At 51.3% G+C, this 112,475-nt stretch carries 120 protein-coding genes and 2 pseudogenes (2 of these 122 running past the window's edge); 62 read left to right on the top strand and 60 right to left on the bottom strand.

The annotated features are described in order from the left end of the window. On the top strand, positions 1-1,341 hold the 3' portion of the coding sequence (gene dcm / locus HMY34_RS13695) for a DNA (cytosine-5-)-methyltransferase (RefSeq protein WP_202716028.1). The gene continues 45 nt to the left of window position 1, outside the view; the window shows 1,341 of its 1,386 coding nt (coding positions 46-1,386); its start codon lies beyond the left edge, outside the window; its stop codon occupies positions 1,339-1,341. Between the two features lie 8 nt (positions 1,342-1,349). On the opposite strand, the gene HMY34_RS13690 is transcribed toward dcm, so the two are convergent. The 4 genes and pseudogenes from HMY34_RS13690 to HMY34_RS13675 form a co-directional block, all read right to left on the bottom strand. Beyond that, a complete protein-coding gene (locus HMY34_RS13690) occupies positions 1,350-1,712 on the bottom strand; it encodes an NgoBV family restriction endonuclease (RefSeq protein ID WP_228288053.1) in 363 nt (120 codons plus the stop codon). 109 nt (positions 1,713-1,821) lie between these two features. Beyond that, positions 1,822-2,250: a F0F1 ATP synthase subunit epsilon gene (locus tag HMY34_RS13685; protein WP_202716026.1), complete on the bottom strand. Its 429-nt coding sequence runs from the start codon at positions 2,248-2,250 to the stop codon at positions 1,822-1,824. 9 nt (positions 2,251-2,259) lie between these two features. Beyond that, positions 2,260-2,931 (bottom strand): annotated as a pseudogene (locus HMY34_RS13680) (ATP synthase beta subunit C-terminal domain-containing protein); the annotation flags it as partial. Between the two features lie 3 nt (positions 2,932-2,934). Continuing rightward, positions 2,935-4,050: a hypothetical protein gene (locus HMY34_RS13675; RefSeq protein ID WP_202716025.1), complete on the bottom strand. Its 1,116-nt coding sequence runs from the start codon at positions 4,048-4,050 to the stop codon at positions 2,935-2,937. A 213-nt stretch (positions 4,051-4,263) separates the two neighbouring features. Between HMY34_RS13675 and HMY34_RS13670 the strand changes: the two genes are divergently transcribed. After that, on the top strand, positions 4,264-5,325 hold the full coding sequence (locus HMY34_RS13670; protein ID WP_202716024.1) for an IS701 family transposase: 1,062 nt from the start codon (positions 4,264-4,266) through the stop codon (positions 5,323-5,325). Between the two features lie 2 nt (positions 5,326-5,327). On the opposite strand, the gene HMY34_RS13665 is transcribed toward HMY34_RS13670, so the two are convergent. From HMY34_RS13665 to HMY34_RS13605, 13 genes and pseudogenes are all read right to left on the bottom strand, one after another. Further along, complete coding sequence (locus HMY34_RS13665; RefSeq protein WP_202716023.1) at positions 5,328-5,957, bottom strand: amidase domain-containing protein; 630 nt, start codon at positions 5,955-5,957, stop codon at positions 5,328-5,330. Between the two features lie 177 nt (positions 5,958-6,134). After that, the gene (locus tag HMY34_RS13660) at positions 6,135-6,563 is read right to left on the bottom strand and encodes a F0F1 ATP synthase subunit epsilon (RefSeq protein WP_202716022.1); all 429 of its coding nucleotides are present in this window, start codon (positions 6,561-6,563) and stop codon (positions 6,135-6,137) included. A gap of 9 nt (positions 6,564-6,572) precedes the next feature. Beyond that, positions 6,573-7,442, bottom strand: a pseudogene (gene atpD / locus HMY34_RS13655) (F0F1 ATP synthase subunit beta); the annotation flags it as partial. Between the two features lie 451 nt (positions 7,443-7,893). After that, complete coding sequence (locus HMY34_RS13650) at positions 7,894-11,988, bottom strand: RHS repeat-associated core domain-containing protein (protein WP_202716021.1); 4,095 nt, start codon at positions 11,986-11,988, stop codon at positions 7,894-7,896. Between the two features lie 173 nt (positions 11,989-12,161). Next, positions 12,162-12,590, bottom strand: coding sequence for a F0F1 ATP synthase subunit epsilon (locus tag HMY34_RS13645; protein ID WP_202716020.1), 429 nt, complete (start codon positions 12,588-12,590; stop codon positions 12,162-12,164). A gap of 9 nt (positions 12,591-12,599) precedes the next feature. Then, a complete protein-coding gene (gene atpD / locus HMY34_RS13640; protein WP_202716019.1) occupies positions 12,600-13,976 on the bottom strand; it encodes a F0F1 ATP synthase subunit beta in 1,377 nt (458 codons plus the stop codon). 47 nt (positions 13,977-14,023) lie between these two features. Next, positions 14,024-14,881 carry a F0F1 ATP synthase subunit gamma gene (atpG, locus tag HMY34_RS13635; RefSeq protein ID WP_202716018.1) on the bottom strand — a complete coding sequence of 286 codons (858 nt, stop codon included), beginning with the start codon at positions 14,879-14,881 and terminating at the stop codon, positions 14,024-14,026. Between the two features lie 15 nt (positions 14,882-14,896). Beyond that, positions 14,897-16,438 (bottom strand): F0F1 ATP synthase subunit alpha, encoded by a 1,542-nt coding sequence (atpA, locus tag HMY34_RS13630; RefSeq protein WP_202716017.1) that lies wholly within the window; start codon positions 16,436-16,438, stop codon positions 14,897-14,899. Between the two features lie 27 nt (positions 16,439-16,465). Continuing rightward, the gene (locus HMY34_RS13625; RefSeq protein WP_202716016.1) at positions 16,466-17,002 is read right to left on the bottom strand and encodes a F0F1 ATP synthase subunit delta; all 537 of its coding nucleotides are present in this window, start codon (positions 17,000-17,002) and stop codon (positions 16,466-16,468) included. An 11-nt stretch (positions 17,003-17,013) separates the two neighbouring features. Next, positions 17,014-17,484, bottom strand: a complete 471-nt coding sequence (locus HMY34_RS13620) for a F0F1 ATP synthase subunit B (protein WP_202716015.1) — start codon at positions 17,482-17,484, stop codon at positions 17,014-17,016. 43 nt (positions 17,485-17,527) lie between these two features. Continuing rightward, complete coding sequence (gene atpE / locus HMY34_RS13615) at positions 17,528-17,815, bottom strand: F0F1 ATP synthase subunit C (RefSeq protein WP_202716014.1); 288 nt, start codon at positions 17,813-17,815, stop codon at positions 17,528-17,530. Positions 17,816-17,901: 86 nt separating this feature from the next. Beyond that, positions 17,902-18,756 (bottom strand): F0F1 ATP synthase subunit A, encoded by an 855-nt coding sequence (gene atpB / locus HMY34_RS13610; RefSeq protein WP_202716013.1) that lies wholly within the window; start codon positions 18,754-18,756, stop codon positions 17,902-17,904. 41 nt (positions 18,757-18,797) lie between these two features. After that, positions 18,798-19,148, bottom strand: a complete 351-nt coding sequence (locus HMY34_RS13605) for an ATP synthase subunit I (RefSeq protein ID WP_202716012.1) — start codon at positions 19,146-19,148, stop codon at positions 18,798-18,800. Positions 19,149-19,370: 222 nt separating this feature from the next. On the opposite strand from HMY34_RS13605, the gene HMY34_RS13600 reads away from it, so the two are divergent. After that, positions 19,371-19,859, top strand: coding sequence for a thioredoxin family protein (locus HMY34_RS13600; RefSeq protein ID WP_202716011.1), 489 nt, complete (start codon positions 19,371-19,373; stop codon positions 19,857-19,859). 47 nt (positions 19,860-19,906) lie between these two features. Here HMY34_RS13600 and HMY34_RS13595 read toward each other — a convergent pair whose 3' ends face one another. Continuing rightward, positions 19,907-20,653, bottom strand: coding sequence for a LytR/AlgR family response regulator transcription factor (locus HMY34_RS13595; protein ID WP_202716010.1), 747 nt, complete (start codon positions 20,651-20,653; stop codon positions 19,907-19,909). Between the two features lie 6 nt (positions 20,654-20,659). Next, on the bottom strand, positions 20,660-21,691 hold the full coding sequence (locus HMY34_RS13590) for a sensor histidine kinase (RefSeq protein WP_202716009.1): 1,032 nt from the start codon (positions 21,689-21,691) through the stop codon (positions 20,660-20,662). Between the two features lie 249 nt (positions 21,692-21,940). Between HMY34_RS13590 and argH the strand changes: the two genes are divergently transcribed. Continuing rightward, positions 21,941-23,341 (top strand): argininosuccinate lyase, encoded by a 1,401-nt coding sequence (gene argH, locus HMY34_RS13585; protein WP_202716008.1) that lies wholly within the window; start codon positions 21,941-21,943, stop codon positions 23,339-23,341. A 45-nt stretch (positions 23,342-23,386) separates the two neighbouring features. Here argH and lspA read toward each other — a convergent pair whose 3' ends face one another. Continuing rightward, positions 23,387-23,908, bottom strand: coding sequence for a signal peptidase II (lspA, locus tag HMY34_RS13580; protein WP_202716007.1), 522 nt, complete (start codon positions 23,906-23,908; stop codon positions 23,387-23,389). Further along, positions 23,901-26,720: an isoleucine--tRNA ligase gene (gene ileS / locus HMY34_RS13575; RefSeq protein WP_202716006.1), complete on the bottom strand. Its 2,820-nt coding sequence runs from the start codon at positions 26,718-26,720 to the stop codon at positions 23,901-23,903. The genes lspA and ileS overlap by 8 nt, the downstream gene beginning before the upstream one ends. A 194-nt stretch (positions 26,721-26,914) precedes the next feature. Here ileS and HMY34_RS13570 point away from each other — a divergent pair, with 194 nt between their 5' ends. The 5 genes from HMY34_RS13570 (at position 26,915) to hflX (ending at position 33,292) form a co-directional block, all read left to right on the top strand. Beyond that, entirely contained in the window at positions 26,915-28,798 is a 1,884-nt protein-coding gene (locus HMY34_RS13570; protein ID WP_202716005.1) for a S1C family serine protease, read from the top strand. Continuing rightward, positions 28,798-30,663 (top strand): DNA mismatch repair endonuclease MutL, encoded by a 1,866-nt coding sequence (mutL, locus tag HMY34_RS13565; RefSeq protein WP_202716004.1) that lies wholly within the window; start codon positions 28,798-28,800, stop codon positions 30,661-30,663. The genes HMY34_RS13570 and mutL overlap by 1 nt, the downstream gene beginning before the upstream one ends. Further along, on the top strand, positions 30,663-31,589 hold the full coding sequence (gene miaA / locus HMY34_RS13560) for a tRNA (adenosine(37)-N6)-dimethylallyltransferase MiaA (RefSeq protein ID WP_202716003.1): 927 nt from the start codon (positions 30,663-30,665) through the stop codon (positions 31,587-31,589). Before mutL ends, miaA begins: the two co-directional genes overlap by 1 nt. A gap of 157 nt (positions 31,590-31,746) precedes the next feature. Further along, a complete protein-coding gene (gene hfq / locus HMY34_RS13555; protein WP_202716002.1) occupies positions 31,747-31,977 on the top strand; it encodes an RNA chaperone Hfq in 231 nt (76 codons plus the stop codon). 34 nt (positions 31,978-32,011) lie between these two features. After that, positions 32,012-33,292, top strand: coding sequence for a ribosome rescue GTPase HflX (gene hflX, locus HMY34_RS13550; protein ID WP_202716001.1), 1,281 nt, complete (start codon positions 32,012-32,014; stop codon positions 33,290-33,292). 102 nt (positions 33,293-33,394) lie between these two features. On the opposite strand, the gene rho is transcribed toward hflX, so the two are convergent. Together rho and trxA are read right to left on the bottom strand one after the other, a co-directional pair. Beyond that, positions 33,395-34,654, bottom strand: a complete 1,260-nt coding sequence (gene rho / locus HMY34_RS13545; RefSeq protein ID WP_202716000.1) for a transcription termination factor Rho — start codon at positions 34,652-34,654, stop codon at positions 33,395-33,397. A 301-nt stretch (positions 34,655-34,955) separates the two neighbouring features. Then, complete coding sequence (gene trxA / locus HMY34_RS13540) at positions 34,956-35,282, bottom strand: thioredoxin TrxA (RefSeq protein ID WP_202715999.1); 327 nt, start codon at positions 35,280-35,282, stop codon at positions 34,956-34,958. 145 nt (positions 35,283-35,427) lie between these two features. Here trxA and HMY34_RS13535 point away from each other — a divergent pair, with 145 nt between their 5' ends. The 4 genes from HMY34_RS13535 (at position 35,428) to HMY34_RS13520 (ending at position 37,712) form a co-directional block, all read left to right on the top strand. After that, positions 35,428-36,114 carry a DUF3108 domain-containing protein gene (locus HMY34_RS13535; protein ID WP_202715998.1) on the top strand — a complete coding sequence of 229 codons (687 nt, stop codon included), beginning with the start codon at positions 35,428-35,430 and terminating at the stop codon, positions 36,112-36,114. Between the two features lie 120 nt (positions 36,115-36,234). Beyond that, positions 36,235-36,954: a response regulator transcription factor gene (locus tag HMY34_RS13530; RefSeq protein WP_202715997.1), complete on the top strand. Its 720-nt coding sequence runs from the start codon at positions 36,235-36,237 to the stop codon at positions 36,952-36,954. After that, positions 36,951-37,286, top strand: a complete 336-nt coding sequence (locus HMY34_RS13525) for a hypothetical protein (protein WP_202715996.1) — start codon at positions 36,951-36,953, stop codon at positions 37,284-37,286. Before HMY34_RS13530 ends, HMY34_RS13525 begins: the two co-directional genes overlap by 4 nt. A 129-nt stretch (positions 37,287-37,415) precedes the next feature. Further along, positions 37,416-37,712, top strand: a complete 297-nt coding sequence (locus tag HMY34_RS13520) for a hypothetical protein (RefSeq protein WP_202715995.1) — start codon at positions 37,416-37,418, stop codon at positions 37,710-37,712. A gap of 93 nt (positions 37,713-37,805) precedes the next feature. On the opposite strand, the gene HMY34_RS13515 is transcribed toward HMY34_RS13520, so the two are convergent. Beyond that, a complete protein-coding gene (locus HMY34_RS13515; protein ID WP_202715994.1) occupies positions 37,806-38,573 on the bottom strand; it encodes a hypothetical protein in 768 nt (255 codons plus the stop codon). Positions 38,574-38,728: 155 nt separating this feature from the next. On the opposite strand from HMY34_RS13515, the gene HMY34_RS13510 reads away from it, so the two are divergent. From HMY34_RS13510 to HMY34_RS13485, 6 genes are all read left to right on the top strand, one after another. After that, entirely contained in the window at positions 38,729-41,065 is a 2,337-nt protein-coding gene (locus HMY34_RS13510; protein ID WP_202715993.1) for a hybrid sensor histidine kinase/response regulator, read from the top strand. 67 nt (positions 41,066-41,132) lie between these two features. Beyond that, the gene (gene rph / locus HMY34_RS13505; RefSeq protein ID WP_202715992.1) at positions 41,133-41,849 is read left to right on the top strand and encodes a ribonuclease PH; all 717 of its coding nucleotides are present in this window, start codon (positions 41,133-41,135) and stop codon (positions 41,847-41,849) included. Then, entirely contained in the window at positions 41,846-42,448 is a 603-nt protein-coding gene (gene rdgB, locus HMY34_RS13500; protein ID WP_202715991.1) for an RdgB/HAM1 family non-canonical purine NTP pyrophosphatase, read from the top strand. Before rph ends, rdgB begins: the two co-directional genes overlap by 4 nt. Then, the gene (gene gmhB / locus HMY34_RS13495) at positions 42,445-42,990 is read left to right on the top strand and encodes a D-glycero-beta-D-manno-heptose 1,7-bisphosphate 7-phosphatase (protein WP_202715990.1); all 546 of its coding nucleotides are present in this window, start codon (positions 42,445-42,447) and stop codon (positions 42,988-42,990) included. Before rdgB ends, gmhB begins: the two co-directional genes overlap by 4 nt. After that, positions 42,987-43,736, top strand: a complete 750-nt coding sequence (locus HMY34_RS13490) for a lysophospholipid acyltransferase family protein (RefSeq protein WP_202715989.1) — start codon at positions 42,987-42,989, stop codon at positions 43,734-43,736. The genes gmhB and HMY34_RS13490 overlap by 4 nt, the downstream gene beginning before the upstream one ends. Before the next feature lie 145 nt (positions 43,737-43,881). Continuing rightward, a complete protein-coding gene (locus tag HMY34_RS13485) occupies positions 43,882-44,205 on the top strand; it encodes a hypothetical protein (protein ID WP_202715988.1) in 324 nt (107 codons plus the stop codon). Between the two features lie 89 nt (positions 44,206-44,294). Here the strand turns inward: HMY34_RS13485 and HMY34_RS13480 are convergent, their stop codons facing one another. The 9 genes from HMY34_RS13480 to HMY34_RS13440 form a co-directional block, all read right to left on the bottom strand. Beyond that, positions 44,295-44,918: an outer membrane beta-barrel protein gene (locus HMY34_RS13480; protein WP_202715987.1), complete on the bottom strand. Its 624-nt coding sequence runs from the start codon at positions 44,916-44,918 to the stop codon at positions 44,295-44,297. 90 nt (positions 44,919-45,008) lie between these two features. Continuing rightward, on the bottom strand, positions 45,009-45,401 hold the full coding sequence (locus tag HMY34_RS13475) for a group II truncated hemoglobin (protein ID WP_202715986.1): 393 nt from the start codon (positions 45,399-45,401) through the stop codon (positions 45,009-45,011). Positions 45,402-45,480: 79 nt separating this feature from the next. Then, the gene (locus HMY34_RS13470) at positions 45,481-45,966 is read right to left on the bottom strand and encodes a LolA-like protein (protein WP_202715985.1); all 486 of its coding nucleotides are present in this window, start codon (positions 45,964-45,966) and stop codon (positions 45,481-45,483) included. A gap of 2 nt (positions 45,967-45,968) precedes the next feature. Then, positions 45,969-46,592, bottom strand: a complete 624-nt coding sequence (locus tag HMY34_RS13465) for a hypothetical protein (protein WP_202715984.1) — start codon at positions 46,590-46,592, stop codon at positions 45,969-45,971. A gap of 2 nt (positions 46,593-46,594) precedes the next feature. Next, positions 46,595-47,146 (bottom strand): hypothetical protein, encoded by a 552-nt coding sequence (locus tag HMY34_RS13460; protein ID WP_202715983.1) that lies wholly within the window; start codon positions 47,144-47,146, stop codon positions 46,595-46,597. A 31-nt stretch (positions 47,147-47,177) separates the two neighbouring features. After that, positions 47,178-48,596, bottom strand: coding sequence for an OmpA family protein (locus HMY34_RS13455; RefSeq protein ID WP_202715982.1), 1,419 nt, complete (start codon positions 48,594-48,596; stop codon positions 47,178-47,180). Further along, positions 48,593-49,036 carry a DUF3592 domain-containing protein gene (locus HMY34_RS13450; RefSeq protein ID WP_202715981.1) on the bottom strand — a complete coding sequence of 148 codons (444 nt, stop codon included), beginning with the start codon at positions 49,034-49,036 and terminating at the stop codon, positions 48,593-48,595. Before HMY34_RS13450 ends, HMY34_RS13455 begins: the two co-directional genes overlap by 4 nt. A 10-nt stretch (positions 49,037-49,046) precedes the next feature. Further along, on the bottom strand, positions 49,047-50,300 hold the full coding sequence (locus HMY34_RS13445) for a hypothetical protein (RefSeq protein WP_202715980.1): 1,254 nt from the start codon (positions 50,298-50,300) through the stop codon (positions 49,047-49,049). 83 nt (positions 50,301-50,383) lie between these two features. Further along, positions 50,384-51,187 carry an RICIN domain-containing protein gene (locus HMY34_RS13440; protein ID WP_202715979.1) on the bottom strand — a complete coding sequence of 268 codons (804 nt, stop codon included), beginning with the start codon at positions 51,185-51,187 and terminating at the stop codon, positions 50,384-50,386. A 188-nt stretch (positions 51,188-51,375) separates the two neighbouring features. Between HMY34_RS13440 and HMY34_RS13435 the strand changes: the two genes are divergently transcribed. Further along, a complete protein-coding gene (locus tag HMY34_RS13435; RefSeq protein ID WP_202715978.1) occupies positions 51,376-52,320 on the top strand; it encodes a ribokinase in 945 nt (314 codons plus the stop codon). Here the strand turns inward: HMY34_RS13435 and HMY34_RS13430 are convergent. Further along, complete coding sequence (locus HMY34_RS13430; RefSeq protein WP_228287860.1) at positions 52,280-53,095, bottom strand: GntR family transcriptional regulator; 816 nt, start codon at positions 53,093-53,095, stop codon at positions 52,280-52,282. The two genes, HMY34_RS13435 and HMY34_RS13430, sit on opposite strands and share 41 nt — an antisense overlap. 189 nt (positions 53,096-53,284) lie before the next feature. Between HMY34_RS13430 and typA the strand changes: the two genes are divergently transcribed. Together typA and HMY34_RS13420 are read left to right on the top strand one after the other, a co-directional pair. Further along, positions 53,285-55,135: a translational GTPase TypA gene (gene typA / locus HMY34_RS13425; protein WP_202719203.1), complete on the top strand. Its 1,851-nt coding sequence runs from the start codon at positions 53,285-53,287 to the stop codon at positions 55,133-55,135. Between the two features lie 87 nt (positions 55,136-55,222). Continuing rightward, entirely contained in the window at positions 55,223-55,387 is a 165-nt protein-coding gene (locus HMY34_RS13420) for a hypothetical protein (RefSeq protein WP_202715976.1), read from the top strand. 4 nt (positions 55,388-55,391) lie between these two features. Here the strand turns inward: HMY34_RS13420 and folE are convergent, their stop codons facing one another. Together folE and HMY34_RS13410 are read right to left on the bottom strand one after the other, a co-directional pair. Then, positions 55,392-55,940 (bottom strand): GTP cyclohydrolase I FolE, encoded by a 549-nt coding sequence (folE, locus tag HMY34_RS13415; RefSeq protein WP_202715975.1) that lies wholly within the window; start codon positions 55,938-55,940, stop codon positions 55,392-55,394. An 80-nt stretch (positions 55,941-56,020) separates the two neighbouring features. Continuing rightward, positions 56,021-56,848: an NAD(+)--dinitrogen-reductase ADP-D-ribosyltransferase gene (locus tag HMY34_RS13410; protein ID WP_228287859.1), complete on the bottom strand. Its 828-nt coding sequence runs from the start codon at positions 56,846-56,848 to the stop codon at positions 56,021-56,023. 127 nt (positions 56,849-56,975) lie between these two features. On the opposite strand from HMY34_RS13410, the gene nifH reads away from it, so the two are divergent. From nifH to HMY34_RS13340, 14 genes are all read left to right on the top strand, one after another. Continuing rightward, the gene (gene nifH / locus HMY34_RS13405) at positions 56,976-57,854 is read left to right on the top strand and encodes a nitrogenase iron protein (protein ID WP_202715974.1); all 879 of its coding nucleotides are present in this window, start codon (positions 56,976-56,978) and stop codon (positions 57,852-57,854) included. Between the two features lie 127 nt (positions 57,855-57,981). Then, on the top strand, positions 57,982-59,460 hold the full coding sequence (nifD, locus tag HMY34_RS13400; RefSeq protein ID WP_202715973.1) for a nitrogenase molybdenum-iron protein alpha chain: 1,479 nt from the start codon (positions 57,982-57,984) through the stop codon (positions 59,458-59,460). Between the two features lie 166 nt (positions 59,461-59,626). Continuing rightward, positions 59,627-61,198: a nitrogenase molybdenum-iron protein subunit beta gene (gene nifK / locus HMY34_RS13395; protein ID WP_202715972.1), complete on the top strand. Its 1,572-nt coding sequence runs from the start codon at positions 59,627-59,629 to the stop codon at positions 61,196-61,198. Positions 61,199-61,262: 64 nt separating this feature from the next. Then, positions 61,263-61,475 (top strand): putative nitrogen fixation protein NifT, encoded by a 213-nt coding sequence (gene nifT / locus HMY34_RS13390; protein WP_202715971.1) that lies wholly within the window; start codon positions 61,263-61,265, stop codon positions 61,473-61,475. A 29-nt stretch (positions 61,476-61,504) separates the two neighbouring features. After that, on the top strand, positions 61,505-61,699 hold the full coding sequence (locus HMY34_RS13385; RefSeq protein ID WP_202715970.1) for a 4Fe-4S binding protein: 195 nt from the start codon (positions 61,505-61,507) through the stop codon (positions 61,697-61,699). Positions 61,700-61,790: 91 nt separating this feature from the next. Then, positions 61,791-62,264, top strand: coding sequence for a NifB/NifX family molybdenum-iron cluster-binding protein (locus HMY34_RS13380; RefSeq protein WP_202715969.1), 474 nt, complete (start codon positions 61,791-61,793; stop codon positions 62,262-62,264). Beyond that, positions 62,261-62,533 carry a DUF6129 family protein gene (locus HMY34_RS13375; protein WP_202715968.1) on the top strand — a complete coding sequence of 91 codons (273 nt, stop codon included), beginning with the start codon at positions 62,261-62,263 and terminating at the stop codon, positions 62,531-62,533. Before HMY34_RS13380 ends, HMY34_RS13375 begins: the two co-directional genes overlap by 4 nt. Continuing rightward, on the top strand, positions 62,526-63,053 hold the full coding sequence (locus HMY34_RS13370) for a 4Fe4S-binding leucine-rich repeat protein (RefSeq protein WP_266096931.1): 528 nt from the start codon (positions 62,526-62,528) through the stop codon (positions 63,051-63,053). The genes HMY34_RS13375 and HMY34_RS13370 overlap by 8 nt, the downstream gene beginning before the upstream one ends. 49 nt (positions 63,054-63,102) lie before the next feature. Then, positions 63,103-63,546, top strand: coding sequence for a helix-turn-helix domain-containing protein (locus HMY34_RS13365; protein ID WP_202715459.1), 444 nt, complete (start codon positions 63,103-63,105; stop codon positions 63,544-63,546). Then, positions 63,543-64,238 carry an IS630 family transposase gene (locus HMY34_RS13360; protein WP_202715967.1) on the top strand — a complete coding sequence of 232 codons (696 nt, stop codon included), beginning with the start codon at positions 63,543-63,545 and terminating at the stop codon, positions 64,236-64,238. Before HMY34_RS13365 ends, HMY34_RS13360 begins: the two co-directional genes overlap by 4 nt. A 16-nt stretch (positions 64,239-64,254) precedes the next feature. Continuing rightward, positions 64,255-64,473 (top strand): sister chromatid cohesion protein PDS5, encoded by a 219-nt coding sequence (locus tag HMY34_RS13355; RefSeq protein ID WP_228287857.1) that lies wholly within the window; start codon positions 64,255-64,257, stop codon positions 64,471-64,473. Next, the gene (locus tag HMY34_RS13350; RefSeq protein WP_202715965.1) at positions 64,466-65,422 is read left to right on the top strand and encodes a hypothetical protein; all 957 of its coding nucleotides are present in this window, start codon (positions 64,466-64,468) and stop codon (positions 65,420-65,422) included. Before HMY34_RS13355 ends, HMY34_RS13350 begins: the two co-directional genes overlap by 8 nt. A gap of 85 nt (positions 65,423-65,507) precedes the next feature. Continuing rightward, positions 65,508-65,762, top strand: coding sequence for a DUF3144 domain-containing protein (locus HMY34_RS13345; protein WP_202715964.1), 255 nt, complete (start codon positions 65,508-65,510; stop codon positions 65,760-65,762). After that, on the top strand, positions 65,755-66,300 hold the full coding sequence (locus tag HMY34_RS13340; RefSeq protein WP_202715963.1) for a flavodoxin: 546 nt from the start codon (positions 65,755-65,757) through the stop codon (positions 66,298-66,300). Before HMY34_RS13345 ends, HMY34_RS13340 begins: the two co-directional genes overlap by 8 nt. A 150-nt stretch (positions 66,301-66,450) precedes the next feature. On the opposite strand, the gene fdxB is transcribed toward HMY34_RS13340, so the two are convergent. Genes fdxB through HMY34_RS13315 form a run of 5 tightly spaced genes read right to left on the bottom strand, consistent with a single transcriptional unit; the run spans position 66,451 to position 68,391 of the window. Beyond that, the gene (fdxB, locus tag HMY34_RS13335; protein WP_202715962.1) at positions 66,451-66,762 is read right to left on the bottom strand and encodes a ferredoxin III, nif-specific; all 312 of its coding nucleotides are present in this window, start codon (positions 66,760-66,762) and stop codon (positions 66,451-66,453) included. Positions 66,763-66,773: 11 nt separating this feature from the next. Then, on the bottom strand, positions 66,774-66,986 hold the full coding sequence (locus tag HMY34_RS13330; protein ID WP_202715961.1) for a CCE_0567 family metalloprotein: 213 nt from the start codon (positions 66,984-66,986) through the stop codon (positions 66,774-66,776). Between the two features lie 9 nt (positions 66,987-66,995). Next, positions 66,996-67,469, bottom strand: coding sequence for a NifX-associated nitrogen fixation protein (locus tag HMY34_RS13325; protein ID WP_202715960.1), 474 nt, complete (start codon positions 67,467-67,469; stop codon positions 66,996-66,998). After that, the gene (locus HMY34_RS13320; RefSeq protein WP_202715959.1) at positions 67,466-67,963 is read right to left on the bottom strand and encodes a SoxR reducing system RseC family protein; all 498 of its coding nucleotides are present in this window, start codon (positions 67,961-67,963) and stop codon (positions 67,466-67,468) included. Before HMY34_RS13320 ends, HMY34_RS13325 begins: the two co-directional genes overlap by 4 nt. Continuing rightward, positions 67,960-68,391, bottom strand: a complete 432-nt coding sequence (locus tag HMY34_RS13315; RefSeq protein WP_228287856.1) for a NifB/NifX family molybdenum-iron cluster-binding protein — start codon at positions 68,389-68,391, stop codon at positions 67,960-67,962. Before HMY34_RS13315 ends, HMY34_RS13320 begins: the two co-directional genes overlap by 4 nt. Before the next feature lie 296 nt (positions 68,392-68,687). Here HMY34_RS13315 and hsdR point away from each other — a divergent pair, with 296 nt between their 5' ends. The 7 genes from hsdR to HMY34_RS13280 all read left to right on the top strand — a co-directional run bounded on the left by hsdR (position 68,688) and on the right by HMY34_RS13280 (position 78,679). Next, positions 68,688-71,462, top strand: a complete 2,775-nt coding sequence (hsdR, locus tag HMY34_RS13310; protein WP_202715957.1) for a type I restriction-modification system endonuclease — start codon at positions 68,688-68,690, stop codon at positions 71,460-71,462. Positions 71,463-71,483: 21 nt separating this feature from the next. Beyond that, positions 71,484-72,953, top strand: coding sequence for a class I SAM-dependent DNA methyltransferase (locus HMY34_RS13305; protein ID WP_202715956.1), 1,470 nt, complete (start codon positions 71,484-71,486; stop codon positions 72,951-72,953). Beyond that, a complete protein-coding gene (locus HMY34_RS13300; RefSeq protein WP_202715955.1) occupies positions 72,950-73,990 on the top strand; it encodes a PDDEXK nuclease domain-containing protein in 1,041 nt (346 codons plus the stop codon). The genes HMY34_RS13305 and HMY34_RS13300 overlap by 4 nt, the downstream gene beginning before the upstream one ends. Then, the gene (locus tag HMY34_RS13295; protein ID WP_202715954.1) at positions 73,987-75,348 is read left to right on the top strand and encodes a restriction endonuclease subunit S; all 1,362 of its coding nucleotides are present in this window, start codon (positions 73,987-73,989) and stop codon (positions 75,346-75,348) included. The genes HMY34_RS13300 and HMY34_RS13295 overlap by 4 nt, the downstream gene beginning before the upstream one ends. A 27-nt stretch (positions 75,349-75,375) precedes the next feature. Next, the gene (locus HMY34_RS13290; protein ID WP_202715953.1) at positions 75,376-77,628 is read left to right on the top strand and encodes a Piwi domain-containing protein; all 2,253 of its coding nucleotides are present in this window, start codon (positions 75,376-75,378) and stop codon (positions 77,626-77,628) included. A gap of 141 nt (positions 77,629-77,769) precedes the next feature. Then, a complete protein-coding gene (locus HMY34_RS13285) occupies positions 77,770-77,997 on the top strand; it encodes a hypothetical protein (RefSeq protein WP_202715952.1) in 228 nt (75 codons plus the stop codon). Next, positions 77,969-78,679 (top strand): hypothetical protein, encoded by a 711-nt coding sequence (locus HMY34_RS13280; RefSeq protein WP_202715951.1) that lies wholly within the window; start codon positions 77,969-77,971, stop codon positions 78,677-78,679. Before HMY34_RS13285 ends, HMY34_RS13280 begins: the two co-directional genes overlap by 29 nt. On the opposite strand, the gene nifN is transcribed toward HMY34_RS13280, so the two are convergent. Next, the gene (nifN, locus tag HMY34_RS13275; RefSeq protein ID WP_202715950.1) at positions 78,676-80,064 is read right to left on the bottom strand and encodes a nitrogenase iron-molybdenum cofactor biosynthesis protein NifN; all 1,389 of its coding nucleotides are present in this window, start codon (positions 80,062-80,064) and stop codon (positions 78,676-78,678) included. The two genes, HMY34_RS13280 and nifN, sit on opposite strands and share 4 nt — an antisense overlap. Next, positions 80,057-81,457: a nitrogenase iron-molybdenum cofactor biosynthesis protein NifE gene (gene nifE, locus HMY34_RS13270; RefSeq protein WP_202715949.1), complete on the bottom strand. Its 1,401-nt coding sequence runs from the start codon at positions 81,455-81,457 to the stop codon at positions 80,057-80,059. Before nifE ends, nifN begins: the two co-directional genes overlap by 8 nt. Before the next feature lie 253 nt (positions 81,458-81,710). Between nifE and HMY34_RS13265 the strand changes: the two genes are divergently transcribed. The 12 genes from HMY34_RS13265 to HMY34_RS13210 all read left to right on the top strand — a co-directional run bounded on the left by HMY34_RS13265 (position 81,711) and on the right by HMY34_RS13210 (position 89,773). Further along, positions 81,711-82,271, top strand: coding sequence for a hypothetical protein (locus tag HMY34_RS13265; protein ID WP_202715948.1), 561 nt, complete (start codon positions 81,711-81,713; stop codon positions 82,269-82,271). A gap of 10 nt (positions 82,272-82,281) precedes the next feature. Next, the gene (gene grxD, locus HMY34_RS13260; protein ID WP_202715947.1) at positions 82,282-82,689 is read left to right on the top strand and encodes a Grx4 family monothiol glutaredoxin; all 408 of its coding nucleotides are present in this window, start codon (positions 82,282-82,284) and stop codon (positions 82,687-82,689) included. Continuing rightward, positions 82,689-84,197 carry a SagB/ThcOx family dehydrogenase gene (locus HMY34_RS13255; RefSeq protein ID WP_202715946.1) on the top strand — a complete coding sequence of 503 codons (1,509 nt, stop codon included), beginning with the start codon at positions 82,689-82,691 and terminating at the stop codon, positions 84,195-84,197. Before grxD ends, HMY34_RS13255 begins: the two co-directional genes overlap by 1 nt. Then, positions 84,194-84,394 (top strand): hypothetical protein, encoded by a 201-nt coding sequence (locus HMY34_RS13250; protein WP_202715945.1) that lies wholly within the window; start codon positions 84,194-84,196, stop codon positions 84,392-84,394. The genes HMY34_RS13255 and HMY34_RS13250 overlap by 4 nt, the downstream gene beginning before the upstream one ends. Positions 84,395-84,400: 6 nt before the next feature. After that, the gene (locus HMY34_RS13245; RefSeq protein WP_202715944.1) at positions 84,401-85,654 is read left to right on the top strand and encodes a D-amino acid dehydrogenase; all 1,254 of its coding nucleotides are present in this window, start codon (positions 84,401-84,403) and stop codon (positions 85,652-85,654) included. Between the two features lie 155 nt (positions 85,655-85,809). Continuing rightward, positions 85,810-86,961: a homocitrate synthase gene (gene nifV / locus HMY34_RS13240; RefSeq protein WP_202715943.1), complete on the top strand. Its 1,152-nt coding sequence runs from the start codon at positions 85,810-85,812 to the stop codon at positions 86,959-86,961. Continuing rightward, positions 86,952-87,725 carry a serine O-acetyltransferase gene (gene cysE, locus HMY34_RS13235; RefSeq protein WP_228287855.1) on the top strand — a complete coding sequence of 258 codons (774 nt, stop codon included), beginning with the start codon at positions 86,952-86,954 and terminating at the stop codon, positions 87,723-87,725. The genes nifV and cysE overlap by 10 nt, the downstream gene beginning before the upstream one ends. A gap of 4 nt (positions 87,726-87,729) precedes the next feature. Continuing rightward, the gene (locus tag HMY34_RS13230) at positions 87,730-88,263 is read left to right on the top strand and encodes a hypothetical protein (RefSeq protein WP_202715942.1); all 534 of its coding nucleotides are present in this window, start codon (positions 87,730-87,732) and stop codon (positions 88,261-88,263) included. A 41-nt stretch (positions 88,264-88,304) separates the two neighbouring features. Further along, positions 88,305-88,736: a putative toxin-antitoxin system toxin component, PIN family gene (locus HMY34_RS13225; protein WP_202715941.1), complete on the top strand. Its 432-nt coding sequence runs from the start codon at positions 88,305-88,307 to the stop codon at positions 88,734-88,736. 1 nt (position 88,737) lies between these two features. Then, complete coding sequence (locus HMY34_RS13220; RefSeq protein ID WP_202715940.1) at positions 88,738-88,965, top strand: CopG family transcriptional regulator; 228 nt, start codon at positions 88,738-88,740, stop codon at positions 88,963-88,965. A gap of 26 nt (positions 88,966-88,991) precedes the next feature. Next, complete coding sequence (locus HMY34_RS13215) at positions 88,992-89,282, top strand: UPF0175 family protein (protein WP_202715939.1); 291 nt, start codon at positions 88,992-88,994, stop codon at positions 89,280-89,282. Further along, on the top strand, positions 89,279-89,773 hold the full coding sequence (locus HMY34_RS13210; RefSeq protein WP_202715938.1) for a PIN domain-containing protein: 495 nt from the start codon (positions 89,279-89,281) through the stop codon (positions 89,771-89,773). Before HMY34_RS13215 ends, HMY34_RS13210 begins: the two co-directional genes overlap by 4 nt. Before the next feature lie 65 nt (positions 89,774-89,838). On the opposite strand, the gene HMY34_RS13205 is transcribed toward HMY34_RS13210, so the two are convergent. The 5 genes from HMY34_RS13205 to HMY34_RS13185 form a co-directional block, all read right to left on the bottom strand. After that, positions 89,839-90,579 carry a Fic family protein gene (locus HMY34_RS13205; protein WP_202715937.1) on the bottom strand — a complete coding sequence of 247 codons (741 nt, stop codon included), beginning with the start codon at positions 90,577-90,579 and terminating at the stop codon, positions 89,839-89,841. 59 nt (positions 90,580-90,638) lie between these two features. After that, a complete protein-coding gene (locus HMY34_RS13200) occupies positions 90,639-91,049 on the bottom strand; it encodes a hypothetical protein (protein ID WP_202715936.1) in 411 nt (136 codons plus the stop codon). Positions 91,050-91,134: 85 nt separating this feature from the next. Continuing rightward, positions 91,135-91,695: an ATP-dependent Clp protease ATP-binding subunit gene (locus tag HMY34_RS13195; protein WP_202715935.1), complete on the bottom strand. Its 561-nt coding sequence runs from the start codon at positions 91,693-91,695 to the stop codon at positions 91,135-91,137. 12 nt (positions 91,696-91,707) lie between these two features. After that, a complete protein-coding gene (locus tag HMY34_RS13190) occupies positions 91,708-92,619 on the bottom strand; it encodes an AAA family ATPase (RefSeq protein WP_202715934.1) in 912 nt (303 codons plus the stop codon). A 110-nt stretch (positions 92,620-92,729) separates the two neighbouring features. Next, on the bottom strand, positions 92,730-96,275 hold the full coding sequence (locus HMY34_RS13185; RefSeq protein WP_202715933.1) for a tetratricopeptide repeat protein: 3,546 nt from the start codon (positions 96,273-96,275) through the stop codon (positions 92,730-92,732). A gap of 337 nt (positions 96,276-96,612) precedes the next feature. Here HMY34_RS13185 and nifW point away from each other — a divergent pair, with 337 nt between their 5' ends. Genes nifW through clpX form a run of 4 tightly spaced genes read left to right on the top strand, consistent with a single transcriptional unit; the run spans position 96,613 to position 99,643 of the window. Continuing rightward, positions 96,613-96,936 (top strand): nitrogenase-stabilizing/protective protein NifW, encoded by a 324-nt coding sequence (gene nifW, locus HMY34_RS13180; protein WP_202715932.1) that lies wholly within the window; start codon positions 96,613-96,615, stop codon positions 96,934-96,936. A gap of 4 nt (positions 96,937-96,940) precedes the next feature. After that, positions 96,941-97,381, top strand: coding sequence for a nitrogen fixation protein NifZ (locus tag HMY34_RS13175; protein WP_202715931.1), 441 nt, complete (start codon positions 96,941-96,943; stop codon positions 97,379-97,381). Continuing rightward, on the top strand, positions 97,374-98,255 hold the full coding sequence (nifM, locus tag HMY34_RS13170) for a nitrogen fixation protein NifM (RefSeq protein ID WP_202715930.1): 882 nt from the start codon (positions 97,374-97,376) through the stop codon (positions 98,253-98,255). Before HMY34_RS13175 ends, nifM begins: the two co-directional genes overlap by 8 nt. Continuing rightward, positions 98,252-99,643 (top strand): ATP-dependent Clp protease ATP-binding subunit ClpX, encoded by a 1,392-nt coding sequence (gene clpX / locus HMY34_RS13165; protein ID WP_202715929.1) that lies wholly within the window; start codon positions 98,252-98,254, stop codon positions 99,641-99,643. The genes nifM and clpX overlap by 4 nt, the downstream gene beginning before the upstream one ends. Here the strand turns inward: clpX and HMY34_RS13160 are convergent. From HMY34_RS13160 to rsxC, 7 genes are read right to left on the bottom strand one after another with little or no spacing between them, the layout of a single operon-like run. Further along, a complete protein-coding gene (locus HMY34_RS13160; protein WP_202715928.1) occupies positions 99,603-100,010 on the bottom strand; it encodes a hypothetical protein in 408 nt (135 codons plus the stop codon). The genes clpX and HMY34_RS13160 overlap by 41 nt on opposite strands. Beyond that, entirely contained in the window at positions 99,997-100,272 is a 276-nt protein-coding gene (locus HMY34_RS13155) for an RnfH family protein (RefSeq protein ID WP_202715927.1), read from the bottom strand. Before HMY34_RS13155 ends, HMY34_RS13160 begins: the two co-directional genes overlap by 14 nt. Beyond that, positions 100,269-100,970, bottom strand: coding sequence for an electron transport complex subunit E (locus HMY34_RS13150; protein WP_202715926.1), 702 nt, complete (start codon positions 100,968-100,970; stop codon positions 100,269-100,271). The genes HMY34_RS13155 and HMY34_RS13150 overlap by 4 nt, the downstream gene beginning before the upstream one ends. Continuing rightward, positions 100,967-101,593, bottom strand: a complete 627-nt coding sequence (rsxG, locus tag HMY34_RS13145) for an electron transport complex subunit RsxG (RefSeq protein WP_202715925.1) — start codon at positions 101,591-101,593, stop codon at positions 100,967-100,969. Before rsxG ends, HMY34_RS13150 begins: the two co-directional genes overlap by 4 nt. Further along, the gene (locus tag HMY34_RS13140) at positions 101,593-102,594 is read right to left on the bottom strand and encodes an RnfABCDGE type electron transport complex subunit D (RefSeq protein ID WP_202715924.1); all 1,002 of its coding nucleotides are present in this window, start codon (positions 102,592-102,594) and stop codon (positions 101,593-101,595) included. Before HMY34_RS13140 ends, rsxG begins: the two co-directional genes overlap by 1 nt. Then, positions 102,591-103,040, bottom strand: a complete 450-nt coding sequence (locus tag HMY34_RS20235; protein ID WP_228287854.1) for a 4Fe-4S dicluster domain-containing protein — start codon at positions 103,038-103,040, stop codon at positions 102,591-102,593. Before HMY34_RS20235 ends, HMY34_RS13140 begins: the two co-directional genes overlap by 4 nt. 16 nt (positions 103,041-103,056) lie before the next feature. After that, on the bottom strand, positions 103,057-104,109 hold the full coding sequence (rsxC, locus tag HMY34_RS13135) for an electron transport complex subunit RsxC (protein WP_228287853.1): 1,053 nt from the start codon (positions 104,107-104,109) through the stop codon (positions 103,057-103,059). A gap of 256 nt (positions 104,110-104,365) precedes the next feature. Here rsxC and HMY34_RS13130 point away from each other — a divergent pair, with 256 nt between their 5' ends. Both HMY34_RS13130 and HMY34_RS13125 read left to right on the top strand, forming a co-directional pair. Beyond that, positions 104,366-104,767 carry a hypothetical protein gene (locus HMY34_RS13130; RefSeq protein ID WP_202715923.1) on the top strand — a complete coding sequence of 134 codons (402 nt, stop codon included), beginning with the start codon at positions 104,366-104,368 and terminating at the stop codon, positions 104,765-104,767. A gap of 6 nt (positions 104,768-104,773) precedes the next feature. Next, positions 104,774-108,676, top strand: a complete 3,903-nt coding sequence (locus HMY34_RS13125; RefSeq protein WP_202715922.1) for a CHAT domain-containing protein — start codon at positions 104,774-104,776, stop codon at positions 108,674-108,676. Here HMY34_RS13125 and HMY34_RS13120 read toward each other — a convergent pair. The 5 genes from HMY34_RS13120 to rsxA all read right to left on the bottom strand — a co-directional run bounded on the left by HMY34_RS13120 (position 108,673) and on the right by rsxA (position 112,417). Next, on the bottom strand, positions 108,673-109,128 hold the full coding sequence (locus HMY34_RS13120; protein WP_202715921.1) for a hypothetical protein: 456 nt from the start codon (positions 109,126-109,128) through the stop codon (positions 108,673-108,675). The genes HMY34_RS13125 and HMY34_RS13120 overlap by 4 nt on opposite strands. A 101-nt stretch (positions 109,129-109,229) precedes the next feature. Beyond that, positions 109,230-109,448, bottom strand: a complete 219-nt coding sequence (locus tag HMY34_RS13115; RefSeq protein ID WP_202715920.1) for a hypothetical protein — start codon at positions 109,446-109,448, stop codon at positions 109,230-109,232. After that, positions 109,445-111,238 carry an AAA family ATPase gene (locus HMY34_RS13110; RefSeq protein WP_202715919.1) on the bottom strand — a complete coding sequence of 598 codons (1,794 nt, stop codon included), beginning with the start codon at positions 111,236-111,238 and terminating at the stop codon, positions 109,445-109,447. Before HMY34_RS13110 ends, HMY34_RS13115 begins: the two co-directional genes overlap by 4 nt. A 50-nt stretch (positions 111,239-111,288) precedes the next feature. Then, on the bottom strand, positions 111,289-111,822 hold the full coding sequence (gene rsxB, locus HMY34_RS13105; RefSeq protein WP_202715918.1) for an electron transport complex subunit RsxB: 534 nt from the start codon (positions 111,820-111,822) through the stop codon (positions 111,289-111,291). Between the two features lie 16 nt (positions 111,823-111,838). Then, positions 111,839-112,417, bottom strand: coding sequence for an electron transport complex subunit RsxA (rsxA, locus tag HMY34_RS13100; RefSeq protein ID WP_202715917.1), 579 nt, complete (start codon positions 112,415-112,417; stop codon positions 111,839-111,841). Between rsxA and HMY34_RS20390 the strand changes: the two genes are divergently transcribed. Beyond that, positions 112,404-112,475, top strand: the 5' portion of a protein-coding gene (locus HMY34_RS20390) for a hypothetical protein (protein WP_266096930.1). The gene runs 54 nt beyond the window's last position; only the first 72 of its 126 coding nucleotides appear in the window; its start codon is at positions 112,404-112,406; its stop codon lies beyond the right edge, outside the window. The genes rsxA and HMY34_RS20390 overlap by 14 nt on opposite strands.

Raw genomic sequence — 112,475 nt, 5'->3', positions numbered from 1 at the left:
ATGGGTGGTTTTCGGCTTGGCTTTGAAACAGCTTGCACTACACAAGGCGTAACTTCAGAATGTGTGTTCACCTCCGAAATAAAACCCCATGCGGTAAAGGTCTATACCGATAACTTCCCTGACAGCCGCATTCACGGTGACATTACCCAGATTCCAGCCGATGAAATACCTGATTTTGATGTGATGTTAGCGGGTTTTCCCTGTCAAGCCTTCAGTTGTGCAGGAAAACGTTATGGCTTTGCCGATACACGCGGCACCTTATTTTTTGAAGTCGAACGCATCTTAGACGCTAAACGTCCCGCCGCCTTTATCCTAGAAAATGTAGAAGGCTTAGTCGGTCATGATAAAGAAAATAATACTGACAGCATTGGGCGCACCCTCAGTGTTATTCTGGAAAAACTCCAATTACTGGATTACCACGTCACATGGCGAGTCTTGGATGCTAAACATTTCGGATTAGCACAAACACGTAAACGCATTTTTATCGTTGGCACAAAAACACAAACGATTAATCTACACGATTTCCCACAAAAAATAGTTGCACTACAGGATGTTCTGGAAACAGACAAGCCGTGTATGAACACTAAGCTCACCCAGTTATTACTCTCGCATTTCAAGCTGGATGAATTGCAAGGTAAATCCATTAAAGATAAGCGTGGTGGTAAAGAGAACATTCATAGCTGGGATATTGGTTTAAAAGGCGAGGTGAGTGATGCCCAAAAAGAGCTACTAAACCTTATTTTGCTGTATCGCCGTAACAAAAAATGGGCGGCTGCTAAAGGCATTACATGGATGGATGGAATGCCACTGACAGCAAATGAAATCAGAACATTTTACCAACACCCTCACTTGCAAACGCTGTTAGATGACTTGGTGCAAAAAAATTACCTAAAATATGAACACCCTAAAGACATTGTGACCGTCACTGAAAATGGCACAAGCAAAAGAATCCGCCTACCACGGCAAGATGTAGAAAAAGGTTACAATATTGTAGCAGGAAAATTAAGCTATGAAATCAATAAGGTGCTTGATCCTAAAACTACGACACCAACCTTGGTTGCTACTGATCTTGATAGAATCGTCGTACCGGATACGCAAGGGTTACGAAAATTAACCTTAGTTGAGCAGTGCCGCTTGTTTGGATTTCCTGATCATTTCCAGCTCAATGTGGCTGATACTTTAGCACATGACTTATTTGGTAATACCGTGCCTGTTGCTACTGTTGAAGCCGTTGCGGAGCGCGTCATTCTGGAAGGTATTTTGGGTAAAATCAGCACTCAGACTCCTATCGTATCACCTAAAAATCAGCCTTGTTATCATCAATTGGCTTTAATTGCTTAAGCATTATTTTATAGCGGGATACCTGTTTTTGCTTGGTATCCCGTCGCTACCTGCTTCAACCAGTTACCACCGTGATAACGTTCAGGATAGAATTTCTTGAGAGCCGCATCCAATGCTTCGACAAATTGTCGCCGATTACCAAAAGAAGCATCACGAGTACGCCAATCTTTAGGGCGAATATTCACAGGAATGTTTTGTTTAACTTGAAGACTTAGAATGTTTTTTGATGACTCCCCCGCCATTTCCCAAATCTTCTTAACCCAAAAATCCACTACTCGAAGAGATTCTCCTTCCAAGTCATACCCAAATACTAAATGATTAGCATCCAGTCTATCAGGGTGTACGAACAAGGAGCGGGTATAAGCATCAATATTGCTGACATATCTTTTACTGGCTCAATAATCAAACAAGAGTTTATCTGATCCACAGCAAAAAGGCTGCACTAGGCAGCCTTTCTGGTTTTTGCGGACTTGCCGAAACTCAGTGACCGCGTGCTTTACCAATCCGGTGCAGCATTTCGATCTGCGCCTTCGCTGACTCTAGCTCAGTCTGGATCGCCTCATAATCGAGGTCTTCCGGGTCTTTGCCTTGCAGCGCGTCGGTGGCTTGCTTCATCGCTTCGCGGGCGGCTGCCTCATCGAGGTCTTCCGCACGCATCCCGGTGTCAGCCAATACTGTCACCACGTGTGGCTGAACTTCCAGTACACCGCCGGAGACGAACAGCGATGCCATCGCGCCTTCGGTGGTTTTGTACTGCAATTCGCCTGCACGCAGCTTGGAAATCAACTGCGAGTGACGCGGCATAATGCCTAAGTCACCCATTGCACCCGGTGCAATCACTTCTTCGACCATGCCGGAGAACAACGATTGTTCTGCCGTCACTACGTCCAAATGAAATGTCATCGCCATGATGCCCCCTTAGAGCTTCGTAGCTTTTTCAACAACTTCGTCGATGCCGCCGACCATGTAGAACGCTTGTTCTGGCAAGTGGTCGTATTCACCGTTGAGGATGGCTTTGAAGCTGCTCAAGGTTTCTTTCAGGGTAACGTATTTACCCGGTGAACCTGTGAACACTTCCGCTACGAAGAACGGCTGGGACAGGAAGCGTTGGATACGACGCGCCCGACCGACGACTTGTTTGTCTTCGTCAGAGAGTTCGTCCATACCCAAGATCGCGATGATGTCCTTGAGTTCTTTGTAACGTTGCAGGATACCTTGCACGCCACGCGCTACGCTGTAGTGTTCTTGACCAACAACCAGCGGGTCAAGCTGACGCGAGGTGGAGTCAAGTGGGTCTACCGCTGGGTAAATACCCAGTTCCGCGATATTACGTGACAATACCAGTGTCGCATCCAAGTGGGCGAACGTGGTGGCTGGGGATGGGTCAGTTAAGTCATCCGCAGGAACGTAAACCGCTTGGAACGAGGTGATCGAGCCAGTTTTGGTGGAAGTGATACGCTCTTGCAGTGCGCCCATTTCTTCCGCCAATGTTGGCTGATAACCTACCGCAGATGGCATACGACCCAACAGTGCGGATACTTCCGTACCCGCCAGTGTGTAACGGTAGATGTTGTCAACGAACATCAGTACGAATTATTGCAACCGTGAAATAGCCATCTTCCAATCACGTTCGAGGTCAGAGCCTTGTATATTATTCTGCTGCGATTTCAAATATCCCAACAACTCTTGTTTTATTGGGCTGCCTATATCAGATAGTGCTACATTCCCATCCTCTTTAAGTAAAAACGCCAATGTTTTATTCATTTCCTGCTGAGTCTTAGCAGATGGTGACGATGTGAGCAATAATGAGAGTGATGAAGAATTTAAAGCTGAACTTGATAGAAAGTTGGTGAATATAGCGTGATAAAACTCACCGCTATGCTCTGGATTCTGAAAAATACTGGATTGAAGTCCCGACATTAATTTATCAACATCATGTTTATCCGCATAGTTAGCATATAATCTCACGGAGTAACCATGTAAATCTCCCAGCTCTTCGGCAGAAGCAGGTATACTTGTAATTTGTTGCATTAATAATTCTTTCAAATAAGGAGACTTGCCATCATAAATGTTTTTTTCTTTCACACTAAGACTAGATGTATCTAATCCGAGTATACCATCTGTTATTTGAAGCAAATCATGCCTCACTCCTCTAGTATTCTCTCCTTGTGAGAGCATACTTTGATAGCCAACAAAAATATCCTCTGATAATTCATAAGGAATTAACTCAGAGAGGCGTGCCATCAAAATAGATTGCACTGCATTATCGCCACCAGACCAACTCGTATTGAAATAGACATCCCATAAAATAGATGCTTTTTCTTGATGCGATAATGAAGGATTATTTATAATTCCATTAACAACCTTATCACTAAGTTTTACCAACTCCTGAGTAATCTCAGGCGAATTATTCGTTGAATTAGTATTTTCTTGCGGAAATGGAAACTCATTGACCCACTGCTTAAGTTTTTCTACAAATTCTGCCACATTCTGCGGATCAGTCTTATTAATAATTGTGGCAGATGATACCTCTTTCCGAACCAAAGAGGAGGGCAGCGAGGTGGAATTAGCTACACCTACTGCCTCTCTCGTGCTTTCCTTTTGATTATCAGAATGATTACCCACATCAAGATTTTCACCAGATAGAAACCACAAACTTCCTGCCGCCGTCACGATAACCAGCAAACTAAGTAGTAAATTTCGAGACATCCTAACATTCCTTAATTAAAAATAATAAGCATTCTAGCGAATGTATCCTGTCGGTCGATAGACATAAAAGGCTGTTGCTTTATTATCACCAGTCCATACATCCCCAAGCCCCTTATCTGGCTGATTTTTATATGGATACCCGTTTTGATAAGTTAACCGAACATTATTATCTGATGTTACGCACTCCCTAGCCGAGTCGTCTATATTCCAGTGATGAACCAGAACCGCCTAGACCTCTACACCGACTACCTGAGCGTGACGTTTGGTTACGCCACGGCGACAGGCTTATCTCAAATGCTGGATGGTCAAGTCAGCCATGATGCGATCAGCCGCTTCCTGTCCGAACGCGACTACACCTCGAAAGACCTTTGGAAACAGGTCAAAAGTCTCGTCCGTGAGGTTGAATCGGATGATGGGGTTCTCATCATTGATGACACGGTGGAAGAAAAGCCCCATATGGACGAAAACGACCTGATTTGCTGGCATTATGACCACTGCCTAGGACGGAACATCAAGGGCATCAATTTAGTGAACTGCCTCTACCACGCGAACGACACCTCCATTCCGGTTGCGTTTGAACTGGTACGTAAACCACTGCGTTATTGTGACCTCAAAACCCGGCAAGAAAAGCGGTGCAGTGACATCACCAAGAATGAACAGATGCGGGCTATGATTGATGCCACTATCCAGAATCAGGTGAAATTTTCATGGATTCTGACAGACATCTGGTTCGCATCCAGCGAAAACATGGAACACATCAAGCAAACCCGGCACAAGGACTTCATCATGGCACTGAAAAGCAATCGGCTGGTGGCCTTGAGCGAAGCTGCTCGCAAGGAAAAACGTTACACCCGGCTCGACCAACTGGAATGGTCAGAACAACACGCCGTCACGGGCTGGCTGAAGGGGCTGAATTTCCCCGTCAGGCTTGTCCGGCAAGTCTTTACAAACAAGGATGGCAGCAGCGGCATTTTGTATCTGGTCTGTAGCAAGCTGGACGCTGAGTGGGACGAAATCACCTCACTCTACCAAAAACGGTGGAAAGTGGAGGTCTTTCACAAATCGCTCAAGTCCAATGCCGCCTTTGCCAAGTCGCCTGCCCACACACCCAGGACACAAGCCAACCATCTATTTGCCTCGATTGTTGCCGTGTTCAAGATGGAATGTTTGACTGTGAGGAAAAAACTTAACCACTTTGCCCTCAAAGCAAAACTCTACCGCAAAGCCATCAAGGCGGCTTTTGAGGAGTTGCTCGCTTTTCGGGCTACTGCGTAACATCAGTTATTATACTTAGATGCTTGCGTCCAATCAAACCAGCCTTCCGGCTTGGTTGCTGTAACAATCATCGTATGCTGTACTGCCGCTTGACCATACTTAAAGTCAAAATCTGCAAAAATTATGTCACCGACTTTTATCAATTTTGGATCAAGAGGCAATAAACCTCCATTATTCCAAGCTGTCCTTGTAACATATGCCATTCTCAATCCTCTTCCAGAATTACCGGAAGTTGAAGTTGCGCCTCGAGAATACACGAACATACCTTGCGCACCACGCCAAGCAACTGATTGGCTGGCATCAGATACAGAATTTTTTGTGAAAAACCATTCGCTCCGAATGGTTTTTGGAAACTTACCAGCGATCAATGACTTATTGAGAGCTACGGGACTACTCGTATTCAGAAGTCCACCACTAATGGATTGATTGGCAAAGTTAGTGCAATTTCCTGCATCTACTTGAGCATTTCCGTAGAGATCAGGAAAGGGATTTTTTGTATTTCCTGATCCATAAGGAGTATTGACATGGTTAATAGCATAAGTTTTAGCCATTACTGGAAGATAAGATTCTGCTTGCACTGCAAGACTCGACAAAGACAGCACAAGAAACAACAAACTAGTAACCTTTTTCATAAGCAAACCTCATTTCATTAATAATTTCAATGAGGATGAATTATATCTATACGACAAAAAAAAAAATCAATCACTATTATTAGTTTTTTGGATTGTTTTGTTATCGTTACGTGTAAGTGACACAAATAAAAAAAGCCCCCAGATGGGAGCTTTTTCGTGTTGCGGACTCGTCGAAACTCAGTGACCGCGTGCTTTACCAATCCGGTGCAGCATTTCGATCTGCGCCTTCGCCGCTTCCAGCTCAGATTGGATCGCCTCATAATCGAGGTCTTCCGGGTCTTTGCCTTGCAGCGCGTCGGTAGCTTGCTTCATCGCTTCGCGGGCGGCAGCCTCATCGAGGTCTTCCGCACGCATCCCGGTGTCAGCCAATACCGTCACAACGTGTGGCTGAACTTCCAGTACACCGCCAGAGACGAACAGCGATGCCATCGCGCCTTCGGTGGTTTTGTACTGCAATTCGCCTGCACGCAGCTTGGAAATCAACTGCGAGTGACGCGGCATAATGCCTAAGTCACCCATTGCACCCGGTGCAATCACTTCTTCGACCATGCCGGAGAACAACGATTGTTCTGCCGTCACTACGTCCAAATGAAATGTCATCGCCATGATGCCCCCTTAGAGCTTCGTAGCTTTTTCAACAACTTCGTCGATGCCGCCGACCATGTAGAACGCTTGTTCTGGCAAGTGGTCGTATTCACCGTTGAGGATGGCTTTGAAGCTGCTCAAGGTTTCTTTCAGGGTAACGTATTTACCCGGTGAACCTGTGAACACTTCCGCTACGAAGAACGGCTGAGACAGGAAGCGTTGGATACGACGCGCCCGACCGACGACTTGTTTGTCTTCGTCAGAGAGTTCGTCCATACCCAAGATCGCGATGATGTCCTTGAGTTCTTTGTAACGTTGCAGGATACCTTGCACGCCACGCGCTACGCTGTAGTGTTCTTGACCAACAACCAGCGGGTCAAGCTGACGCGAGGTGGAGTCAAGTGGGTCTACCGCTGGGTAAATACCCAGTTCCGCGATATTACGTGACAATACCAGTGTCGCATCCAAGTGGGCGAACGTGGTGGCTGGGGATGGGTCAGTTAAGTCATCCGCAGGAACGTAAACCGCTTGGAACGAGGTGATCGAGCCAGTTTTGGTGGAAGTGATACGCTCTTGCAGTGCGCCCATTTCTTCCGCCAATGTTGGCTGATAACCTACCGCAGATGGCATACGACCCAACAGTGCGGATACTTCCGTACCCGCCAGTGTGTAACGGTAGATGTTGTCAACGAACATCAGAACGTCACGACCTTCGTCACGGAAATGTTCCGCCATGGTCAGACCCGTCAACGCTACGCGCAAACGGTTGCCGGGTGGTTCATTCATCTGACCGTAAACCAGTGCTACCTTGTCGATAACGCCGCCTTCTGTCATTTCGTGGTAGAAGTCGTTACCTTCACGAGTCCGTTCACCAACGCCCGCAAACACGGACAAACCGCAAAAAGGCTTCTGAAGAAGCCTTTTTGCGGTTTTGTGGGGTTATGACCTACCGAGATAGTTTAGATGCTTTTATGCGGCTAATTATGAAATATATCAATAACCATGGTAGGGAATAAATTATTCCATACAACCATCCGAAAACATTTGCAAATGCAATTCTTGCTCCATCGTTTGTTACTTCTTCAATAAGGTCAGAACGCCCCTTTTGAATCAGTTCATCTAAATACTCAAAATAGAACAGAACCCCAAAAAATGCAGAACCCCAACAAACAAAAATAATAACTAAGTATATCAACCACCACGGAATTATTTTCCATTGATAACGAACAACAAATAAGACTGGCGGGGTTAATAAAAAAATCAACCAACACGCGACATAAAAAATATAACTCACAACTAATTAACCTCAATGTTTTCCGCATGACATTACTCAAAGAATAGAACAATAGAGTTATAAGTTTACATTTCCATAAAAATCATAATTTATTTTGTAGACTGTTCCACCAACCTCGTTACCATTTCCTAATGGATCTTGAAATTTATCTCGAATATAAAAATGCAAATCGCACTTTTTGTTTTTACATATGGCATCTCGAAAAAAAGTGCTATGCCCTACAGAAAACAATGGATCAATCGCGCTGCTGCCTGTAACATTTGTCGTCACTTTGTCAGATACGCTCATTTTGTATGACTTAACTTTATTCTTAAAAGAGTATGTTGCCCCGAATACTGAATTACTTTTTTCAAAATCCCCTCCAAGACCAACATTACTTGACCCCAAATTAACTGCTGCGCCTTTTCCAAAATAATAATGAGACACAAAACTCGCAGTGCCCCACTTGTTACCTAACAAGTCAATAAGGCTAAGTGGATTTCCCAACACATACCCAAACGAATTCATCCCCCCACCCAACCCAATCGGGTCACTCTGCACATAGCGCCCAGTCTGCGGGTTGTAGTCACGATGGAAGTTGTAATGCAGCCCGGTTTCGGCATCGAAGATCTGTCCGAGGAAACGCTGGTTGTAGTGCAAACTCAAACCATCCTTATCTGGGTCTGCGTCGGGTAACGTTTCGCCAAATGGCTTGCTGTCCCATGCCCAGACGGTTTTACCACTGGCATCGGTGATAACGCGCGGGGTGTCAATTTGGTCTGCGTAGATACTGTAAATGTTGCCGTTTTGGATGACTGCTACGGGCGTGCCGCCAAAGTAAACCGTTTCAGTTGCCTGCTGTGCCGCCCCGTTTTGGTTAGTTTGGCTGTATTCACCGATAATGCGGTCGTTGTCCCATGCGTACAGCGTCGTTCCCGTTGGGGTGGTTTTCTTTACCCGCTGGTCGTCGGCGTTGTAGCTGTAAGCGGTTGTACCGTCCACACTGGCAAGGCGGTTCTGGGCGTTGTAGGTATAGGTGTGTGAGCCATCGTTGAGCAAGTTGCCGTCGGCATCTTGCGCTTGGGCGGTGTTGCCGATCTGGATCAGGCGGTTGCTGTTGGGTTGGATTCCGTAAGCGGTGGTGTTGCCGTTGTCGGTCTTGGCGGTGCGGTTGCCGTTGGGGTCATATTGGAACGCTTGCGCTTCGTTGGCTGCGTTGTAACCATCCAGACGGTCAAGCAGGTCGTAGCTGAAATGCTTAGTTTTGGCGGCATCGCTATTGTCGTCCCAACCTGTGATATTGCCTACAGTGTCATAGCTGAGAGTGCGGACAGTGCCACCGAGTGGGAAGGTTTTTAATTTGTCGTTGGCATCGTAGGTTTTGGTGTAGGTCGTGCCGTCCGCCCATTGCCAGCTTGCCACCTGCCCTGCTGAGGTGTAGCGGATGTTGCTCATGTACGCTTGCCCATTGAGGCTGATTCCCGTCAGTTTATCTTGCTGGTAAGTGTAGCCAACATTTGCACCACTGGGGAGAATTTCGCTTTGCAGCTTGCCATCAGCGGTGTAAGTGTAGCTATGGGCTAAGACTGCGTTGCCGATAGTTTGTTCCTTGCGGGTGGTTCTGCCTTCGGTGTCATATTGGTAAGTGGTGCTGCCGCTGCCGTCGGAGAGGGTGCAAAGCCTGCCGATACCGTTGCTGCAATGGTCGTATGTCCAAGTGGCGGTACTGCCATCCTGCCATGTGATTTTGACCTTGCGGTTGAGCAGGTCGTAGTCATGCGTAGCAGTGTTGCCGTTGGCATCCGTGCTGGTTTTGGGGTTGCCGCTGATGTCGTGGGTGTAAGTGGTGTTGCCACGGTCGGGGCTGGTTTCACCTGTCATACGCTTGAAGTTGTCGTAGGCGTAGGTGGTGGTTGCACCGTTGGCGACAATGACAGTGGTGCGGTTGCCCTCGGCATCGTAGGCGTATTGAGTGATACCACCTGCTGCATCGGTGGTTTTGACCAAGCGGTTTTGTGGGTCGTACTCGTGGGTGGTGATGCGCCCTGCCTCATCGGTGACACTGGTTTGGTTGCCTGCCTTGTCGTAGCCGTAAGTGGTCACGTTGCCGTCGGCATCGGTGGATTTTTCCAATTGGTTTAGGGCGTTATAGTCGCGGCGGCTGGTTTGGCGGGTGTTGCCTGACGCATCGGTGAGGCTTTCGGTTAGCTGGTTGCCGTTGCTATCGTAAGTGTAGGTGGTGGCAGTGCCTTGCGCGTCGGTGGTGCTGGCGGTGTTGCCTGCGGTGTCATAAGCGGTGGTACTGGTGCTGCCGTCGGGGTAGGTGGTTTTGGTTTGGCGACCTGCCGCGTCGTAGGCGTAGGTGGTGGTTTGCCCGTTGGTGGTGGCACTGGTCAAGCGTCCGGCTACATCGTAGACGGTGGTGGTGATCAAACCGTTTTCGTCCTGTGTCTTCAGGGCACGTCCAGCGGCATCGTACTCCAGCGTTTTGCTGCTTTGGTTAAGGGCATTGGTGACGCTGGTCTGGTTGCCTGCGGTGTCATAATCATACGTGGTCGCTGCACCGTTCGGGGCGATAGTTTCCGTGGGTTGCCCTGCGTCGTTGTAGGCAATGGTGCTTTCCTGCACTTCGTAGCCTGCGGCTTTGAGTTGGGCGCGGCTGCTGATGCTGCGCATCGCTTGTAGCTGGGTGGTGGCACTTCTCGCGGACATCCGGCTGGCGGTAGCTGCTGGGCTGCCTGTGGTGGTATTGGTGAGTTTGCCGTCATTGTCGTATTCGTACAGCGTGACCATGCCCGCCGCAACCTGCTTGCTGGGTTTGCGGAATTGGGGATGCCATTCCGTTACCGTGGTACGGGCTTGGGCTGTGCCAGCGGCGGTGGTCGTGGATTCGGGCAAGCCACGGGCGTTCCATGTGATCAGCGTGACCAAGCCGTTTTTGTCCACGGTTTTGGTCGGATAGCCGTTGGTGTCGTATTCGGTGGTTTCCACTGCACCTGCGCTATCAGTGCTGCGGGTTGCCCGTGCGAGGCTTTGGATAATGCTGTGGGCGTAGCTGTCGGTAGTGTTATTGGCTACGTCGGTGACATTGGTTTCTGCGCCATTGTAGGCAAAGGCACGGGCTTGTGTGCCTGTTGCGGCTTCGGCATGAATGACGCGCCCTTCGGTGTCGTAGGTGTAACGGGCAACCACTGCGCCTGTTGCGTCGGTGATGCTGTCGAGCTTGCCGTCGGTATAGGTATAACTCTGGGTGCTGCCGTCGGGGAGTGTCACTTGTGACAGTTTGCCGTCTGCGCCGTAGGCATAGGCGGTTGTGCCTGCGGCACTTTTGGCTTGGCTGAGTTTGCCGTCGGTGTAGCTGAAGGTGAGGGTTTGCCCGAAGGGGCTGGTGACTATTTCCAATTGCCCCGTGCTGTTGTAGCTGAGGGTGGTGGTTTGCCCTTGTGGGTTGGTGATGGCGGTGAGTTTGCCGTCGGTGGTGTAGGTTTCGGTGTTGCCGTCTGGGGTGGTGACATCCCAACCATTGGCAGTGGATTCCAGTTGGTAGGGTTCGCGGGTGGTGGTTGCCCATTCGCCGTTTTGTTCGTAGAAGGTGATGTGGCTACCGTCGGCACGGGTGAGGATGTGGACGGGGTAGCTGCTGTTGCCGTCGCTGCCTTGCACGGGCAGACGGGCGACGGTTGTGCCGTTGAGTTTGAGTTCACACAAGCCCGCGTTGAACACAGCATCAGCGGTTTGCAGTTGCCCGTTGTAGGCACTGCCGTTGATTTGTTGCCAGCCGGATTCGCAGGCGGTTTCAGCATCGGGGTATTCGGGGCTTTTTGCGCCTTGCCATTCGGTGGTGGGGATGCCGCCTGCATCGAGGCTGCTGCTGTAGTTGTGCTGCCAACCGCCCAATGCGTCAGGGGTGATACCTTCGGAGGAATATTGACGGGATAATTCTAATTGGCTAGTGGCAAGATCACTGGCGGCATACGCCATTTTTCCGCTGAAAACGTCAACACCAGCAACACTTGCGCTGTTTCCTGCCACTTCCGGGGCGAGGTAGTAACGGCTGGCAACCTTAGTGGCATTACCGTTAGTCTGATTCAAGTTATTGTTATTATTGTCATTACAGGCAGTAGTGGCGAGTGCAGTCAGTACCGCAGTCGCTAGCAGTCGGCGTGAGATCATGGTGTAGCCCCTATGAATTAGTTATTTCGATAGGTTGGCATTTTATCGACATGATAAAAAAAAAAATCAATAAATATTTTTAATTATTTTTTACTTATTACATGAACCTTTTTCCCAGACAGCAAAAAGGCTGCACTAGGCAGCCTTTCTGGTTTTTGCGGACTTGCCGAAACTCAGTGACCGCGTGCTTTACCAATCCGGTGCAGCATTTCGATCTGCGCCTTCGCTGACTCTAGCTCAGTCTGGATCGCCTCATAATCGAGGTCTTCCGGGTCTTTGCCTTGCAGCGCGTCGGTGGCTTGCTTCATCGCTTCGCGGGCGGCGGCCTCGTCGAGGTCTTCCGCACGCATCCCGGTGTCAGCCAATACTGTCACCACGTGTGGCTGAACTTCCAGCACACCACCAGAGACGAACAGCGATGCCATCGCGCCTTCAGTGGTTTTGTACTGCAATTCGCCTGCACGCAGCTTGGAAATCAACTGCGAGTGACGCGGCATAATGCCTAAATCACCCATTGCACCCGGTGCAATCACTTCTTCGACGATACCAGAGAACAACGACTGTTCTGCTGTTACCACGTCCAAATGAAATGTCATCGCCATGATGCCCCCTTAGAGCTTCGTAGCTTTTTCAACAACTTCGTCGATGCCGCCGACCATGTAGAACGCTTGTTCTGGCAAGTGGTCGTATTCACCGTTGAGGATGGCTTTGAAGCTGCTCAAGGTATCTTTCAGGGTAACGTATTTACCCGGTGAACCTGTGAACACTTCCGCTACGAAGAACGGCTGAGACAGGAAGCGTTGGATACGACGCGCCCGACCGACGACTTGTTTGTCTTCGTCAGAGAGTTCGTCCATACCCAAGATCGCGATGATGTCCTTGAGTTCTTTGTAACGTTGCAGGATACCTTGCACGCCACGCGCTACGCTGTAGTGTTCTTGACCAACAACCAGCGGGTCAAGCTGACGCGAGGTGGAGTCAAGCGGGTCTACCGCCGGGTAAATACCCAGTTCCGCGATATTACGTGACAATACCAGTGTCGCATCCAAGTGGGCGAACGTGGTGGCTGGGGATGGGTCAGTTAAGTCATCCGCAGGTACGTAAACCGCTTGGAACGAGGTGATTGAGCCGGTTTTGGTGGAAGTGATACGCTCTTGCAGTGCGCCCATTTCTTCCGCCAGTGTTGGCTGATAACCTACCGCAGATGGCATACGACCCAACAGTGCTGATACTTCCGTACCCGCCAGTGTGTAACGGTAAATGTTGTCAACGAACATCAGAACGTCACGGCCTTCGTCACGGAAGTATTCCGCCATGGTCAGACCAGTCAACGCTACGCGCAAACGGTTGCCAGGTGGTTCATTCATCTGACCGTAAACCAGTGCTACCTTGTCGATAACGCCGCCTTCCGTCATTTCGTGGTAGAAGTCGTTCCCTTCACGAGTCCGTTCACCAACGCCCGCAAACACAGACAAACCGCTGTGTTGCTTAGCGATGTTGTTGATCAGTTCCATCAGCGTTACGGTTTTACCTACACCCGCACCACCGAACAGACCGATTTTACCACCCTTGGCAATTGGCATGATCAGGTCGATAACCTTGATGCCCGTTTCCAGAATGTCGATACCGGATGACAATTCATCATACGCCGGTGGCGCACGGTGGATTGGCATTTTCTTGTCGTGAACGATGTCGCCAGCGTTATCAATCGCTTCGCCCAATACGTTCATCACGCGCCCCAATGTGCCTGTTCCGACTGGAACAGAGATTGGTGCACCTGTATTCACCACTTGCATACCGCGCTTTACGCCGTCAGACGTACCCATCGCGATAGTGCGTACAATGCCGTCGCCCAACTGCTGTTGGACTTCCAAGGTCAAACCTTGGTCGGCTACTGTTAACGCATCGTAGACCGCTGGCACAGCAGAGCGTGGGAATTCCACGTCAACAACCGCGCCGATGACTTGAACGATGTTTCCAGTACTCATTATTCAGTACCTCACTAAAATTTAAAATCTGTGAACCCGCGCCAGCCTTAGACCGCTGAAGCACCCGCAACAATCTCGGAAATTTCCTGAGTGATTGCCGCTTGACGCGCCTTGTTGTAGATCAGCTTCAAATCATCAATCATCGTACCGGCATTGTCGGAGGCGCTCTTCATGGCGACCATCCGCGCTGCCATTTCACAAGCCACGTTTTCAACCGCGCCTTGGTAAATGAGTGATTCAATGTAACGCTGCATCAACGCATCAATGACTTCTTTCGACTCAGGTTCGTAGAGATAGTCCCAATGGTGCTTGATTGAATCCGCGCCAGCAGCCACGACCGGGATGAGCTGAGTCACCTGCGGTTTTTGCGTCATGCTGTTAACGAATTCATTCTCGACCAAGAAAAGGCGATCAATCCGGCCTTCCTCGTAAGCATCCAACATCACCTTGATCGTGCCGATCATATCCGCCACTTTTGGGGCATCGCCCATGTGGGTTTTCTGAGCGACAATCCCGTAACGCCGAAACGCCGCCGCAGCCTTGGCACCGAAAACGCAGATGTCCACTTCGACATCCTGCTTTCTCCAGTCCGCAATGCTACGCAACGCCTGCTTAAACAAGTTGACGTTCAAACCACCACACAAGCCCCGATCAGAGGACATAATGATGTAGCCAACCCGTTTCACGGTTTCGCGCGTCTGGGTATAAGGGTGTTTATACTCAAGATGACCTGCTGCCAAATGACCCACCACTTGACGCATTTTTTCAGCATAGGGGCGGCTGGCTTTCATCCGGTCTTGCGCACGGCGCATTTTGGATGCAGCAACCATCTCCATTGCTTTGGTGATCTTCTTGGTATTACTAATGCTCTTGATCTGGCTTAGTATTTCTTTACCACCTGCCATAGGAATAACCTCCCATTACCAAGTGTTTTTCGACTTGAAAGTTTCCAGTGCTTTTTTCATTGCACTTTCAATCTCGCCGTTGAAATCACCTTTTTCGTTGATCTTGTCCAACAGAGCCTTCTCGGAAGAACGAAGGTAGCTCAGCATTGCTGCTTCAAAATCCACGATTTTCTTCGCGTCTACGTCGTCGAGGAAACCCTCGTTGGCGGCGTACAGGGAGAAAGCCATTTCTGCTACGGACAGCGGGGAGAATTGCGGCTGTTTCATCAGTTCAGTTACACGTTGACCACGCGCCAAAGACTTACGAGTGCCTTCGTCGAGGTCAGAGGCGAACTGTGAGAACGCTGCCAATTCACGGTACTGAGCAAGCGCCAAACGCACACCACCACCGAGTTTCTTGATGATCTTGGTTTGTGCAGCACCACCGACGCGGGATACTGACAGACCTGCGTTAATCGCAGGACGGATGCCCGCGTTGAACAGGTCGCTTTCCAAGAAGATCTGACCGTCAGTGATCGAGATTACGTTGGTCGGTACGAATGCAGAAACGTCACCACCTTGGGTTTCGATGATCGGCAACGCGGTCAATGAACCGGTTTGACCTTTCACAGCACCATTGGTGAATGCTTCAACGTATTCAGCGTTAACGCGGGAAGCGCGTTCCAGCAAACGGGAATGCAGGTAGAAAACGTCCCCTGGATACGCTTCACGACCCGGTGGGCGGCGCAGCAACAGGGACACTTGACGGTAAGCCCATGCTTGCTTGGTCAAGTCGTCGTATACGATCAGCGCGTCTTCGCCACGGTCACGGAAATATTCACCCATCGTGCAACCCGCGTAAGGCGCGAGGTACTGCATGGATGCTGGGTCAGCCGCCGTAGCCGCAACCACAACGGTGTATTCCAGTGCGCCGTACTCTTCGAGTTTGCGTACTACGTTAGCAACGGATGACGCTTTCTGACCAATCGCGACGTAAACGCATTTTACGTTTTTGCCTTTTTGGTTGATGATTGCGTCAACAGCTACCGCTGTTTTACCGGTTTGGCGGTCGCCGATGATCAACTCACGTTGACCACGACCAACGGGTACCATTGCATCCAGTGCTTTCACACCGGTTTGCATTGGCTGGTCAACCGATTTACGTTCAATAACGCCCGGAGCCATACGCTCAATCGGCGCGAAACCGTCGTTTTCAACCGGGCCTTTACCGTCAATCGGGTTGCCCAGTGCGTTAACGACGCGACCCAGCAAACCACGACCGTGTGGTACTTCTAAGATACGACCAGTACATTTTACGGTGTCGCCTTCAGTGATACCTTTGTAATCACCTAGGACAACCGCACCGACAGAATCGCGCTCCAGATTCAATGCCAGACCGTAAGAACCGTTAGAGAATTCGATCATCTCGCCAGACATTACATCGCCAAGCCCGTGAAGGCGGACGATACCATCCGTAACGGAGACAACCGTACCCTCAGTGCGAGCTTCAGCACCGGACTCAAAGCTGCTAATGCGCTTTTTGATCAGGTCACTGATTTCAGTTGGGTTAAGTTGCATATGCTATTCCTCAATTATCGGCTGGGCTTAACGCGCCAACGCCGCCTTCATATCTTTCAGCCTGCTTTGGATTGAGCCGTCAATCACCAAGTCACCGGCGCGAATAATTGCGCCACCCATTAAAGAGGGGTCAACTGTAGTGACGAGCTTAATCTCACGTCCCAAGCGTTTTTGGAGTGCCGCAGCAATGGTCTGCTGCTGGTCATCGCTCATTTTCCGTGCAGAAATAATTTCCGCTTCAATTGCGCCTTCCGCTTCCGCCTTCATTTGTTCAAAGAGGGTGGAAATTTCAGGTAACAAGGTGAAACGGTCATTCTCCGCCAGTGCCTTGAGCAGATTGCGACCTTGGTCGTCGAGTGCATCGCCTGCAATCTCGCCGAATACTGTCGCTTTCTGTTCTTTGGTCATGCGAGGATGAGCCAACAAGGCAGATGAACCGTCAGCCGCGACTACCGCAGACATGGCTGCCAGTTGCGCTGACCATTCGGTCAGTTTCCCGGCTTCCTGCGCCATCTCAAATACCGCACGGGCATAGGGACGGGCAGCGGTTGTCAAATCAGACATGGTTCACCACCTTAAATTTGCGCAGCCAGTTCATCCAATGCTTTGGCGTGAGCTTTAGCATCAATTTCCTTACCAAGAATTTTCTCCGCACCCGCCACTGCTAATGCAGAGACTTGAGTCCGCAAACTTTCACGCGCACGTGAAACTTCCTGTTCGATGTCCGCTTGGGCTGCGATTTTCACGCGGCCTGCTTCTTCGACAGCAGCAGTCTTGGCTTCGTCAACGATTTCCGCTGCACGCTTTTGACCTTGCGCAACGATTTCGGCAGCTTCAGCTTTGGCTTTTTTCAGCTCATCCAATGCGTGCTTGCGAGCCAATTCTTCTTCGTGCTTGCCTTTTTCGGCAGCGGCAAGACCATCGGCGATACGCGCCTTACGGTCTTCCAGCACTTTCAGCATCGGTTCCCACAGTACGCTCTTGACGAACCAGACCAAGATCGAAAAAACGATCATCTGACCAATCAGGGTTGCAGTTACGTTCATGTTAACCTCCGAATGTTAGTAACAACGTTTAACAATCGGGGAATTAACCAGCGCCCAGTGCTGCTTTAGCTGCGCCGATGAACGGGTTAGCAAAGATGAACCACATGGAGATACCCAGAACGATCATTGGGAATGCTTCCATCAAACCACCGGTAAACAGCATTTGACCAGTCAACTGTGCACGCATTTCAGGTTGGCGAGCGATGCCTTCGATAAATTTAGAACAGATCATACCCCAGCCCAGTGCTGAACCCAGACCAGCAGCAGCCAAGATAATGCCAACGCCTACCGCAGTGTAGGAATAGATCATTGCAATTGAAGTTGCATCCATTGTGAAGTCTCCAAGAAAAGTTAAAAATCAAAAAATAAAACTAAAAAACGGTTTTGGTGGGCGACCACCGGTCGCCCCTACAGCTATTAATGGTCTTCGCCGCTCTGACTGGCTAATCCCAGATACACGATGGTCAGCAGCATAAAGATGAATGCTTGCAATGGTACGACCAGCATGTGGAAGATTGCCCAGAGTGAACCCAACGCGATCTGTGCAGGCATTGCCCAAACCGAGAATGCCAACAGTGCAATCAACAGGAACAGCAATTCACCTGCGAACATGTTTCCGAACAAACGCAGGCCGAGACTGACGGGCTTAGCCACTTCTTCAATCGCGGTCATGACAATGTTCACGGGCATCAGGTAAGGACCAAACGGGTGAAACAGGAATTGCTTGATGTAACCCCACAACCCTTTGTGCTTGATATTGTAGAAGATGATCAGCGCAAACACGGACAGTGCCAGTGCAAACGTGGTATCCAAGTTGGTAGTAGGGACAACTTTCAGGTAGACATGGTGCGGGTCAACACCAAACAAACCCGCGATACCACTCGCCAAAGCGGGCAGCAAGTCGGCTGGCAAGAAGTCCATTGAGTTCATCAACAGAACCCACATAAAGATGGTAATTGCCAATGGCCCGATCAGGCTGTCAGCATTGGGGAAAATGTCTTTTACTTGTTGATTGACGAACTCAACAATGGTTTCCGCAACGTTTTGCGCCCCGGTAGGCGTATCAGGATTCAGATTTTTGCCGATTTTCCAAGCAAAGAAAGCAAGCAAACCTGCGAGTAACACACTAAACAACATCACATCGACGTGGATCACGCTGAAGTCAACAATCTTGACTTGCTCACCGTGTTCAACGCCAACGCTCCAGTTGGTCAGATGGTGTTGGATGTACTCAACAGGATTTGAGATTGCTGGCGCATTTGATTCGCTCACAATTCACTCCGTACACAAAGTTAAAAAATCTCGTGCTGGCATCACTCGACTTGGCGAGTTCCCATCAGCATGTAAGCAAGTTGCGACACCATAAAGGTGGCTAATAATGGCACAGGGGACAATTTCAAGTAGCCTAATCCGAACCCTAGCGCAACTAACACAAATACAAATCGTTGTACCACACCAAAATACAAAGCATTGACGCTCTGCTGTGGACTGGTTTTTGCTATCTCACCCGCTTGCGTCACACGCCGTGATAGCAGCAAAGTGTTAGCGAGTGCAATCGCACCACCGTAAAATGCAGGCAACAATGCTGGTTCACCTTGATACGTCCATGACACTAACACAGCGGCCAGCATCAAGATGAATTGAATAATAAGTATGCGTCGCATCTGTTCCTCTGGAGCGGGCTAAATCATAACCTGCTCTCGCCTAAATCCCGATGGAGTATAAATACATACTAATATACGGTCAACCACTAGGGCTTACCCTGACCCATTAAGCAATAGGGCAGCATTATATATCCCTTTTGGCATATCCCGCTACAACAAAATGCTCTATATTTTGTCTACAAAGTTTAATAACGATAACGGCTTATCTTGAGGAAAAATTTCATGCACACAAACCCAACCTTCATCACCAATTGGTTGTTTGCCCTCGCGTTATGGGTGACATCACTCGCACCAACAGCCATTGCCGCAGAAGCCATTCCTGAAGCCAACGACTTTCAGGCGCTGCAACAAGAAATGCAACGCAAGGGAATACCATTGCTGTTAGCCGTGCGTGCTGATTATTGCGGATTTTGCCGACAGCTCGAAACCGAACACTTGGAACCCATGCTTCGCAGTGGTCAATACGATGCGCGGATTTTGATTCGTCGCTTTGACTTAGGCAGTGAGCAAACCGTTGTTGATTTTAATGGTGAGCGGATTGATGCTGACGAATTTGCAGCAAGGCATCAAGCATCGTTAACGCCGACACTGTTATTTTTGGATGCAGAAGGCAAGGAGGTGGCGGAACGTCTGCTTGGCTACAACAGCCCAGACTTTTACGGTGCTTACTTAGAAGACGCCATTACCACAGCACAACGCGCACTGAATTAACGGCAAAAAATAGGGGCATGATAACCTCACGCCCCAAACAGGAGAAATTAACGGTTACGCACGAATCGACGCACTTCAGCCAAATGGCGGCGGCTCACTTCCAGTTGATCGTTGACGTTATCCAGTACAATCTGCGTGCGCCCAACGGAAGATTTTGACAACCCCGCAATCGCACTTTTAGACACCAATGCATTGCGATGGATGCGGATAAAACGATCAGCCAGATCGGTTTCCAGTGATTTCAATGACTCTTCGATGATAACCTCGCCTTTTTTGTGACGCACGGTCACGTATTTTTGGTCAGCTTGGAAATACACCACATCTTCAATGGGAATCAACTCAAGGTTGCCACGCATCCGCGCACAAATGTGCTTCCGTGACAGCAGATTGCGACCCTCACGGTTTTCCAGCGCCTCCATACGTTGCGCACGGTTGAGTGAACGGGCTTGTTCCAGACTTTGTAATAGTTGTTCTTGTCTAATAGGCTTCATAAGATACCCTGTTGCTTTTGTTGAAAAGGCTTCTAAAGCATACTCACCATACGCTGTGGTGAATATGACGGCTGGTGGGCTATCCATGCCCGAAATGTGCCGAGCCGCTTCCAACCCATCCATACCGGGCATGGAAATATCCATGAGCACGATGTCGGGCTGATAACGTTCGGTCATAATCACTGCATCCACCCCGTTTTCGGCTTCTGCACAAACTCCGTAATCGACTTGGCTGGCTAATAATCCTTTGATGCGAGCACGGGCATATTCCTCATCATCAACGATTAACACTTTCAATGTCATAATTTTTTACTCCTTGGGGATGGAAAATGAAACCCGGTATTGTTGTACGTTTTTCTGGATTTTTAAGTTGGCACGGTCGCCATAAGCAAGATGCAAGCGATTCACCATATTTTCCTGGGCAATGTGATTCCCCTTGGTATGCGTGCTCATACCAGAAGGCGGCAATGGGTTAGTCACACAAACCTCCAGTCTGTCTCCAGCGTCATACAAACTGACCGTCAACAAACCACCATCCTGACGCGGCTGAATACCGTGGTACACGGCATTTTCGACCAAGGGCTGCAACAAAAACGGCGGAATATCCATATCCAGCGGCAAACTGTTTTGATCCATATCGAGCTTGATGTGTAACCGTTTTTCACCCAAGCGCAAACTTTCCATACGCAAATACGCCAGTGTTAACTCTAACTCTTCTTTGAGTGCGATCCGTGACCGCTTATCAAGTGTAAGGCGCATAATATCGGCTAAGTCCAACAACGCCGCTTCCGCCTTGTTCGGATCAATGTGTACCAAGTGCGCAATGGTATTTAAGCTATTGAAAAGGAAGTGTGGGCGCATCCGCGCTTGCAGGGCATCGTATTTAGCAGCGGAATCCGCCTCGACGGTTTCCTCCCACTGACCATGAATATAAAAATACCGCAGCAGCACCACCGTAATGAGCAGGCTGATCACCAAATTTTTGAAGACAAATAACGTATTCCCTACCGCATCATTATTGCCAGACATCAACAAGCCCAGCACAGAAGCCAACAGGGTAAACCCCGTAACGGTCGCCAGCACAATCGCAGAAGCATGAAAAACGCTTGGTTTGGTTAATAAGCGACTCACAAAGCACAGCGTAAAAATGGAAGCTAACGTTACCCACAGCACAAACAGCGAGTGCAGCCCCAAACTGACAAAGAAACCGCGCAAATCCGTTGTCACCACCAAGGCCAACACCATAGCCAATAATTCAGCAGCCAACACAGCCCGCAACAACGCAGGAGGAGCACAAAGACTAGGCAAATAACTTAAGGTTTTTCCATTGAATGACGGCATTTTTTGCTCTCAATCAGACAGATAACGCACAACTTCAGAGTTGCAACGCTTCATTCTGACCCAGTTGTAATGGTTTATATTTTTTATAATTCCCTGACCTGTCATAGCAGGCTGAGCATTTCCTTGTATACTAACGGCAACTAACGTTGCACAAATACGACATTAAGGATTGCGTTTTTTTATTCTTCCACAATGTGATAATGTTTAGCAACTTCTTTTAACAACTTGATGAAAATTCAACATTAACTCATGAGCCAACAACCATCAGACAATGCCAAGGACAAACCTTGGGGCGGACGTTTCAGCGAATCTACCGATGCCTTCGTTGAAGCATTCACCGCATCCATCCCTTTTGATAAGCGCCTGTACCGGCACGACATCCAAGGGTCTCGTGCCCATGCCCGCATGTTGGGTAAAACAGGCTTATTAAACACCATTGAAGTTGAACAAATCCTGAGTGGACTCGACGAAATTGAACGTTCCATCGAAACCGGTGAATTGGAATGGAAAATTTCGCTCGAAGACGTGCACATGAATATCGAAGCCCGCCTCACCGACCGCATCGGTATTGCTGGCAAAAAGTTACACACCGGCCGCTCACGCAATGACCAAGTAGCCACCGATGTGCGCCTCTGGCTGCGTGACCAAGTAGACGGCATCAGCCACGAATTACGCCGCCTGCAACACGCTCTGGTTGACCTTGCCGAACGCGAAGCCGACACCATCCTCCCCGGCTTCACGCATTTACAAGTAGCACAACCGATCACGTTTGGGCATCACATGCTGGCATGGTTTGAAATGTTGCAACGTGACTTCGAGCGCTTGCAAGATTGCCGCAAACGCATCAATGTCATGCCGTTGGGTGCAGCCGCGTTAGCAGGCACGACCTACCCAATCGACCGCTTGTATACGGCTGAATTACTTGGCTTTGACCACCCCGCCCGTAATTCACTGGATGCCGTCAGTGACCGTGATTTCGCAATCGAATTCACCTCTGCCGCTGCACTCATTATGATGCACTTGTCACGCTTCTCAGAAGAACTGGTGTTGTGGACATCCGCGCAATTTGACTTCATTCGCCTACCGGATCGCTTCTGCACCGGCTCATCCATCATGCCGCAGAAGAAAAATCCCGATGTACCGGAATTGGTGCGCGGCAAAAGTGGGCGCGTCTTCGGGCATTTATTCGCTCTGCTGACCTTAATGAAAGGCCAACCGCTGGCATACAACAAAGACAATCAGGAAGACAAAGAACCGCTGTTTGACACGGTGGATACACTATTGGGCAGCTTGCGTGCATTCGCTGACATGATGCCGCACGTCCAACCCAAGCCGGAAAAAATGCGCAAAGCCGCGATGCAAGGCTTCTCCACCGCCACCGACCTCGCCGATTATTTGGTACGTAAAGGCTTACCGTTCCGCGATGCGCACGAAGTCGTCGGCAAAGCGGTGGCCTTGGGTGTAGAAACCGAGCGTGATCTCAGTGAAATGCGCTTGGAAGAACTGCAAGCGTTTTCCAACACCATCACCGATGATGTGTTTGCTGTCCTGACGTTGGAAGGTTCGGTCGCTGCCCGTGACCATTTAGGGGGTACAGCGCCTGCGCAAGTGAAACAACAAGTTATTATTGCCCGCGAACGCATCGCCTGATTCCGTAGGGGGCGCACTTCCATGTGCGCCCCATATTTAATATTCCTACTCGATCTGATCCGCCGCAAACAGGCTCAAGAACACCAATAAAACCGCGCCGCAGGTAATCGCAATATCAGCGACATTAAACACGGCAAAATGATAATTTTCCATTACGAAGGGAATATCAAAGTACACGTCAATAAAATCAATAACCTTGCCGTACAACAAGCGGTCTATTAAATTACCAATCGCACCGCCCAACACAAGGGTTAGCCCCACTGCCGCCCAAATCCGCGTTTTTCTCAACTTACGCAGCCAATTGATAATAAAAACACTCACCACAATCGCTAAAGCCGCAAACAACCAACGCTGAATACCGCCCAAATCAGACAAGAAGCTAAAAGCCGCGCCGGTATTGTACGCAAGGGTCATATTCAAATGCGGAATTACCGCAAACGACTCACCCATTTCCAAATTGGCTTCTGCCATCCACTTGGTTAACTGATCGACCGCAATCACGACCGCAGATAACCACAACCAAGTCAACATCCCCGTGTCAGAGGAAAGGGAACGAAAACTACGCATAGTGACGCACCTCCCCAACCCCGTCGACATTATCAATGCACCGCCCGCACAATTCCGGGTGCTCGGTATGACTGCCGACATCCTCACGGTGATGCCAGCAGCGCGTACACTTGCCATGCTCAGAACGGGAAACGCGCACAAAAACATGTTCCAAAATTTCCACCGCATCGGCTGGCACTACCGCCAAATCGTGCAAATGCACCGCAGACGTGATGAACACAAAACGCAACTCATCGCCCAGTTTCAGCAACGAATCCGCACTCACTTCTGGGCTGCCTTTGCGGTAATAAATCGCCACTTCCGCATCCAAACTCGCCCCAATCTGACCGGCAACCCGCACCGCTTCCAATTGCTTGCTAACCAATTCGCGCAACGCAAACACGTAACTCCACTCACTCGCGGACAATTTATCGCTGGCATCCAAGCGGAACAGCCCGTCATACCATTGCGTAAACAGCACGAAATCTTCGGCTTTTTCACCCGGCATACTCTGCCAGATTTCTTCAGCGGTAAAACTCAACACCGGATACAACCAACGCACCAGCGCATTCAAAATGTGCCACGCCGCCGTTTGTGCCGAACGCCGCCCAAGGCTACCTGCCTGCATGGTGTACTGGCGGTCTTTGGTAATATCGAGGAACAAACTGCCCAATTCAACGGTACAGAAGTTCAACACTTCCTGCGCAATCAAGTGGAAATTAAAATGATCGTAAGCCGCCAGCACTTTGTCTTGCACTTGCGCGGCTTGGTCTACCGCCCAACGATCCAACGGCAGCATCTCGGCGGCGGGAACAAGATCGGTTGCCGGATTAAAGTCGTTCAAGTTTGCCAGCAAGAAACGCGCGGTGTTACGAATCCGCCGATACGCATCCGCCGTGCGCTTGAGGATTTCATCAGAAACCGACATTTCGCGGCTGTAGTCGGTCGAAGCAACCCACAAACGCAGAATGTCCGCGCCCAAAGAATCCGTCACCTTTTGCGGCACGACGATATTGCCCTTGGATTTGGACATTTTCTCGCCCTTACCATCCACCACGAAACCGTGGGTCAACACTGTGCGGTAAGGTGCTGTGCCGCGTGTGCCGATTGCCGTCAGCAAGGATGACTGGAACCAACCACGATGCTGATCAGACCCTTCCAAATACACATCTGCCGGGAATTGCAGATCGGCGCGGCGTTCCAGCACCGACGCATGGGTAACGCCCGAATCGAACCACACATCCAGCGTGTCGCCGACTTTATCGTAATGCGGCGCATCCGATCCCAGCAATTCCTCCGCCGTCAAACTGAACCACGCATCAATACCGTGTTGCTCAATCCGCTGTGCCACCGCTTCAATCAATGCAGGTGTTTGCGGGTGCAATGCGCCGGTTTCCTTATTGATAAACAACGCAATCGGCACACCCCAAGTACGCTGGCGTGAAATACACCAATCGGGGCGATTTTGCACCATGCCCTCAATCCGCGCCTTGCCCCAATCGGGAATCCACTTCACGCCCTGAATCGCCGCCATCGCTTGGGTGCGCAACCCATTTTGCTCAAGGCTGATAAACCATTGCGGTGTCGCCCGGAAAATCAGCGGGGTTTTATGCCGCCAGCAATGCGGGTAACTGTGGCGCAACTTATCCGCTTTCAGCAACTTGCCGCGCTCGGTCAGCACTTCCAAGACGTGTGGATTGGCTTTGTGAACCGATTCACCCGCAAACAATTCGGTATTCGGCAAGAAACAGCCGTCGTTGCCCACCGGATTATCCACCGGCAAGCCGTATTTCAAACCCACCACAAAGTCTTCCTGACCGTGACCGGGCGCAGTATGCACCGCACCAGTACCCGCTTCGGTGGTGACGTGATCACCCAAAATCACGGGGACTTGCCGGGCGTAAAAGGGGTGTTGCAGCAGCAAGCCCTCTAACTTGTCGCCCGTGCAACGTGCCAGAATCGTGTGTTCGCTAATCTCTGCGCGTTGCAATACCGCTTCCAACAAGGCTTCCGCAACGATCAAACGCTCGGTAGCGGTTTGCAGCACCACGTATTCCAATTCAGGGTTCAACGCCACCGCTTGGTTTGCAGGCAATGTCCAGGGCGTGGTTGTCCAAATCACCACGGACAAATCGCCCTGCCCCGCCGCGTCTGGCACACGCGCCAATAATGCCGCCTCATCCGCCACGGTAAAACGCACATCAATTGAAAACGAGGTTTTATCCGCGTATTCCACTTCTGCTTCCGCCAACGCCGAACCGCAATCGGTACACCAATGCACCGGCTTTGCGCCCTTGTGCAAATGCCCGTTCGCCGCAATTCGCCCCAACGCCCGCACAATGTCGGCTTCGGTTTGGAAATCCATCGTCAAATACGGGTTTTCCCAATCGCCCAGCACGCCCAGACGTTTAAAATCTTTGCGTTGCAAGTCGATCTGTTCCGCCGCGTATTCACGGCACGCCTTGCGGAACACAAACGCATCCACTTTATCGCCCGCTTTGCCGAGTTTTTCTTCGACTTTTAACTCAATCGGCAAGCCGTGACAGTCCCAACCCGGCACGTAGGGCGCGTCAAAACCACCCAAGGTTTTGCTTTTCACAATAATGTCTTTGAGGATTTTATTGACGGCATGACCAATATGAATCGTTCCGTTCGCATACGGCGGGCCATCGTGCAGAATGAACTTGGGGCGACCGTGCGCTTTGGCACGCAATTGTTGGTAAAGCTGGCGCTTTTCCCAATCTGCCAGCATCCCCGGCTCACGTTTAGCCAAGTCGCCGCGCATTGGAAACAGCGTATTAGGCAGATTGAGAGTGTGCTTGTAGTCCGTCATCGTTCGATCCTATTGTCTTCTTGAGGCGTGTGCCATGCCGTAAGTGCCGAAGAATACCAAGTTTTACCTTAAAAACCGATAGATTACCGTCAGATTAAAGTCTTTTCACGCGACCGACGGATACGCTATAGTCCTTTAATTATTTATGCCTCTCGCCTTGGGCTGTTATTATTTTCAATATGGGACTCAAAAAAATGCGCCAAACAACCCTTATTACCCGCACCTTCCTGTGTCTTGGTTTAGCCATCTCACCTAGCTTATTGGCTGAAATCAATATCACCCCACCGCTTTCACCCCCTGCGACGCAAGCCGTCACGCCTGCACCGGCAGTACCCGCTGAACCAGCGGTATCAGAAGCACCCGCACCGGTTGCTAATGAAGTTGAAGCCAGCACCAGCAACACACCACTCGAAGACGAAGTGGTCACTACACCCGATGGTTCCGACCCACGCGCTAAGATCAAGGATGCGGTCGTCAAAGTTCACGTCGTGCAACACACTTACGATACGCTCTCCCCTTGGAACTCCGATTCGCAGAAAGGTTCTGGCTCTGGCTTGATCATTGCTGACAACCTGATTTTAACCAATGCGCACGTTGCCTCTGACGCAACTTTCTTGGAAATTCAACGCCATAGCGAAACCAAGCGTTATGAAGCGGAAGTCGTGTACATTTCGCACGAGTCCGACTTAGCTATTTTGCGCACCAAAGATGCCAGCGCTTATAAAGATGTTACCCCGCTGGAACTCGGCGACCTGCCTAAAATGCAGCAATCTGTCGAAGTGTACGGCTTCCCGATTGGCGGCAACACCCTCAGCGTTACCCGTGGGGTGGTGTCACGGATTGAAAAACAAAACTACGTGCATACCGGTGAAAACCTGATGGCCGTGCAAGTGGATGCTGCGATTAACTTCGGCAATAGCGGCGGCCCGGTCATCTCCGACGGTAAAGTCGTCGGGGTGGCAATGCAATCAGGATTTTTGACCGAAAATATCGGTTACATGATTCCCACCCCGATTATTCGCCACGTATTAGCTGACGTAAAAGACGGCAAAGTGGATGGCTATGGCTTCCACGGCTTCCTCGCCCAGTCGATGGAAAACCCAGCAATGCGTCGTAAATACGGCTTGGGTGACACCCAAACCGGCATGTTAGTGCACAAGGTTTACAAAAATTCCCCGGCGGATGGCAAAGTGCAAATCGGCGACATTGTGACCGAAATTGACGGGCACAAAATCGAAAACAATCTCACGGTGGAATTCCGCCCCGGTGAATTCATCGACCACACGCACTACATCGACATGCACCAAATCGGCGAAAGCATCGCTTTCAAAATCCTGCGCAATGGTCAAGAGCAACTTGTTAACTTACCGCTCGACAAACCCGGCAAAGAATACCTGCTGGTGAAACCGAACCAGTACGACAAACAGCCCACCTACTTCATCTTCGGCGGGCTGGTATTCATGCCATTGAACCAAGACGTGATTGACAGCATGGATGGCACACCCGCCCGCATCGGCGCACTGACCTACGAATCCCCTGATGAAAAACGCAGCGAAGCGGTCATTCTCACCAAAGTATTACCGGCTGACATTAACAAAGATTATCACCATGACAACAATTTGCTGATTGAAAAAGTCAACGGTGAAAGCATCCGTGATTTCAATGACTTCTACCAAAAAGTACAGTCATCCAACACCGATTACATCACGTTGGAAACCTCCGACCACTACCAATTGGTGATTGATCGTAAAGAAGCTATTGAACGTCAGCCCAAAATTCTGGCGCAATACGGAGTAAATGCCGATCGTTCCAAAGAACTGCAAGCCATCGCTCAACCACCAGCAACGCCGGTAGCAGAACCCGTACCCGCCACCATTCCTGCTGCTCCCGCACCAGCGACAGCAGTGGTACAACCAGCACCGGCGGTTATACCCGCCGCGCCGCTGGTGATGCCAGCACCGGTTGCTACTCCCCCAGCACCGCTCGTTGTGCCACCACAGCCGGTGATGCCGCAACCCGTGATCCCACAACCGGTGATCCCGCAAATCCCACCAGCGGTAGGCGGTACGCAACCCTAATGCCGATACGCCAGCTTCCTAACCACCTCATTAACCAAATCGCCGCTGGCGAGGTGGTCGAGCGCCCCGCGTCGGTGGTCAAGGAATTGCTGGAAAACGCGCTCGATGCGGGTTCAACCCGTGTCGAGATCGACATTGAACAAGGTGGCAGTAAACGCATCCGCATCCGCGACAACGGCGGCGGCATTCCACACGAGGAATTAGCCTTAGCCCTGAGTCGGCACGCCACCAGCAAAATTGCCAGCCTCGATGATCTGGAACAAGTGCGCAGCCTCGGTTTTCGCGGGGAAGCCTTGCCCAGTATCGCCTCGGTTTCGCGCTTAATTCTTAGCTCCCGTCATGCCGATGCGTCCCAAGGGTGGCAACTGTTTGGGGATGGGCAAGAAGTATTCGACGCGCCCGAACCCGTGGCACACGCCACCGGCACGACCGTGGATGTGGTTGATTTATTTTTCAACATCCCCGCACGGCGCAAATTTCTCAAAACCGAAAAAACCGAATTCGGGCATATCGAAGACATGGTGCGCAAAATCGCCCTGAGCCGCTTCGATGTCAGCTTTGAACTCAATCACAACCAAAAAAATACCCTACGCTTACGCCCGGCGGAAGATCGCAGCGGCGCAGAACGGCGCATTGCCGAGATTTGCGGTAGCGCATTTGTCGAGCAAAGCGTGTATCTGGACTACGAAGCCGCCGGTTTGCGCTTGTGGGGTTGGGTTGGCTTGCCTACGTTTTCACGCTCGCAAGCGGACTTGCAATATTTCTATGTGAATGCCCGCCATGTACGCGATAAATTGATCAGCCATGCGGTGAAGCAAGCGTATCAGGACGTGATGTACCACGGGCGACACCCCGCGTTCGTGCTGTTTCTGGAACTGAATCCGCAATTGGTGGATGTGAATGCACACCCCACCAAGCAGGAAGTACGGTTTCGAGAAGGGCGGCTGGTGCATGATTTTTTGTTTCGCACCTTGCATCAGGCGTTGGCGGATATTCGACCGGGGGATGAGGTGGGTGCGCCGACACAACTTCCGGCGCAAACGGAAGATACCCCTCACCCCCTGCCCCTCTCCCTCAAGGGGCGAGGGGAGCAAGAAAAAGCACAACCTTATCGCCCTGCTTATCAACAGCAGCATCAGCAGCGACTGCAAATGCCGGTGCGCGAACAGATGGCGGCTTATCAGCAGTTGTACCAACCTGTAATACCAGCAACGCCAGCATCTCTTCCCCCCTCGCCCCTTGAGGGAGAGGGGGCAGGGGGTGAGGGATATTCTTCTGATATGCCACCACTCGGCTACGCCATCGCGCAACTCCACGGCATTTACATCCTCGCACAAAACGCCAGTGGCTTGGTGGTGGTGGATATGCACGCCGCGCACGAACGCATTACCTACGAATACCTCAAGCAAAGCATGGCAGCCGACGCGCTGCGCTCCCAACCGCTGCTCGTGCCTGCCAGCCTCAATGTGAGCCGCAAGGAAGCCGATTACGCCGAACAACACGCCGACACCTTCCGCACACTTGGTTTTGAGCTGGATCGCTTGGGGCAGGAAAAACTCACCATCCGTGCGGTTCCCAGTTTGCTGAAAGAATCCGACACCGAAGCACTGGTACGTGACGTACTCGCGGACTTGATCACACACGGTGCGAGTAATCGCATTCAGAATGCCATGAATGAAATCCTCGCAACGATGGCCTGCCACGGTTCAGTCCGCGCCAACCGCAAACTCAGTATTACCGAAATGAACGCACTCTTGCGCGACATGGAACGCACCGAACGCAGCGGGCAATGCAATCACGGTCGCCCGACTTGGACACAAATGGCGTTGGAACAAATCGACAAACTGTTTCTGCGAGGGCGCTAATGCACAAAGCGATTTGCATTATGGGGCCGACCGGTACGGGCAAAACTGACCTTGCGGTAGAATTGCGCAAGCATTTTCCCGTCGAAATTATCAGTGTCGACTCGGCGCTGGTGTATAAAGGCATGGACATCGGCAGCGCCAAACCCGATGCCGCCACCTTAGCGCAAGCACCACACCGCTTGATTGACTTTCTCGACCCTGCACAACCCTATTCCGCCGCTGAATTTCGCACCGATGCATTGCGCGAAATGGCAGATATTAGCGCTGCTGGGCGTATTCCGCTGCTGGTGGGTGGTACGATGCTGTACTTCCGCGCACTCGAATACGGCTTATCGGCCTTGCCTGAAGCCAACCCTGCCATCCGCGCCCGCTTGGAAGCAGAAGCCGTTACGCACGGTTGGCAAGCGCTGCATGACCGTTTAGCCCGTATTGACCCGGTGGCGGCACAACGCATCCACCCCAATGACCCGCAGCGCCTGCAACGCGCTCTGGAAGTCTTTGAACTAACAGGGAAATCGCTGACTGAATTGCAGCAAGCAACTTGGCACGCGGCTTGCCCCTACGCGCTATTTAAAATTGCCTTGATCCCCGAAAATCGGGCATGGTTACACACACGTCTGGAACAACGTTTCGACCAAATGTTAAGCCAAGGCGTGGTGGATGAAGTGCGCCAACTCTTGACACGTGGCGATTTAAATACCCACCTTCCCGCCATAAGAGCTGTCGGTTATCGGCAAATTTGGGATTATTTAATTAACGAAATAGACTACAATCAGATGCGCGATCGTGCTATTGTCGCAACACGGCAGCTTGCTAAACGTCAAATGACGTGGTTGCGATCCGAAAAAGGCATTAGTTGTTACGACCCCCAAGAACTTAACCTTTCATCGGTCATCAGCAACGTTTCAACGTTTATTGGCGGATGAACGGATACGTCCGACAAACAGGCATTCTGGTGAGACGATAGAACTGATAAGCTTTTAGGCGTCGAAGGAAACAAGCGACTGGCTCACGACCACCCCCCTAGCTTTAGGTGTGAGACCATAACAACCACAAACCCGAGAATATTTTTAGGAGAAGCTCATGTCGAAAGGGCACACATTACAAGAACCCTTCCTTAATGCTCTGAGAAAGGAACGGATTCCTGTCTCGATTTACTTGGTCAACGGCATCAAATTACAGGGTCACGTCGAATCATTCGACCAATTCGTTGTATTGCTGGGGAACACCGTCAGCCAATTAGTCTACAAACACGCTATTTCCACGATCGTGCCTGCTCGCTCGATCAAATTGGCATTAGCACCAGAAGAATAAGTCATTCTACTGAAATCATCAGAAAGGTTGCCGATTGGAACTATTTGAACGCCCCGGCGGCGGTGAAAATGCCGTACTCGTTCAAATCAGTTTCAAGTCGGCAAAGACGGCACAAGACGAAAAGGAATTCATCGAATTAGCGGATTCGGCTGGCGCACAGGTAGTCGGATTCGTTAATGGCTCACGTCAACGCCCTGACCCACGTTATTTTGTGGGCACAGGTAAAGCTGAAGAGATTCGCCAGTTACGTGAATTGCGCGACGCCAATCTGGTCATTTTCGACCACTCCCTTTCCCCTGCCCAAGAACGCAACCTAGAAAAATTGCTGGAATGCCGTGTCATTGACCGCACCGGTTTGATTCTGGATATTTTCGCGCAACGCGCCCGCAGCCATGAAGGTAAACTTCAGGTTGAACTCGCACAGCTCAAACACCTGTCTACCCGACTCGTGCGCGGCTGGACTCACCTTGAACGCCAAAAAGGGGGGATCGGAATGCGCGGCCCCGGCGAAACGCAGTTAGAAACTGACCGGCGCTTAATTGCCGAGCGCATTAAACAAATCGACCGCCGCTTGGAAAAAGTCCAAAATCAGCGTGAACAAGGGCGTCAATCGCGCAAAAAAGCCCAAATTCCCACCGTGTCATTGGTTGGTTACACCAATGCAGGTAAATCCACCTTATTCAATGCACTGACCCAAGCGGGCGTTTACGTGGCTGACCAATTGTTTGCCACCCTTGACCCGACGTTGCGCCAAGTGCAATTGCCGAATCAACAAGAAATTATTCTCGCCGATACCGTCGGTTTCATTCGTTATCTGCCTCACGACTTGGTTGCGGCCTTCCGCTCGACCTTGCAGGAAACCGTGGATGCTGACTTGTTGCTACACGTTATCGACAGCCACGACGACCAGCTAGAATTGTTCCGCGAACAAGTGAATAACGTCATCGCCGAAATTGGGGCGGAGCGCGTGCCACAAATCGAAGTCATGAATAAAATCGACCTCGGTGGCACTACCCCACACATTGAGGAAAGCACCGGCACCACCCCTACCCGCATTTACATATCCGCCCAGAACAATCTGGGGCTGGATGTATTGCTGGAATACTTAGGAAATTACTTTGCCGGACACATGTTCCAAGGCGATTTGACGCTCAAACCGCAACACGCCCGCTTACGCGCCAAGCTATACGCCGACAAAGCGATTCAGCAGGAAAGCATTACGGATGAAGGCAATTTCAGCTTAAAAGTGCTGATTGATCAGCGCAGGCTGGAACAATGTTTACGGGAAGAAGGCTTGGCGCTAGACGATTTGTAGCAGCAAATTATCCGAGAGAGATTATGCCACCGTGGGATTCGGTAGAGACGCAAAATCTTGCGTCTCTACGGGGATGCTCGATGTCGAAACAAGAATAAGGTTTTACCCGCGACGCATCACGTCAAAGAATTCGCTATTCGTTTTGGTCTTCGACAGCTTATCAAACAGCAATTCCATGGCATCCAGATCGTCCATGCTGTGCAGGAATTTACGCAACACCCACAAGGTTTGCAGTTCGTCTTGCGTGGTCAGCAACTCTTCGCGACGTGTGCCGGAACGGTTGATGTTAATCGCCGGGAATACGCGCTTCTCAGAAATACGGCGATCCAGATGGATTTCCATATTGCCCGTCCCCTTGAATTCTTCGTAGATAACCTCGTCCATTTTCGAGCCGGTATCAATCAACGCGGTGGCAATAATCGTTAAGCTACCACCCTCTTCGATATTACGTGCCGCACCGAAGAAACGTTTGGGGCGATGCAAGGCATTGGCATCCACACCCCCCGTCAATACTTTGCCAGACGATGGCACCACGGTGTTGTAAGCCCGCGCCAGACGGGTAATCGAGTCGAGTAAAATCACCACATCGCGCTTGTGTTCGACCAAACGCTTGGCTTTTTCAATGACCATTTCCGCGACTTGAACGTGACGCGCTGCCGGTTCATCAAAGGTCGACGACACGACTTCGCCCTGCACCATGCGCGACATTTCTGTCACCTCTTCCGGGCGTTCGTCGATCAGCAATACGATCAAGTAACTTTCGGGGTAATTGGAGGCAATGCTTTGTGCAATGTTTTGCAGCATGATGGTTTTACCGGCCTTTGGCGGCGCGATAATCAAGCCACGCTGACCTTTACCAAACGGCGCTACGATGTCGATAACGCGAGCGGTAATGTCTTCACGGCTGCCGTTACCCCGTTCCATGCGCATCCGGTCATCGGCGTGCAGCGGAGTCAGGTTTTCAAAGGCAATTTTGTTACGCGCACTTTCGGGCGGCTCGAAGTTAATGGTGTCGACTTTCAGCAGTGCAAAGTAACGTTCACTGTCCTTCGGTGGGCGAATCTTACCCGATACGGTATCGCCGGTGCGCAGCCCAAAGCGGCGAATCTGGCTTGGTGAAACGTAAATATCATCCGCCCCAGCGAGGTAGCTGGAATCATCGGAACGCAGGAAACCAAAGCCGTCTTGCAGGATTTCCAGCACACCATCCCCGTGGATGTCGACGTTGTTGGCTGCATTGGCTTTCAGCAAGGCAAAGATGATGTCTTGTTTGCGGGTGCGGGAAATGCTCTCGATCCCCATGGCTTGAGCCATTTCAAAGACTTCGGCGGCGGATTTCTTTTTGAGTTCAGACAGGTTCATATAGTGATGAATTTGATGGGGATAGTAGGAGTAAACAATCAGGAAGCCCCTGCTCGTGCTGTGTTTCTCAATCGGGAAGCGTGGCTGAGTGCCTTGCTATTGCCGTAATCGCGGCTATCGCCCGTTACAGTCTGTGCATGAATCTAGTGATTAAGAAAACGAGACAGGATTTTCAGGAATGAATCTGGATGCAGATTCAAGTACAGTTAAACTAGCACGCCAGTTTTACAGAGTCCAGCAAAATATCCCCGCAAGCCCCAAGGAAACCAAAAATCGCCAAGGGGTGCAGGAATCGAGCTGTTTAGAGGTTTGAGGTCAAGAACGCGGTCAACTGTGATTTAGACAGTGCGCCTACCTTGGTCGCAAACACTTCGCCGTCTTTAAACAGCATCAGAGTCGGAATACCCCGGATACCGTAACGCGGTGGTACCGCTTTGTTCTCATCAATGTTCAATTTAGCCACTTTCAGCTTGCCGTCAAACTCGCTGGCAATTTCATCCAGTAGCGGGGCAATCATTTTGCACGGCCCGCACCACTCCGCCCAGTAGTCAACCAGCACGGGTACAGCAGATTTCAGCACTTCCTGCTCGAAAGTTGCATCGGAAAGGTAAGTAATGTTGTTGCTCACAGAAGGGTTCTCCCTGATTTTTGAGGTTTTACGACCGCTATTCTCTACTATTTTGCGCCATCTTTGTAGTATAGCGTTTAAGAACCAATACGGCTTGCTGTAGTCTAATCAGGTCGATAGCGTTTAACCACAAGGAATTGCCCTCATGAAGCTTTTATGGATTGTCTCAGCAGCCCTCGCATTAGCCGCGCCACCCTTAGCGGCCGCCCCCGATGCATTTCAAGCCAGTTACACCGTCAGCGCCAAAGGGCTGGAAATGGGCGTGATGAATGCCAGTTTGCGCTACGACGGCGAAACCTACACCTACCAAAAAATCACCAAAGCCAACGGTTTAGCCGCCGTGCTCAGTGGCGACACACTGACGGAGCGCAGCACCGGCAAAAAACAAGCGGCGCAGTTGCTTCCCGAACATTACCTGTACCACCACAAAAACAAACGCAAAGATAAAAAAGACGAATTCCGCTTCACCACCGCGACTCAAGTGGACGGCAGCTTTGACAACAACACCTACCAGCTAAACGTGCCGACGGGCACTTTGGACATGGCAGCACTGGAATTGACGTTAATGGATGCCCTCGCGACCAACCAAGCGCTCAATTACCGCGTGCTCAGCAAAGGCAAATTGCAAGATTACCGCCTGCGCAAACTCGGCAAAGAGACCATTGAAGTCCCCGCTGGCCATTATGAATGCGAAAAACTCGAAGTCATGCATGACAATAATGAGCGCCAAACCACCTTATGGTTAGCACCCAAACTGGATTACGCCATCGTGCAAGTACGTCACCAAGAAGACGGCGATGTGATCGAAACCCGTTTAAAACAATACCAATAGTGGTGTCATTGCATTGTATTTTCCAATAGCAGCGTTACTCACTGATATTTTTTAGATTTTCAGTGCCAGACACACTAAAATGTAATATCATTTGATTTCAACCCTATAATGTCTGGAAAAATGAGCGTTAACCAAGGTGTACACCAAAATACAACTAGCCGCCGCATTCTACTCGTCGATGATGACATCGTATTGCACGCGCTATTGCAGGAATATTTAACTGCGCATGACTACCGCATTCATAGCCTATTGAATGGTGAAGAAATAGACGTATTTTTCCAAAGTTCACCACCGGATTTGGTCTTGCTTGACATTATGCTGCCCGGCAAAGATGGCTTACACTGGTTGGGATGGATAAAAACACACCATCCGCACTTGCCGGTGATGCTATTGTCTGCAAAAAAATCAGCGGATGAGCGCTTGGCGGGGCTAGAAGTCGGGGCTGATGATTACCTCACCAAACCGTTTCACCCCAAAGAATTGCTTATCCGCATTCAAAATATCATTCGGCACACACCCAATAAGCCCAGCAATAACCTCATCACCATCGGTGACAACCTGTTTGACCCGCTGCATGAAAAGTTAGAGCGCGACAACACGGTGATCAAACTCACCACGCAAGAAACCTGCTTACTGCAATTTTTTTACCAGAATGCCGGACAAATCTTGACCCGCGACGCCATCTCCCACGCGCTTAGCGGCAATGAGCACCTGCCCCTCAATCGCAGTATTGACATGACTATCAACCGCCTACGCAAAAAATTGGGCGATGATGCCAATGACCCCAAACACCTGCACACCATTTGGCGCAAAGGTTATCGCTTGATACTCGACGCATGAGCAGCAGCGCTTTATTTACCACGTTGCCCAAAATCTTAGGCAAGGAAGCAACTAAGCGCCTGCTCAAAGTTGCACAACCCGAACTTCAGCAGTACCAACAGGGACTGCTCAACAGCTTGCAACAACAAGACTGGCAAACCGCCGCCGCACTTGCCCATAAACTTTCGGCCACCGCGCATTTGTACGATTCTGCCAGCTTGCAAGCCGCTCTCGACGACATTAATGCGCAAAATCTAGCAGCATTACAACACCCCGCTTTCATCCCCACTCTCATGCAAACCTTCCAACAAATTCAGGCTAATATCCGACTGTTTATCTCAGATAATAATTGACTGAAATATGGCCTGTTACATTTTCTTACAATTTTTCACGTTACAAACGCGCTAACGTTCGTTAAGGTTGTGTACGGTAAATTGATAAGATTTGTGCAAATAAAGAAAAATTGATTAAGGATATGGCTAATGATTAAGGGAAAACACGGGGTCGCGAGTTTATGCCTGCTGGTTGGCTGCTTGAGTGCGCAACCGGTGATGGCGTTATCGCCGAAAGCACTACAACAACAAAGCAATCACAGCATTACCAGGGATGAAACCTTAGAAACAGCGGAACCACACACGCAGCCAACCAGCTTAAATGGTTTTCTGCCGGAGTTGATTGGCCCGCACGTGTATTTGTATTTATTGCAATCGGATCAATTCATTACGTTACAAGGCGTGGTGGAATCGCTCTGGGAAGAACACATGATAAAAAAACCGTAAAACCTCCTTACTCGGCTCACCAAACTGCGCCAAAATTGGTGAGTCCTTAACAGCCCTACTTACTCCCCTGTAGTTAGGGCTGTTTTTTTTGACTCAAAAACGTTGGTTCAATTCCAACCGCGCATCTTCCCAACCGCCGAATCCGGCACTCGCATCCAGATACAAATCCCTGCCTACTTGGGTTTGATAACCGACACGATACGCCAAGGTATCAGCCGTTTCGCCGCGCACCTCGGTTTCCACCTCGCCCAACCCCGGCAACACCAGCGTTCCGGCGTAATCAACATCCGCCTGCTGATAAATCAACCCCGCATTGAATGCGCCCACGTCAGTCAGCACACCCACGCTAGGTATTAGCGTATTCACCGCGCCATCTTTAATGCCAGCATCCCCGTCTGCACGGGTGTAAATGTAAGTCAATGCGCCAAAATAACGCCCCTGCTGCTTTGCCACCGTTGCCCCTGCATTGTATAAAGTACCGTCAGCATCAAACACCAAATCGCTTAAGCCTAAGCCCGGAAGCGCTGACAAATTAGCCGTCGATTCCCCAGTGACGTGTGAAATACCCCCGAATACCGTCAGGTGCGGGTTCACCTGATAATCCAGCTTAGCGCCCACCATTTTCAGATCATTATTAATCGTGACTAAATCTTTGGCATTCGCGGGCAATAACGCCGCTACCATTGGATTTTTAATCACAATATCGGTAATTTTAACATCCTGGTTTTGCGTATACAGTTCGACACCCACACCGCGTGCTTTCAAGGGCATACCCGTGGTCGCGGTACCGGCTCCAGCCGGTTGCATCACAAACATTAACGCACAAATGCCGCATGAACTTGGCAAAAATCCTTTTAACATAACACCCTCGCAATGGAAAAACAGACAAAAAACGGCACAAATTATCCCACTGAATGACGCGAAAAAGATACCAAATGTTCAAATAAAACGCACTATATTCACACAGTTACACAGCATTTTTATGTGAATTTTAATCACCAAGGAATCCAGCACGCTTGTTTCGCACTATTTTATTGCTAATTGGCGGGATGCTCATCAGTTTAGCGGCTCAGGCGCTACCCGCCGCCATGGAACTGAATGCCAACACCGCGCAAGCATGGATTTACCCACACATAGCGATAGCGCAAGACCCGACTGGCAACTGGCGTGTTGCCGATGCCGCCCGTGTTAGCGAACACTTCCAAGCCGACTGGCATTATCACCCGCAAATTGGCTACACCACGGCGGTGTATTGGGCGCGATTTGACATTCACAACAGCACGGCGCAAAACCGCAATGGCTATGTGTTGTTTCGTGGTCAATACCCCAGCACGGTGCAAGCTTACGCCTACCCATCAGCCGCCGTGCCGCCGGTTTCCCTCGCACCGCTGCAAGCCGTCGATAGCTTGCGGATGCCTGCTTATTACCTCGATCTCGCCCCGTATAGCAGCGTTAGCGTGTACTTGCGCGTGCAAAATCCCAATATTCCGCTGTCGTTTGAAGTGGAATTTAACGCTACCGACTATTTATTGCTGGCAGCCATTCACGATTACTTGTTTTACGGGATTGTCTTGGGCGGAATGCTGGCATTGGCGGCTTACAACTTACTGACTTATTTCAAATTAACCGAAATCAGCTTCCTGAGTTTGGCATTTTTTATCGTCTTTGTAGCCTTGGAATTGAGCCGTTTGACAGGTCTCTTGCATGTCATCACGCTGTTTCAGGAACATTACCTGTTAATACAATCGGTGTTTGCTTACGCCGCCATTGCCAGTGGCGCACACTTTTTCCACCACTTAATGGGCTTACCCAAACAGTTACCGTATTTTGTCGTACCGCTGCGGCTCGTGTTTTGGGACGCATTGCTGAGCATCCTGCTGAACCACTGGTTTGCGTTTGGTGCATGGCTGACCTCACTGCTGGGTTTTTTGTTGCTCAGCATCGTTGTTCCCGCCACCTTCATCTTATGGCGGCGGGGCTTGCGTGAAGCAAAAAGTTTCGCCTGGGCATCCAGCATCGTCACGCTGAGCAGCATTCCCTTAATCTTGGTCGGATTCGGGCTGGTACACAACTTGCCCTATGCCATTGATATTATGCATGTCGGCATGTTGGCGTTTATGATTTTGCTCTCACTGTCACAGGCAGAACGCACCCGCATCTTGCACGAACAAACGCAACGCGCTGAAGCCACCAGCAAAGCCAAAGGTGAATTTCTAGCCTCAATGAGCCACGAATTGCGCACGCCCATGAATGCGGTCATCGGCACGGGCACACTGCTGCAAACAACGCCACTGAACCCGCAACAACAAGAATACGTGGATCGGCTCGACACCGCCGCCAACCACATGCTGAACCTAATCAATGATATTTTGGATTTAGCCCGCTTAGAAAACACCTTGCCGGTAATCGAATCACACCCGTTTACCCTCGGCGAATTGCTGGAAAACCTAGAAAAACTCCTGCACGAACACGCTCAACAAAAAGGCTTAACGCTGAAGCTGCACAGTGATTTTTCGCTGCAAACCCTGCTACTCGGCGATCTCACCCGCTTGTCGCAAATATTGCTCAACCTGTTGAACAATGCCCTGAAATTCACCGCAACGGGCAGTGTGAGCTTGGCGATTCGTGACCTCGGCGCGGACGTAACCGGCAAGGTATTACTGCATTTTGACGTCACCGATACTGGCATCGGCATCGATCCAATGCAGCAAGCGCAATTATTTGAACCCTTCTCGGCTACTCAAACCTCAACCGACAAACGCTTTAAAGGCACGGGGCTAGGCTTATCCATCAGCCACAAACTGGTGGCGGCAATGGGTGGAACCTTGGCAGTGAGCAGCACCCCCAAACAAGGCAGCCGCTTCTTTTTCAGTTTGGATTTTGCTCTCGCCAGGGTTGACACGCCTTGTAGCGTTTCTCAGCAAGACGACATCGCGGTCATGAAACGTTTGCCCACGGCAACAACATACCGAATCCTATTGGTAGACGATGACGAACTGAATTTATTTTTCGGTCGCGCTCTGCTGAAAACACTGCACGTCGACGTTGAAACAGCCGATAGTGGCGCAGCCGCTCTCCAACAATTGCAACAACATACTATCGACTCCCCTATCGACTTGGTGTTAATGGACGTGAGTATGCCGGAGATGAATGGCTATGAAACCACGCAGCGGATTCGTGCTGATGCCCGTTTCACGCACTTGCCCATTATTGCCCTAACCGCCCACGCCATTGCGGGGGAGCGTGAACGTTGCCTCGCCGCAGGCATGAATGATTACCTCACCAAACCGTTTGTCCCCGCCACCATGCAGGTGATGCTGGAACGCTGGCTACCACACATTGCCGCACCATAACCGTGAAACCCACGCCAATGATGGGTATAATCCCCGCTCTCCTCTCTAAGCGATAAAAGGATTCCCCATGAGACCCAGCGAACGCGCTCCTGAGCAAATGCGAACGGTTACATTTACCCGCCATTACACCTGCCACGCGGAAGGCTCAGTATTAGTGGAATTCGGCAACACCAAGGTGCTGTGTACCGCCACCGTCGAAGACCGTTTACCCGGCTGGCTCAAAGGCAAAGGTCAAGGTTGGGTCACGGCGGAATACGGCATGTTGCCGCGTGCCACGGGTTCACGCACCGCACGCGAAGCCGCCAAAGGCAAACAAGGCGGGCGTACCATGGAAATCCAGCGCTTGATCGGGCGTTCCCTGCGAGCGGTAGTCGATCTCGAAGCCCTCGGCGAATTCCAAATCACCATCGACTGCGACGTGATTCAAGCCGATGGCGGCACGCGCACGGCTTCAATCAGCGGTGCTTACGTGGCATTGTGTGACGCGATTACTTGGCTGCAAAAAAACCGCCGCTTGAAGAAAAACCCCTTGCACGGTCAAATCGCGGCGATTTCCGTCGGCATTTTTGACGGTGTGCCGGTGCTGGATTTGGATTACGCCGAAGATTCCAAAGCCGAAACCGACATGAACGTGGTGATGAACGAAGCCGGACAATTCATCGAATTGCAAGGCACTGCCGAAGGTCACGCCTTCCGTCGCGACGAACTCGACGCCATGCTGGTATTGGCAGAAAAAGGCATTCGGGAAATCATGCAAGCACAACAACAGGCATTGGCATCATGAGTCAACGTATCGTCTTAGCGTCCGGCAATGCCGGAAAACTGCGTGAATTCAACGCAATGCTGGCGGATTTAGGCATTGAATTTGTACGCCAAAGCGAATTTGGGGTGCAAGATGCCGATGAAACCGGCTTAACCTTCGTCGAAAATGCCTTAATCAAAGCGCGTAATGCCGCTCAACACACTGGAATGCCCGCCATGGCAGACGATTCCGGCATTGTGGTCGATGCTCTCGGTGGTGCACCGGGATTGTATTCCGCCCGTTATGCGGGGGAACACGGCGATGATGCTGCCAATAACACCAAACTGCTGGAAGCCTTGCAAGACGTGCCGGACGCGCAACGCACCGCACGTTTCTATTGCTGCATCGTTTACTTGCGCCATGCCGAAGACCAATTGCCGATCATTGCTGAAGCCAGTTGGGAAGGTCGCATTCTGCACAGCTTAAGCGGGGCAAACGGCTTTGGTTACGACCCCTTGTTTTACGTGCCAACTCACGGCTGCTCGTCCGCCGAATTACCAGCGGAAGAAAAAAACCGCATCAGCCATCGCGGGCAAGCCTTGCGTAAATTGCATGAAATGCTGCTGGAGAACGCCGGGTGAAACTCATCATCCTCGACCGTGACGGCGTGATTAACGAAGACTCCGATGCGTTCATCAAAACGGTGGACGAATGGATTCCCATCCCCGGTAGCATTGCAGCAATGGCGCGGCTCTATCACGCCGGTTACACGTTGGCGATTGCGACCAATCAATCGGGCATTGCGCGTGGCTATTACGACGTTGCGACCTTGGATGCGATGCACGCCAAACTGCGCCATTTGTTAGCCGCGCACGGCGGTGAAGTCGCTTACATCGCCTATTGCCCGCACCTTAGCAGCGATCATTGTGAGTGCCGCAAACCGAAACCGGGGATGCTGTTCACCATTGCAGAACATTTCGGTATAAATCCCGCGCAAGCCCACGTCGTCGGTGATTCGCTACGCGATTGGCAAGCCGCCGCTGCGGTAGGCGCACGCTATGCCCAAGTCCGCACCGGCAAAGGCTTGCGCACACTGGCGGATGGCAAGCTCCCTGCCGCTATACCCGTGTTTGATAATCTGGCAGATTACGCCGATTCACTTTTGGGAACCACTTCAGCATGAATGCACTTAATACGCTTTGGCTAGGCACTCGTGCCGCGATTTTCTGGGTAGGCTTTGCGATCAGCACCCTCTTGGCAGGCTTACTAACCCCGTTAGCTTGGCTGTTTCCGCTTAAATACCGTTACCCCGCGACTACCTTGTGGAACTGCTTCAACCGTTGGTGGCTGGAAGTGACCTGCGGGGTGAAATACCAAGTGATCGGGCGCGAAAACATCCCCACCGATAGCGCCTTCATCATTATGGCTAATCATCAATCAACGTGGGAAACCTTCGCGATCCCCTGTATTTTTCCGCAACAATTAAGCTGGGTAATGAAACGCGAACTGTTGAAGATTCCGTTTTTTGGCTGGGGTTTGCGACTGATTCGCCCGATTGCAATTGACCGCAATGCCGGAAAAGCTGCCGTCAAACAAATTTCGCACCAAGGCAAAGCGCTGTTACAAGAAGGTATTTGCGTGGTTATTTTCCCCGAAGGCACTCGCGTCGCACCGGATGCCAACGTACCGTTTAAAATTGGCGGCGCAATCCTCGCCTCTCACTCCGGCTTTCCGGTGGTTCCTGTGGCACACAATGCGGGGTTAAGCTGGCAACGCCATGCGTGGATCAAAAAACCCGGCACGATTACCGTCAGCATCGGCCCAGCCTTTGCCACCCAAGGCTTAAAAACCGATGCCATTAACCAACAGGCGCAACGCTGGATTGAAGCTGAAAAGGCGCGTTTGCCTGAGATTGCGACCACCCCATAACGTGCTGAATTATTTATGACCCATTATAAATAATTTCATCAACATTAATCGTGCATTCAGGGTTCACTTCTGTCAAAACTAGACTACTATTTAATCTATAGAGTAGGTTTTGTTCACAGTCACAGATTACCCAAGGAGTGCGCCCATGTCAGCAAGGAAGCTAATACGTAACGCCGTCACAACGTTTGTTACCACCCTCATCTTAAGCAGCCATTACGCATACGCCGTCAATGGCGAAGTGCTGTTTAGTGCTGTCGATAATGGCAAGGCTATTTTGCGTGAAGTCAAATGGGAAATTGTCGGGCTGGATAGCCACAGCTTACAACACGATAAACGCCATACGTTTACCGCTGAACTGCCACCGGGTAAATACATCGCTAAGCTCACCTGTGACGGCAGGAATTACGAACGACCGTTTGATATAGTAACGCCCTTCCATAACGTGGTGATTGAGTGTGCTGGTCATTGAGATTGGCAATTGTAAAGGCATGAAAATAGCCGGATAACATCCATTATCCGGCTCAACATTAAAGACTAAAATCAACGCAACTAGAGCGCTTAGAAGTTGTAGTGCAACCCAACCGTTGCGGTGGTGACACCGGTGTCCGCCGTGCCAACCACGCCCGACTCAATGATTTTAGATTGCTCACCCATGCTCACGAAATGGTCAATGCCAGCCCGCACGCCCATGTGTTCGCTGAAGTTGTATTCTGCACCCACGCCAACAACGGGGGTGAAACCGGAGTCATCGGCATTACCTGCGGTGGTTTCTACTTCGCTGTCCCAATAGGCCGCACCGACTTTGCCGAACAAACCCGCATTAGCACTCAAGGGCTTGCGCCCGACCGCGCTCAACGTCAACGCTTTGGACTGTTGATCGCCGCGCACTGCACCGCCGTCTTGCTCAATACGGGCGGTATAATCCATATCGGTGTAACCTGCTTCCACGGCCAAATTAGGGCTAAGCGGATACCCAGCATACGCATTGACAGCGCGGTCAGTGTCACACACTTCACGGCACGCAACGCCCCCAACGCCACAATCTGAACTCAGATCGTTATCATCAATCGACGTATTAATGCCATACCCCACGCCCACATAAGGCGCTTTTGGCGAGCCTGCCATTGCTACACCACTGAACAATACAACCGCGACACTCACCAAAGGCAAATATTTATTCATCTACGTTTCCTCATTTATGTTTATGCTCTAATGAATTTAGCAGAAATGAAAGAAATCGTTATTTATTGTTTTTATGAGATTGAATATTTATCAGCCCGCCCGATTCCGCATGTGGTCAGCCACATTCGCAAAGGAAGCTTTTAACTGCATTTTCAATAATTCGTCGGTCAGTTGCTCATCCAATGCCATATTCATGCACAGCAACCACTGATCACGCATTTGGGTATCCACCGGAAATGGCGCGTGCCGCATCCGCAAACGCGGGTGTCCGTATTCTGCTTCATACAAACCCGGCCCGCCTAGCCAGCCCGACAAAAACTTAAACAACTTATCGCGAGCGGGTTGCGAATCTTGCGGGTGGATTTTGCGCAACTCCCACGCTTCCGGCAATTCATCCATAATGTCGTAAAAGCGGTTCACTAAGCGCGAAATACCGGCTTCGCCGCCGAGCATGTCATAGTGGGTTGTGATCGGTAATTCCATCCTGAATACTCCGTAGCTTGCTTAAAAATAGCAAGTCTACGGACTTTCACGGTAATGGGGGATGGGATTTCGCAAAGACTTAGAGTTTTGGGGCAGTGACATCCTGGTAACGGGTAGAAGAGGTGGTTTTGCCATCCTCCATGGCGGATTTGTAGGGCAGGCCATCATCCTTACCGATATACAGCTTGACCGTACCGCCTCCCAAATCTCCGGCTTCACTGTGGTAGCTCAACACCGTTACCGCCACACCATCGACCGTATCCTCACCGTCATCCTTGCAATCTGTTACCTTGATTGAGCCATCTTTAATCATGCCGATCGCAATTTTTTCGGCGTCATCCATATTCATTGGTGATTTTTGCCATTTGCCGTCGATACTCATGAAAAACTGCCCGTCCACTTTGATGGATTCGAGCTTTGCACCTGCTGTTTCCACCGTGGAATGCCAAGCGGCTTGGGTGAGTTTGGCTTCGCTGGCTTTGAGAATGGGGTCACAGGCAGCATCCAGCGCAAAAACCGGAGGCAGCAGCGTGAATAACGCAGTAGCGGCAAGTATACGTTTCATAGTCAACTCCTTGGGGTGATCAGCTTTGATTGAGTATAGGCAATTATTGGCGCATCAGTTCCACCGGCAGCACCGTTAGATGCCACATGCCAATGCCCAAGTCCGTGTAACGCGGAACGGATACAACTGTAATGACCAGAATGCAACGCACGCTCCATCACCTCCAACGCCAAAACAACACCTTTGGCGTCCGTGCTATCAGGATGCAGTGCAAAAATATCCCAGAACATATAGCAAATGTGCGCCAAGGGATCGACGCTTGCATGAACATCCGCTTCGTAGGTATCCGTGCAATAAGGCTCGAAAATATTGCTGTAAACATACGTCAGGCAACGAATCGCTTCATGCTGAAGTGGGCGTAGCAGGCGGCTATCGGGATGACGAGTAGTGTACAGCAACGGATAATCTGAACAAGCCGTGTCAGTTATCAGTTGTAGGCCATGTGCTAACTGATGCGATGAATAACGCTTGATCCAAGCGGATGACTGAAAAAAACCATTCAATGATTCCAATACCATAGCCGGGTTCAAGCTCATGCAATGCTCAGGCAGCATATCAACGCATGGGTCAAACTGTTCTGGCGTGTTGAAGAGACAGTCGATCACACGCGGATTAATTCTTGTCATATCTACAACTTGTCCACGGTTTTACGCACTAAATCTTCAAATTGGGGGGAATACTTTTTATCCATACCTGTTGCGGTAAGACCAAGGATAACTGTTCCTTTGCGTACTATCGCTTGTGTCATTTCAAGCGGGTTGTTATTGCCTGCCTTGAACCATACCTCATCCCCAATACCCGTCAGTTGTTGGTTAGGTGCGGCATTGTTTGCATTAAGTGTTGCGTTGAACATTTCATTCATTCCCCCTTGCATTTTGAGCATCATTTGGAAGGTGTCGGCTGCTTCTGTTACGTCGCGATTGGGTGTCAAGATTGTTGTCAGGAGTATAAATGCGCCCGGATCACCAGTACCATTGTAAATGCAGGTTTCTTTTTCATCAGCCATCGCTGCTACCGCTTGTCCGAAAGCAGCTTGAACATCAGTGGTTGTCACCAATTGACAGGCAGCAGGAAGTGTTTTTGCAGTGAGGGCTGCTGTTGATGCTGTGTCGGTTGGTTTATCCCCGCAAGCTGTCAAGAGCAGTACTAAAGTAAAGGGTATCAGTGTGTTTTTTTTCATAAAGAAACTCCTATGGTTATTCGTGCAATTGTTATTGACGGACTAGTTCCACCCGTCGATTACGGGCACGCCCTTCGAGGGTGTCATTGGTATCCCGTGGGCTGGCTTCGCCATACCCTTGGGTACTCAAACGGTTATCAGCAATCTTGAAACGCTCCAACAATGCGGTTTTCACTGCTGCGGCACGGCGATTAGAGAGATCAAGATTGAAACTATCGCTGGCAATGCTGTCGGTATGTCCGCCAATCGCGAGTTTCCAATCGGAGTGTTTACTCAATAAGCCAGCAATCAAGGTAAGCGTATCGTCCGATTCAGGGCGCAACGTAGCACTGTTGAAACTGAAGAAAATATCGTAAATGTCGACTTTCTCACCCTCTTGCAATGCTTTTTCTAATTTGGCTGCTCTGTTGCCACCGCCTGCACCAAGAGTCAGATTGCCCCCTCCACCGCCCATTGCGCCTGTACCCATGCTGCCGCCACCGCCGTTACCTGTACCCTCACCTGCATTACCTGCACCGCTTGCACTGGCTATGCTGCCACTACCTATCGGAAAAGGTTCAGCATCGGTGTCGAATTCGCCGGATACTTCCGCCGGTTTGCCCGTATTGGTCGCTATCGGCAGGATGTCACTTGCCTGGCAGTCAAACGTAATGTGCGTCACTTGTAACCGATCCCGTTCTGCCGGTGCAGGCGCAAACGCCGCTATTTCTTCCATCATCTTGATCATTGCCGGGTCTGAGGCAAACTTGGCTTTCAATGCCTCATCCGTGCCAAAACCTAGGCGGAATTTCAGTATCAGCGGGTTGCTCGGATCATCCAGAATAAAAAACTCCGCTTGTTCCGATGCAAACAAGCCCTTGGCGTGTAATGCGGGTAATTCAGCCGGTTTGCCATTCAGCAACACCGGCAGTTTGACCGGGGTTTTCTCAGGCAATTCCAGTGCATACACCGCCGGAGCAAGCCACCAGCGATAGGGCGAATCAGTGTCAAGCACGTTCTCTGGGGTAGCACTGTAGTTGAGCGTGGTAACGATGGAGAGTTCCGCTTTGCCCGTGGTTTTCAGGCGGGTGTAATTGTCGTGGGTCAGGCTGATGGCGGTGCTGTTGGGTACAGTTTCCGGCAAAATCGGGCTAAAAACTGCCAGATAATAACCTGCTTTTTGTTGGTCTTCCGGCAAGATACGGCGGGTGACGTTGGTGGCAACCAGTTCCGGGGGCTTGTCGCTGAAGGGATCATTGACTTCATGTTCACTGGAGTAATGCAAGGTAACACCGGCTTCATCCACAGCAGTAATGCGTTTGATGGATTCGTAGTCACCGCTGCTTTGGTTAATGGCAGTGACGATGGTTAAGCCGGGGCAAAGCGGAATGGTAGGTGATGTGCTATTTGCCAGTGCCGCTAGTGGTAGGGTATTCAGCAAAGTAAACAGCAAGTAAGGTTGAAATTTCACAGCTTTACACCCACGCCGATATAAAAACACCATAAACCAAAGCCCATGAATAGCAGTCCACCACCGATTGTTGATGCGGCAAAGAGGTACGACTGTTCAGGTTGCCCCGTCGGGAACACGACCGTAACTTTTTCACCCAACTCATAGGGATAAAAAGAAAAGGTAAATGCACCATTGGCTTTACCAATCAGATTAGGGGTTGCACCAACAGTTGCCGGGTATTGATAAGCGGGTCGTCTGGCAATACGATGACCGTTTCGGACACCCGTATTTTCTGGCTGAATGGAGGGTGAGTATCGACCTGCCAGAAAGCCCATGACTTTGCCTTCCACTACCATCCCTACTATGCGGTAGTAGATCGGGTGGTAGGCTGTCTGCCAACCCATGACAAGCATCCATATTCCTAATCCCAACAGGGCGAGACGCAACACGAATTTCATATCGGCAACCTTAGTGTCCTGTTCCCATACCCGGTACAGCAATCCCTAAGCAAAACACATTTTGCTTTTTGGCACGGTAAACACAAGCATCACCACCTCCCAATTCTGCGTTGTAACCCGCCGAGAAAATGCCCTCACCGTCTGGTTGACGAATGGTAATATTGCCGCCTTCGCCAGTACCTTCCTGACTTTTGGCAAGTGTGGTAATCGCTTCACCCGCATCATTGTACAGCACCACCATGCGCGGATCAGAGAGGAGTGCCGCCGTATTTTTTCCATTTTTCGCCACGCCCAATGCACCGCTCTCACCGTCTTCGGATGTGCCAAGGAATGCGACGGGTTCGCCTTTGGTGTTCGCCACCTTAACCGTGCCAGCCCCTGCTGCGGCTGGATTAGTGCCTGCCGAAACCACTGCATTACCGGCATCATCATAAAGGCGCAAAGCAACTTTTTTGCCAGCAAGAGCAGCAATTTCTGCTAAAGGCTTGGTCGGTGTTGCACTGCCATTTGCAGCTACTCCGCCCGCATCCCGCACGAAAAAGCCATTGCCTTCACCATTTGGCCCCGACCCCATACGGGTTGTGTACTTGGCTGATTCGACCATGATTTCAGCAGACTTTACTTCAGCATTCATAATAGCTCGTCCACCAGAACTCGACACAATTACGCGACCACGCTGTTCTGCCGTATAATTCATGAGCACTAGGCCACTACCCATATACAGCATATCTGCTTTCGCATCGTTGGAAACACGTAGCATGACCCTTCCATCGCTATCCACCACCTCAAAAGGGGCTTTAACCTGACTGGGTTTGCCTTGCTTGGCAAGCAGTGCCTGAACTTCATCTTCTAATACGGCAATGCGTTTCTCCAGTTGCGCAACGTTGGGATGCACCGCATTTGGCTCAGCAACTTGTGCCAGTACCGCCTCTTTATCAGCATTAGTGGCAGGATCTGGGGGAACAGACGGTGCAAGAGAGTTTGTGATAGGGGCGGTTTTAAGCGCTCCTTGCTGACCGGGGCTAATGATCGGGTCAATCGGGGCGGGGGCGTTATCCGTAACCTCTTTAACTTTGAGTTCATCGGGGACACTGGGTACAGATTTGAGAATATCCTCTTTCTCAGGATTAGACGGGGCAGGAATGCTGTTGGGCGCTGCCGCACTGGAACCAATATCTGTCGATAAGGCTACTTGAGTAAGCACTAGCAAACTGATGGTCAGAGTGAATACCCGACAATGAGAAAACACTGTTTTTTTATTCATGACCTAACGTTTCCTCGCAACTGGTTAGACAGTGATGTCTGCACGAGCGCATCACGTATTATCAAAATACTGTAAAAAATTATTTATTTTATATTCTTCTCAAAACAGCCATTCAATTCTCTGTCACGCGCATCCATTTCTGCCTTCAACACAGCGGTATCTGCTTTTTGATCGACGCACCAACCGTAATGGTTATTGCGGTCACTCTGCCAACGGGCATTAGGGCCCAGTTTGCAATCCAGCCCATTATTCCCTTTTTCAAACGCAACTTTCCTTTCGTATTGGGCAATAGCAGCATCCGTATAGGTGTTACACGCTTGGTCAATGTTGGCAGGAACACTTGGAGCAGTCGGCGCATTGGATTTATCCGTCATGGAGGGGTTGGCAGGCACAAACTCAAACCTCACATTCGGCTGATCAACGCATTCCCACGCAGTAATATTGTCGCCGTTACCTTGTGTATTGCCGTGTTGGTGTAGGCAATGCCCAATGCTTGACTGGATTTTGACGAATTTCCCCTCACCCGGCACTTCCATCCACGTTTGGTTGCGTGGTGCGCCTGCGTCACAAGTTGCTTGGATGATATTGGCACCGTTTTTATCACTATCACCCTCGACTGTCAGGCATTTACCACTGTGCTGAAAACGCAAGGTGAAATAAGGGCCTCCCGCAGTGACTTTTTCAATCCTAACATTGGGTTGATCAACGCAATCCCATTGGGTGACATTGCCCCCCTCGGCATTGGTAGAACCGTGTTGATGAACACATTTGCCACTGTGTTGGGCTTTGATGTAATAAAGTCCATCAGGATGGTCTGCATAGGCTGTGGTGGTAATGGTGGTGGCGGATAGGCTAATAGCCAACAAAGCCAGTGTGGTGTTTTTCATATTTTATTCCTCGCAAGTTTAACACTAAATACCAATCTAGTACCATAAAGTGTTTATTGCAACTCAATTCTTGCTAAAAATCAAAAATTCCCACAAATAATCATACCAAAAAATAATGCCTCATAAACATTCTAAACAGCCAAGCCCAAGTACTACAATGCACCCCTGCTTTGAGTGCGAGGTAGTGGATGAAAGTATTGGTTCTCGGCAGTTATGTCAGCGCGAATTGCCTGTGCGTTGAACGTTTACCCTTGGCGGGGGAGTCGCTTGGGGCGCAAGCCCTGTGGGTGGAACACGGCGGCAAAGGCTTGAACCTTGCCGTGGGCTTGCATCGTCTGGGGCTGGGTGTCGAGGTATTGCTGGCGGTGGGCAATGATGCGGCGGGGGATGCCTTGCTGGATTTATTGCACACTGAAGGCTTGGATACCCGCTGGGTGGTCAAAGTTGGGGAACGTTCCGGGCTGGGGGTTGGTCTTATTGCCGCAGATGGCAGCAATCTCATCGTGATTTATCCGGGAGCAAACGCTTTGCTGGATAAAACCCATATCCAAACTGCCATTAGTGCACTGGAAAGCACCAACCTCGTTTACGCCCAATTTGAAATCCCCGATGCACCGATACGGGAAGCTTTCCAGCAAGCGCAACAATACGGCATTAAAACCCTGCTGAATCCCTCCCCTTGGCGTGTTCCTGACCCAGCATTATTGGCACTGACCGATATGTTGGTTCTCAATGAAACCGAAGCAGCGGCTTGTTTTGGTATTACTGACGTACCGGCATTGTCCCTTACCCAGTGGTTACGCTTATTGCCGACGTTAGCTTGGCAGGGAGAATTGTTGGTGGTGACATTGGCAGAACGCGGCTGTGTTGCGTTGCAACGTGGGCAACCAGCCATCCATGAACCCGCGTGGACAATTACTGCGATTGACACTACCGGGGCTGGTGATGCGTTTACATCGGGGCTGATTTATACGCTGCTGAACCACTATTCGCTGGAAACTGCCTTGCGCTTTGCGAATGCGTGTGGGGCAATCGTGGCAACCCAACCCGGCGTATTGCCTGCACTACCCAGATTTACGGCTGTACAAACTTTTATGGCTGGGCAGGCATATGCGGATTCATCTTCAGTGTAATCCGGTAGGTGTACGCATCACCCCGAAACGTCCCTTCGACGTATTCCACCATCTGCCCCGTGGTTGCATACGTTTTGCGTTTGAGCAATAGACACGGACTTGGTTCAGCAAAGCCAAACGCCGCCATTTCCTCCGCATTGCTCATCGCGGCTTCAATGGTTTGCTCACCATCTGCCAAGATCACACCGCAGTGCTGTTGCAGGAATTGGTAAACCGAGCCGACCACATCCCAATCTGCCAATGCCGATGCAAGCGTCAAGTCATACCAAGCCACTTCACGGGTCATCGGCACGCCATCCCCCAAACGCAAACGTACCAACTTGAGAAAACGTGCGGTGGAAGGGCGGTTAAAAATCGAAGCAATGGTACGGTCACAAACAATCCGACGTTCCAGCAATTGGGTGGATGGTTGCACCCCAATTTCCCGCATTTCTTCGGTAAAACCTTTGAGCTTGCCGATTTCGGGGTTAATACGCGGTGGCGATTTAACTATCACCCCTGCACGTCCATGCGTACTAATGAAATCTTGCTCACGCAACTCATCGTAACAGCGCCGAATCGTGGTACGACTTAGCCGCAATGCTTCTGCCAACATGCGTTCAGAAGGCAAACTATCCCCTTCACCCAATTCCCCAGCTTGGATCATCTGGATAATTTGGCGTTGTAATTGTCGATACACGGGTTCTGCGATCCCACTATCAGGCTTCAAACGCTGAATGAATGCCGCGCTATCATTGACCGCATTTCGCGTAGCCTCGACTTTTCTTTCCGCCATTGCGTGCATACGTGTTTATTTACCCTTCACAACTAATTGGTATGATAACCATACCATAAAAAACCATCTTTTCAGCATTTCCTAACATTTACTTACAGCAATCCGCTGCTAAAACATGAAATTCATTAGAAAATTAACATATTCCAAGTATAATCGCGCTTTTCATGAATTCATTTGAGTACTTTAGCTGTGATCCAGAATCTGCGAAACATCGCCATCATCGCCCACGTTGACCACGGGAAAACCACCTTGGTTGACAAACTGTTACAACAATCCGGCACTTTGGGCGAACGCGCCGAAGTTTCCGAACGGATGATGGACTCTAACGCGCTGGAGAAAGAGCGCGGCATTACCATCTTGGCGAAAAACACCGCCCTGCGTTGGACTAACCCTGCCGACGGTATCGAATACCGCATCAACATCGTTGACACCCCAGGACACGCGGACTTCGGCGGCGAAGTTGAGCGCGTCTTGTCGATGGTGGACTCCGTATTGCTGCTGGTTGACGCGGTAGATGGCCCGATGCCACAAACCCGTTTCGTTACCCAGAAAGCGTTTTCGCACGGTTTGAAACCGATTCTGGTTGTGAACAAAATTGACCGCCCCGGCGCAAACCCGCACCGCGTGATGGATCAGGTGTTTGAACTGTTCGATAACCTTGGCGCAACTGACGAACAACTCGACTTCCCAGTCGTATACGCCTCAGCCATCAACGGCTACGCGGGCTTGGAAGAAACCGTTAGCGACGGCGATATGACCCCGCTGTTCCAAACCATCATTGGTTCAGTAAAAGCGCCAGACGTTGACCCGAATGCACCGTTCCAATTGCAGATCAGCCAATTGGACTACAACTCCTACCTCGGCATTATCGGGATTGGGCGTATCAAGCAAGGTCGCGTCAAAACCAATACCCAAGTCAAAGTTATCGACACCGAAGGCAAAATCCGTAACGGTCGCGTGCTGAAAATCCTCGGCTTCAACGGCTTGGATCGCGTCGAAGTCAACGAAGCGCAAGCGGGCGATATTATCGCGTTCTCTGGTATGGACGAGCTGCACATTTCTGACACCGTGTGTGACCCAGAAAGCGTTGTCGCACTGCCGCCGCTGACCATTGACGAACCGACCGTCACCATGACGTTCCAAGTCAACACCTCACCGTTTGCAGGCAAAGAAGTCAAAACCGGCACGTCTTCACGCCGCTTGAACGAGCGTCTGCATCAAGAATTGCTGAGTAACGTCGCCTTGCGTGTGGAAGAAACCGATGACCCTGAGAAATTCAAAGTCTCCGGTCGTGGCGAATTGCACTTGGGCATCCTGATCGAAAATATGCGTCGTGAAGGCTACGAACTCGCGGTTTCCCGCCCGGAAGTTATCATCCGTGAAGTTGATGGCGTGAAAATGGAACCGTTTGAAAACGTGACCGTTGACATCGAAGAGTCCAGCCAAGGTAAAGTCATGGAAGCGCTGGGTGAACGCCGCGCTGAACTGAAAGACATGGCACCGGATGGCAAAGGCCGCGTGCGTTTGGAATACCTGATGCCTGCGCGTGGTTTAATCGGTTTCCAAACCGACTTCATGACCATGACCTCTGGTACTGGCTTGATTTACCACGTATTTGACAGCTATGCACCGTTCAAAGCGGGCGCAATTGGCAACCGTCACAACGGCGTGTTGATTTCCAACGGCACCGGCAAAGCCTTGGCTTACGCCCTGTTCAGTCTGCAAGATCGCGGCAAGTTATTCGTCAGCCACACCGAAGAAGTATACGAAGGTCAGGTCATCGGTATTCATACCCGCGACAACGACTTGGTCGTTAACCCGCTGAAAGCCAAGCAGTTAACCAACATTCGTGCTTCCGGTACAGATGAAAACTTGATCCTTGTCCCTGCCATCCGCATGACGCTGGAACAGGCGATGGAATTCATCGACGACGACGAATTGGTTGAAATCACGCCGAAGAACATCCGTATCCGCAAGCGTTTCCTGATGGAAAATGACCGCAAGCGGGCGGGCGCGGCGAAGAAAGATCTGGCGTCGTAAATCACGCCACAAGAAGGGGCTGTTTCAGCCCCTTTTTTTTATGAAGAGGGCGTATGCCATACGCCCCTACGAAATAAGGGCTGTATTATGAAAAAATTCTTACTGGTGTTAACACTCATCGGACTGCTGCAAGGCTGTGCCGTACAAATGGCAAGTTCTGCCGTGGGCGTAGTGGCTGGCACGGCAATTGGCGTGGCGAAAGTGCCTTTCCAAGTTGGCGGCGCTGTCGTTGATGTAGTCAGCGGCGACTAACACTTCACTTGATCAAATTCAGGAATTCCTGCCGGGTGCGGCTATTTTCGCGGAATTCCCCCAGCATCATCGACGTGACCGTGGATGATTGCTGCTTTTGCACCCCACGCATCATCATGCAGAAATGCTGTGCTTCCAACACCACGCCAACCCCTGCCGCGCCCGTTACTTGCTGAATCGCATCGGCAATTTGCTTGGTCATGTTTTCCTGAATCTGCAAACGTCTGGCGTACATATCGGTAATGCGGGCAATCTTCGACAGCCCCAGCACTTTGCCTTTAGGCAAGTACGCAATGTGTGCTTTGCCCACGAAGGGCAGCAAATGGTGTTCGCACAAGGAATAGAATTCGATGTCCTTCACCACCACCATTTCATCGTTGTCAGAATCGAACACCGCGCCATTCACGATGATTTCTAGCGATTGCTGATAGCCTTGGGTCAAAAAACCGAAGGCTTTGGCGGCGCGTTCCGGGGTTTTTTGCAGCCCGTCACGGGTAATGTCTTCACCGATGCTGGTGATGAGGTCGGCGTAGAGTTGGCTAGCGTCTGTCATTGTTATTTTCCTGCTGGGTAATGAAGTCTGACAGCAACGTTAAGCTGATTACCCACCGATGACAAGTAAGACGGAAAAAACTAGTGCATATTGATGCTCACTTCATACACCCCACCCACCACCAAAAACTCCCCTTCTCCCCGCAACAACTTCGGCAACAAATCGTAATACCCCAACACCTTCACCAGCGGCACTCGCGCTTCAATCACGTAATCCCCAAATTCATCCGCCCGCTCGCGGCTGTGGGTAAAGGAACTGACATTATTCATCAGCACCACCGCCCGCTTGCCATCACGCTTCAACACCCGGTACTCATCCAGCGCATTCACCCCGCGATACAAGGTCAGGTGCGATTGTAGCGAATGCAACAAAGCCAATTCATACTGACAATACGTATAAACAAGGTCAAGCTGGCTTTCCAGCGCATTCGTGCCATACAACCCCTTGCAACGATCCAGCAGGAAATTGCCCTGATGGTATTGCACCGCCAGCCCAAAGCGCGATTCCACCCAGCCCTTCAACACCGCACCCTCGCGCCCGCTGGAATCAAACCCCCAGCCACGCAACACCCGCAGATAATTGGCATTGGCACGCTTTTGCTTGCCGCCAGCATCCAGCCCCGCCTCTTCCAACGCCTCCAAACAAAAATGTACCGTCATGTAATCCATAAAACGTTGCGCCCGCGCCGCCGCATCCGGTATAGCTTGCAGGTGGGTAAACAGGGAACGATGCAAAGTTGCCACCCCATCAAGGGTTAATGGCACGGGATGTTGCTGGAAACTCAGGCTACCGAGGATGCGAGCGGGCAGGTTACAACGGTTGAATGGCAGGAAAGCACTGTCTTTACCCATACAAAACGTGTCGGAATTGTCGGGAACACGACTGGAATCAACACCTGTCATCTTCATGGTAAAAGATAATTTCTCTTTAAGAATCAGTTAACTGAAAGTAAAAGTGCCGCCTTGGCACGCGGTTTGCAAAAACATCATCGTTACATTCAGTTATCACAACACACTCACACAAGGAGACCAAGATATGGCACTACGTCAATGTGCAATCTACGGCAAAGGCGGCATCGGCAAGTCTACCACAACCCAGAATCTGGTTGCAGGTCTGGCTGAAGCAGGTAAGAAAGTCATGATCGTTGGCTGTGACCCTAAAGCAGACTCCACACGTTTGATCCTGCACGCTAAAGCCCAAAACTCCATCATGGAAATGGCAGCAAACGCAGGCAGCGTGGAAGACCTCGAACTCGAAGACGTACTGAAAGTCGGCTACCGCGACATCAAATGCGTTGAATCCGGCGGTCCAGAGCCAGGTGTTGGCTGTGCAGGTCGTGGGGTTATCACCGCCATCAACTTCTTGGAAGAAGAAGGCGCGTATGAAGAAGACCTCGACTTCGTATTCTATGACGTACTCGGTGACGTTGTGTGCGGTGGTTTCGCCATGCCCATCCGTGAAAACAAAGCGCAAGAAATCTACATCGTTTGCTCCGGCGAAATGATGGCGATGTACGCAGCGAACAACATCGCCAAAGGTATCGTGAAATACGCCAACTCCGGCGGCGTGCGTTTGGCTGGTCTGATCTGCAACTCCCGTAACACTGCTCGTGAAGACGAGCTGATCATGGAACTGGCTCGCCAGCTCGGCACACACATGATCCACTTTGTCCCGCGTGACAACGTTGTACAACGTGCTGAAATCCGCCGCATGACCGTTATCGAATACGAGCCAACAGCGAAACAAGCACAACAGTACCGTGATTTGGCTAACAAGATCATCAACAACACCAAGTTCGTGATCCCAACTCCAATCACGATGGATGCGTTGGAAGAACTGCTGATGCAATTCGGCCTGATGGACGAAGAAGACGAATCCATCGTCGGCAAGACGGCTGCTGAAGAAGTCGCTTAATTAAACGGATAGCAGGGTGTGTAGAGACGCAAAATCTTGCGTCTCTACGGTGGGCAAAACCCAACCCTCATACCCATCCTTCCCTCACCTGTCCACAGATTAGTGGCAGTGAATCAGGAGACTAGACATGACGAACCTGACCCGCGAAGAAACCGAAGCCCTCATTGCCGAGGTTTTGGAAATTTATCCCGAAAAGGCGAAAAAAGACCGCGCCAAGCATTTGACTGTCAACGACCAAAGCATCGAACAGTCCAAAAAGTGCATTACCTCCAACCGCAAATCCCTGCCCGGCGTAATGACCGTGCGTGGTTGCGCCTACGCCGGTTCTAAAGGTGTAGTGTGGGGGCCGATCAAGGACATGATCCACATTTCTCACGGCCCGGTCGGTTGCGGACAATATTCCCGCGCTGGTCGCCGTAACTATTATGTTGGTACTACCGGTATCAACACCTTCGGCACGATGAACTTCACCTCTGACTTCCAAGAGAAAGACATTGTATTCGGCGGCGACAAAAAGCTCGCCAAAATCATGAACGAAATCGAAGGCTTGTTCCCATTGGCGAAAGGCATTTCTGTTCAATCTGAATGCCCCATCGGTTTGATCGGTGACGACATCGAAGCCGTTTCCAAGAAAGCTTCCAAAGAACTCAACAAGCCAGTCGTACCGGTACGTTGCGAAGGCTTCCGGGGCGTTTCCCAATCCTTAGGCCACCACATTGCTAACGACGCAATCCGTGATTGGGTGCTGGATAAGCGCGACGGCGACAACAGCTTTGTTGGCACTCCGTATGACGTTTCCATCATCGGCGACTACAACATCGGCGGTGACGCATGGTCTTCCCGCACCTTGTTGGAAGAAATGGGTCTGCGCGTGGTTTCCCAATGGTCTGGTGACGGCACGCTAGCTGAAATGGAACTGACCCCTAAAGTGAAGCTGAACCTGCTGCACTGCTACCGTTCCATGAACTACATCAGCCGCCACATGGAAGAGAAGTACGGTATTCCTTGGGTTGAATACAACTTCTTTGGCCCGACCAAAATCGCCGAATCCCTGCGTAAGATTGCGGGCTACTTCGACGACACCATCAAGGAAGGCGCAGAGCGCGTGATTGAGCGTTACAAAGCCCAATACGATGCAGTCATTGCCAAATACCGTCCACGTCTGGAAGGCAAGCGCGTCATGCTGTACGTCGGTGGCTTGCGCCCACGTCACGTTATCGGTGCGTATGAAGACCTTGGCATGGAAGTCGTGGGTACTGGTTACGAGTTCGCGCATAACGACGACTACGACCGTACTATCAAAGACATGGGCAACGCGACCCTGATCTATGACGACGTGACTGGCTACGAATTTGAAGAATTCGTCAAAAAGGTCAAACCGGATCTGATCGGTGCAGGCATCAAGGAAAAGTACATCTTCCAGAAAATGGGTATCCCATTCCGCCAAATGCACTCTTGGGACTACTCCGGCCCTTATCACGGCTATGACGGCTTCGCCATCTTCGCCCGTGACATGGACATGACGCTGAACAACCCTTGCTGGGGCAAGATGAAAGCGCCGTGGATCAAGGACGAAGCAGCACCAGCGATTGCTGCTGCTGCGTAAGCCGAAGAGGGCGACCAGCCGGTCGCCCCTACGGTGAAGATTCCATGTAGGGGCGACCGGCGGTCGCCCAATCCGGGGACATCCGGTCAACATCCGGCGGTCGCCCCACAGATTGTAAATTTACTACCCGTTGTCCGCAGATTAGCGGCGCGGGAGGAGAAATGACATGAGCCAAGCTGTTGATAACATCCAACCCAGCTACCCTTTGTTCCGCAATGACGAGTACAAAGCCAGTATTAAAAACAAGCAGGATAACTACGAAGAGCGTCACTCCGACGAAAAGATTCAGGAAACTTTCTTGTGGTCTACCACCAAGGAATATCAGGATCTGAACTTTGCGCGTGAAGCCCTGACCGTTAACCCGGCGAAAGCCTGCCAACCCTTAGGCGCGGTACTGTGCGCACTCGGCTTTGAGAAAACCTTGCCGTATGTGCACGGTTCACAAGGTTGCGTGGCGTATTTCCGTACTTACTTCAACCGCCATTTCAAAGAGCCGATTTCGTGCGTTTCTGACTCCATGACAGAAGATGCAGCGGTTTTCGGTGGTCAGAAGAACATGTATGACGGTCTGGAAAACGCCAAGGCGATGTACAAACCGGACATGATCGCGGTTTCCACCACCTGCATGGCGGAAGTTATCGGTGACGACTTGAATGCGTTCATCGGCAACTCTCGCAAAGAAGGGCATATCCCGGCGGATTACCCCGTGCCATTCGCGCATACCCCTAGCTTCGTCGGTTCGCACACCACGGGTTGGGACAATATGTTTGAAGGCATTGCCCGCTATTTCACCCTGAACCACATGGAAGGCAAGGAAGTCGGCAGCAACGGCAAGATCAACCTTGTGCCGGGTTTCGAGACTTACTTGGGCAACTTCCGCGTGATCAAGCGCATGATGGCGGACATGGGTGTGGACGCCACGCTGCTGTCTGACCCGACTGAAGTGCTGGATACGCCTGCTGACGGCACATTCCGCATGTACGCGGGCGGCACAACAATGGATGAAGTCAAAGACGCGCCCAATGCGTATGACACTTTGTTGCTGCAACCTTGGCAGTTGGAAAAGACCAAGAAGTTTGTGCAAGGCACGTGGAAACACACTGCGCCTAAAATCAACATCCCGATGGGTCTGGACTGGACAGATGATTTCCTGATGAAAGTCTCCGAAATCACTGGCAAGCCTATTTCTGACAAGCTGCTGACTGAACGTGGTCGTTTGGTCGATATGCTGACCGACTCCCACGCTTGGTTGCATGGCAAGAAATTTGGTCTCTACGGCGATGCGGATTTCGTGCTGGGTATGACTAAGTTCCTGCTGGAAGTCGGTGCAGAACCTACCCACATCCTCTGCTCCCATGCCAACAAGCGTTGGAAAAAGGAAGTAGAAGCACTGCTGGCTTCTTCCCCTTACGGCACAAACTGCGAAGTTCACATCAGCAAAGACTTGTGGCATTTCCGTTCACTGATGTTCACCAACAAGCCGGACTTCATGATTGGCAACAGCTACGGCAAGTTCATCCAACGTGACACGCTGCACAAAGGCAAAGAGTTTGAAGTACCGTTGATCCGCATCGGCTTCCCAATCTTCGACCGCCACCACATGCACCGCGACACCACACTGGGTTATGAAGGTGCAATATACATGTTGCGCACCTTGACCAATGCAGTGTTGGAGCGTCTGGACGAGGAAACTCGTGGGATGGGGACTACGGATTATAACTACGACTTGGTTCGTTAATTATTGGTCTGATCCCCCGTAGGGGCAACCGGCCGGTTGCCCCTGCTCATCCTGGAGAAACCCTATGCCTAACGTGATGATCCGCCGCAAGCCCGATGGCAACTTGCAATTTTATGTCGCCAAACAAGACATGGAAGAAACGGTTGCGACAGTCGAGAAAGATACGGCGGAAGAATGGGGTGGCACTGTCGAGTTAACTGATGGTTCCAAGTGGTACATCGACCCGATCAGCCCCCCACCCGCTTTTCCGACCACGCTGCGTTTCAAGCGCGGCTGAATGCTGAACCCAGTGAAAGGAGAATACTCATGGCTTTGAAAATTGACAGAAACATTTGTACCTCGTGCGGCGATTGCGAACCCAAATGCCCCACCAAATCCATCAAGCCGTTCAAAGGCGCTTACAAAATCGTTGAAGACACCTGCACCGAGTGCGAAGGCGAGTTCGACGAGCCACAGTGCCTGAAAGTGTGCATGGAAGATGGCTGCATCGAATACGTTTAATGTAGGGGCGACCGGCTGGTCGCCCTCTTCAATCCCGATCCTGAGAGGGCGACCAGCCGGTCGCCCCTACGAAGAATTCTAGGAGCCGCACATGAGCAATATCCCGACTCCCCTGCCCTATACCGATGGCGACATGCCGGATTCGATCCGTGTCGCGTGCGCGTCTAACAGCGGCGACCTGCTGAACGGGCATTTTGGTTCTTGCGAACGCTTTCTGGTGTATCAGGTATCGCAAACTGCATACCGTCTGATCGACGTGCGCGACGTCGGCGACGATGAAGCCGAAGAAGATAAAAATGCCTACCGCGCTAGTTTGATTCTGGATTGCCAAGTCTTGTTCATCGCCTCGGTCGGTGGCCCCGCTGCCGCCAAAATCATTAAGAAAGGCATTCACCCGATCAAGCAAGTGACGGTTGTACCCACCAGCGAATTGCTGGAAAAGCTGCAATCGGCATTGGCAAACCCTTCACCGTGGTTGGGCAAAGTCATGGGCAAGGATGCGCAAGCACGCGCCCGTTTCTCTGGCGATGACGACGATGATGAACTGCTTGAGGCCGAAGGATGATGACCCCGGAACAGCTTGCCAGTGTGGTGGAACAGGTCACACAACACGGCTTGGCTGACAGCAATCTGACCTACTTGCGGGCGCATTTCCCCGAACTGCATTTTACTTGGTGCATGGATGACGACGTGTGTGGCCCGCAACCTGCCGCACAAGGCAAGGGTTTCAACGTCTATCTGGTGGATAGCAGCAACCATTGCCTGTGCTTCACGCCGAGTCTGGAAGCGGCAAGCGGCGTGGTGATCGCTGAACTGGGTGAGGATGATGAGTGATTGCGCCACCTGCCCGCACCATGCGGATAGGCTGGAAAAAGGCCGCTGCAAACCGGGCGATGCTTGCGTACAAGCGATGAGCGGGCGGCAAATCGAACGCTTTTTCCGCGAAAACCCCGATTTGGCGCAAAGCTATACCGGGGATGATTTTTGGGAACGGCGGGCGATTGCCGCACGGTACATTTCCCAACAACGCCTGCTGGAACTGATTGATGACCCGGATGAGGTGGTACGCCGCGTGTTGGCTTACCGCTTGCCTGTGGATGAGTTGTATCGGCTAATTGGCGATAGTGACCGCGAAGTGCGCATTACCGTTGCCGACCGTTTGCCTGCGGAACAGCTCGAAGCACTGGTCAATGACCACGATTATTTGGTGCGCAAATACGTGGCGCGGCGGATGCCTGCCGGACGTTTGTTCCGCATGATTTGTGACACCGACCGCGAAGTACGCATGAGTGTTGCCCGCCGTTTGCCGCCGGAAAGTCTAGTGCATTGCCAAATTCAGAAATTAGGGTTTTAAGTCACCTGATTTAGGTAGATGCTATGGGCAACACACGAAAGGTTAGCCCATGCAAAAGAAATACATTGTCCGCTTAAGCGATGAAGAGCGTCAGCTCCTTGAAGAAACCATCAAGAAACTCCGTGGCAGTGGACAAAGAGTCCGCCGTGCACAGATTTTGCTGAAAGCTGATGTAGAAGGAGCCAACTGGACAGACCGTCAGATAGCTGAAGCCTTCAACTGCCGGACAAAGACCGTTGAAAATATTCGCCAACAGTTGGTGCAGCACGGTTTTCAGCAGGCATTGGACGGCAAGCGACGTGAACACCCACCCATCCCAACAATACTGGATGGCGAACAAGAGGCGAAGATTATCGCGTTGCGCTTAGGTTCGCCGCCAGCGGGTTATGCCAACTGGTCATTGCGCCTGCTCACCCGCCACGTGATTGAATTGGCGATCGTGGAGTCGGTTAGCCACGAAACCCTACGGAAGATGCTAAAAAAAACGGTATGACCTCGCGCAAGCTCCAATATTGGGTTATCCCACCGGACAGTGATGCCGAGTTTGTGGCTAATATGGAGGAAGTGCTTGAAACCTATGCGAAACCCTATGATGCCCAGCATCCGGTGATTTGCATGGATGAGCAACCCGTGCAGCTCACCAAAGAAACCCGTCAACCGATTGCAGCGACCCAAATCCATCCCCGTCGGGTGGATTACGAATACGAACGGGCGGGTACAGCCAGCATCTTTATGTTCACCGAACCGCTATCGGGTTGGCGCGAAGCCCATGCCCGACCACGCCGGACGAAAGTGGACTGGGCGATTGAAGTTGCCGAGCTGCTGGAAGGGCGTTACGCGGAGTGTGACAAAATCACCTTGGTTAGCGACAACCTTAACACCCACACCAAGGGTGCATTTTATGAAGCCTTTGAACCGGAACGGGCGCGGGCATTGGTACGTCGGATTGAGTTCTGCCATACCCCTAAACATGGCAGTTGGCTCAACATCGCTGAAAATGAATTGAGTTCCATGACGCGCCAGTGTGTATCAGGTCGCCGTATTGGCGATATTGAAACCTTACAGAAAGAAATTGCAGCATGGTCTACCGACGTGAATAGCCAGCAGCGTGGGGTGGATTGGCAGATGAACATCAGCGATGCACGCTGTAAACTCAAATCCATTTATCCCAAATCTAAGGAATGACGATGCACTAGGGCTGATGCTGCATGATATTGAGCCGGAAATTCGCCGCATTGTGGCGGAACGCATTCAGCCGGAAGCCTTGAGCGCCTTGCTGGATGACCCCGATTGGGGCGTGCGTCTGCAAGCTGCCGAACGTGCTACCCGTGGGATGCTGGAAATACTGGAACACGACACTGACCCCGATGTGAAGGAAGTCGCCCGTCAGCGGCTTCGGGAGATGGATGACAATGACTGAATTCGACTGGCAAGCTAAAAAACTCGCCGCGCAATGCCCAGAACTGGCAGTGGGCGCAACGCACGAAGCCTTGCTGCACACCATTAATGCCCTGTTTGCGCCGCTCAATCTCAGCTTTGAGAAAGTGCTGGAACGCGGTGGCTGGCATCATTTAGGTGGCGTGGTGAACCTTAATATGCAGCCGATTGCCAGCAATTTACGCTTGTGGGCAGAAACCGAGTCCGGCGGTGATATTGAAACCTTGTTAGACAAGTGTTCGGAGCAAATCCTGTTTGCCACCAAAATCAGTGGCACGACGCTGTATTTCACCGCATCGACGGGCGACAAGCCGCAGGATTTTATCCAGCTTGAGGTGGAAGTGTTGCAGGAAGTGCTGGATCGCCCACTTTCCGACCCTGATTTCCTGCCGGATAGCGTGGAAGAGTTCCTTGATCCGGTGGATTTTCCGCGCCTCGAACCCGAACCTGTGGGCAAGCCGCATTACCGTTTCCGCCGCTTGCAGGCGATGGCGGAGGTATTTGCCGACCAGAATTTCCACAGCCGTCATGTGCAAAACCTGCTGCGCTTTATGCAGGACTGGCAGAACAGCAGTGCGGGGCATAATGAAGCCACTTTTTGCCAGCATTGGGTTATGGTTTTGCAAGGGTATCAGGGCAGCGACAAGGCGGAACATTACAATATCAAGCCGACGGCGACGTTTACTGACAAGGTGACGGATTTTGCGGAAAACCACGGTTTGAGTGGGGCGGAAATGGCAAAAGCCCTGCACAGTTTTGACCGCAAGGTGGGGTATCCGTTTGCGTGGTATTTCCTCATGCTCAACCGCAAGGGCGTGCCGACCACGGTAGCGGAGGCGGTGTTGCGTGATCAGATGGAGGCTTATGCGTATTTGCCTGCGCGGGATTTGAAGATTCTGCGCGAGTGGGAACAGCGTTCTTACAACGTGTAGGGGCGACCGGCCGGTCGCCCTCTTCAGGATTAGATATTGCCCGCAAAAAGGGCGACCGCCGGTCGCCCCTACGGAGAAATAGGTTATGCAAGAACTGGATTTTCACGAGGTCGCCGATGAATTCGTCAATCTGGCGAACAAGTTGAGCGAGGAATGGGCACCGAATTTCCTCAGTGCGGCGATCCTGTACGCGGCGGCGCGTTACAACGCTTTCCACTTCAGGGAAACCATAGGTGATGAGGACAAGGAAGCGGCGGCAATCGAGTATTACACCGAGCAGTACCGCAAGATGTTGAAGGAAAACCTGCACGAGATGCGGCATGGAGTGCCCCATGAATAAGATCGGGATATTTTTTGGTACGAACTCCGGCACGACGCGGCTGATGGCGAAAAAGATGGCGAAGCTGTTGGGCGATGTCGCTGCCAAACCGCTCAATATTAACCGCACCACGGCGGAAGAACTGTTGCAATACGATGCGTTGATTCTGGGGACTGCCACTTACGGCATCGACCAGCTTCCGGGCAAAAGCACCGATATTCAGGATGGCAGTTGGGAAGATTTCATGCCGCAACTGGCGGGCAAGGATTTGTCCGGCAAGGTGATTGCGCTGTACGGGCTGGGCGATCAGGAAAAATACCCCGACCGCTTTGCGCATTCGTTGATCCATTTGTATCGCTGGGGCGTGGAGAATGGTGCGGACGTGGCTGGGCAGTGGTCTACCGAGGGTTATACCTTCAAGCAGTCGCCTGCGGTGGTGGATGGGCAGTTTGTTGGGCTGGTGCTGGATCAGCAGTCACAGAGCTTGCTGACCGAGGCGCGGTTGAGTGCTTGGATTGAGGCGATTAAACCGGCGTTGTTGGCGAAATTGGTGGATTAGATAGAGGGAGGCGCGGGGTGCTTTCCGTGGGTTGGCAAATATACCTGCACAATAAAACGTAGGGTGGGTGGAGCATAGCGATACCCACCACCCACTGGCGACGGTTCATGAAGATGGTGGGTATCGCGTTCCGCTCCACCCACCCTACGGTTACGCTGCTAAACCTTGCGGCGCGTGGCTCATGCACTGCTTGGGGCAGACCTTAGAACACGCTTGACAGCCAATGCAATCCAGCACGTTTTTCAGGTTCATCACCATCGTATTGTCGTCATCGTCGTAACTGTCGTCGCTGTCATCGTCTTCTTCCAGCTCCAATTCGTCACGTTCGACCAGCTCAAATACGTCACGCGGACAGACTTTGTAGCAACGTCCGCAGCCGATGCATTTACCCTGATTGAGGGTGGTGATGAAGGCGGGTGTCCACTCGATGCCGCCACGGGTAAGACCAGTAATGGGTTCCATCTGTGTATCCTCTAGTTGCTGGCTTGCGCCGCTTGCAGTTTGGCGTTGGCTTCTGCCCACTCAAGGCAGGCAGCGTAAGTGGCTTGCGCAATCGCGGGTAGCTCTTCATACCCCGCAGGCAGCTTGTCTTCCACCAGATCGTGCAAGGCGCTGGCGTGTTCGGTAGCAATGCGCTTGGCTTTGCTGACCGCTTTTTGCAGGGCTTTGAGTTCTTCCGGGGTCATAGTGCCTCCTTACAGTCCGGCAACATCGGGGTATTTCCCGACTAGATTCAGCGCCACAGACAGCAACTTGTCGGACTCATCCTTCATTTTGGAGAGCGACTCAAAGCCAAAGCGGTGGACATCGCGCAAAGTGCGGTCAACCACCACCAACTTGCCGACCGTGATCAGTGCCCGCCCAAAACCTTCGTGCGACAAGTTCATCAGCGGCACTGCCATCAGCCCACATTCCTTTTCGATCATGGAGGCAATCGCGTTGTAGAACACTTTGAGGCGGGCAATGATGATTTCATCCGGGTCGCCAATGATGGGAATTTCGCGCTTCATCGCCTTGGTGAGGATGAACGGTTCGAGGATTTTGGCGGGTGTCCACGTATCGTAACTGCCGTAGCTGTCGAGCGCCCGCATCTGGCGCAACATTTCGGTGGCAAAATCCGTGCTGAGAACGGGATCGTCGACGGCAATCAAGGTGCTAACTTCGCTCATGGGGTATCTCCTGTAATAAAGTCTTGCTCCCCTCGCCCCTTGAGGGAGAGGGGCTGGGGGTGAGGGGTAATCTTGCGTAATAATTGTGGTTGGAAGTAACGGTTCATGCGGCGATTGCTGGTCAGCACACCTGCGCCCAACAAGCCCAACAGCAAACCCAGCAAGGCAATGCCCGCTTGCTGCTTGTCGCTCATGCCTTGCACATCCGCGATGATTGCCGCGCCCAACATCAGCACCACGGGCAAGATGTACGCAGCCAGTGACGCAGTGACCATAACCTGATCTTCCACGCCGATAATCACCTGTTCACCCACGCTGGAGGCAAACTGGTTCGGCAAACGTAACTGCTGGCGACGCACACCAAACAGTTTGGAAACGCTGGACGTGGCGCAACTGTCTTGCGTGCCACAACTGGAACAAGCACTGCGAGCGCGGGCTTCCACCCAGATATGGTCGGGGGTAGCGGCAACCACGGTAGCGGTTTCTTCGATCATTCGTCCCACCCTTCGGCTTCCATCGAGTCGAAGCGTTGGGCGTTGGGGGCTTGCATCCGCTTGATGGCTTGCGCCAGCCACGCGCTGGGGCCGCTGCGCAGTTCTGCCTGCAAAGCTTCCAGCAATTCGCTGATTTCCGCGCCTGCGCTGACTTTGACGGGCTGGATATTGGCGGTCTTGAGCTTGGCAACCGCCGATGCGCCGACCGCTTGCGAGTAAATCGCCACGCAGCCTTCCAGCACTTTGATCTTGGCATCAAGCTTGTCTTCGTTGCCGTCCATCGCCAGCTTGCCGAACTGGGTGGCCTCCACCAATTGCACGTTGTCTGGGGTCAGGGCGTAAATCGCAAACGATTCAGCCGCGCCGAAATGCTGGTCGACGTGCTTCATGTCGGTGGATGCAAACGCAACTTTAATGGCTGTTTCCATGAAGTGTTCCTCAGTGTCTTGTCCGAGAACTGTGAGCCGCCTTGTTAAGGTCATAGCTGCCTACCTCGTCTTCTTGCTTCAGCATGGGCGGGTATTTCCGCTGGTTTACAGGGGGTTTGCAAGGCTTATGCCAGTTTGATAACTGATTGTTAAAAAAGAGTTATCGGGTCTTTGTGCTTTGTCGTGAATGCGACAAAGGCGGGATGAATGAGGGATGTGTGACAGGTGACACTGCTAAATAACCAGCAGTGTTATAAACTGCTCAGGCGTTTCGCATTTAAGGGGTTTGGGGCAATATGAAACAACACACGAGTAATTTCGTTTTTCTGCAAGAACACAGCCCGGTATTGCCGTTCGATGACAACCTCAATGAAGACCTCACCCGCATTATCATCGACCAACAATTGCAAGAAGCGGGTTGGGAAGCTGACAGCCAACTTCTGCATTACACACAGGGCACGCGCCCCGAAAAAGGCAAGAACAAAGCCATTGCCGAATGGCCTACCACGGGCAAACAACGCGCCGATTACGTGCTGTTTGCTGGATTAACCCCGATTGCAGTGGTTGAAGCCAAGCGCGAAAACACCCATGTTGCTGGCAAAATTACCCAAGCCGAACGCTACGCCCGTGGTTTTCGCGTCGAAGCAGCCATGCAAGCGGCGTGGGAACAGGAAGGGCGAAATATCCCGTGGGCAGATGAAGCCGAGGAACATTACCACATCCCATTCGTGTATTCGTGCAATGGTCGCCCGTTTATCCAGCAACTCAAGGAACAATCCGGCACATGGTTTCGGGATGTGCGTGCGCCTGCGAATACGGCACGGGCGTTGCAGCAATTCCATACGCCCGATGGTTTGCTGGATCGGCTGAAACGTAGCCGCGAAGCTGCCCAGCAGCAGTTGCAACAGGAAGGGTTTGCTTACCTCAAGTTGCGTGATTATCAGGAAAAAGCCATTCAGGCGACGGAACGGGCATTACAGAACAACCAGCAACACTGCTTGCTGGCAATGGCAACTGGCACGGGCAAAACGCGTACCATCATTGGCTTGATGTACCGTTTCCTCAAGACCGAACACTTCCGCCGCATCTTGTTTCTGGTTGACCGCACCGCCTTGGGAGATCAAGCGCAGGATGCTTTCAATGAAGCACCGTTGGAGCAAAACCAAACCCTATCCAAAATCTACAACATTGCCGAACTCGGCGACATGCAGGCGGAAGCCGAGACCCGTATTCAGGTTGCTACCGTGCAAGCAATGGTGATGCGGATTTTCCAGTCCGACACGCCACCGCCTGTTGACCAGTTCGATTGCATTATTATTGATGAAGCGCATCGGGGTTACACGCTCGATCAGGAAATGACTGAAGGCGAACTCAGCACCCGTGCTGCCAGCCAATATTTATCCAGTTACCGCCGCGTGCTGGACTATTTCGATGCGGTCAAAATCGGGCTGACTGCCACACCAGCCAAACACACCACCGAGATTTTCGGCAAACCCGTTTACACCTATTCCTACCGCGAAGCCGTGGCAGATGACTGGCTGATCGACCACGAACCCCCAATCCGTTACACCACGCTATTGAGTCAAAACGGCATCAAGTTTGAAAAAGGCGAAACCGTCAGCCGCCTCAATACCCGTGATGGCACAGTCGATACCGCCGAACTGGAAGATGACACAGGTTTCAAGGTGGAAGCCTTCAACAAGCGGGTGATCACCGAACCGTTCAACAAGGTCATTTGTGACCAACTCGCCAAAGAACTTGACCCGTTTGGTCTGGAGAAAACCCTGATTTTCTGTGCCACCGACTTGCACGCCGATATGGTCAAACGCCTGCTGGACGAGGCGTTCAAGGCAGTCTACGAAGACGATTACAATGAAGCAGCAGTACGCAAAATCACCGGACAAAGCGACAAAGTAAGGCAACTGATCCGCCAGTACAAAAACGAGCGTTACCCCAATATTGCCATTACCGTGGACTTGCTGACGACGGGAATTGATGTGGAAGAAATTGCCCATCTGGTGTTCATGCGCCGTGTATCGTCACGCATCCTCTACGAGCAAATGATCGGGCGGGCAACGCGCCGTTGCGATGAAATCGGCAAAACCGTGTTCAAAATCTACGACCCGGTGGACATTTACGCCAGCCTGCAAGACGTTTCCACCATGAAGCCGTTGGTCAAAGACCCGAATATCACGCTGGAACAACTGTATGACGAACTCACGACTGGCGAACAAACCAATACCAGTCAAGCCGATGATGTGTTGAACCAATTCAACCAGAAAATCATGCGGGTGATGCGCAAAGCCACCCACAAAGCCGAGCGCAAACCGGCACTCAAAACCAAGCTGGATGAGCTGGAAAACCTGTGGGGTATTGCGCCGGACAAGTTGCACCAGCACTTGCATCAGTTGGGCGCAAAACAAGCCGCCAGCTTCCTGCAACAGCACCACGGCTTGCTGCAACAAGTCGATGCCATCCGCCAACTGTTGGGCGGCGAACACTACCCGCTGATTTCCGAACATGACGACGAACTGTTGGTACGCGAACAAAGCTACGGTCAGTACCAAAAACCCGCTGACTATCTGGACAGTTTCAACCAGTTCATCCGCGAGCAAATCAATCAATCCGCCGCCTTAGCCGTGGTGGTCAACAAACCGCGTGACCTGACCCGTGAGCAATTGCGTGAAGTGAAATTGCTGCTGGACAGTGCGGGCTATTCCGCCGTCAACCTGCAAACCGCTTGGCGTAACCAAAGCAATCAGGACATTGCCGCCAGCATTATCGGCTATATTCGTCAGGCGGCGTTGGGCGAAGCCTTGATACCGTTTGAACAGCGCGTGCAAGCCGGAATGCAGCGAATTTACAGCCTGCACCCGTGGACACCCGTGCAACGCAACTGGCTGGAACGCCTTGCCAAACAACTGGTACATGAAACCGTGATCGACCACGAATTCGTCAATCGCACCTTTGCGCGGGATGGCGGCGCGAAACGGCTGGACAAACTGCTATCGGGTCAGTTAGAAAGTGTCCTCGACCAATTGAGTGAACACCTCTGGCAGCAAGCCAGTTAAAAATCAAAACAAGGAAGCCCCATGACCAATAACGACATCGTGCAAAAACTCTGGAATTTGTGCGACGTGCTGCGTGACGACGGCATTAATTACAGCGATTACGTCGCTGAACTGGTGCTGCTGCTGTTTTTAAAGATGGTGCATGAAAACACCGAAGCGGGCTTGCTGGGGCAACATACCTTGCCGCAAGGGCGACGCTGGACAGACATCAACAGCAAATCGGGGCTGGTGTTGCTCAACTATTACAAACAGATGTTGCTGGATTTATCGAAAGACCGTGACCCGTTGATTGCGGCGATTTATGCCGATGCGCAAACCCGCTTGCGTGAACCGCGCCATCTGGAACAACTGGTGAAAGCGTTGGAGCAAATCGACTGGTTCAGCGCGAAACGCGACGGTTTGGGTGATTTGTACGAAGGTTTGCTGGAGAAAAATGCTTCCGAAACCAAATCCGGTGCGGGGCAATATTTCACCCCACGGGTGCTGATCAATAGCATGGTGAATTGCATCCAGCCGCAAGCGGGCGAAACCATTCAAGACCCGGCGGCAGGCACTGCGGGCTTTTTGATTGCGGCGGATGCCTACATCAAGGAGCGTACCGACAACCTGTATGCCTTGCCCGAAGCACAGCAACACTTTCAGGTGAACAACGCTTTTATCGGGGTGGAACTGGTTCCCGGTACGCGGCGGCTGGCGTTGATGAACTGCTTGCTGCATGGCATGGAAGGCGACAACGAAGGCGTGGTACATCTGGGCAATGCCTTGGGGCAAGTCGGGGCGACGCTGAAAAAATGCGACATCGTGCTGGCGAATCCACCGTTCGGCACGGCGAAAGGCGGCGAAGCCAGCATTACCCGCGATGACCTCACCTACAAAACCAGCAATAAGCAGCTTGCCTTCCTGCAACACATTTACCGCACCCTCAAACCGGGTGGACGGGCGGCGGTGGTATTGCCTGACAACGTGCTGTTTGAGGCAGGCGTGGGAACAGAGATTCGTCGTGACTTGATGCACAAGTGCAATCTGCACACCATCTTGCGGTTGCCGACGGGGATTTTCTACGCGCAAGGGGTCAAAACCAATGTGCTGTTTTTCACCCGTGGCACAGCAACCAACAAGGATCAGGACGAAAACTGCACGCAACATATCTGGGTGTATGACTTGCGTACCAATATGCCCAGCTTCGGCAAGCGCACGCCGTTTAGTGCGTCGCACCTTGAGCCGTTTGAAGTGTGTTATGCGGAAAACCCGCGTATTGATCAGGGTGAGAATGGGCGCTGGCGCTGCTTTAGCCGGGAATACGTGCGCGATACCAAGGGTGACTCGCTGGATATTAGCTGGCTGAAAGATGAAAACAGCGTGGATGCGGCGAATTTGCCAGAGCCGGAAGAGCTGGCGGCGGAAGCTTTGATTGAATTGGAATCTGCCATGACTGGTTTACAAGGGCTAATAGAAGCGTTAGCAGGTAAAACGCGTGGTGAAGCAGTATGAGTGAGCTATCCAACACCGCTTACCAAACATGGCTGGGCGAACTGAAAGCCCAGATTCTCACTGCGCAACAACGGGCAGCGTTAGCGGTTAACCAAGAATTGCTCAAGCTGTATTGGCAGATTGGCAATGACATCCTACAACGCCAACAACAACAGGGCTGGGGTACGAAAGTCATTGAGCAACTGGCGCAGGATTTGCGGCAAGCCTTCCCCGAATTGAAAGGATTTTCAGCACGAAATCTGAAGTATATGCGAGCATTTGCCGAGGCATGGAGTGAACCTGAATTTGTGCAACAGCCTGTTGCACAATTGCCGTGGAGTCATCATTTGGTGTTACTGACCAAACTGAAAGGCAATGTTGAGCGGTTAACCTACGCGGAACTATCCCGACAACACGGATGGTCACGCAACGTATTGGTTCACCAAATCGAAAGCCGTTTGCTGGAACGTCAAGGCAATGCCGCCACGAATTTTGCGCAGACCTTGCCTGCTCCGCAGTCCGAACTTGCCCAGCAAACGCTCAAAGACCCGTATATTTTTGACTTTCTCTCCTTGGGTGCAGAAGCGCGGGAACGTGATATTGAACAAGCACTCACCCAACACATCAGCCAATTTCTGATCGAACTTGGGGCGGGATTCGCCTTTGTTGGCAAGCAAGTTCATCTGGAAATTGGCGGGCAAGACTTCTACCTTGACCTGCTGTTCTATCACCTCAAATTGCGCTGCTATTTGGTGATTGAACTCAAAGCGGGGGATTTCAAACCGGAACACACCGGGCAATTGAGCTTCTATTTATCCGCCGTGGATGATCATTTCAAAACCGAACACGATGCGCCTAGCATTGGCTTATTACTCTGCAAAAACCGCAACAAGATCATTGCCGAATACGCCTTACGCGATAACAGCAAACCCATTGGCATTGCCGAATACCAACTCGCCCAAGCACTCCCACCCGATTTAGAAGACAAACTCCCCAGCATTGAACGTATCGAACAAGAACTACAAAACGACTGGCTGAATAAGGATGATCAAGCATGACCAATCAACTTCCTAACGGCTGGACTAATACGACTCTCGGTGAAATTGCCCATTGGGGTTCAGGTGGTACACCATCTCGTAAAAACACAGAATATTATGGTGGAAATGTACCTTGGGTAAAAACAGGCGATCTTGGTTGCAAAATATTAACTCGTGTTGATGAATTTATCACGCAAGAAGCTATTACTAATTCAAGCGCAAAATTATTCCCTAAAGGTTCTGTTGCGCTGGCTATGTATGGTGCAACAATTGGCAAAACTTCAATACTCGGAATAAATGCAACCACAAATCAAGCCTGTGCAGTAGGTCAGCCGATAGTTGGAATAACATTTACCGACTACCTATATTATTTAATTCTTAATGAGAGAGATAATTTTGTTGCAAAAGGCAAAGGTGGAGCGCAACCAAATATTTCTCAGTCTTTAATTAAAGAACATGAGATTGCATTTCCCCCACTCGCCGAACAAAAAGAAATCGCCACCCTCCTCGACAACCTCCTCGCGCAAGTCGATACCCTGAAAACGCGCCTTGATGCCATTCCTAACATCCTGAAACGCTTCCGCCAATCGGTGCTGGCGGCGGCGGTGAGTGGTAAACTGACGGAGGAGTGGCGTAAAAGTGAAGAGTTAATAGGTTGGAAAAATAAAAAAGTTTTGGATGTAGTCAAAGAGAAACCACGAAACGGTTATTCTCCGAAAGGAGTCGATTATAATACCCCTTATCGTAATCTGACCTTATCAGCGACAACTTTAGGTTATTTTATAGAAGATAAATTTAAGTTTATTGATATTGATATAGCCGATGATTCGTACTTATGGATAAAGTCAGGAGATATTTTAATTCAACGAGCAAATTCATTAGATTATGTTGGTGTTAGTGCTATCTACAAAGGTGCTGAAAAAAAATATGTTTATCCAGATTTAATGATGAAGTGCGAACCTAATGAAAGTATTCTAGGCGAATATTTACATTACAGTTTATTATCCAAAAAAGTCAGAAAATACTTTCATGATAATGCAACAGGTACGGCTGGTAATATGCCTAAAATCAATCAGCAGACCGTGTGTTCTGCCCCAATTAATTTACCGCCAATTGAAGAGCAAACCGAAATCGTGCGGCGGGTGGAGGAGTTGTTTGCGTTTGCGGATCAGATTGAGCAGCGCGTGAAGGTTGCCCAACAGCGCGTGAATCATTTGACGCAGGCGATTCTGGCGAAAGCGTTTCGCGGTGAGTTGACAGCAGAGTGGCGCGAGCAAAATCCTGAGTTGATCAGCGGAGAGAACAGCGCGGCGGCGTTGTTGGCGCGGATTCAGGCAAGCAACAGTAACAATGTGAAGACATCACGTCACAGTAAATAGCAAGGGCAACGACAGGAATTAAATAGCATGGAAAATAATACATCAGCGACAATAGGGCTAAGTGCTTTAGAAGCAGATAGGAAATTCAGTGAAGTCTCTGTCTGGTCATACCGTTTCACGGTTACTCCTTGGCAAAGTGATGAGGATTCAACTAAACGTTGTCGACGTATGGCACGAATGGTTTCCGCAAATAACGGCTGGATTCCTGCTACTGAACTAGATGCCTACACGCTGATTACTGTTAAATCGATGGAACAACTGGAATATGAATTCAAAGGTGAAAAACTGTCTTTGGTAAATCCTGAACCATTGATGTTGACTAGTTGCGATAATAAGCAAAGAGAAGCCATTGAGCGTTTAATTAATCAGGATATTCAACAAGCTGCCCGACAACTTGCTAGGGGTCGTAAAGATATTGAAGCTGATCAAGAATACGGTAATGCGATTATTTCTGAAATTGAACCCTCCACACGAATTACAGTAAAGAGTGATTACCTGAGCGTCTTCCAAACCTTGCAGCTCGCACCAAAGTTACTTACGTGTGGTACTTTATTACTTGAATTAAACATTAAGCATCGTATTCTAGCAAATCCTGAAATAACGCTTGAATGGATTATCCATAAACGTCCAGAATGGTTAAAAAAAATTGATCAGGTACGTCATGTATACAGTGAATTCAATAAGGGATTTACCGTTGCGAAGTTTGCTGGTATTGATCAAAGTGCTTCACCTGAGACTGAAATTGATGGATTGGGAAAAACGATACTGGAATATCACCAAGAAAAAGCACTGGCTTCAAAAAAGCAACTCGCTAATGCAGCCCACTCCTCCGTGATTCGTGTCCGTTATGGCAGAAGAAACGAGTCCGTTATGCACTTGGCTGCACTAGTTCAGCCTATGTTTGATTTTGACACACTACAACAAATCGACTCGTCATTACTGAACAAATTAGCCAAGAATTTGAAGTGGTCTATTCAGGAACGTATGTATACAGCAAGCGGATTGGCACAAGGACTTTATTTGCCATTTTTTGCAACTAAATTCAATAGTTTGAAATTTGTTAATTATGAGCGGTTATCTGTAAAACCCGATATTCAACTGCACTTCCATAAAGGTGTGGCGGATAATGAACGAGCTGTACTACGTCTCAAGGCATTTTCCAACATGACTCGCCAGAAAGTTATTCCACTTATCGTGGGCAAACATTCAGATGCTGAACAAGATGTCATTTTTTCTAAAATCAAGAAAGCCTATGAAACCTGTCAATCATTTTGCAGCGAAAAACTCCCGCCGCTAACAAAACTCCCTGAACCTATCATAAGTGCAGATGCGTTGGATCAACGTCTTAATAATACAGGCAATCGCTTTGAGAATGCCATTTTACTCATTGCGTTGGCTAATCAAGATCCAAAGAAACAAATTCGGGATGTAGCATTTAGTCATAAAATTGCGACTCAATTCATGCGTTATGACCACAGACCCAATCACTATAGTGATTCCTACTACCATAATTTGGCTGCGGGTTTATTCAGTAAAGGAGGCGGTCAATTGTGTGCGATTGAAAATATGCCCGGTGATTCTGATCTATTCATTGGCTTGGATATGGGTGGAACAACAACCCGTTCCCCCGGCTTTGCATTCTTATTTACTCGTGAAGGTGCACAATTAGGTTGGCAGTTAGCTGACAGACAAAAAGGTGAGCGGATGAATGATGAAGCACTGGGATTATTATTACAAAAAAGTCTGACTCTTTACAAAAAAGCACACAATGGCGATGTTCCAAAACGTATTACCCTACATCGGGATGGTAAGTTTTATGAGTCGTTGGATATTATCAAGGCGTTCTCTGAACAACACCAAGTTGAAGTTGATGTACTGGAAGTATTGAAATCGGGTGCACCTGTTTTATACCGCAGACATCCACCTGTACCGCCAGAAATTAAGCCAACATTTTCTAACCCAGAAGTCGGCGATGCAATCTTTTTCCCTTGTCAGGATGAAATTGTTGTCTCAACTTACAGTGGAGATGAATTAGGCAAAAATTGGGGTAACGCGGTGAGTGTACGCCCTTTACGTCTACGCAAACGTTACGGCTCAACCGATTTGATTACCTTGGCTCAACAGGTGGTGTTATTGAGTCGGATTCATGGGGCATCGCTGTACCGTCATCCTCGCCTTCCCGTGACAACGCATCATGCAGACCGTTTTGCAACTTTGCGACAGGAAGTTGACGTTGATGCATTAGGACAAATGGATAGGATGTGTCCTGTATATCTTTGATTCATATAGCTGAAATTTGCAAGATTACGACAGTAACATAAACTTACGATGAAGAACCATTGAAAATAGGAAACTCATTATGAGACAAACCGTTGAAAACATCCTACACGGAGCAACAAGCACTGAAAGGGGCTATTCACCATGATACACCGTCACCTCAACCACCAGCGTTTCACACTCGCTGCCATCGACGACATCATTTCGCGTGGACGCTGGCAAGATTGGACAGAACTACGCAAAGCCGTTCTACAAGAACAAACATTGCTGGAAAAAGTAGAACGCATTTGCCGCCCCTACTTAGCTGACCCTTACGCCCAACGTTACCACTTCTGGATGCACTATGCCCAAGCACACCGCCCCGCTGCCTGACTGGGAACTCGTTCTCTCTTCTGCCGCACATTTACAACGCATCCTGCCCGATGCCGTATTAGTTGGTGGAACAGCATCCGCCATTCACGCCGAACACCGTTTTTCACGCGATGCTGACCACGTATTGACCGACCTACGGGCACGCTTTGACACGGTACTAGCGCAACTCGAATCCGTAGCGGGCTGGAAAACTGCCCGCGTTCAACGTCCAGTACAAATTCTGGGTAGTCTGGATGGAATTGAAACCGGGGTACGGCAGTTGATCCGCGAAGCCCCCTTGGAAACAACGGTGCTTGATTATCACGGCGAACGCTTGACCGTACCCACAGACCATGAAATTTTACGCATCAAAGGCGTGCTGATCCTCAAACGCAATGCCACACGGGATTATCTCGACTTCGTGGCACTGGCTGACCACATGGGCGATGAACGGGTAGCACAAGCACTCCGCTCATTCGACAAGTTATACCAGCAAGACAACGGCGAATCGCCCTTGCAACAACTGCAAGTGCAACTCGCCAATGCCATGCCCTACGATCTGGAAGACACGGAATTGTCCGAATACAAAAACCTCGCCACCCAATGGCACGACTGGAATACCGTAAAAGCCGTGTGCGCACACATTGCCACCGTCATTTTTGACCGTATTTGCGATTTTGAAGAGGATGTCCGCGAAGATTAATGCCGCGTATGCGCCCCTTCCCCATCCCGCTTCTGCGCATAAATCGACTGATACGGATGAATCTCGCCCTTTTCCAACGACAGCAAAATATTGGCAATGTCGAACAGCGTCTGGCGCGTTCCCGTATACCCAATCCACTGCCGCTGATACCCACCCAGCAAGTCATACTGCGGAAAACCTGCCCGTAACAGCGGAATACCCAGCCGCAACGCCGTTTCCTGCCCGTGCGAATTGCAAATCAGCACTTCGGCTTCATTGGCTTCCGCCGCTTTTTCCAAATCTTCCAGATCGCCGATATGCACCTTGTCGGCGGCGATGTGCTTGAGAATCGGCGCATTCGCCGGAGCAACCGCCGCCACGGTATACGCGCCGTTTTCCGCCAGCAATTGCGAAAAGGCATTCAGCAAGTCCGGGTCAGCCGCTATCGCAAAACGCGACAGACCGAGCATGAAGTGCGTATCCAACATCGCATCCTGCAATTGCGCCCGCTGACGTTGCAGCTTGGGCGGCACAGGTTCGGCGGCAAGCGTGTGCAAGGTATGGACAAACTGGTCGTTAGCCTCCAGCCCCATTAAATGGTTGAAACGGTAATCCGGTACACCGGTTTTCTGGTGCAAAGTATCCGCCGCCGCTGTCATTGACGCGCCAATCACCAGCGTTGCCAGCGCATCGCCCAGCGTTGCCATTTCCGACACCAGCGTGCCGCCAATGGTTAGCGGACTAAAATCGTCTTCTGGCAAATGCCCATCGAGCGAATCCGACAAATCGGGGATCACCACCGGGCGCAAACCGAACAGTTCGATGGTGTCTTTCAGGGCTTCCAAATCGCCGGGGGTCAGCGAGGCATTCACCAGCACATTGACCTGATGCGGGCGTTTACCCGGTTGCGTACCTGCGGTAGCAGCATCGGGAACGAGCGTGGCAATAATCGCTTCCACCGCTTTGGCAAAGCCGCTTTCCAAACAGCCCGTGAAATCGGGTGTTGACAACGCCACCACCGGAATGTGGGCATATTCGGGGTATTTCTTACGGAATTCGCCCGTTGCCATTGTGACGTCACTGCCTTGGGTTTCTGCCAAGCCGGTAGTGGGAACACCGACCAATGACGGATTGTTTTTGCTGCAAATCGCTTTTAGCCCTTCGACCACGTTTTCATCCGAACCCATTACCGCCGAGATTTGATCCATCGCGCTGGTTTGCAATGGAATCGGTTCGCGGAAGTGGCGCACGAAAAATACTTTACCGAAGGCGGTGCAACCTTGCGCCCCGTGCAACATCGGAATGGCGCGGTGAAAGCCGAGGAAGGCGAGTGCTGCGCCGATGGTTTGGCTGGCTTTGAGCGGGCTGACGGACAGGGCTTTGTTGCGTTTGGTGATCTCAGCCATGAGTAGCCTCCTTGGCTATTGCCCACGGCGCGGGCTTGCGCACGGCTTGCCAGATCGGGCTTTCGACCGTCAGGGCGAGTTGTTTGGCGAGTTCCAGCATCCCTTCATAACCCGCGTAACCAAACTCACGTTCTTGGTTAATGTCGAGGAACGGGATGCGGGCTTTGAGCGCGGTGTACATATTGCGTCCACCCGCGATGAGGATGTCGACATTGTATTCACGCACAATATTGATTAGGGAACGCGGGCTGCCGTCTTCGACCATTTTGGTGTCTTCGCCCATGATTTCACGGATGCGGGCTTTGTCTTCTTCGGTGGATTTATTCGTCCCCGTTGCCACCACGGTCATGCCTAAATCTTGCAAGGCGGAAACGATTGACCAGGATTTCACCCCGCCGGTATACAGCAATACGCGCTTGCCCTTGAGACGTTGCCGCCAGGGTTCTAAGGCTTTGTTAATGCGGGCTTCTTCTCTAGCAATCAGGGCTTCGGTGCGTGTGGTCAGGTACGGGTCGTCGATCAGGCGGGCGAAATCGCGCAAGGCATTGTTCATGTCTTGCACGCCGTAGAAGCTGCCTTCAAACCATTTCGTGCCGAAAGCGTCTTCGAGTTTTCGCGCCACATTGAGCATGGCTTTGGAACACACCATCATGTTCACTTTGGCGCGGTGCATGGTTTGCACTTCGTGGAAACGCGCATCGCCGGAGAGGGTGCAAAGGATGCGGATACCGAGGTGGTCAAGCAGTGGCAAGACGTGCCAGAGTTCGCCTGCGATATTGTATTCGCCGACCAGATTCACATCGTGGACTTTGAAGGTGTCGCTTTCCGCGCCGCTGGGCAGCGCGTCAGGTTCGCGTGTGCCGCAGACGTGTTTCACCATCGCGTCACCGGCAATGCGGTTGCCAAGGTTTTTCGTGCCGTAAAATCCGGCGCAATCAATCGGCACGACGGGCGTTCCCCAACGTTCTTGCGCGGATTTGCAGATGGCTTCGATGTCATCGCCGATCAGCGCGGGGATGCAGGTGTTGTAGACGAAGACGGCGGCGGGGCTGTAGCCGTCAATCGCTTGCTTGATGGAATGGAACAGGCGTTTTTCGCCGCGCCCCATGATCACATCCTGTTCGGTCAGGTCGGTAGTCATACCGATCTTGAACAGGCGCGAACCGCTGGAACGTGTGCCACGGTTATCCCATGAACTACCTGCACAGGCGATGCTGCCGTGGACAATGTGCGCCACGTCTGCAATCGGCAGCAGCGCGATTTGTGCGCCATCGAAGGCACAACCGCCCGCCGATGCGCCGGGTTTTGGGCGAGCGCAGCCGGACTTTTCCTTTTTGTTGTGGGTACAAGCTGGTTCGTCCAGCAGTGCGGCAATGTCTTTGGACTTCATCATGGGGCGTTACCTCGGTCAGTCGTTGGGAAGGACATTGCAAGGGGTGTGCCAGATGGCTAACTGTTTGTTTAATAATGCCATCGGTGTGATTTTGCATTGTTAGGAATACGACAAGCCTAAGCGTTTCAGAGGCGTTTACGACAAACACCTGCCAGCACTTAACCCCTAACATGATGATAAATAAAAGGCTTACGAAGATGGCACGTTTCCTGCTCTACCACTGGCATTTGCTCATCTGACAGGAGATTCCCCCATGTTGCTGGATACCTACAAAGCCAACGAACTCATTTGGCTCACCACCATCAACGGCAAAACCAAAAACGGCCTGAATGCGTTCCGTGGCGACCTGATCGTCAAGCTCGGTGACTTCAACGAAGTCGCCAACAAACGCAACCCACCGGAAGCCGCCATCAAAGAAGCCGTGATTCTCGCCAACGACACCAGCCTGTTAATGGTCGTTGGCAACTTCAGCAACATCCTCGAATTGCCGGAATTCATCAGCCGTTTCACCGCCGATCTTGCCGCTGAGTGCAAACCGATTTTCTTCATCGACAACCTCACAGAAAGCGTTGTCGTGGAGGTGGACGGGCGGCAATACACCCTCATCTCATTGCCTGCCGGGATGATCTGGAATGAATTGCTGGATCTGTGCTACCTCGACAAGCACGATCTCAAAGGGCAATCCACCGAAGATAAAGTCGTCACCGTTTATAACGCCCTGAAAAGCTATAAACCCAAATTCAAGGCTTCCACCCTCGATGAAGCCATCGCCAACCGTAACAGCGTCAAACGTCAAGTTTGGGGCGCAGTTTAAGGAACACACCATGAGCAGCAACAAAACCCTCGACAAAATCCAGCAGCAAGTCACTGAAAACCCAGTCATGATTTACATGAAAGGCACGCCGGACGCGCCCGAATGCGGCTTTTCCGGCAAAGCGGTCGGCTACCTGAAAAAGACCGGCGTGGAATTTGCCTACGTCAACGTGCTGAAATCGCCCTTCATTTACGAATACCTGCCGCGCTTTTCGCAATTCCCCACCTTCCCGCAAGTCTTCGTGGGCGGCGAACTGGTCGGTGGCAGCGACATCGTGGAAGAGCTGTACAACAGCGGTGAGTTGCAAACCCAGCTCGCAGCACTGGTAAAACAAGGAAAACTGCCAGAACCCAGCGTTTCCGCTACCATCAGCAGTGAATCGGCAACCGCCGACAATCTGGTACAACTCACGCTGTAATGGATACCACACAAACGGTACGTGCCTACCACGAACGCACCAAACACCGGCTGGACGCTTACGCCAAAGGCCCGGAGTTTCTGGACTGGGATCAGCAGCCGAACCCGTTCCGGCGGTTTGTGGGTGCAGAGGTGGTGGAGCTGCCGTTGGAAGAAAACGAGGGAATTGCCGCCCTGCTGCAACTCTCCCTCGGCTTATCCGCGTGGAAACAATACGGCCCTGACCGCTGGGCATTGCGCTGCAACCCCTCCAGCGGCAACCTGCATCCCACTGAAGGCTACGTTATCGCCAACGGTATCGACGGCTTGAGCGATGGCGTTTACCACTACGCCCCCCACGAACACGCACTGGAATTACGCGGCAAACTGGCTGACAGCGATTCCCCGCCACAACTCCTGCTCGGCTTGAGCAGCATCGCATGGCGCGAAGCGTGGAAATACGGCGAACGCGCCTTCCGCTATGTGCAACTTGACGCTGGTCATGCGTTGGGTGCAATCCGCTACGCTGCCGCAGCCCTTGGCTTGCAGGTGGAATTACTCCCCGTCACTGATGCTGACATCGCCGCGTTATTAGGACTCGACCGGGCGGACGATTTCACGGATGCAGAAGCCGAACACCCCGATATGCTTTTACGCATTCACACCGGCGCAGCCAGCACGTTTCACCTCCCCACTATCACGCAATGGTACGGCAAAGCCAACCCGCTAGGCGGCCTCCCCAAACACAACTGGTCAATCATCGACGAAGTAACCACCGCCACAGCATCTCTTCGTAGGGGCGTATTGCATACGCCCTCTTCAGGCGTTCATGAATCCCAACCCAACCTAATCCCCCTAATCCGCCAACGCCGCAGTGCCCAAGCCTTCAGCGGCAAAACCAGTACAATGCCCCGCGACACGTTCTATGCGATCTTGTCCGCCTTACTGCCTGCCAGCAATCCCGTGCCGTGGGATGTATGGACATTGCCCATCCGCCTGCATCCGGTCTTATTCGTGCATCGCGTCGAAGGTTTACCTGCTGGTCTATACGCCTTACCACGCCATGCAACAGCCGAAGCTACCTTGCGCTCTGCGATGAATCCCGATTTCCTCTGGCAAAAACCGGAAGGCTGTCCGGCGGAATTACCGCTATTCCACCTACTGGAAGCCGATGCTCGCAAAGCCGCTCGCACCCTTTCCTGCCACCAAGACATCGCCTCCACCAGCAGTTTCAGCCTCGGCATGTTGGCAGAATTCGACGCAGGCTTGGCAGAAGGTGCACCCGTTTACCGCCACCTCTACTGGGAAGCTGGTTTAATCGGGCAAGTCCTCTACCTGCAAGCCGAAGCCGCTGGAGTACGCGGCACAGGCATCGGCTGCTTCTTCGACGACAGCGTACACGAGGTATTGGGCTTGCAAGATACCCAATTCCAAAGCCTCTACCACTTCACCGTCGGCAACCCAGCCATCGACACCCGGCTGGAAATGCTGCCCCCTTATTCCCACCTACCCAAAGAACGCCAACCATGACCGCAGCCGAAGAACTCGCCGACCTGAAAGCCCGCATCGCGGCAGTATTCGCCCAACGCGAAAGCCTCAAACAAGCGCTGGGTGAAGGCAAAATGCCACCCCGCCAAGGCTTCCAAGCACTGGAAAGCGTGGATGCGGAACTTTCCGCGCTGGATTTACGCTTCAAACAATTGTGGGATGCACAACAACAGCGGTAACACACCATGAAAGTACTAGTCCTAGGCGGCGGCGTTATTGGGGTCAGCACGGCTTATTACCTTGCCAAGGCAGGGCATGAGGTGCAACTGGTGGAACGCCAATCCGGTGTGGCATTCGAGACCAGCCACGCCAATGCAGGTCAAATTTCCCCCGGTTATTCCGCGCCCTGGGCTGCTCCCGGCATTCCGCTCAAAGCCTTGCGCTGGATGCTGATGGAACACAGCCCGCTGCATGTTTACCCACATCTGGATTGGGCAATGTGGCGCTGGTTAGGCGCTTTCTTAAGGAATTGCACCCTGCCCCGTTACCAGCTCAACAAAGCCCGCATGGTACGGCTGGCAGAATACAGCCGTGATTGCTTGCGCGAATTGCGGGCAGAAACCGGCATTCATTACGACGAACGTAGCCTCGGCACGCTTCAGTTATTCCGCACCCAGCAACAATTGGACGGTATCCACAACGATGCCGCCATCCTGCAAGCGCAAGGTGTGCCGTTCAATATCCTCAACCGAGACGGCGTAATCCGCCACGAACCAGCACTGGCGCAAGTGCAACACAAATACGTCGGTGGGCTGCATTTGCCGGATGATGAAACCGGCGACTGTTTCCGCTTCACCCAAACCTTAGCGGGGATGGCGGAACAGATGGGCGTGGTGTTCCACTGCAACACCACCGTTCAAGGCTTGGTCGCCAGCGGGCAAACCTTAAGCGGCGTGCAAACCAGCAAGGGTTTGATGCAAGCTGATGCGTATGTGCTGGCGTTGGGCAGCCATTCCCCGTTGCTGCTCAAGCCTTTGGGTATCCACTTACCGATTTATCCGGTGAAAGGCTATTCCCTCACCGTACCGATTACCCACCCGGAACACGCCCCCGAATCTACCGTCATGGATGAAACCCACAAGGTTGCCATTACCCGTTTGGGGGATCGCATCCGCTTGGGGGGAACGGCGGAACTGAACGGTTTTGACCTGAGCCTGCCAGCCAAACGCCTTGCCACGCTGCAATACGTATTGTCTGACCTGTTTCCCAATGGCAGCGACCCCAGCAAAGCCAGTTTCTGGGCGGGATTGCGCCCCATGACACCGGATGGCACACCCATCCTTGGCAAAACGCCGTATTCCGGCTTATTTCTCAACACCGGGCATGGCACGCTGGGCTGGACGATGGCAGCAGGCAGCGGGCGGATACTGGCAGCCATGCTCAACGGTCAAACGGCGGACATCGCACTGGAAGGGCTGGGTATGGAACGTTACCGGTAATGTCGGTTTCCACACAGTTCCCACCCGTCCGCGTGTGTCGCAGACTCGACAAAACCAATGAAAAATTCACTACTATTTTATTAAAAACAACAGCTTAAAAACTATGGCACAAGTCTTGCTGAGATCAAGCAAAGATCATCAGCAAGGCGAACACCATGCACCACAGCAAGCGTTTCATCACCATCAACGACACCACCCTGCGCGACGGCGAACAGTCCGCCGGAGTCGCGTTTTCCCTCGCGGAAAAGCTGGCGATTGCACGCGGGTTGGACGCTTTAGGCGTACCCGAACTCGAAGTCGGCATCCCCGCGATGGGCGAGGAAGAACGCGAATCCATCCGCGCCGTTGCCAGCCTCGGTCTGAATGCGCGGCTGATGGTGTGGAGCCGGATGCGCCGCGACGACATCCTGCTGTGCCGCGACTTGGGGGTGAACATGATCGACATTTCCATCTCGGTTTCCGACCAGCAAATTTTCCACAAGCTCAAGCGTGACCGCGCTTGGGTATTGCAACAAATCTGGGCGTACGTACAAATCGCCAAAGACTTGGGCATTGGCGTGTGCGTCGGCGGGGAAGACGCTTCCCGCGCTGACCGCGATTTCCTGCTGCAAGTGCTGGAAACCGCAGAAAAAGCGGGCGCACAACGTTTTCGCTTCGCCGACACAGTGGGCATTCTCGAACCGTTTGCCACCCACGACTGGATGACCTCGTTGCGGGCGCATACCGACATGGAAATCGAAATGCACGCCCACGACGACCTCGGCCTTGCTACCGCCAATTCACTTGCCGCCGCCCGTGCAGGCGCTACCCACATTAACACCACCGTCCACGGTCTTGGTGAACGTGCCGGAAACGCACCGTTGGAAGAAGTCGCCTTGGGGCTGGGGCGTTTGTACGGACTGGATTGTGGCGTTAACTTAAAACGCTTCCCCAAACTCTCCTTACTGGTAGAAAAAGCCTCCGGTCGCCCGGTTGGCTGGCAAAAAAGTCTGGTCGGCGAAGGCGTGTTCACCCACGAATCCGGCATCCACGTCGATGGCTTGCTGAAAGATTCGCGGAATTACCAAGGCGTAGACCCGGCGGACATAGGGCGACATCACCAACTGGTGCTGGGCAAACATTCGGGCAGCCACGGCGTGCAACGTGCCTATGCCCTGCTCGGCGTACCGCTGGAACATGAACAGGCGGAAGCGATTCTCGCGCTGGTACGGCGTTTTTCCACCCAACACAAACGCCCACCGACAGCAGATGACTTGCAGCAGTTCTTGCAACAGACTCGTGTGGCGGAGGTGGGGGTATGTTGTTAGAACTGATCCGCGAAGACATCACCTGCGTCTTCCAACGCGACCCCGCCGCCCGTTCCCGCTGGGAAGTTGCCACACTCTACCCTGGCATCCACGCGGTGATGTTGCAACGCATCGCCCACAGCCTGTGGAAACGCGACTGGCGGTATTTTCCTCGCTTCCTTTCGTACTTTGCCCGCTTTTGGACGAATATCGACATCCACCCCGGTGCAAAAATCGGGCGACGCTTTTTCATCGACCACGGCGCTTGCGTGGTGATAGGCGAAACCGCCGAGATCGGTGACGACGTGACTCTCTACCACGGCGTGACCCTCGGCGGCGTATCCTGGAACAAAGGCAAACGCCACCCTACCCTCGGCAATCGCGTGGTGGTCGGCGCAGGCGCAAAAATCCTTGGCCCGATTGAACTGGGCAACGACGTGCGGGTTGGCTCCAATTCCGTGGTAGTCAAAAACATTCCGGCGGGCAAGACCGTGGTCGGCATCCCCGGCAAAATCGTGCAAAACAAAGTCGCCCGCAACGACAACCCCGAAGGCATCGACCTCAACCACCACCTGATTCCCGACCCGGTGGCAGGCGCAATCCAGTGCCTGCTCGACCGCATCCGTTTACTCGAAGAAGCCGCAGGCACTCGCGGTTGCTTGCCCGAACAAGAAGACGACAGCGCGGAATGCAACCACTGCGATGCCCGCGATCTGTGCGACGACGAACTACCTAACGCACCAATCACCGAACATCCGATTCACTTTAAAAAATCAGGGGACTAACATCATGGATTTGCAGGATTTTGAAGCCGAAGACCTTTATTTCAACGCCGCTATCGACCCGGAGGTTGCCGCACTGCTGGAGGAAGCCGCCAGCCTTTACCCAGAACCTGAAGCCGAAACCCTGCTGCTTCGTGCCTATTTCCTCGCCCCCGAAGATTTGAACGTGCTGGTCGCGCTGTACCGCTATTTCTACTACCAGCACCGTTTGCGGGATGCGTTGGTGGTGGCGCACAAAGCCATTGCCGTCAGCGGCAAACGCCTGCATCTGCCGGAAGACTGGCGGCATTTGACCCGCTTGCATCTGGGGCAAGGCGTGCTGGTGTCCATGACCCTAACGCGCTTCTATCTGATGGCGCACAAAGGCGCGGGCTATCTGGAAATGCGGCTGGGCGAACTGGCGGATGCGGTCGGGCGGCTGCAAACGCTAGTTGATATTGATAGCAATGACCGGCTGGGCGCGAAGGCATTGCTGACGCTGGCGCAGGAGCATTTGTATGAGCAGCAAGGGGTGGCGGTGTTGCGTAGGGCAGCGGGTTAAAAAAGTTTACGCAGTTTTCAATATTGCATACAATATCAACTATGAAGTTTGTGATTGATACTAATGTAGTCCTGTCTGCTCTTTATTCTAATAAGGGAGCTTCGCATCTGTTGTTACGCTGGTTGTTTCAGCATCCTCAGCGGCTGAACATCGTGTCCACGCCATTGGTCATTGAGTTTGAAGATGTATTGACCCGACCTGAACATATGCAACGCTACCCGCTTCTCAGCCAACAAGACATTGGTTTTTTCATTGATGACATTTGTGCTGTTTCGTGGCATCAGAAAATTTATTATCTGTGGCGACCGTACCTACCCGACCCCAAAGATGACATGGTGCTGGAAACGGCTTTTAATGGGCAGGCGGATTACATCATTACTCACAACATCCGCGATTTCAGGGGCGTAGCGGAGTCATTTGCTATCCAGCCGATTACCCCCGGCGACTTTTGGCGGCTACAGCAGGAGAAATGATATGAATTTTGCACTAAGAATACCGGACTATTACAAAGACGAGATCATGCACCTGAAAGGCGATGTTTCTATCAACCAATTCATTATCAATGCGTTGGCTGAAAAGATTTCTGCCTTGCGAACAGAAGCCTATTTGCAGGAGCGAGCAAGCCGTGGCTCGCGGCAACATGCTTTGTCCATCCTGGATAAAGTACCCAATGTGCCGCCGGAAGATTATGACCGCGTTTGATGTCACCTAAGCATGAGGATACCTCTATGAATGCCGTCGCCCATGAATTTAAAATCAAAACGCCGCCGTATTTCGCGCTGGCGGTTAGTCTGACGGATGCCGAACTGGAACAACAAATCCTGCTCATGGCTGCACTCAAAATGTTCGAGCTAGGCAAGATTTCCTCTGGCAAAGCGGCGGAACTGGCGGGTATGTCACGCATCGACTTTTTGATGAAATGCGGGCAATACAAAGTCAGCATTTTCAACTACGACGCTGACGAACTGGCGCAAGAATTGGATGCTGACGTGGCGACACTGGAGAAGCTCGGTCTATGATCGTGATCAGCAATACCGGGCCGTTAGTTGCACTTGCCAAGCTCGACCGGCTAGATTTGTTGAACCAGCTTGTGCCTGATGGTGTATTCATCCCACCCATTATTCAGCGCGAATTATGGGCGAAAAGCAGCTTTGAATCGGCTGCACTGGAAGCGGCATTGGATGGCTTCATTCAAGTGCGCAGCAAACCAGAAACTGTACCTGTCGCTGTTGAACTAGCCACCATGTATTTGGATGAGGGCGAAAAGCAGGTTGTCCGCTTGGCAGCTTCGTTGGATGAACCGCTGTTTGTCCTGCTGGATGACAATGCGGGGCGCAAGGCTGCCCAAAAACTGGACTTGGCAGTAACGGGTACTGCCGGATTACTGGTGAGTGCGAAAAAGCAAGGCTTGATTCCCGCAGTCATACCCTTACTTGAAGCTTTGCGCACGCACGGCTATTGGTTGTCGGATGAGCTGGTTGAGCATGTGCGGCGTTTAGTCAAAGAATAAGCAAGCCGGAAATGCGCCTTGTAGCTTTGCAGCAAGCATTGCACAAAGGTAAAAAACTTATCGGACTAACGCAATTCCGCCAGAATCACCTGCTGCGTATCCAACATGGAATCGGCGATGAAATCCAGAAACGGCTCAATATCCCCCCTATCCGCTGCTGCTAAGGCTTGCAGGTAAATCCGCCGTTTGGTGGTGCGCACAATCACGGGGGTATAGCCTTGTATCAGCAGGATCAGGTTCATCAATATCCGCGCCCCACGCCCATTGCCGTCGTCAAACGGGTGAATCCGCACCATGTTGTAATGGGCAATTCCCGCCACCGTGACCGCATGAAGCTGGTTCAGATTTGAGTTCACCCAGTCACACAATTGCTGCATTTCCAGTGGGACTTGCAGCGGCTCGATGTAATGGTGGATTGAACCGTCCTGTTGCAACACGCCAGCCAGCAATAGGGCATTGAGTTCCTTGATCAGCCATTCGCTGATGGCGCGTTTTTGCGCTACCACGTCAAACAGCAGGTCGATGGCTTCGGCATGGTTGCGGGCATCGAGAAAGTCCTTGAACGGTTTGCCCTCTACCGTTAGCCCTTCCTGCAAAAAGAAAATGGTTTCGCCTAGCGTCAGGGTGCTGCCTTCGATGGCGTTGCTGTCATACGTCCATTCGGCGCGGAGTTTTTGCTGGATGGGTTGCCAACGGTCAGGCTGTTGCGCACGCAAACGCTGGATGTCGGCTTGCGCGGCATCAATGGTTGCCAGTTTGCTGGTTAACTGGGCGGAGGTTTGGAATTGGTAGGAAGAGTTTTGCATACGTCACACTTTTAAATGGGGGCTACCTGATTGTAGTTCTTGAATGGGAAAAACAGCCATTACGGACTATTTCCGCCCATCCACTCTTCCAACTTCTTCAACAACCCCGCTAGCAATTTGCTATCGCCGGGTTTGTTTTCGATGAGGAATTTCCATTTGCCAGCGGCGGTGCGTTCTAGTTTGATGTGGGTACGCAGCACGAAAGCGACGGCAAGGTAGAGGGCAACTTCGCCGCCGGTGACAAAACTTTTGCTGGCGTTCGGGTTGTTGCATAGGGCTTCAATGGCGGCGGCTGTTTGCGGGTCTTCGCCCAATACGGCGAGTGTGTCGGTCAGTACGTCCACTGGTAGCGTGGCGTTGCTGGCAGCATCGGTGAAATCAGAGCGGAAAGCAGCGAAATCGGGGTTACTGGTGGCAATTATTTGTAGGATTTGCTGTGCTTGTTCGAGGGAAAGATCAGGCGTTGTCATTCAGTTGTTGCTCCAGTTGGTTGAGGGTAATGGTTTGGTCTGGCCTAGCATTCTGTCACGTCGGTGCAGAGTGATTTAAGTGTCATTATGCTTTAATTTTTACCAGATCCCCATTTTCCACATAAGCAGTCACTCTAATGAGTTGACCATTCATCACTTTCTGCTTGATGGAGTTAGGTAGAGTATTTAACAATTTTGTAGCTGTTGGCGTAGTTGCTACGGCTTCTTTTTCACTATTTTTCACACTGAGTGTTTTGTTCGTATGATTAAACTTGATAATTGCATTAACCCAACACTCTGGCTTATGATCTACTGGGGTTTGATAATTAGGCGCTTCATATAAAATTGATTCAAAATGATTCCATATAATCTGCTTGAGTGATCTAGCACCATATGGAGAATTTTCCGCTTGATCAAGAATTGACTCGATAATAACATCATCAATTAAAAAATCTTGTTGATTTATTTCTATCATTGATTTTATTTGCTCAAGCGGAGAGTTTCGACTATTTAACAAAATTTCCTTGTAATTTTCTCTAGTAAGAGAATTGAGAGTAACTATCTTGTTAATTCTACCCAAAAGCTCTTTCGGCAATCCTGTTTCTTCAATATCACTAATATTAATAACTGTGTTGTTATCATCCAAAAAGTTAGATTTTTAATCGATAACTTTTTGAAATGATCCGGCAAATATAAACAGCATCTGATGTGTTGAGATGTTTTTTATTTCTTTAAGCCTTTCTTCGGACTTGTGATCGTCGATAGGAACAATTGAACCCTCAATAATTCGCAAAAGCTGATGTAAAATAGATTGCCCATCATGATGGGAAAGTAATTTATCTATTTCATCAAATAAAACAATAGACGTTTCTGCCTTTTTAATATTATAGTTCACTTTTCTGAGAAGATTTTTCAGTATATCATCGACTGTATTTCCAACAATGCCAGTGGAAACGAGTGAGCTACAATCTACATGCATATAAGGTAAACCAACAATATCACAACCCACCTCTAACATAAATGATTTCCCAGTTCCTGTACCCCCTATTATCATAATAGGTGCAGGAGTTTTGAATGGCAAGGTATGATTTAGTGTATATGCAGTGGAAACTGCATTATGATAATAAAGCAATGTAGCTATACTTCTGGCAGCTTCACCTTGTCCTTTGACCATTTTTTCCATGAGGCCCTTTATCGAAGAGGGTGTCATATTACGGTTATTATCTGTATTCATATGCATTGATAGATATCCTTCTAAGTAAATCTCTATTTTTTTCCATTCATACTCTTTTTCTTTAATAAGAGTTTCAATATTATTTTTTTCTTGCAAGCTCAACGAATTAAATTCAGATATTTCTGATTTAAATGTATCAATCAGTCCATGTATTTTCTTAACTGATAACTTTGGAATTCCCACAATTATTTTTATTTTGAAATTAGCATTGAGAGAAATTGAACTTTTCAATAACCTTTCAAATTCATACTCCTCTGAATGTGTAAAACACGTATTTCGTAAAATTCCATAGTTTTCTTCGTGATGCCTTAAAATTCCCCACTTATCATTAAGCATATTATTTACTCACACCTTGTTAAGCAGGGCGTGCTGGCGGCATCGGCGAAATCGGGATTTGCTGCTGGCGAGGATTTGTTGGGATTGGTCGGGGGGAAGTTCAGGTGTTGTCATTGCAGTTGTTGTTCCAGTTGGTCGAGGGTAACGATTTGGTCGAGTCCGGCTTCCGTCCAGTGTTGGCGCAGGATGGATTGGGTGGCGGGGGCAGTGGCTTGTACTGCCAGTGCATAATTGCGAGCTACGACCATAAAGCTGTGATTATCCTGATAGCGCAAAAAAATCGGCAGGGCTTGCAGATACCAGCTAGTCGCCTCTAAAGAGGACTGTTGCAAACGGGCAAGTTGTCCCAGTTGGTAGTAAGTACTCGCCGCATGATATTCAATGCCGAGCTTTTCCCAAATAGGTAACGCTTGTTTGTACCAGCGTTCTGCCGCCGCATAGTCACGTTGCTCTTGGGCGATTATCCCCAATTGGTGGTAGGTACTCGCCGCGCCGTGTTCGTTGCCGTATTTTTCCTCGATCGCCAGTGATTGCTTGTACCAGCGTTCCGCTGCTGCATAGTCTCGTTGAGCTTCGGCGATCATCCCCAGTTGGTGGTAGGTACTCGCCGCGCCGTGTTCGTTGCCGTATTTTTCCTCAATCGCGAGCGATTTCCGATACCAATCATCTGCCGCCACATAGTCACGTTGATCCCCAGCGATCTTGCCCAATTGGTGGTAGGTGATTGCCGCGCCGATGTCGTCACCGTGTTTTTCCTTGATCGTAAGCGATTGCTTGTACCAACGTTCCGCCGCCGCATAGTCACGTTGATCTTCAGAGATCCTGCCCAATTGGTGGTAGGCGATTGCCGCACCGATGTCGTCACCGTGTTCTTCCGAAATCGAGAGTGACAGCTTGCACCAGCGTTCTGCTGCTGCATAGTCGTGTTGATCTCCGGCGACCACCCCTAGGTGATAGTAGGTACTCGCCGCGCTGTGGTCGTTGCCATGTTTTCTATTAATCACCAAAGACTGCTTGTACCAGCGTTCCGCCGCCGCATAGTCGCGTTGCGCTTGAGAAATTCTTCCCAGTTGGTGGTAGGCCGCAGCTTCCCATTTTAGGTTGCTGGTTCGTTTACCTTCAACAGCGAATTTTTCAAACAAGCGGCTGGCATCAGTGTAGTCACGGGTATTCTGGGCGTAAACAGCGAGGCTCTGGATTAGGGCGGCAATAGCCCTATCCATACTCAAGGTTTGCGCCAATGCCAAAGCATGGTGGAGGCTACCAGTGTGCAGAGTAAAAAGAACACGCTGTTCATGCAGTTGTTTCGGTGCAAGCTCGTCGGCAAAACGACCCATGACATCGACGAAAGCGCGTTGTAGTGCCTCGTGTGCCGGATGTTTACTACTCAAGTAGCTGTGCAAGGCTGGATGCATCTGGTAGATATTTCGCCCCACAGACTGAAGGACACCAGCATTTTCTAGTGGTTGAAAACAGCCTTCGAGCAATAGCCAATCTGCTCTATCACCTGCTTCTTGTAGTATGTCTTGGATAAAATCGCGGTTCACGTAATGTACGTGCAGACCAATCACTTGCAACGCAGGGAAAAATTCCTCTGGAAAATCCTTCCCAAAGATTTCCAGTGCCACAGCAATGCGCTTGGCGCTTTCATCCTCTGATGACCCTGCAAATTCCTCGCGAAGTTCCTTTAACAAGGCGGATACGGAATAGTCCTGTAATTTCAATAAAATGGCACGGATAGCCAACGGATGCCCGTCGAGTTCGTTGATGATGGCAAGAAAATCCTGATTTTTGCGGTCGATTTTCAAGCCCAGATCGCGCACCACCGCATTGCAGTATTCCCACAATTCTTCGCCCTGCAAGCCGAAAAGCGGCAGGCGGTAACATTCCTGTGGGGTCAGCCAGTTTTCCGGTGAACGGCTGGTGATCAGCACTTTGGTTTTGCCGCCGCGCAGTTGCTTGAGTAGTTTTTTCAGCAAACTATGGTCATCGTCGCTCAGCAGCGCGGTCACTTCCGTGCCCGCAATACCGGAGGCGGACTCGAAATTGTCCCATACCAATAAAAACGGCTGGTCACGCAAGGCTTGCACCAATGCCGTCAGCTTTTGTTCCAGCGAAGCAGCACGGGCATTCGTGCCAAACAACGCATCCACCAGATCATTAATGACATATTCGGCATTGCGGATAGCCTCGAAGCTGAACCAAAATACGCCCCCATTGGGCAACTCATGCGCCAATCCGTTGGTGTCATACAACCAATGCAGGAAGCCTTTCGCCAAGGTAGTTTTGCCGATGCCTGCCATGCCATGAATCAGGAAAGCGGCTTGTGGCTGCTGCAAACGGGCGCGTTCCAATGCCTGTACTGCCCGTTCGCGCCCGATGAAACCGTAGTCACCCAAATATTGTGCCGTTTCGGGCAGTGGAGACTCGATTTCACTTTGCCCCGGAAAAACGAAAGCTGGGGCAGACCGTTGAATATTAGGCAGCACCGCCTCTCCCGGTGGCAACTGCTGGTACAACACGGGAACTAACCAATCCTGCAAGTTGTGTTCACCCAACACACAAACTCGTTCAGGATGCGCCAGCATCGCCTGTCGCCCAGCACGGGCAGCTTCCGCGACATTGCCGCTACTCAACAAACGCTGGTAAAACGCAGGCACAAACTGCTGTGCACCACTGACGTACAGGTTGTAGCCCATCGCCACCACGCTGCGGATACCCGCTTTCAGCAAAGCCGCCGCTACGGAGGCAAACGCATCATCCGCTTGCTCATCAATTTTGGCGGATTGGCAAGCGTTCAGCACCATGATCGGGATGCGGTGTTCCGCCATCAACTGGCTGAGTACACCCGCGTCTACATTTGCAGGTTCGGCATGGTCATCTTCAAAAACCAGCATCCCTTGCATACCTTTGAACGCATGGGGCGAAGTATGCCCCGGCGTGCCATAACCGCCATGCCCATCGAAATGCACGATATGGTAAAACCCCGGCTTGTCACGCAAGGTCTGGCGCAACTGGTCAAACGTGGGCGGGCGCAATACGTCGATATGCACGGGGGAGTTTTGCGCTTTGGTCAGTTCCACCAACGGACGCGACAAAGCATGAAAGCCGATATCCTTGTCACCGTAAGGGCGGGCAATCACCAACAGAATATTGATGCGGTTTTTGGGCAGATTGGCAGGTAAGGGTAGCGGATCATGTAACTCGCTCAACTGGCGTTCAATCCGGCAATGGTGCGCCAATGTGCCGCCTTCAGGATCGTGCAGGACTTCCCAAGGCCATGCCAAAACACGCGGGTCGTTACTGGCAATTTTCAGGGTCAGGTTTTCCAAGCCTTGACGACGGGCATCCTGAAACCAATCCCGCGCCTGTTTCTGGAAAAGACTATCAAAACAGGCGCTACCCCATTCCTGCAAAGTAGCTTGTACCCGCTCTGCGGTATCGAGGTACGCGCCGAGTGGCAACTCCAGAAACTGTTCCAGATACCAGCGCAAATCCTGCTGGAGGTTATTGTTGGGGCGACCAGGAACAATCGTCTGCTCAGGCGGAGTGAGTGCGGTTTCTGATCCCCACTTCATGTCACTGCCACGCACTACGACGAATCGAGGCTTATCATCCTGATAGCCGATGTGACGGATTTGTAATTGCACATCCATGAATAACCCCGTTTATTGCCCCGAAAACAAGCCAGAGTTTGCCCGATTTTTGCGGGGAATGTAAGCATAGCGCCCAATGCCACTAATGTAGGGTGGGTGGAGCGCAAGCGATACCCACCGCAACGGCGATAATCCCCGAAGATGGTGGGTATCGTTCCTCCACCCACCCTACGGGTTATTTATGAATGTCCCTTTCCCCACAATCCACCGCCGCCACCCTCTGTTTCAAATCCTACAAACCCCACACCAATAACCCCCAAACAATTGAATAATCAGTGATTCCACAACATGGCACGCCCTTTGCTTGATCTTCCTCATTTGGCACAAGGAGCACGACATGACCGATACCGACCTCACCCTCGACCTCGAAGAACTGGTCAGCGCGGAAGACTTCCTCAACTACTTCGACATCGCGTTTGACCAGACCGTGGTGCATGTCAACCGCCTGCACATCCTGCAACGCTTCCACAACTACCTGACAAAAGAGCCAGTCGCCAGCGACGACGATGCCTTGCGCGAGCAATACACCCGCCTGCTCACCAAGGCGTATACTGACTTCGTGGGTTCTGATGCCAAGACCGAAAAAGTGCTGAAAATCTACCGCATGAACGAGCCGCAAACCGCTTTCGTCCCGCTGGAAAGCCTGTTCGGGAAGGGGTAACGCCATGCCCCAATACGAATACGGCGCGAAAGTGCGCGTGATCCGCAACGTGCGTGACGACGGCACGTTTTACGGTGCTGCCATCGGCAATATGCTGGTGCGGCGTGGCAGTGTCGGCTACGTGCGCGATGTCGGCACGTTCCTGCAAGACCAGATCATCTACTCGGTGCATTTCCTCGACGAACAAAAAACCGTCGGTTGCCGCGAAGAAGAACTGATCGGCGGCGACGACCCGTGGGAACCCAGCCTCTACCAATTCCGCGACAAAGTGACCACCAAAGTCACCCTCGCCATCGAGGGCGAAGTCATTGCCAACCCCGGTGATGTCGGCGAAATCCTCAAAGTGATCAGCGGCCTACCCACAGGCTTCGCCTACCATGTACGCTTCCCCGGTCGCACGCTGCAAGTCCCCGAAAAGCTGCTGGAGGAAGTCCCCGATGCCTAACCTAAGCTTCGCCATCATGGGCAAGCCGCCCGCTTACCGTTACCACCTGCTACGCAATGCACTGGAAGCCTTCCAGAAAAACCTGCCGCATCTGGACGAAAAGGAATTCAACCGTGTCTGTCAACGCGCCGACCGCAGTTTTCACCTCGAATCACTCGCCCTGCAAAGCCCCGAAGCCAGCCAAATCCTCATCCAGCCCGAACGGGTCGATATGGCACTGCAAGAAATCGCCGACCGCTACCCCAACGACGAAGACTTCACCATCGACCTCAGCCAGAACGGTTTAACCCCCGACACCCTGCGCCAAGCCCTGCAACGCGAGTTACTGTTCGATGGCATCCTGCAAAAAGTCGCCTCCCGCAGCATCACCATCGGCGACATCGACGTACAGCTTTACTACGAGATGAACCGCGAACGTTTCATGCAGCCGGAAACGCGACTGGTGCGGCAAATCCTCATCACCGTCAACAACGATTACGTCGACAACCAGTACGATACCGTGCTGCAACGTATCCGCAGCATTGCCGCGCAAGCCACTGGCAATGCCAAACAATTCGGCAAGCTGGCACGCCAATATTCGGAATGCCCCACCGCGATGGAAGGCGGCAAACTTGGCAACCTGCCCTACGGCAAACTCTACCCACAACTTGATGCCGCGCTGTTCGCCCTGAGTGCGGGGCAAGTCAGCGCCCCCATCGAAACCGAACTCGGTTTCCACCTGTTGCTGTGCGAACACATCTACCCCGCGCAACAAGTCTCCCTGACCAAAGCCAAAGCGCAAATCCGTACCCAGTTGCAAGAACGCGCCCAACGCAACTGCCAGAAAGAATGGTTAAAGCAATTGCAAGCCACCACCCCGGAGGTATCCCCATGAGCGATAAAACAGCCGCCTGTTCCTTCTGCGGACAAGAGCAAACCGCGCACATCCCGCTGATTGCCGGGATGAACGGACACATTTGCGAAGCCTGCGTGCGCCTTGCCCACCAAGTCATCAGCACCTGGAGCCGCAAACGCAGCATGAGCGAACCGCTCAAAACCCCGCCGAAACCGCTGCAAATCAAAGCAATCCTCGATGGCTACGTGATCGGGCAAGACACCGCCAAAGAAACCCTTGCCGTCGCGGTTTACAACCATTTCAAACGCCTCAATCTGGAAACCGACAAGCCGCGCATTTGCACCCGCGCCGACAAATCGGTCGTCGAACTCGACAAATCCAACATCCTACTGCTGGGGCCTTCCGGCACGGGCAAAACCTTGCTGGCAAGCACCTTGGCGCGGATCGTGGGCGTACCGTTCGTCATTGCCGATGCCACCACCCTGACGCAAGCAGGCTACGTCGGTGAAGACGTGGAAAGCATCATTGCCCGCCTGCTTGACAGTGCCGACGGCAACAAGGAACTGGCGGAATGGGGCATCGTTTACATCGACGAAATCGACAAACTCGCCCGCAGCGGTGAAAACTCGCACGGAACCCGCGATGTCGGCGGCGAAGGCGTGCAACAAGCCCTGCTCAAACTGGTCGAAGGCACGACCGTCAAAGTCCCCGCCAAAGGTCGCAAAGACCAAGCCCCGGTGATGCTCGACACCCGCAATATCCTGTTCATCGTTGGCGGCGCGTTCTCCGGCTTGGAAAAGCTGCTGGAAAAACGCCTGAAACCGGGCGCAAAAGGCATCGGTTTCCACTCCACGCACACGCCGGATGACCCCAAAGCCGACAAGCTGCGCCTGTTCAGCGAAGTGCAGCCGGAAGACTTGCGCCATTTCGGATTAATCCCCGAATTCATCGGACGTTTCCCGGTCATCACCGCGTTGCACGAACTCGACGAAGACGCGCTGGTACGCATCCTCACCGAACCGCAAAACGCGCTGACCAAGCAATACCATCAACTGTTCGCGCTGGATAATGCCGAGCTGGAGTTCACCGACGAAGCATTGCGGGCAATTGCGCAGAAGGCCATTGCGCATGGCACGGGCGCACGCGGTTTACGCGGGGTGTTGGAAACGCTGTTGCGCAAACTGATGTTTACCTTGCCATCGGAAGAAAACGTGGTGCGGTGTGTGGTGACAGAGGACGTGGTGAAAGATGGTGCAGAAATTGTACTGGAATACCGCGAATCGGAAACACCCACCACCGTAGAGACGCAAGTCTCTACAAGCCTGAACGCGGCATTACGCAAGGCGTTTCTCAATGGTTTACAGGGCGAAATCGCCCGTAGCCATACTACTCCCCCAGCGCAGGCAACAAACGCGGGTCGCCCTTGATGTCGTCACTCTTGCCCCACACCGTCACCGCCTCCACAAACCACTGGCACTTGGTCGGGTGCGGCTGCAACACGTCGTATTCGGCAAAGAACGTGCCATCTGCATGGAACAGCAGCGTCCCCGTTTTGTAGCCGCTGGTGGGGTGCATCCACACCCCCAGCAGCGAATCCAGCCCCGAAAACGTGTCGCGTTGCAGGCTGTATTGCACATGGCTACCCAGCGTCACGTCAGCGCGTTCGGGCGGGAAACCCAACTTGAGGATTTGCCGGTTCAACTCCGCACAAATATTCGCGGCTTGCGGCGCGGCGGCATTGATCTTGTCTGACAAATTATCGGTCATGGCAAATCGCTCACTATTCGTCATCATTATTGCGATCACGCCGCTCCACCGTCTCCGAGTCAGCCGTAATCGGGCGGTAAATCTCCACCCGGTCGCCATCCACCACCTTAGTATCCAGCTTACTGATCTTGCCGAAAATTCCCACTGCCTGATTTTCCAAATCAATGTCCGGGAACTGCTTGAGCAAACCCGAAAACTCAAGCGCTTCCTTGATGGTGCTGCCATCCGGCACTTCCAGCTTCAACCACGTTTGCTTGAACTTATCCGCGTAAGCAATCCCCACATTCATACCGCACCCCCCACTTCTGTAGAGGCGACCGACCGGTCGCCCCTACCCCGCTGTACCGACAAGCGCATCATCCGCGCATCCCAAACCCGTTTCCCCGCCAACAGGAAACCCAGCGCCATAAACCCACCCGGCGGCAAAATCATCAACAAAAACCCCTTGTAATCAGGAATAATGGTCAGCTCCATAAAGGAAAATGCCTTGCCCAGCAATAAGGACGCACTGGCAAACAACGTACCGCTACCCAGCACTTCACGCACCCCACCGAGAATCACCAAAGCCAACGTAAACCCCAACCCCATCATCAGCCCGTCAAACACCGCCGGAATCGGCGAATTCTTCGACGCAAACGATTCCGCCCGCCCCAAAATCGCACAGTTGACCACGATCAACGCGATGAACAGCCCCAGCACCTTGTACAGCTCATGCACCCACGCATTCAACGCCATATCCACCAGCGTCACCAGTGTGGCAATCAACACAATATAAACCGGAATCCTTACCGCAGGGCTGACCCACTGGCGGATCAAGGACACCAGCAAATTCGACATCACCAATACCGCCGTACTTGCCAGCCCCATGCCCAAACCGTTGGTGGCAGAACTGGTCACGGCGAGTACCGGACACAGTGCCAGCCCTTGCGCAAACACCACGTTGTTGTCCCACAGCCCATCTTTGGCAATGCGTTTGTAATCGCTCATGGTTTCACCTCCAGCAGTTCGGTCTTGTGTGCCTCAAAGAATTGCAAGGCTGCGTGCAGGCTTTTCACCACCGCACGCGGGGTAATGGTTGCACCGCTGAACTGGTCAAATTGCCCACCGTCCTTTTTCACCTTCCACTGGTCTTCGGGCGGATTGCCTAAGGACAGCCCGGTGAACTTGGTTATCCAGTCAGCCTTGGCAGCTTCGATCTTGTCGCCCAGCCCCGGTGTTTCCTTGTGCGACAACACCCGCGTGCCGAGGATGTTGCCTTGTGGGTCAAGTGCGATAATGGTGCGGATTTCGCCCGCGTAGCCGAAGCCGACGGTTTCCCACACCAGCGCGGTGACGTTGCCCGCTTTTGTGCCTTGATAAACCTTGATCTCTTTGCCATCCTCCCCCGTCAGTAGCAGCGGCTTTGCCACCATATTGTTATCGTGCAAATCATCCGGCACGACTTGCGCCAGCGATTGTTGCAGGTCTTCCATCTTGCGCTGCGCAATCGGTTCGCGGGTGGCGTTATCTACGCCCAGCAGCAAGGCGGCGGCAATCGCGGCACACGCACCCAGCAAGATCGCTTGGTAAGGAATGCGTTCCAGTAACGGGGTTTTGGCTTCAGTCGTCATTATTTGTTCTCCCCGCTGGCATAGTTGAGCGGTTCGCCCTTGCGGTCACGTCCGTAAATGCGTGGGCGGAAATAGTGGTCAATCAGTGGGGTCAGCGCATTCATCAACATAACGGCGAACGCCATGCCTTCGGGGTAGCCCGCCCATGTACGAATCACGTACACCAGCAGCCCACAGCCCGCGCCGAAAATCAGTTGCCCGGTAGCTGACACAGGTGACGTAACCAAATCGGTAGCGATGAAGAATGCCCCCAGCAAAGTAGCCCCCGCAAGCAAATGCACTTCCGCACCGGGGTAAACGTCGGGATTGACAGCGTGCATAATGCCCGCCAACACCAACAGTGTGCCGATCATGGAGACTGGAATGTGCCAGGTAATAATGCGTTTCCACAGCAGGAACAAGCCGCCGAGTAACAACAAGATCGCCGACGTTTCCCCCATGCTGCCGCCCATCATCCCCAATCCCATGTCGCTGACACTCGGCAAACTGTCGGCAAAGCTCGACAAGGTATGCCCTTGCCCCGTTTCAGTACGGATATGCCCTAACGGCGTTGCGCCACTCACACCATCGACCGTTACCCACGTGGTCATTTCCAGCGGGAACGAAATCAGCAACGCCACCCGCGCCACCATTGCCGGATTAAACAGGTTTTGTCCGATGCCGCCGAACACTTGCTTGCCAATAATGATGGCGAGGAATGCGCCAAGCAGCCCAATCCACCAAGGCGCAGTCGGCGGCAAACTCAATGCCAGCAACCAGCCGGTGAGAATCGCCGAACCGTCGCTGAGGTATTTGCCGACGGGCTTGCCCATGATTTTCAGCGCCATCGCCTCCGCCAACACGCAGCCGAGGATGGTAATCAAAAACAGGCTGATGGCAGGCAAACCGAACAGGTACAAACCGAAAACGGTCGCGGGGGCAAGTGCCAGCATCACCAGCAACATGGTGTTCTGGACGCTCTTACCGGAATGGGTGTGCGGGCTGGAAATCAACAGGCTCATGCGCTGGCCTCCTGTTTGGGTTTGGCGGCTGCGGCAGCAGCTTTTTTGGCGGCAGCTTCGCGCTTGCGGCGTTCCATCATTTCTTTCTTCGCCCGTTCTTGCGCTGCCATGCGTTCATTGCGCTGTTCAATCAAGCGTTTGGTTTCGTCCTGTTTGTGCTTGGCGCGTTGGCGGCTGGCAAGTTCGCCCTTGGCGTAGTTGAAATATTGCACCAGCGGGATGTGCGCAGGGCAAACGTAGGAACATGAGCCGCAGGCGATGCAATCCATCAGCCCCAGTTTGGTGACGGCATCAAGGTTGCCAGCGCGGGCATTGGCTGCCATGTCCAGCGGCAACAGCCCGCACGGGCAGGCTTGCACGCAACTGGCGCAACGGATGCAGGGTGATTCCTGATTTTCGGACACTTCTTTGGCGGTGAGGGCGAGGATGCCGTTGCAACCTTTCACCAGCGGTACGCGGGTATCAGGTAGCAGGTAGCAGGTTGCCCATCATTGGCCCGCCGCTGATCAGACGGGCAGGTTCGACGATGAAACCTTCGCAATGGTCGATCACGTCCTGCACTTTCGTGCCCAGCAATACGCGCAGGTTGCGTGGCTGGCGTACTGCCCCGCCGGAAACGGTGACGACGCGGGAAACGAGTGGTTTGCCTTCACGCAAGGCATCGCGTACTGCCAGTGCGGTTGCGGGGTTATGCACCACAATGCCGATGTCAGCGGTCAAGCCACGTGCTGGCGTTTCCAGCCCGGTGAGGGTTTGTACCAGATGTTTTTCCGATCCCATCGGGTAGCGCATCGGCAAGCCGACCACTTGAATATTGGGGAAAGCGGTGGCAGCTTCACGCATCGCGGCTTGCGCTTGCGGCTTGTTATTTTCGATGCCGATGATGATGTTTTCCACCCCCAGCGCGTAAGCCATGATGCGGATACCGTCAATGGTATGCGCGGAATATTCGCGCATTAGGCGGTCATCGCAGGTCAAGTAGGGTTCGCATTCCGCGCCATTAATCACCAGTGTATGCAATTGGTAGCGGTTGCGCAGGTTGAGTTTGACGGCTGAGGGGAAGGTTGCGCCGCCCATGCCGACGATTCCGGCAGCGGCGACACGAGTGGCGATTTCGGCAAGTTCGAGCGCGAACGGGTCAACGGGTGGGTTGAGTTCCACCCACTCATCCTTGCCATCCGGTTGCAGGGTGATGGTGTGTACCGACAGGCCGGAGGCGTGGTGCGCGGGGTAATGCCCGACCCCGACGACGCGCCCGGAGGTGGGGGCATGGATGGGGGCGGAAATCATGCCTTGGCTATTGGCAAGCAATTGCCCCTTGAGGACGTGATCGCCGCGCTTGACCGCCGGTTTCGCCGCCGCGCCGATGTGCTGCTGCAAGGGAATGTGCAACAAGCTGGGCATCGGCAGATCTTCGATGGCTTTGTCCGCGCTCAGAGTCTTGCAATCGTGCGGGTGTACTCCGCCACGGATGCGGAAGAGTTTGCTGATTTTTTGGGTGGCTAGGAATCCCATGACATTTTCCCGGAAATGGCTATGGGAGGGGTAATGCAGGAGACGTGCCAGAGTTTTGCTGGAGGCTATCTTGCTGAATTAGCTTGATTTTTACAGGGATTTTATTGGGGTGTTTGTGACAAGGGGGTGGGGATGTAGGGTTTGCGACATTGGCATTGCCCAACCGTTTGGTGATAAGGATTTACTCATTTGCCATTAGTATCTTGCTATACTTTATTAAAATCACATCTCAACTGGGCTATCTTCGAGGTACAGCATGTCCAACGTCCGTTTTATTGTTCAAGGCTCGCCAGACACCGCAGCCGATACCGCTTATGAACTCCAGCAATACCTTGAAACTGCGTGGCAAGTGCAGGTAGAGGCTACACCTGCCGATACATCAACCTTGAATGCCACCGATGCGAATAGCAAAGGTATTGGGTTTGATCCTGAATATATTCAAATTTTGTTGGGGTTCTATGGTGGTATCAAACTGGCAATAGATACTGCTCATGGCTTGCTCGAAACCAGAAAGAAACTGGAAGAGCTGGTTGCTTGGGCAACACCTATTCTGACTCGTGACCACGAATACATCTGGCTGGAGGTCAGCGGCATCCCTTATCCGGTCAAAGCCGAAAATCTGGATGACATCATCAAAGCCATGCAAGTACAGGAATAATCTCCCATGAACACCACCTCAAGCGCGGAGCTGCGTTTAACCTTCTCCAATCCGCGCTTGATGGTGCGGGATGACAACACCGAACGGGTAGCCGCTGATACCCAAATGGTGTTTACCCAAAATGGTATGTCCGTCGCTCAAAGTGAGCCATTTCCGTTTGTTGCGCCCATCGGCTTGTTGGAAGCGGATAACATCAAGTGGTATCTGGAAAGCTACTACATCTGGCCTGTCGGCTTATTCAAAGAACGGGCAGAACGGATTGAACGGTACTTTCCGCAATGGGGCGACAAACTGCTGACAGCGATAACGGCTTCACCTTCAGCTCAACCTGTTTTCCAACAATGGCTTAACGCATCATCAAACCATGAACCTGTCTTCAGCTTGCATGTGCAACTGAGCGATACACCAGAATCAAAAACAGCCGCCAGCCGTTTGTTGGGATTTCCGTGGGAACTGTTACGCTACGATGACCAATACTTGCTTACCCATAATCCCCCCGTGCGAATTCGGCGTAATCTACCAAGGTTAGATACCCCTTCTGTTACTCCATACGACCAAAACCAGACTGTTCTTCGTGTCTTGGCAGTGAGTCCGCGCCCTTCTCAAGCGGGTTATATTGATCACCGCGCCAGTATCAAGCCACTGGTAGAGGCAGTGGAAAGTTTGGGTAAACGGGTGGAACTGGTGCGTGTAAACCCACCGACATTTGACCAACTGAAAACAGAACTTCGTCAGGCACAAGCGGCGGGTAATCCCTTTCATGTACTGCATTTTGATGGGCATGGGGTATTTGATACCAAGACAGGCAGGGGCGCATTGTGTTTTGAACATCCACTGGACAATAAGAAATTACTGCCTGAGTTTGTGAAGCGGATTTACGCCGATGATTTGGCAGCACTACTAAACGAATTCCCCCTGCCATTGGTATTTCTGGAAGCCTGCCAAACCGGGCAAAGTGAAGCAGAGAAACAAGAGCATACCGACCCAAATGCATCGGTAGCGGCAGCCTTGTTGCAAGCGGGTGTGGCTTCCGTCATTGCCATGAGCCATAGCGTATTGGTGGAAACGGCGCGGCGATTTGTCAGCGCGTTTTACCAACAACTGGCGGAGGGGCAGCGGATTGGATCAGCCGTATTAGCGGGCAGACAAGCCCTGATGCAATCCACCGACCGTATCAATATTGCCGGGGCGGGAACGTTACAAATGCAGGACTGGTTTGTTCCAGTGCTGTATCAACGGGAAGATGACCCACGCTTATTCAGCCATGCGCTACAACTGCCCGATGAAACAGAACCGAAATGGTTGTTGGGTGATTTACCGGAAACGCCCAAACACACCTTCATCGGGCGTAGCCGTGACCTGCTAAAACTCGAACGCCTATTGGACAGGCAACCTTATGCTGTCATCCGGGGGATGGGAGGTATCGGTAAAACAGCCGTGGCAGTAGAGTTGGCTCGCTGGTTAGTACAATGCCGCCGTTTTGAGCGTTGCGCATTTGTGAGTGTAGAAACCTACACCCATGAACGTGCCATTGTGGACATTCTCGGCAAACAGTTGGTGAATGAAAAATACAGCGTAGCGGAATACGGCGATGATCTGGATGCAGCTTTGCAGCCGATCATACAAATCTTGCAAACCCAGCGTACCCTGCTAGTCATCGACAATATGGAATCATTGCTGGCAGATGTGGGGAATACTGAGCCTGTGTTGGCTCTGGCTGATAGGTTAATAAAATCTGCCCCTCAAACTCGCTTATTGTTTACATCCTATGAAGCGTTACCAATACCGTTTGAACAACAGCAATGTACAATTAACTTGGGTGCATTAAGCTCTGATGATGCTAAACAATTGGTAACAAAGGTTATGAATATTAAAAGCCAATCATTATCTTTTAATGTTCAAAGTAATGCAGTTAGGGTACTGGTAGATACGGTAAATTGTCATGCGCGGACATTGGTATCTCTAGCAAACGAAATTAAAACAACAGAAGTGATAAATGCCGGTCAAAATATTCGCAGAACAATATTAAAACAAGAAAGAGTATGTTCAATCAGAAAAAACAAATCATTCTTTTCAAATATAAGAAAATCTATCAAAAAAGTTAGTTATGCTGATGTTAAATTTATCAAGAGTTTAGCGGTTTTTCATTCACATGTCAGTATAAAAATACTGCAAAAAATATTAGGGGTAGATGATAAAAAAATCAGAAAGATAATTGATGAAATGGTTAGGGCTGGTTTAGTCGAACAAATTATTGAGTACGATTATTTACGATTTGACCCGATGTTATCTATCTATATGGACTTCTCTATCACTAGTAAACAAAAAGAGTTATATCAGAATCGTCTAATCAATTTAATGGATGAAAAAATAAAATACCTTGATGACCTTTCTCGAAATAATTTTTTAAAATACGAAAATCTAATTAAAATGGAGATGCCCAATCTTTTAATGCTGCTAAACACCCTTTCCGAAAGACTTAAAAATAATCAGTGCCACGTTGATTTTTTTACAAGATATTTAATAAATATCGAACTATTAATGCGAGATATTGGTGGCTACCAACATAAACATGGTGAAATTGTTAAATTATGCAATCAGGCTTTAGAAGGTTGTAAAATATGGGGAACCGTTACCTTTAACCTTGAGAAAATAAAAGTTGATTCATTACTTTCTAGTGGTCAAATAGAAGAATCTTTAACGAAAGCAAATGCTCTTATAAAAAAATGTGAAGCCGCAGGAAAGTATGCATATTCTGATGCAGAATACGATATTGCTTTAGCATATGCGACAATGGGCAGAGTCTATGATGTATATGGAAAAACAAGAGATGCTTTACCTTATTTAGAGAAAGCACAAGAAAAATTTGCTGCAATGGGCAAGAAAGGGCTTTTCATGGCTTTTTCGTTATTAGGAGAACAAGCTGACTGCTGGAAAAATGAAGGTAATTTTAGCAAAGCAGAAGAAGTCTATAAAAAAATCTTTGAGAATGAGAAATATGAAAGCATCCCTAAAAGTCTCTTGTCAATATCAAAATACTTAAGAGCAATCAACAATATAAGGAGAAAGAAATTCGATATTGCAATTAATGACCTTAATAGTGCAGTTGTCTTTTTCAAAGCAGCAAAAGACATTAACAAAACTCACCAGAGCTTAGCAGGATTAGGTCATGCTTATAGGGAGATGGCTCTAAAAACTAAAGGAGAAGCGATTTATTATATGAGAAAATCTGAAGATTATTACATGCAGGCATTAGCTACATACGATTCTGCGAAGAATCCAAAACATGAAGCTGAAACATTTATAGAATTAGGCAATCTTTATAATGCATGGAATCGTCAAGAATATGCCGCAAAGTTTTATCAAATGGCGGCAAATATTTTCCTCAGACTCAACGACTTACGTGAAGAAGGTATAGCACGTAGCAATCTTGCCCATGCACTTATTCAAGTTGGTCATTATAATCAAGCTTATGAGGAGTTAAAAAGATCATTGGTGTGCAAAGAACCATATAATAGTTCAGTCGAACCTTGGATAACATGGAATCTTCTATCTTATCTCGAGAAAGTCAAAGGCAACATGCTTGCCGCCAAAGATAATTACCAAAAAGCACTAAGTATGTTTTTATCTTATCGTAGAATAGGAGGTGAACACCCGTCAAAAATTGATGCATTATGCAGATTTATTTTTAATGAATTAAATCAAGAAGACACCTCAAAAGCAGTAGAATTCATTAATAACTTATCTATGCAAAATGATTGGCAAGAATATCAAAATTTCTTAGAGAAACTGCAAGCCATTCTTGCAGGAGAACGGAGTTTAGCTTTAGCGGAAGATGAGGATTTACGCTACGACTTAGCTGCGGAGTTGATTTTGTTGCTGGAGGAATTACAGGAAGCAGGAATTTAACCCACTCCTTCCCACACCAACCGCTCAAACCCCAACGCCACCACCGCCAAACACCGCAACCGCTGCGGCTCACGGTACTTTGCCACCAGCACCGCCTGGTATTGCTGCAATTGCTGCGTAGCATCCTGCAACGCCGTCACCACCAGCGGAAGCTGTTGCAGTTCTGCCCGCGATATCCCCCGAACCTGTTCCGCACTCACACCCAATACACCTAATTCCTTCAACCCAAGGTATTTAAACTCCAGCACCATATCCAGCAACGCCGGATACTGGCGCATATTGGGGCGCACGATCAGGGTCAAGTTGGAATAACGCCGCTGTAAAGCCGTTTCCGAATCCATGATGTAATAGGTATCGTTGAACAGCAGCGTCAGAAACGCCGTCTTGATGGTGAGTTCATTGCTCCAGCGGTAATCGCGGTTGTTGAACACCGCGAAGTATTTGCTTTCCATGAGTTGGTGTTCATCACTTCCAATAACGAAAGGCGTTTACCCGATGCTTTCCTCCGCCGTTGCGTTTTTCACCATATTGAATTCAACGAAAAGTTATATGCTCAGCAACCATTTTCTTGAAACCATGCCAGCAGTTCGATTTCCAGTTCCGCCAAAGCAACATCCACCGAATCGGTTTGGGAATCGCTTTCCCAAACCAACCCGCCCTCATCCAATGCCCGAACAAGAGATGAGCTGTCTTCATCTGCACCCAGTTCGACCCAGCCCTGCTCTGTAATCCAGCGTGTAATTGTTGGATATTGTTTGGAGAAATTGTTCATGCCAGCACCTCCCACACCAACCGCTCAAAGCCCAATGCCACCACAGCGAGACAGTGCAGGCGGTGCGGTTCACGGTATTTTTCCACCAACACCCGGCGGTAATCCTTCAATTGCAACAACGCTGCCTGCAAGGCTGCTTGTACAACAGGCAGTTGTTGCAAGGCTTCACGACTTTGCGCCCGTACCTCTTCCGCCGTCAGCCCCAGCGCCTTCAGTTTTATGTATTTGAATTCCATTACAAAATCCTGCAATGCAGCAAGGCGGCGCTGATCAGGGCGGATAATCATCAGCAAATCGGCATAACGCCGTTGCACAGCAGCCTCTGAGTCCATGATGTAATACATATCATCGTACAACAGGCTCATGAAAGCGGTTTTGATGGTCAGTTCATTGCCCCAGCGGTAGTCACGGTTGTTGAAGGCTTTGAAATAGCTGGTTTCGAGGTAGTCCGCCAACGGGTGCAAATCCGCCGTTTGGTAGAATTGCTTGGCAAGGGCTTCAACGCGGCGACGGTCTGCCAAATCGGGCAACACCTGTTCGCGCAAGGTCTCCACATACAGCGCGAAAATGACGCGGTTGGGGACTTCCAGTTTCATCTCTTCCAACGGCCCCGCAGTGCCACCGATGGTCAATACCCCAAAAAAATACAGCAACGATGCCATGTAGCGCGGGTCGGTTTGCAGCTTGTGTAATTGCTCCACCCCAAACTGGGTTTCTAAATACGGCAACACCACGGGGTTTTGTTCGTCGAGGATATTGGCAATCACATTGCCACCCTCCGGTAAGCTGGCGATATAACGCACACGGCTGGCATCCATTGCCAAATTGCCATCCAGCATTTCGGCGGGGGGCTTGCAACGTTTTTGATAGGCTCGCAAAAAGTAAAAGCACAAGGTAGGGTTGTAAACGGTGGGGAAACTAGCATCCGCGCAAAAGCGGTAGCCGTTGTAAAACTGACGCATCGTGTCTAGCACTGTGGCAGCTTGCGTGTCCGGTAAGCCACAATCCTGCAAGACTTCGCTGACCAATCCGCTTAATTCTTCCTCAGAAACCCCACACAGCCCGTTGAAGTCTTCGTCTAGCGAAATATTGGTAGAGACATTATAGCCACTGGTCACGTCGCTCAACACCAAGGGGGATACGCCTGTGATGAAGACGCGGGAAATTTTGCCTTCGGATACACTGCCTTTGATCACTTTGAACAGCGTTTTGACGATACCCTCGCTTTCCAGCAAGTCGTAGTAGCGTTTGGTATTACCTGCGTCATGCACCAACACTTCGTTGGCAAAGTTGTCGTATTCGTCGATCAACAGGTAGACGGTATGACCGCTGTTTTTGACCACACTGCTCAAGGACTCCAACGTTGCAAGCGCGTCGTCATCGCGGATACGCACAGGAAATTTCAACAAGGCTTGGTAGTTTTGCACAAAATCCGTCATGCGATCATTGAGGTGATTGAACAAATTCTGCTTAATCTGCTCCACATCACCTTGCCCCGACACCTTGGAAAAATCCCAGCGCAGGATCAGGTATTGGTTGTGTTCGGGCGTGGGGTTGTTGCCAACGGCTAGCCCACCGAACAGGGCTTCAAATTCACCCGCCGTACTGATGTCGTAGTAATTGGCGAGCGTGGATAGCAGCAAGGATTTTCCGAAACGGCGCGGACGTAGGAACACCAGTTGCTGCCCCGCCGCCTCCAGCCTAGAAATGCAGGCAGTACGATCCACATACAACATGCCTTTGCTGCGGATATGGTTGAAATCGCTGATACCGTAGGGAAATGTGATCATTCACTCAAGCCTCAATCTGGCGGATACACTTCGCCAGATTGTAGCACGGCTCAGGCGATGCCACCCACCGCCGGACTCGGCCAATACCACGTTTGCACCGTATGCGTCAGCGGGCGCATTTCAATACATTCCGTCGGGCAAACCTCAAAGCACTTCTCACAACCCGTGCAAGCATCCGCAAACACCGCATGAATCTGCTTGGAACTGCCCAAAATCGCATCCGTCGGACAACGCTTAAAGCACTTGGTACAGCCAATGCACAAGTTTTCATGCACATACGCAATCATCGGCCCCTTGTCCGCCACGCCGGAAAGGTCAACACTCACCCCCAGTTTCCCCGCCAGCATTTCAGCCAACGCCTTGCCACCGGGTGGGCAAGCAGTCACGGGCGCTGCACCATTCGCAATCGCCTCCGCCGCAGGGCTGCAACCGGGAAAGCCGCACTGCCCACATTGCGAACCGGGCAACAGTGATTCAATTTCTTCCTGTAACGGGTTGCCTTCCACCTTGAAATACTGGCCTGCCAGCCCTAATAGCCCGCCCAGCAACAACCCCAAGGTCATCAGAATCAGAATCGCAGTCATGCTCTTTCTCCCTTTCCTATTGGCTCGCCAGCCCCGCAAAACCCATAAACGCCAGCGACAGCAACCCGGCAACAATGAACGCAATCGGCAACCCGCCAAACGCCGCTGGCACTTGCGCCAACGCCAGCCGTTCCCGCAAACCCGCAAAAATCACCAGCACCAAAGTAAACCCCACCGCCGACCCAAAGCCATACAGCAAGGTTTGCAGAAAACTGTGCTGCTCCTGGACATTCAGCAGAGCCACGCCCAGTACCGCGCAATTGGTGGTAATCAGCGGCAAGAAAATCCCCAACACCTGATACAGCGCAGGCGACACTTTCTTAATCACCATTTCGGTAAACTGCACCGTCGCCGCAATCACCAAAATAAACGACAAAATCCGCAGAAAACCTAGGTCAAACGGCTGTAACACCCAATGTTCCAGCATCCAGCCCGCCACCGAAGCCAGCGTCAGTACGAAGGTGGTCGCCATGCCCATGCCAATCGCCGAATCAATCTGCTTGGAAACGCCCATGAATGGGCACAGGCCAAGGAACTTGACCAACACCACGTTGTTCACCAGTACCGTACCGAGCAAGATCATGAAATATTCCATTGCGCATTCCCTGAGAATCATCTGTGGCAAAGGCAATGCAGGGAGCGTGCCAGCCGCT

This window comes from Thiothrix subterranea (assembly GCF_016772315.1).
GTDB lineage: Bacteria > Pseudomonadota > Gammaproteobacteria > Thiotrichales > Thiotrichaceae > Thiothrix > Thiothrix subterranea.
This window is presented reverse-complemented; position numbering and strand designations above follow the sequence as displayed.

What these genes read in the sequence shown, in the direction of transcription:
- HMY34_RS13685 (WP_202716026.1), bottom strand. Translation starts at nt 2,250, where the DNA reads ATGGCGATGACATTTCATTTGGACGTAGTGACGGCAGAACAATCGTTG.
- HMY34_RS13675 (WP_202716025.1), bottom strand. Translation starts at nt 4,050, where the DNA reads ATGTCTCGAAATTTACTACTTAGTTTGCTGGTTATCGTGACGGCGGCA.
- HMY34_RS13670 (WP_202716024.1), top strand. Translation starts at nt 4,264, where the DNA reads ATGAACCAGAACCGCCTAGACCTCTACACCGACTACCTGAGCGTGACG.
- HMY34_RS13665 (WP_202716023.1), bottom strand. Translation starts at nt 5,957, where the DNA reads ATGAAAAAGGTTACTAGTTTGTTGTTTCTTGTGCTGTCTTTGTCGAGT.
- HMY34_RS13660 (WP_202716022.1), bottom strand. Translation starts at nt 6,563, where the DNA reads ATGGCGATGACATTTCATTTGGACGTAGTGACGGCAGAACAATCGTTG.
- HMY34_RS13650 (WP_202716021.1), bottom strand. Translation starts at nt 11,988, where the DNA reads ATGATCTCACGCCGACTGCTAGCGACTGCGGTACTGACTGCACTCGCC.
- HMY34_RS13645 (WP_202716020.1), bottom strand. Translation starts at nt 12,590, where the DNA reads ATGGCGATGACATTTCATTTGGACGTGGTAACAGCAGAACAGTCGTTG.
- atpD (WP_202716019.1), bottom strand. Translation starts at nt 13,976, where the DNA reads ATGAGTACTGGAAACATCGTTCAAGTCATCGGCGCGGTTGTTGACGTG.
- atpG (WP_202716018.1), bottom strand. Translation starts at nt 14,881, where the DNA reads ATGGCAGGTGGTAAAGAAATACTAAGCCAGATCAAGAGCATTAGTAAT.
- atpA (WP_202716017.1), bottom strand. Translation starts at nt 16,438, where the DNA reads ATGCAACTTAACCCAACTGAAATCAGTGACCTGATCAAAAAGCGCATT.
- HMY34_RS13625 (WP_202716016.1), bottom strand. Translation starts at nt 17,002, where the DNA reads ATGTCTGATTTGACAACCGCTGCCCGTCCCTATGCCCGTGCGGTATTT.
- HMY34_RS13620 (WP_202716015.1), bottom strand. Translation starts at nt 17,484, where the DNA reads ATGAACGTAACTGCAACCCTGATTGGTCAGATGATCGTTTTTTCGATC.
- atpE (WP_202716014.1), bottom strand. Translation starts at nt 17,815, where the DNA reads ATGGATGCAACTTCAATTGCAATGATCTATTCCTACACTGCGGTAGGC.
- HMY34_RS13605 (WP_202716012.1), bottom strand. Translation starts at nt 19,148, where the DNA reads ATGCGACGCATACTTATTATTCAATTCATCTTGATGCTGGCCGCTGTG.
- HMY34_RS13600 (WP_202716011.1), top strand. Translation starts at nt 19,371, where the DNA reads ATGCACACAAACCCAACCTTCATCACCAATTGGTTGTTTGCCCTCGCG.
- HMY34_RS13595 (WP_202716010.1), bottom strand. Translation starts at nt 20,653, where the DNA reads ATGACATTGAAAGTGTTAATCGTTGATGATGAGGAATATGCCCGTGCT.
- HMY34_RS13590 (WP_202716009.1), bottom strand. Translation starts at nt 21,691, where the DNA reads ATGCCGTCATTCAATGGAAAAACCTTAAGTTATTTGCCTAGTCTTTGT.
- argH (WP_202716008.1), top strand. Translation starts at nt 21,941, where the DNA reads ATGAGCCAACAACCATCAGACAATGCCAAGGACAAACCTTGGGGCGGA.
- lspA (WP_202716007.1), bottom strand. Translation starts at nt 23,908, where the DNA reads ATGCGTAGTTTTCGTTCCCTTTCCTCTGACACGGGGATGTTGACTTGG.
- ileS (WP_202716006.1), bottom strand. Translation starts at nt 26,720, where the DNA reads ATGACGGACTACAAGCACACTCTCAATCTGCCTAATACGCTGTTTCCA.
- HMY34_RS13570 (WP_202716005.1), top strand. Translation starts at nt 26,915, where the DNA reads ATGCGCCAAACAACCCTTATTACCCGCACCTTCCTGTGTCTTGGTTTA.
- mutL (WP_202716004.1), top strand. Translation starts at nt 28,798, where the DNA reads ATGCCGATACGCCAGCTTCCTAACCACCTCATTAACCAAATCGCCGCT.
- miaA (WP_202716003.1), top strand. Translation starts at nt 30,663, where the DNA reads ATGCACAAAGCGATTTGCATTATGGGGCCGACCGGTACGGGCAAAACT.
- hfq (WP_202716002.1), top strand. Translation starts at nt 31,747, where the DNA reads ATGTCGAAAGGGCACACATTACAAGAACCCTTCCTTAATGCTCTGAGA.
- rho (WP_202716000.1), bottom strand. Translation starts at nt 34,654, where the DNA reads ATGAACCTGTCTGAACTCAAAAAGAAATCCGCCGCCGAAGTCTTTGAA.
- HMY34_RS13535 (WP_202715998.1), top strand. Translation starts at nt 35,428, where the DNA reads ATGAAGCTTTTATGGATTGTCTCAGCAGCCCTCGCATTAGCCGCGCCA.
- HMY34_RS13530 (WP_202715997.1), top strand. Translation starts at nt 36,235, where the DNA reads ATGAGCGTTAACCAAGGTGTACACCAAAATACAACTAGCCGCCGCATT.
- HMY34_RS13525 (WP_202715996.1), top strand. Translation starts at nt 36,951, where the DNA reads ATGAGCAGCAGCGCTTTATTTACCACGTTGCCCAAAATCTTAGGCAAG.
- HMY34_RS13520 (WP_202715995.1), top strand. Translation starts at nt 37,416, where the DNA reads ATGATTAAGGGAAAACACGGGGTCGCGAGTTTATGCCTGCTGGTTGGC.
- HMY34_RS13515 (WP_202715994.1), bottom strand. Translation starts at nt 38,573, where the DNA reads ATGTTAAAAGGATTTTTGCCAAGTTCATGCGGCATTTGTGCGTTAATG.
- rph (WP_202715992.1), top strand. Translation starts at nt 41,133, where the DNA reads ATGAGACCCAGCGAACGCGCTCCTGAGCAAATGCGAACGGTTACATTT.
- rdgB (WP_202715991.1), top strand. Translation starts at nt 41,846, where the DNA reads ATGAGTCAACGTATCGTCTTAGCGTCCGGCAATGCCGGAAAACTGCGT.
- HMY34_RS13490 (WP_202715989.1), top strand. Translation starts at nt 42,987, where the DNA reads ATGAATGCACTTAATACGCTTTGGCTAGGCACTCGTGCCGCGATTTTC.
- HMY34_RS13485 (WP_202715988.1), top strand. Translation starts at nt 43,882, where the DNA reads ATGTCAGCAAGGAAGCTAATACGTAACGCCGTCACAACGTTTGTTACC.
- HMY34_RS13480 (WP_202715987.1), bottom strand. Translation starts at nt 44,918, where the DNA reads ATGAATAAATATTTGCCTTTGGTGAGTGTCGCGGTTGTATTGTTCAGT.
- HMY34_RS13475 (WP_202715986.1), bottom strand. Translation starts at nt 45,401, where the DNA reads ATGGAATTACCGATCACAACCCACTATGACATGCTCGGCGGCGAAGCC.
- HMY34_RS13470 (WP_202715985.1), bottom strand. Translation starts at nt 45,966, where the DNA reads ATGAAACGTATACTTGCCGCTACTGCGTTATTCACGCTGCTGCCTCCG.
- HMY34_RS13465 (WP_202715984.1), bottom strand. Translation starts at nt 46,592, where the DNA reads ATGACAAGAATTAATCCGCGTGTGATCGACTGTCTCTTCAACACGCCA.
- HMY34_RS13460 (WP_202715983.1), bottom strand. Translation starts at nt 47,146, where the DNA reads ATGAAAAAAAACACACTGATACCCTTTACTTTAGTACTGCTCTTGACA.
- HMY34_RS13450 (WP_202715981.1), bottom strand. Translation starts at nt 49,036, where the DNA reads ATGAAATTCGTGTTGCGTCTCGCCCTGTTGGGATTAGGAATATGGATG.
- HMY34_RS13445 (WP_202715980.1), bottom strand. Translation starts at nt 50,300, where the DNA reads ATGAATAAAAAAACAGTGTTTTCTCATTGTCGGGTATTCACTCTGACC.
- HMY34_RS13440 (WP_202715979.1), bottom strand. Translation starts at nt 51,187, where the DNA reads ATGAAAAACACCACACTGGCTTTGTTGGCTATTAGCCTATCCGCCACC.
- HMY34_RS13435 (WP_202715978.1), top strand. Translation starts at nt 51,376, where the DNA reads ATGAAAGTATTGGTTCTCGGCAGTTATGTCAGCGCGAATTGCCTGTGC.
- HMY34_RS13430 (WP_228287860.1), bottom strand. Translation starts at nt 53,095, where the DNA reads ATGGCGGAAAGAAAAGTCGAGGCTACGCGAAATGCGGTCAATGATAGC.
- HMY34_RS13420 (WP_202715976.1), top strand. Translation starts at nt 55,223, where the DNA reads ATGAAAAAATTCTTACTGGTGTTAACACTCATCGGACTGCTGCAAGGC.
- folE (WP_202715975.1), bottom strand. Translation starts at nt 55,940, where the DNA reads ATGACAGACGCTAGCCAACTCTACGCCGACCTCATCACCAGCATCGGT.
- HMY34_RS13410 (WP_228287859.1), bottom strand. Translation starts at nt 56,848, where the DNA reads ATGAAGATGACAGGTGTTGATTCCAGTCGTGTTCCCGACAATTCCGAC.
- nifH (WP_202715974.1), top strand. Translation starts at nt 56,976, where the DNA reads ATGGCACTACGTCAATGTGCAATCTACGGCAAAGGCGGCATCGGCAAG.
- nifD (WP_202715973.1), top strand. Translation starts at nt 57,982, where the DNA reads ATGACGAACCTGACCCGCGAAGAAACCGAAGCCCTCATTGCCGAGGTT.
- nifK (WP_202715972.1), top strand. Translation starts at nt 59,627, where the DNA reads ATGAGCCAAGCTGTTGATAACATCCAACCCAGCTACCCTTTGTTCCGC.
- nifT (WP_202715971.1), top strand. Translation starts at nt 61,263, where the DNA reads ATGCCTAACGTGATGATCCGCCGCAAGCCCGATGGCAACTTGCAATTT.
- HMY34_RS13385 (WP_202715970.1), top strand. Translation starts at nt 61,505, where the DNA reads ATGGCTTTGAAAATTGACAGAAACATTTGTACCTCGTGCGGCGATTGC.
- HMY34_RS13380 (WP_202715969.1), top strand. Translation starts at nt 61,791, where the DNA reads ATGAGCAATATCCCGACTCCCCTGCCCTATACCGATGGCGACATGCCG.
- HMY34_RS13375 (WP_202715968.1), top strand. Translation starts at nt 62,261, where the DNA reads ATGATGACCCCGGAACAGCTTGCCAGTGTGGTGGAACAGGTCACACAA.
- HMY34_RS13370 (WP_266096931.1), top strand. Translation starts at nt 62,526, where the DNA reads ATGAGTGATTGCGCCACCTGCCCGCACCATGCGGATAGGCTGGAAAAA.
- HMY34_RS13365 (WP_202715459.1), top strand. Translation starts at nt 63,103, where the DNA reads ATGCAAAAGAAATACATTGTCCGCTTAAGCGATGAAGAGCGTCAGCTC.
- HMY34_RS13360 (WP_202715967.1), top strand. Translation starts at nt 63,543, where the DNA reads ATGACCTCGCGCAAGCTCCAATATTGGGTTATCCCACCGGACAGTGAT.
- HMY34_RS13355 (WP_228287857.1), top strand. Translation starts at nt 64,255, where the DNA reads ATGCTGCATGATATTGAGCCGGAAATTCGCCGCATTGTGGCGGAACGC.
- HMY34_RS13350 (WP_202715965.1), top strand. Translation starts at nt 64,466, where the DNA reads ATGACTGAATTCGACTGGCAAGCTAAAAAACTCGCCGCGCAATGCCCA.
- HMY34_RS13345 (WP_202715964.1), top strand. Translation starts at nt 65,508, where the DNA reads ATGCAAGAACTGGATTTTCACGAGGTCGCCGATGAATTCGTCAATCTG.
- HMY34_RS13340 (WP_202715963.1), top strand. Translation starts at nt 65,755, where the DNA reads ATGAATAAGATCGGGATATTTTTTGGTACGAACTCCGGCACGACGCGG.
- fdxB (WP_202715962.1), bottom strand. Translation starts at nt 66,762, where the DNA reads ATGGAACCCATTACTGGTCTTACCCGTGGCGGCATCGAGTGGACACCC.
- HMY34_RS13330 (WP_202715961.1), bottom strand. Translation starts at nt 66,986, where the DNA reads ATGACCCCGGAAGAACTCAAAGCCCTGCAAAAAGCGGTCAGCAAAGCC.
- HMY34_RS13325 (WP_202715960.1), bottom strand. Translation starts at nt 67,469, where the DNA reads ATGAGCGAAGTTAGCACCTTGATTGCCGTCGACGATCCCGTTCTCAGC.
- HMY34_RS13320 (WP_202715959.1), bottom strand. Translation starts at nt 67,963, where the DNA reads ATGATCGAAGAAACCGCTACCGTGGTTGCCGCTACCCCCGACCATATC.
- HMY34_RS13315 (WP_228287856.1), bottom strand. Translation starts at nt 68,391, where the DNA reads ATGGAAACAGCCATTAAAGTTGCGTTTGCATCCACCGACATGAAGCAC.
- hsdR (WP_202715957.1), top strand. Translation starts at nt 68,688, where the DNA reads ATGAAACAACACACGAGTAATTTCGTTTTTCTGCAAGAACACAGCCCG.
- HMY34_RS13305 (WP_202715956.1), top strand. Translation starts at nt 71,484, where the DNA reads ATGACCAATAACGACATCGTGCAAAAACTCTGGAATTTGTGCGACGTG.
- HMY34_RS13300 (WP_202715955.1), top strand. Translation starts at nt 72,950, where the DNA reads ATGAGTGAGCTATCCAACACCGCTTACCAAACATGGCTGGGCGAACTG.
- HMY34_RS13295 (WP_202715954.1), top strand. Translation starts at nt 73,987, where the DNA reads ATGACCAATCAACTTCCTAACGGCTGGACTAATACGACTCTCGGTGAA.
- HMY34_RS13290 (WP_202715953.1), top strand. Translation starts at nt 75,376, where the DNA reads ATGGAAAATAATACATCAGCGACAATAGGGCTAAGTGCTTTAGAAGCA.
- HMY34_RS13285 (WP_202715952.1), top strand. Translation starts at nt 77,770, where the DNA reads ATGATACACCGTCACCTCAACCACCAGCGTTTCACACTCGCTGCCATC.
- HMY34_RS13280 (WP_202715951.1), top strand. Translation starts at nt 77,969, where the DNA reads ATGCCCAAGCACACCGCCCCGCTGCCTGACTGGGAACTCGTTCTCTCT.
- nifN (WP_202715950.1), bottom strand. Translation starts at nt 80,064, where the DNA reads ATGGCTGAGATCACCAAACGCAACAAAGCCCTGTCCGTCAGCCCGCTC.
- nifE (WP_202715949.1), bottom strand. Translation starts at nt 81,457, where the DNA reads ATGATGAAGTCCAAAGACATTGCCGCACTGCTGGACGAACCAGCTTGT.
- HMY34_RS13265 (WP_202715948.1), top strand. Translation starts at nt 81,711, where the DNA reads ATGTTGCTGGATACCTACAAAGCCAACGAACTCATTTGGCTCACCACC.
- grxD (WP_202715947.1), top strand. Translation starts at nt 82,282, where the DNA reads ATGAGCAGCAACAAAACCCTCGACAAAATCCAGCAGCAAGTCACTGAA.
- HMY34_RS13255 (WP_202715946.1), top strand. Translation starts at nt 82,689, where the DNA reads ATGGATACCACACAAACGGTACGTGCCTACCACGAACGCACCAAACAC.
- HMY34_RS13250 (WP_202715945.1), top strand. Translation starts at nt 84,194, where the DNA reads ATGACCGCAGCCGAAGAACTCGCCGACCTGAAAGCCCGCATCGCGGCA.
- HMY34_RS13245 (WP_202715944.1), top strand. Translation starts at nt 84,401, where the DNA reads ATGAAAGTACTAGTCCTAGGCGGCGGCGTTATTGGGGTCAGCACGGCT.
- nifV (WP_202715943.1), top strand. Translation starts at nt 85,810, where the DNA reads ATGCACCACAGCAAGCGTTTCATCACCATCAACGACACCACCCTGCGC.
- cysE (WP_228287855.1), top strand. Translation starts at nt 86,952, where the DNA reads ATGTTGTTAGAACTGATCCGCGAAGACATCACCTGCGTCTTCCAACGC.
- HMY34_RS13230 (WP_202715942.1), top strand. Translation starts at nt 87,730, where the DNA reads ATGGATTTGCAGGATTTTGAAGCCGAAGACCTTTATTTCAACGCCGCT.
- HMY34_RS13225 (WP_202715941.1), top strand. Translation starts at nt 88,305, where the DNA reads ATGAAGTTTGTGATTGATACTAATGTAGTCCTGTCTGCTCTTTATTCT.
- HMY34_RS13220 (WP_202715940.1), top strand. Translation starts at nt 88,738, where the DNA reads ATGAATTTTGCACTAAGAATACCGGACTATTACAAAGACGAGATCATG.
- HMY34_RS13215 (WP_202715939.1), top strand. Translation starts at nt 88,992, where the DNA reads ATGAATGCCGTCGCCCATGAATTTAAAATCAAAACGCCGCCGTATTTC.
- HMY34_RS13210 (WP_202715938.1), top strand. Translation starts at nt 89,279, where the DNA reads ATGATCGTGATCAGCAATACCGGGCCGTTAGTTGCACTTGCCAAGCTC.
- HMY34_RS13205 (WP_202715937.1), bottom strand. Translation starts at nt 90,579, where the DNA reads ATGCAAAACTCTTCCTACCAATTCCAAACCTCCGCCCAGTTAACCAGC.
- HMY34_RS13200 (WP_202715936.1), bottom strand. Translation starts at nt 91,049, where the DNA reads ATGACAACGCCTGATCTTTCCCTCGAACAAGCACAGCAAATCCTACAA.
- HMY34_RS13190 (WP_202715934.1), bottom strand. Translation starts at nt 92,619, where the DNA reads ATGCTTAATGATAAGTGGGGAATTTTAAGGCATCACGAAGAAAACTAT.
- HMY34_RS13185 (WP_202715933.1), bottom strand. Translation starts at nt 96,275, where the DNA reads ATGGATGTGCAATTACAAATCCGTCACATCGGCTATCAGGATGATAAG.
- nifW (WP_202715932.1), top strand. Translation starts at nt 96,613, where the DNA reads ATGACCGATACCGACCTCACCCTCGACCTCGAAGAACTGGTCAGCGCG.
- HMY34_RS13175 (WP_202715931.1), top strand. Translation starts at nt 96,941, where the DNA reads ATGCCCCAATACGAATACGGCGCGAAAGTGCGCGTGATCCGCAACGTG.
- nifM (WP_202715930.1), top strand. Translation starts at nt 97,374, where the DNA reads ATGCCTAACCTAAGCTTCGCCATCATGGGCAAGCCGCCCGCTTACCGT.
- clpX (WP_202715929.1), top strand. Translation starts at nt 98,252, where the DNA reads ATGAGCGATAAAACAGCCGCCTGTTCCTTCTGCGGACAAGAGCAAACC.
- HMY34_RS13160 (WP_202715928.1), bottom strand. Translation starts at nt 100,010, where the DNA reads ATGATGACGAATAGTGAGCGATTTGCCATGACCGATAATTTGTCAGAC.
- HMY34_RS13155 (WP_202715927.1), bottom strand. Translation starts at nt 100,272, where the DNA reads ATGAATGTGGGGATTGCTTACGCGGATAAGTTCAAGCAAACGTGGTTG.
- HMY34_RS13150 (WP_202715926.1), bottom strand. Translation starts at nt 100,970, where the DNA reads ATGAGCGATTACAAACGCATTGCCAAAGATGGGCTGTGGGACAACAAC.
- rsxG (WP_202715925.1), bottom strand. Translation starts at nt 101,593, where the DNA reads ATGACGACTGAAGCCAAAACCCCGTTACTGGAACGCATTCCTTACCAA.
- HMY34_RS13140 (WP_202715924.1), bottom strand. Translation starts at nt 102,594, where the DNA reads ATGAGCCTGTTGATTTCCAGCCCGCACACCCATTCCGGTAAGAGCGTC.
- rsxC (WP_228287853.1), bottom strand. Translation starts at nt 104,109, where the DNA reads ATGGGATTCCTAGCCACCCAAAAAATCAGCAAACTCTTCCGCATCCGT.
- HMY34_RS13130 (WP_202715923.1), top strand. Translation starts at nt 104,366, where the DNA reads ATGTCCAACGTCCGTTTTATTGTTCAAGGCTCGCCAGACACCGCAGCC.
- HMY34_RS13125 (WP_202715922.1), top strand. Translation starts at nt 104,774, where the DNA reads ATGAACACCACCTCAAGCGCGGAGCTGCGTTTAACCTTCTCCAATCCG.
- HMY34_RS13120 (WP_202715921.1), bottom strand. Translation starts at nt 109,128, where the DNA reads ATGGAAAGCAAATACTTCGCGGTGTTCAACAACCGCGATTACCGCTGG.
- HMY34_RS13115 (WP_202715920.1), bottom strand. Translation starts at nt 109,448, where the DNA reads ATGAACAATTTCTCCAAACAATATCCAACAATTACACGCTGGATTACA.
- HMY34_RS13110 (WP_202715919.1), bottom strand. Translation starts at nt 111,238, where the DNA reads ATGATCACATTTCCCTACGGTATCAGCGATTTCAACCATATCCGCAGC.
- rsxB (WP_202715918.1), bottom strand. Translation starts at nt 111,822, where the DNA reads ATGACTGCGATTCTGATTCTGATGACCTTGGGGTTGTTGCTGGGCGGG.
- rsxA (WP_202715917.1), bottom strand. Translation starts at nt 112,417, where the DNA reads ATGGAATATTTCATGATCTTGCTCGGTACGGTACTGGTGAACAACGTG.